The organism is uncultured Pontibacter sp., from assembly GCF_947492645.1.
Lineage (GTDB): Bacteria > Bacteroidota > Bacteroidia > Cytophagales > Hymenobacteraceae > Pontibacter.
Genome location: NZ_CANLMZ010000002.1, coordinates 57,672 through 173,014 on the forward strand (window position 1 = coordinate 57,672; position 115,343 = coordinate 173,014).

The following is a 115,343-nucleotide window of genomic DNA, read 5'->3' on the forward strand; positions in this document are numbered from 1 at the left end:
GTGCTGTCTATACTTCAGATGCCGGGTGGCGTACCTGTGGCTACTGTTGCCTTAGATGGCGCCCTGAATGCTGGTATACTTGCTGCTCAGATTATTGGTACAACAAATGCTGCTGTGGCTGATAAGCTGGAGAAGTATAAAACCGGTTTGAAAGATAAAGTGATGCGCTCTGTAGAGGAGCTGAAGCGAGGAGACAGGGACCTGGATTAAGTATAATCACCCCTTTAAAGTATAAGCCCACAGGTTGAAATTTAGCCTGTGGGTTTATACTTTAAAGAGGTGCTATTAAGTTTTTAGTGCTTATAGTTAATCTTAATTTGATTTTTAGTTGAATATACTATCTATTAAGTATATGGTATATTTTTTGCTTCATCTATGGAAATATATCAATATAACTTCTAGCCTATGAAAACATGTTTTTACTTACCTGCTAAACTTTTATTCCTTCTTCTTACTCTTTCTTGTGGTGCTTTTACAGCATTCGCGCAACAGGTTGCATACAGTTCTAATGCTCCTCAACATATACCCGCAGCTTATGCTGAGCCAATGGAAGGAGACAAATACAAGTTACACTTTACGTTTGACTATAGGCTGACAAACTCCTCCTGTACCTCCATAACAAGAGAGGTTAATTTTGATCAGGAAGAAAAAATCTTTAATGGCCCGTTTATAGATAAGAGAGCGGACGGAACTGTGATAGCGGCAGGGTTTTATAAAGATGGGTACTTGGACAGTACTTTGGTTATCCGTTATCTTAACGGTAATGTCTGGCAAAAAGGTAGTTATAAGAACAACGAAATGTTGGGAACCTGGGAGTACTTTTTCCCGGACGGTAAACCGATGTATACTTTAGAAATTGAGAAAGGCAGGGTGTATGTTAATACCGTATGGGATAAGGATGGTAGCTTGCTAGTAGAGAACGGTAACGGCAGAGGAATTATCCATCATTATGAAATCAACTCTTATACAAACGAATTAACTTATAGTTGGAGAGGAAAAATTAAGAATGGGTTGCTGCAGGGTATGTGGAAATTCTTCAAGTATTCAGAGCCTATGGGCCTTAAGCAGGTGTATAACAAAGGCCAATTTATCAAAGGGTATGATCAAGGCCAACAATACAATACCGTAAACTTACTGTCTCTTAATCAGCCCCTCAGGATAATAGATGCTGAAATGTTGGAAGTAGCAGAATGTGATGCAAATCCGACAAATGATTTACCGCCGTTTTATCCACTTGGAGAAGTTCAGCTAAGAAGTGAGATATATAAAGAGCTGGATAAAATACGCCGGAACTTATCAGATCACGGTTTAATCAAGATATCTTTTCATGTTGACGCAGCCGGGAGGTTGAGTGACTTTAAAGAAGAAAGCGATATTGGAGTAGAAAAGATATTGATTGAAGTCCTCGGGAAACTTGGACCTTGGGTTCCTGCAACCCAGCTATATAAACCCGTTAAACAACGAACAACATACTCTATGTACTATGTTAATAAGAAATTAAGGGAATGGGAAAACAGGCCTAATAAGGCCTATGAGGGGTGGCATGACTTGAGTGATGCATTAAGACTTGAGAAAATGCAGGAGCCTAAGGTAGAGTCTTTTCAATGGAAAAAGATACAGTAGTTTAATTCTCTGAGGAGAGTACCCATACTAGCGATCTGCTTAAAACAAAAAAATCCCCTGCCGAAACCAGCAGGGGATTTTTAATATACTTTAAACTTTAATCTTCAGCTTATTTGTTGCCGTCTACTTCTTCGTAGTCAACATCGGTTACACCGCTGTCATCAGCTTGCTGCTGGCCACCTTGCTGGCCATTACCACCAGTAGCACCAGCTGCACCTGCATCAGCCCCCTGACCTTGTGTGGCAGCGTACATCTCCTGAGAGGCGGCACTCCACGCATTGTTCAGGTTCTCGATCGCTTTATCAATACCGGCCACGTCTTTAGAGCCGTGCGCTGTCTTTAATTCAGCCAAAGCATTCTCGATGTTAGACTTATTACCTGCAGATAGCTTGTCGCCATACTCTTTCAGCTGCTTTTCAGTCTGGAAGATCATAGAGTCGGCTGCGTTTAGCTTCTCAATTTCTTCCTTCGCCTTCTTATCAGCCTCAGCATTGGCTTCTGCTTCCTGGCGCATTTTCTCAATTTCCTGCTCGCTTAAGCCAGAAGAAGCCTCAATACGGATCTTCTGCTCTTTGCCTGTAGCCTTATCGCGTGCTGTTACGTGCAGGATACCGTTGGCGTCGATGTCGAATGTTACCTCAATCTGAGGAACACCGCGTGGAGCTGGCGGAATATCTGACAAGTGGAAGCGACCGATCGTACGGTTGTCCTTCGCCATTGGGCGCTCACCCTGTAGTACGTGAATTTCTACAGACGGCTGGTTATCAGAAGCTGTAGAGAATGTCTCAGACTTTTTAGTAGGGATAGTTGTGTTTGACTCGATCAACTTCGTCATCACACCACCCATCGTCTCGATACCAAGTGAAAGCGGTGTTACGTCAAGTAGAAGTACGTCTTTAACTTCACCTGTCAATACACCACCCTGGATAGCAGCACCTACTGCAACTACCTCATCCGGGTTAACACCTTTAGATGGCTTCTTGCCGAAGAACTTCTCCACTTCTTCCTGCACTCTCGGGATACGCGTAGAACCACCTACCAAAATCACCTCGTCGATGTCTGAAGTAGAAAGGCCTGCATCCTGAAGCGCTTTCTTGCAAGGCTCCATAGAACGGCGGATCAGATCATCTGTCAGCTGCTCAAACTTAGAGCGAGTCAGTTTACGTACCAAGTGCTTTGGAACACCATCAACCGGCATAATGTATGGCAGGTTAATCTCTGTTTCGTTAGATGATGAAAGCTCAATCTTTGCCTTTTCAGCAGCTTCTTTCAGACGCTGCAATGCCATTGGGTCTTTACGCAGGTCTAAACCTTCGTCGTTCTTAAACTCGTCAGCCAGCCAGTTAATGATCTTAGCGTCAAAGTCGTCACCACCCAGGTGCGTATCACCGTTTGTAGAAAGTACCTCAAATACACCGTCGCCAAGCTCAAGTATAGAGATATCAAATGTACCACCGCCAAGGTCGAACACCGCGATCTTCTGATCTTTGTGTTTTTTATCTAAACCATAAGCAAGCGCTGCTGCTGTAGGCTCGTTAATGATACGCTTTACTTCGAGGCCTGCAATCTGGCCGGCCTCTTTCGTAGCCTGACGCTGTGCATCGTTAAAGTAAGCCGGTACAGTAATAACCGCCTCAGTTACTGTTGTGCCCAAGTAATCTTCTGCAGTAGCCTTCATTTTCTGAAGTACCATGGCTGAGATCTCTTGTGGCGTGTAGTCTCTGTCGCCAATCTTAACACGTATAGTGTTGTTGTTGCCTTGTACCACGGTATAAGACACCTGCTTTGCCTCTTCGCTTACTTCGTTGTAGCTGTGGCCCATGAAGCGCTTGATAGAAGCAATAGTGTTCTGTGGATTTGTGATCGCCTGGCGCTTAGCCGGATCACCTACTTTACGCTCGCCGTTACCGTTATCCAAGAAAGCAACGATGGACGGAGTAGTTCTGCGGCCTTCGCTGTTTGGTATAACCACTGGTTCGTTACCTTCCATTACGGAAACGCAAGAGTTGGTTGTACCTAAGTCAATACCTATTATTTTTCCCATTCTATAGTTTTATTATATAGTTCCTATTTAATTTTTTTCCTGTTTCCAGTAATCTAACAACCCTTGTGCCAAGAGGAATTTGCCCTGATTTTTATGTCATTCTGTCACAACGCCAGTTCATACTTTCTTTTTTGTCTGCTATTTAAATCCAACTCATGCAGGCAGTCCGCCATTTTTGCAAGCCAGCACCCTAAGGTTTACTTATAGTAAATCATGTAAGTTATTTCAGGGAGGTACTGGAGTGTTCTTGTAAAGCCAGGTGCACAGGCTATACTTTACCAAGTGCTTATACTTCTAAAGCTTTCGGCATTCAGGCTTACAAATCCGAAGAGGTAGCAGATAGTAAGGAATACAGCATATTCAGCTTTTAAAGTATAATTATAATGTAAGTTATAAGCTATGTTTTACAAAGGAGTATTGCAGCTAAGTATCGAAGGATATACTGTAAACGATTTTTGTATTAATCTATAATATATCTTGACTTTATTTATAATATCACGTATATCAAAACTTCAAAAGGTTGATCAGAATACATGATTAACCCTTTATAAATCAGGTTTATGTGCTTTGTATGGGAGCTAGTGTTCAGGAAATAGATATCCATCAAGTTGAGGCGACTGCGTTAGGTTTTGTGAGGGTGCTTATAGGAAGCGCGGTATATAGCCAATTAGAGAATCTCAGCTTTCAATCTGCCTGGGATAAATTGTATGCAGGGTGTTCTTGGGGTACAGTATTTCAGAGCCGTGCTTTTGTGGATACCTGGTACCGAGTATACAAGGAACGGCAGGAGCCAATACTTATAGTAGCTGAACATAAAGGCCGCCTTACTGGCTTAGTAGCACTTACTAAAGAAAATGGTAGTAAGTTAATAACAGGGGCCGGAGTAAATGAAGCAGGGTATCATGTGTGGTTATCAGAAAATGACTTCGGCGATTTATTTATAACAGAGGCGCTGCATGAGCTTACATCAAAATTCCCACAGTATAAGCTACTATTTAAGCATATTCCACCTCAGGCACCCTTAGCATGGGTGGAGCATGATCAGGAGCTAGAAAAGCGTTGCGTGCTAAGAACGTTCAGCCGTCCTCTAATGGATTTTAAGACTCCGGATTTAATCATTCAATTTAACAAGAAAAGCTACAGGAGTAAGGTTGCCAAGCTTAGGAAGCTAGGTAACATGCGTTTCGAAAGAATTATAGACAGGGAGCATTTTGCGTCTGTACTAGACGAACTAAACAGGCAGTTTGATTTTCGCAAGGCTGCCACGCTAAATATCACGCCTTTTCGTAGCGAACCTCTAAAAAAAGATTTGCAGTTAGCCTTATTTGACCAAGGCTTGCTTTATGTAACTGTACTGCTTGTTAATGAGACACTTGTTGCTGCAAATATTGATACAATTGGAAAAGGCAATTGGGTATTCGGGGTAGGAATAAATGCTCACAACCCTACATTCGGGAAATACTCCCCCGGTATTGTGAGCTTTTTACTTCTGGGGCAGCGCCTTTTCGAAGAAGGGGTAGAAGTATACGACCTAACGACAGGAGGCCACAGTTACAAAGAAGGATTGGTAAATGCACATGACCAGGTGTACGAGTTAAGTATTGGAGGACCTAATTATAGAGTAAAGGCGGTAGCTAAAGAGAAATTATTAATCGCTGTCAAGCAACGCCTTCGTAAGCTGGGGGTAGAGCCTTACGAGTTACGGGCACGGTGGATGCAGCTGCGGGAGCAGCTAAAGTTACTTAATGGGGCAGGAGGTGTTCAATTGCTCTACGCCGCGCTGTTTAAGCCTAAGGTAAAGTGTTATACTTTACAGCATCAACTTTCTGACCAGCTGGAAAACATTACGATAAACTGCTTAGACGATTTATTGTGCTTTAAACAAAAGGGTGGCGCTTTGACACGCTGGGATTTCTCTAAAGAAGCAGAGCGACGCCTACAAGCAGGGGAGCAGGTTTTTTCATTAAGTGAAAACGGGGTGCTGCTGTGCTGTGCCTGGTTATCAGCTACCTCTGGTGCAGCAGTTATTTCCGGGGTATACTATCATCATTCTGGCTTGGCTGTAGTAGTCCCTTTTCTTGTTTCAGTAGCTCGTTCTGTAGGGCCGCATGCAGTAGTGGCAGCAGAAGATACAAGGTTACAGCGCATGCTAGAGGGAGCAGGTTTCAAGGTAGTTTGATCAATTTTGAAATGACACATTTTAGATGGTAAGGTATGCAGCAAGTTTACATCCGTAAAGTGGGAACAGAAGAAATAAGCCTGTCAGAAGTTTTAGTGGGAGAGGCCGTATACCGCCTGTTACAGGATGAGGATTTTATCGCGGATTGGGATGTGCTATATAATAATTGCCCCTGGAGTACTGTTTTTCAAAGCCCGACCTTTGTTAAAACCTGGTTTTTGCTTCATAAGGAGCTGCAGGAGCCAATTTTGGTTAAAGCAGAGCGAAACGGATGCCTTGTAGGCCTGTTATCTTTGACAAGAGAGTATAACAGTTCTAATATTAGAGGTGCAGGTGCCTGGGATGCCGAGTATCATGTATGGCTTGCTTTGGAAAATCATACAAATGAATTTATCAAAGAAGCTCTTCGCCGGGTGCAACTCAAATTTCCTGCCCATGTTATTTCTTTTCATTATATACCTGCTGGGGTGCCTGTTGCCTGGGTAAAAGATGACGCATGGTGGCAGCAGAGGTGTGTGCTGGAGCAGGTTGATCGCCCTTTGATGGAAATTGACGAAAGTTATTTTACCAATGAGCTAAAGAAAAAAAACAGGCGTGAAAAAATTAACCGTCTTAAACGGATTGGAGAATTGAGTTTTGTGCGCATCACAGACGATGCGCAATTCTCAGAAGTGCTGGATGAACTGACAACACAATTTGACTTGAGAAAAGGAGCAATGTTCAATAAATGCCCCTTTAAAGACTCCCCCTTATCTAAAGAACTGCTAAAGGTTTACTTTAAAAAAGGCTTGTTGCATGCTACTGTCCTAAAACTTAATGGCCTCGTAATTGCCTCAAATGTAAGCTTTATGAGTGGCAGTTGGCTGCATTTACAGGGATTAAACTCTCATTCTGCTTCTCATGCAAAGTTCTCACCTGGTATACTTGCCTTTTTGATGTTAGGAAAAATGCTTGCTGAAGAGGGGTATGATGTGTTTGATTTGACACCAGGTGGCGATACTTATAAAGATGGACTTGCCAATAAATATGACCACGCCTATAACCTTACAGTAGGAGGGTATGGCCTTCGTGCAAAGCACAAGCTAAAAAGTTTTTTCCTAAAGCCGTTAAAGGCAGGCCTGCGCCAACGGGGCTACAACCCTCTGGAGATCAGGTTTGGTTGGTACAAGCTTAGGGAGCGGCTTCGAATAGCTTATGCAGCTGGGCCAGCAGAATATCTATTGGGTTTATCTAAGCTACTGCTTAAGTCGGAGAGGACATTTGCACTTGCTAAAATAAGCGCATCTGCTGTTGCTGTTAATGTTAACTGCCTTGATGATCTTTTATGGTTTGATCAGCAAGGTGGCTTATTAACACGCTGGGACTTTCTATCAGATTGCCAGGCGCGCTTAGAGGCTGGGCAGCAGCCTTTAACCCTCAGGACAGGCAGCCGGCTTCTTTGCTGCGCCTGGCTTGTGCCAGGCAGCCTCCAAATTAACGGCCTGTACTGCCACAAGCAAGCTTTTAGTAGTTTAGCTAATTTCTTGGCTGGTGTAACTCAGCATGCAGGTACCGACGCTGTTTTATTGCTGCGGGATCGGGAATTGTTAGCTGTCTTGAAAAAGATGAGCGTACGGCCAGATAAACTTGATCTTGCCTATCAGAGTTAAGGTTTGTGCAAAATTTTTTAAGGGGGAATATGGCTCAATCCTGTATTAGTCGAGAAAGTGAGGTGGCAACTAAAAGCCTGGAGATATTAGTAGGCGTACAGGTATTCAAGGCCTTAGAAGATGTGCGATTTCAGGATGAGTGGGACAGACTTTACGAAAGGTGTAGGTGGAGTACCGTTTTTCAGGGACGTGCCTTCACCTCGACGTGGTATAAAATTCATTCTGAGCGGCAGGAGCCGGTGTTGGTCCGGGCAGTACAGGGTGGGCGCCTAACTGGATTGCTACTGCTTTCAAGTATAAAAGGGAGTGCTTTGCTTGTTGGAGCCGGTAACGCAGATGCAGAGTACCAAACCTGGCTTTCAGATGATGACTCGGATGAATTTATGCCTAATGCTTTAAGCCTTGTAATAGATTCTTTCCCGTATCATAGAATAACTATAATGTACATACCTGGCAATGTCCCTTTAAATTGGGTTGTAACTACAGCGAGGTGGCGCTCCCGCTGTATTGTGCACACAGTTAGAAGGCCAATTATAGATTTAAGTAAGTCTAATGTGAAAGCTTTATTTGCTAAGAAGGAATTCAGGAAAAAGGTAAATAAGCTAAAAGGCAGGGGAGAAGTTTCTTTTGAACACATTACAGATTACCAGAGGTTTTCAGATATTTTGGATATTCTGGTAGTGCAGCATGATTTCAGAAAAGGGGCAAAGTATAACGCTCTTGAATTCAAGAGCGATTTATTGAAGAAGCACTTCTTTCTGGCCCTCTTCAAACAAGGTGTGTTACATGCAACTGTTTTGAAGCTAGACGAAGAAATTGTCGCTTCAGTTGTCGGTACAAGAGGTAAGAAGTGGTTTCTTCTGGTGGGAATAAACACGCATGCTCCTGCATATGCAGATTACTCTACCGGGTACATACTATTTATAATGCTGGCTGAATTTTTAGTTAATACTGGTTTTGTGTTTTTTGATCTGACACCCGGTGGTGAGTCGTATAAAGAAAGACTTGCAAACATGCACACGTATGCATATAAGTTAGTAATAACGACTCCTTTGCAAGCAAGTGTGCTTAACAAGGTTATCAACCCAGTACAAAATTTAGCAAAAGCGAGCTTCGTGAGAAATGGCTATAAGCTTCGCGAAATAAAGATGAGGTTTTATCGGCTGAGAGAGCAGTTTTTAGCAGCTTCTGCAGCAGGACCAAAAGTATGGGTTACAGGCATCTGGGGGAAAATAAGCGGTGGGTGTTATTTCCTTCTTCCGCCTTCAGGTTCCGTGGGCGCTGCATCTGGTTTGCGGCGGGGTAGCCTCTCCGACCTGCTGGACTTTGGGCAAGGGGGCGGGCTGCTGACGCGGTGGGACTTTCTGGCTCAAGCGGAGCGCCGCCTTCAGGCGGGGCAGGAGCCGCTCACCCTGAGCCGAGAGGGGCTGCTGCTGTGCTGCGTCTGGCTGCTGCCGGGCGGGGAGCTGGAGGGGCTCTACTGCCACAGAGGCCGGGAGGGTGAGCTTGCAGGCTTTCTGGCCGCGGTGGCCGAGCATGCCGGAGAGGGGGCGCGGGTGCTCGTGCGGGAGCCGAGCCTGAGGCGTGCACTTGAGAGAGCAGGGGTATGTGGTATTAATGTTTAATAAATTTTACTAATACTTCAAGTTTACCTGACGCCTTCAAAATGTAGTTATCAACATGGAACACCTCCTTACAAAAAACCAAAGCTCAGAAGCAACAATTGCAGAACCATTTGCAGTTGAGTTGTTGATGGGAGATGCAGTATATGCAGCGCTCGATAAACCCGTATTTCAAACTGCCTGGGACCAGCTCTACGAGTCTTGTTCATGGGGAACTGTCTTTCAGAGTAGATTATTTGTTGCCTCCTGGTATCATATTTACTGCAAACAACAAGAGCCGGTGCTAATATATGCAAGGCATGAAAACAGCTTTTTGGGTTTAATGGCACTTACCTATGATGCTGAAAGCAAAGTGCTAACTGGGGCGGGAAAAGACGAGGCTTGCTATCATGTGTGGCTTGCTGATAGTGAATTCGGGGACGTTTTTGCCGCTAGGGCTCTGAATGAACTTATCAGTAAATTTAAGGATACCATCATAGATTTTAATGAACTACCCTCTGATACTCCGCTTAGTTGGCTCGAGTATGATGCTGGTTTACGCGAGCGAGGTGTGCTACAAATTCTTAAACGGCCCTTGATGGATTTTAAGGCACCAAACGCTGCCAGACTAATTTCTTCGAATGGGATTGATAGCAAACTAAAGCGATTGAAGCGGTTGGGCGATGTGAGCTTTGAGCGCATTACTTGCCATGACTGCTTTGTTTCTATTCTCGATGAGATAAATGACCAATTTGACTTCAGGAAAGGTGCCACGTTAAATCTGAGCCCTTTCAAAAATGAGCCTCTTAAAAAGGAACTGCAGCTGGCGCTTTTCAGGCAGGGATTACTCTATGTAGCTGTATTGCGTGTAGGCGGTCAGTTAGTGGCATCAGTTACAGGCGTGATTGGCCGGGATAATTGTATTAACGGTTTTACAAATACATATGCCCCTTCTTATGCAAAATACTCCCCGGGCATTGTGAGCTTTATTTTGCTAGGAAAACAGCTGTATAACGAAGGTATAGCATTTTATGACTTAACTACTGGAGGGCACGGCTATAAGGATAGGCTTGCAAATGCTTACGATGAGGTATACATATTGCAGATAAGAGGTAAACATGCACGTATTGTGGATGAGACTAAAGCCTTAATAAGGTCTAATGTGAAGGGGCTACTGCAGCGAATTGGGGTGAAACCTAGGGTTGTTAGAAATGATATAAGGTTTATCTTGTCAAAACAGAAAGAGCAGTTCCGTGCCATATCAGCTGCAGGGGCTGCTACTGCTGCACAGGGCCTTGCTTCGCGGCTGGGGCTCTTTGGCAAAGGCTACTACTACCTTCTTCCAACTTCCGGATCTTTGGATGCTGCATCTGGTTTGCGGCGGGCTAGCCTCTCCGACCTGCTGAACTTTGGGCAACGGGGCGGGCTGCTGACGCGGTGGGACTTTCTGGCTCAAGCGGAGCGTCGGCTTCAGGCGGGGCAGGAGCCGCTCACCCTGAGCCGAGAGGGGCTGCTGCTGTGCTGCGTCTGGCTGCTGCTGGGCGGGGAGCTGGAGGGGCTCTACTGCCACAGGGGCCGGGAGGGTGAGCTTGCGGGCTTTCTGGCCGCGGCGGCCGAGTATGCCGGAGAGGGTGCGCGGGTGCTCGTGCGGGAGCCGAGCCAGAGGCGTGCACTTAAGAAGGCAGGCTTTGCCATTGCTAACGCATAATTTACTCAAGTAGCCATAGCTGAATTTTACTTCAACTCATACTTTTGGGTATAATGACATAAGGGGGCTTTTTGTATTAGATACAAAAAGCCCCCTTATGTCATTATAAGCTTTTGCCAATTTCCAAAATCGGCTGTGGTAGATTTACAGCCTCCTGTGCGTATTCTTTCTTGTCTGGCTATGTGTTTTGTGCAAATTGCTTGCAAGAGTCATTTGCTGTCTTCTCATTGCTTAATTCCTTTTGTTAAATTCTGTATAATCAACTGTAAATTATAATAAGTTGTACGTTTTTCTGTTAGTACAAATGTGTTTGTATTGTACTTTAATCTTTCTGTCTTCTTTCGAAATTTGTACTAAATAGGTATTTTGTAAGTGCGTTTGATATGATTTATGAGTTTAAGCGATATAACACTTTTGTTTTGACCCTGCTAGTTGCAAACCTGTGTTGAATGGGCTAATCTTTTGATCATAAATAAATTAAAGTCTGGATAAAAAAGGATTCACTTTTTGCTTTAAAAAGTTTGCCGTTTACCATGTAATTTTAAATAAATAAGTAAGGCGTGCAAATATATAAAGATGTTAATGTATTGTTTTTCATAGTGTTATGTGAAATTAAATGCTTGAAAAAATTGCAATTACGTTGACTTTGTAAATAAGTTATGTAAATATTCTATGAATTTAGCTATTGACTGTTGCAGCTAAAAAAAATTGTATAGTTTTGCCTCAGATAAAAATATAACAAGGTTTATAATTGTATTATTCTTCTTGATGTATTTGTGGTGATTTGTTTGAGAGATAAGGCTGAGGTTTGCTTTTAAATAAATACGACTGTCTAGTAAGTTTGAGAAGAACACATAAATTAAAAGGATTTCAGAATGGCAAAAATCTACATAAAATAAATATAGTACAACTTATCAACTTTTAGCCAAATTTTATGAAGATGAAAACACAGTATTGGTTAGCACCAATTTTATTAGGTGCACTAACAGTTTCGTGTGAAAAGAAGGAGTTAGACGAGGTGACAGTTGCCAGCACATTGAGTGCAGAAACTACTAGTAGTGCAACAGCAGCTAATTATTTGTTCGAAGAGCTGTTCGAAGGATCAAATCCGTTATCTTCTAATATAATGAGTAGAGATTTAGCTACAAGCTACTCTTTACAGTATACAAATTCATTAGCGTTTGCAGGAAGCAAATCAGCTCGTTTTGAACTGAGAGATACTGATGCGCAAGTAGCAAGTGGAACAAGAGCAGAGATTGCACTTAATACCGCTACAGGAAAAGACAGATGGTATTCTTATGCAGTATACTTCCCAGCAGAAGACTGGGCTAGCGATCAGCACGCCGAAATTATTACGCAATGGCATTCTTTCCCGGATGCAGGTGAGAACTGGACCAGCCCAGCCACAAAGTTTTTGATTCACCAGAACAAATTCAGATTTGACGTTGGATACAATACAGCTAAAACTAGCAATGGTGTTCAAGCTGAGAAAAAGTATGATCTAGGTACTGTTACCAAGAATACATGGCATCAGTTTGTGTTCCATATCGTTCACTCGCCTGGCTCAGATGGTCTTGTGGAAGTATGGCACAATGGAAAAAAAGTGGTTGATCACAAAGGTGGAAACGCTTATAATGATGAGAGACTACCTTATATGAAGTTCGGTGTGTATAAGTGGGGCTGGAATGGAAGCAGCACAACTGACACAAAGAAAAGAGTGCTTTACTTCGATAACGTAAGAGTTGGCGACCAAAGCTCAACTTATACATCGATGGCACCAGGTAGTACACCAGCGCCTGCTCCAGCACCAGCGCCTGCTCCAGCACCAGCGCCTGCTCCAGCACCAGCTCCAGCACCAGCTCCAGCACCAGCACCAGCTCCAGCTCCTGCTCCTGCTCCAGCTCCAGCACCAGCTCCTGCTCCAGCACCAGCACCAGCACCAGCTCCTGCTCCAGCACCAGCGCCTGCTCCAGCACCAGCGCCTGCTCCAGCACCAGCTCCAGCACCAGCTCCAGCACCAGCACCAGCTCCAGCTCCTGCTCCTGCTCCAGCTCCAGCACCAGCTCCTGCTCCAGCACCAGCTCCTGCTCCAGCACCAGCACCAGCACCAGCTCCTGCTCCAGCACCAGCTCCTGCTCCTGCTAAAACAGATTATAGCAATTTCTGGAGTAGCAATAACTGGTGGACTAAGTTTTTCTCAAACAGATGGAGTAGATAATTTATAATGTAATCTAGCAGGTATACCTTAGAGTTTTCAAATCTGCAACTAAAACAAGAAAGCCTCCAGCGCAATTGCGCTGGAGGCTTTCTTGTTTTAGTTGGCTACGGTTCCTGGTATATATACGTGCAAATCCCATGCATGCGAGCACTTTAATGCACTAGCAGTTAAGTTTGTTGCTTTACAATTTTATATTTAAAATGAGAATAACAAAACATTATTGTGATCGTATAAATGGTATCCTTTGTTGTTAGAATATGATTGTTTTAATATATTATACCTCTAACATAGGCATTGTTTTTTCCAGTATTATTAATTTTTGCTTATGGGAAACTTATTCAAGACGAGGTTATCAAATACTGCCATACTAGTTTTAATGTTAATCTTTACATCATGTGTCCATACACGTGAAGCTGTGTATTTTGATGGCGTTAAAAATGCTGAATTTACAGGCGATATAGGAAATTTAGAGCCTGTGATTCAAGAGAATGACCTTCTTAGCATAACTGTAAGCAGCTTAAATCCTGAGGCCTCACAGTTGTTTAACGTGTCCAACGTTGCCATTTCCCAAATGTCTACTATATCTGGCTCTATGGTTCAGGCATCTGGATATTTAGTAGACCAGGACGGGTTTATCCAGTTTCCTTTTCTGGGTAACCTGAAAGCTGCTGGTATGACGAAAAAAGAGCTGCAGAAAGGTATCACGACACAACTAGTTAGGCAAAAGCTTTTATTAGAGCCCATCGTCAATATCCGTTACCTTAATTATAAAGTATCGGTACTTGGCGAAGTTGCCCGTCCATCCGTATTAACCATCCCTAACGAAAAAGTAACGCTGTTAGAAGCTCTCGGACTTGCAGGAGACCTCACCATATATGCCAAGCGAGACAATGTGCTCTTGATTAGAGAAGAAAACGGCAAAAAGAAACTTATGCGAATTGATCTTACATCTGATGAGATTTTTTCGTCACCCAACTATTACCTCCGACCTAACGACATAATCTATGTGGAGCCCAACAAGTCGAAAGTAGCCAGTACAAGCAGAGTGAACCAGTGGCTGCCTTTGATGTTTAGTGCCTTGTCTTTTGGAATTATTGCTGTTGACCGTTTAGCCAGATAATCTTTTATAATTATGTCAAACGATAAGGATATAGTAAAAAAGGAAGAAGACCTGCTAACAATATTAGTGTATAGGTTCTTGCCTTTCTGGCCACTTTTTCTGGTGCTGTTAGTGCTGGCTCTGGCAGGTGCCTATGGGTATATGCGTTATGTAGAGCCATCTTATGAGGTAAGTGCGACCTTGATCATAAAAGATGAAAATAAAGGTGTTGATGACCCACAAATGACGGAAGCCATCAATGCTTTTACCTCTAAAAAGATAGTAGAGAATGAGATTGAAGTTATCCAGTCTAAGTCTTTGATGAAGAAAGTTGTACATAAGCTTAATCTTTACGCCCCAGTATTGGAGGAAAGGGATTTCAGGGATGTCTCGGCATACTTGTCATCTCCGATTACTGTGAAGCACCAGGATCCTGAGAGTCTCATCAGAGTTGTTAAGGACGAAACAAAAGTATACTTCACTTATGATAAGGATAAGGTAATAGTAGACAACAAGGAATATAACCTTAACGAGTGGGTAATGACACCTTATGGTAAAATCCAGTTTATTAAAAATAAGCACTATCAAAAATCTGCAGAGGGTCCACTTTTCTTTTCCTTAGTTCCTCCGCAGTATATGACCGAGAACTTGATGTCGAAATTAGAAGTTAACTCGGCCAACAAGCTTTCGACGGTGGTAAGCTTAAGTATGCGCGACGAGGTGCCTGAAAGAGGAGAAGATATTTTAAACCAGCTAATCCATTCTTATCATCAGGTGGCTGTAAATGAGAAAAGCAGTTTAGCAGATAACACACTCCGCTTTATAGAAGAACGCATCAACTTTGTTGAAGATGAATTAAATACACTCGAAAGTAAAGTCCAGCAGTACAAGTCCTCAAAAGGAATTGTAGACCTTAGCGAACAGGGAAAAGTGTATTTGCAAAGTGTAGGCGAAAACGACCGCAGGATGGAGGATCTCAAGATGCAAATAGCTGTGCTGGATAAGGTTGAGAGTTATGTGGTTTCAAAAAGTAATAGTGCAGGTATTGTGCCTGCTACCTTAGGCTTGAACGACCCAGTACTTTCTGAGCTGTTGCAGAAGCTTTATGACTCAGAGATTGAATACCAGCGGCTGCGGAAAACAACTGCGCAGAATAACCCCATACTTCTTTCTCTTCACGAAAAGATAGAGCGCGTAAGGCCAAGTATCCTGGAGAATATCCAGAGCCAGCGGCAAAACCTACAGGCTAGCCTTGGCAACCTGGCCTCATCGCGAGGCAAGTATAGCACCACCCTGCAATCTATCCCAAAGCAGGAAAGAGAACTGTTGGAGATAAGCCGGCAACAGGCAATCAAAAATAGTGTTTACAGCTACTTGCTTCAGAAAAGAGAAGAAGCAGCGCTTTCGTATGCCCCGGCCAGTTCGGACAGTAAAGTTGTAGATATGGCAGAGGCCTCTCTTGTGCCTGTGAGCCCAAAGAAGAATATGGTTTATGCTGTGGCAGTAGTGGTAGCGCTTATGTTGGGTATAGGTTTAGTTATCGGTAAAGAATTGCTTAGCCAAAAGGTGTTGTTCAGGTCAGATATTGAGAGTTTTACAAAAGCACCAATTGTAGGCGAGATTTCAAATGTTAAGGGTAAAATTCCTGCACGCTTCCAAGAACCTACAGAGGTTTATATAACAGAGCAGTTCCGGCAACTGAGAACCTCTATGGGCTTGTATGGCCGCGGTTTCGCCAAAAAGAAAATCTTAGTTGTATCAAGTATACCTGGCGAAGGCAAAAGCTTTGTGAGCAGTAACTTGGCTTACAGTTTGGCTGCATCTGGTAAAAGAGTTGTGCTCCTGGACCTGGATCTGCGCAAGCCTAATACATCTTATCGCTTTAATCTGATAGATGAGATCGGAATTACAGAGTATTTAGTTGGTGAAGTAAGCGCAAGCGAAATTGTAAGAGATAGTCCATTCGCCAACCTAAGTGTAGTGCCGGCAGGCAAAAATACCGGCGATAATACAGAACTGCTCTTAAATGGCAAGCTGGAAGATTTGTTTGCTTACATGGAAACCGTTTTTGACTACGTAATTGTGGATTCTTCTCCGACAGACTTAGTATCAGATGCTTTCCTGATTTCAGAGTTCTGCGATATAACATTGCTGGTCATACGCCACGATTATACCCCTAAAAATGTGATCAAGCATTTAAACCACAACATCAGGCTTAGTTCTCTAAAAAGCCTGGCGATTGTTTTTAATGGCGTTAAAGCACGAGGGTTTGGCCAGGGTAATTATGGGTTTGGTTACGGTTATGGGCATGAGCGTGTATACAAACAGCATGCCTATAAAAGCTGAAGTCTTACACTAAGAACTGATAACGCAACCGAATAGATACAGGCTGTTTAATTGGTTTGCAAAATTCTGCTTTATGAGTTCCGTTGCTTGTCCAGCTTTGATTTGCAGCAATGTGTTATAAGGTTGATAGTACATGAGCTTTGTTAAAGGCGACGGACGTGACTATCAATGTGGTTATAGACCTTAGAATGACTCACATCCAATAATAGCTAACCTGTATAACATTTTTGAGAATGATTAACTGGCTGATAACTACACCTTTTGCGTATTTTAAAAGTTATTTTGCCGGAGGTGCAGTTCGTAGCGTCAAGGCTAGAAACAACATTTTGGCTTCCTTTGTAATCAGGGGGTGTAGTATTGGAGTTAGTCTTTTGCTGGTTCCGCTTACGATAGATTATGTAAACCCAACCAGGTATGGCATCTGGCTGACATTAAGCTCTATTGTAGGCTGGTTTAGTTTTTTTGATGTTGGCTTAACACAGGGGCTACGGAATAAATTTGCAGAAGCTAAGGCCAAAGGAGATGATGTTACTGCGCAAATTTATGTAAGTACCACCTTTGCCATACTTAGTGCCATTTTTACGTGTGTGTGGCTTGTTTTTATAGGAGTTAACCGGTTTGTAGATTGGGCTGCTATACTTCATGTGCCGGCAAGTATGGGTACGGAGCTTACCATGCTTACTGTTATTGTATTCACATACTTTTGCCTGCAATTTGTGCTGCGTATAATTACGACCATCATTATTGCAGATCAACAGCCTGCTAAATCTTCCTTGATAGATGTGCTAGGGCAAGTTGGCTCGCTGTTGATAGTTTTTTTGCTGGTAAGATTGACACAAGGCTCTTTAATTAACCTCGGAGTAGCATTATGTATGGCTCCGCTACTTATACTTATAGGCGCTAATTTTTACTTTTTTAAAGGTGTTTACAAGCGCTACCGACCTTCTTTCTCTAAAATAAAACTCTCTTACGCGAAGGGGCTCCTGAATTTGGGGTTAGTATTCTTTGTTATTCAGGTGGCAGGCATTATACAGTACCAATCTGCCAACTTCATCATTGCCAGCAACTTCAGTCCGTTAGATGTTACTTCCTATAATATTGTATACCGGTATTTTGGCATACTCAGTATGGTGTTCGCCATTTTCCTTAACCCATTCTGGTCTGCGTCTACTGAAGCATACTTAAAGAAAGACATTCAATGGATAAAGAACGGCATCCGGAAGTATAACCTGCTCAATATAGCTTTGGCTGCGGTGGGTGCCGTCATGCTTTTCTATTCAGAGGAAATCTATACGTTATGGCTCGGCAAAGATACTGTGGATATTGCCTTTACGCTTTCTGTATGGGGCTTTATTTATTTTAACATGTCTATGTTTGGTGGTAAGTATGTTAGTTTTTTAAACGGTATCAGCGCCTTGCGCATACAATTTCTGGCAAGTTTGGCCAGCCCGGTTTTGTATGTGGTTATCGTATTGGTTTTGATCAAGTATTACCATGTAGGTGTGCATGCGGTGTTTATTGCCGCTATCCTGGCCAACTTAAATGCTTACTTACTAGCTCCGTGGCAGTACCATCAAATAATTAACAGAAACAAAAAAGGGATATGGGTCAGGTAAAGCCGGAGGTGGTGCAGGAGCAGCAAAATACGCTGCTTTATACTTTAAAGGCAAAAGTAGCCGATAAAGTATGGAAGTATGTGAAGGACTATTTTTATGAACAAAGAATACTTGATGCTGCCTTGGTACAGAACCTGAATTACAACTTTGCCACAAGCCAAAAGAAAGCAGTTATTTGTTACCTGACTACCAGTTACTTCTATGACCTGGACAGTAACAACATTGGCAGGACACAGCCATACGAGGTAATCTCTATCGTAAAGGTGCTATCAGATTTGGGGTACTGTATTGATATTGTGGGTTGCAACGATACAAAGTCCCTGGAGCACTTAAAAGCTAAAAGCTATGATTTGATCTTTGGCTTCGGGGAAGCCTTTTACCAACTCACGTGTCTGCATCCAACTGCCACATCAATCTTATACATGACTGAACACCACCCGGCATTCTCTTTCCAGGAAGAGCGGAAACGACTGGATTACTTCCGGGCCAGGCATAACAGAGGCCCCCAAAAACTAAGGAGTGGTATTTACTACAAATTGCACCACCTCGAAAAGACATACTCGCACCTGATAACCATGGGTGAAACAGAACCTTTTATGCTGCAGTATGCTAAGCCTTACACTATTTATCCTACGGGGATTTTAAACCCATACTTTGATGCTGAACAGAGGGGGCACACCTCGGGCAGGAAGAACTTTTTATGGTTGGGGTCCACGGGTGCTATTCACAAAGGCCTTGATCTGTTGCTAGATGTATTTGCAGAAAGTAACGATATAACATTACACATAGCCGGCCTGACTCAGAAAGACAGAAAATTGCTTAGAGTGCCAAGTAAAGCCAATATCATAGACCATGGGTACATTGATATTAAATCTGATGCTTTCAGAGAGCTTGCTGTTACGTGCTCCTATATTGTTTTGCCATCATGTTCAGAAGGTTTTTCTACTGCTATTACCACAGGTATGCTGCACGGTTTAATACCTGTGGTGATGCGAAATACAGGATTTAACCGCATAGAGGGATACGCAGTTCTCTTAGATGACTTCAAGATAGATTACCTAAAATACAAGCTTCTGGAATTAGCAGAAAAAAGGGAGGAGCAGTTAGAGGAGTTTAGCAAAAGCATACAGGCATTTGCACGTAAAAACTTCTCTATCACAACCTTTGAACAACGCCTGAAAGAAATCTTATTAACAACAGTCAGCAACCATGATTAGCGTAGTTCACTTGCAGACACATTTGCCATCTTCAGGCAACGCAGCCTATAGGCTACACAATGCCCTTTGCCAGGCTGGGGTAAATTCTTCTATGCTTTCTATGAGTTCAGATATTTCTAAAAGCGATAGGATTGACTACTTGGGAAGAAAATCGCAGGTTACTTCTTTTCTGAATAATAAGCTTCAGGCATACCTGCTTCGAGACACGCTGGACCAATATGGGCTGTTTTCTTTTCCGATACTTGGCAATAATGTATCTGATATGGAACAGGTCGAAAGCGCAGACATAATCTACCTGCATTGGGTTATGGGCGGTTTTTTAAATCTGGCTAATATAGAACAGATCGCTGCCTTAAATAAGCCTGTAATTGTTTTTATGCACGATATGTGGGCAATTACCGGTGGCTGCCATTATAGTTTTATGTGCGAGAATTACCTGTATGGTTGCCAGGATTGTCAGATGTTTCCGGCAAAAAAGTTTTTTGATTTACCCGTTATCGAGTTTAAAGCAAAACTGAAACTTTATCAAAAGTATAGCAATTTATTTTTTGTAACTCCAAGTGCCTGGCTGTACAACCTTACCAAGAAATCGTTACTTACCAAAAACAAACCTGTTTATCATATCCCTAATATTATTAATGTATCTAAGTTTAAGAAGATTGACAGGCAAACAGCCAGAGCTATTCTTAGTTTAGACCCAGACGATAAAATTATTGCATTTGGGGCGGCCTCACCTACAAGCCCTTATAAAGGTTGGGAGTACCTTAGGCAAGCTTTGGAGCTGTTTGCTAAGAGTTATACTTCCTCAAAGGTCTCTGTACTTATTTTTGGAAGTGAGCATGATGCAAAACTGGCTGAGGCTATACCCTTTAAAACACACTTTGTAGGCCGCCTGCGCGATGATTATTCTACTGCACTAGTCTATAATGCAGCAAACGTTTTTGTGGCTCCATCTATGGCCGATAACCTGCCCACTACTGTAATGGAAAGCCTTTGCTGCGGTACACCTGTGGTTGGCTTTGCAATAGGAGGCATACCCGACATGGTACAGCACAAAGAAAACGGCTACTTAGCTGCCTATAAAGATGCGGAAGATTTGGCTGCAGGTATAAGGTTTTGCCTTGATAGCGGGGTTACAGGAAAGTTGTTGCCTTGCTTTGATACAGAAAAAATTCTTGAGCAGCATTTTGCGCTGTATGAAGAGATGCTCTCCCTTAAACCATAAGCAACAATTATACTTATGAGCACAGTAGCATTACTTAACCAATCAGAAACTGACTTTAGGCACATTAAAACGCTTCATGTGTTTTGGGCGGGCTTTATTATCTATACAGTTGGCTTTACGATGTCAACCTCCGGCGATGCTAACTACCGCATCTGCAATGCAGCGCAGCTACTGGGAGTTTTGTTGCTTGCTCCTGCTGCCATCAGGTTAATTGACTTTAGCTATGAAAATAAGTACCTGAAGGTAATGTACACCTTATACTGCCTGTGGCTGCTTTTTGTAGTTGCCCGAGGCTTTAGCCTGGAGTATGGATTTGTTAAAAAGACGTTGTTTAACCCTTATAGTGGAATATTCCTGTACCTGGCCCCTCTGATTATTGCTTTCCCGAAGCACCCATACTTCCTGAAAACTGTGTTTAATGTAATATTTATACTTGGCGTGTTTTATCTGCTGCATGTGGGGATCTACTCAAACGAACTAAAAAACCTGGATAGTCTGGACGGAAAGACAATGCTGGAATACTTTGTTAAGACCCTGGCCATACCTTGTGGGTTTATTCTCCTGACATACAGCTATCAGCCCAACTGGCGCAAGCTAGTTGCTTTGCTGGTTATTTTGCTTACCATTTTACTGGCAACATATAGGGCGCGCCGCGGCCTTATGTTTATGTCTGGCAGCATCATGATTTTTTACTGCCTGATGTTTTTCTATGCTTACAGGAGGCGGCTCTCATACCTGTTTTTAGCAGTAATGCTAGGCATGCTGTTAGCATTATATGGGTACAACCTGTATCAGAATGAAAAATTAGAAGTCTTTAGCTTTGCCAAAGAGCGGCTTGATGCTCAAACAAGATCGGAAGTTGAGCTGTACTATTATGCAGATATGGAAACGGAAGACTGGGTCATCGGCAGGGGAATTGATGGCCTTGTTGCCGCACCCGTAGGTTTGTTTGAAGACCATGTTGATGGAAAACCAGGTTATCGGGATGGCATTGAGACAGACTACCTCACGATTATATTAAAGGGGGGGATTATAAGCCTAGGTTTATTATTGCTGATAGCTGTGCCTGCTATTATACAAGGGATCTTCTTTTCTAAAAACATGCTCTCTAAGGCGGCTGGCATTTGGATTTTACTGTGGCTGGTATCGCTGTACCCCACAACTGTCACCACGTTTACTTTAAACTACCTGCTTGTATGGATTTCAATTGGCATCTGCTATTCAAAACAAATAAGGAATATACCTGAAAGCGAACTGGCACCTGCTTTAAAAGGAAAGCTTACCTAATGAGTGAGGACGATACTATGCATGTTGTTTATGTAGGTTACCCGGGGTTTCCTTTAGGTTTGGCGCAGGTAGAACGGCAAAAGCTGATAGCGAAAGGCTTAATTTCCAGAGGCTGCCAGGTAACGGTGCTCAATCGGTATGGTATACATGAAAAAGGCGAAGCCGCAGATGTTTTGGAACAGCCAAGCTTTGAGGGTATACCTTTCGTTTACACTTCCGGAAGCCCGTATAGGGAAAATGCTTTTATAAAACGGAACCTGTTTAAAATAAAAGGCTTAGTGAACGAAGTACGATATCTTATATCCAGTAGAAAAAATAATAAGCTAGATGCCATACTTGTTACTACCAACACTTTTTACGATGTGCTGTTTTACTGCCTTGTTGCAAAGTTATGTAAGGTGCCCGCTATACTAGATAATGTAGAATACTGGACAGCGCACCCTATACGTAAAAGCATTTTCAAGCGGCTGGATAATTACTTATATGACCAGTATGCTTTTAAAGTAGCGACTAAAGTAATTTGCATCAGTAGTTTTCTGGTTGATGTGGTCAAGCGTAATGACCCTCTTAAGCCTGTTATCAAGATTCCGGCTATTGTAGATTTTTCGAAGTTCGGGCATGCCAGAGAGGCTACCGAGCCATACTTCCTGTTTTGCGGTAGCGCCGCATACCTGGAAACAATTAACTTTATTTTAGATGCCTACAACCAACTGGAGCAAACACGTTACAAGTTATACTTAGTTACCAGCGGTACAGATGCAGACGAAGAAAGGGTAAAGGCAAGTATAGAACACAGCAAGTATAAAGACGGTATCCGGTTTTTCTCTCGCCTGTCTTATGATCAGCTCTTGAAACTGTATACCAATAGTAGCGCCCTTTTAATTCCTTTAAGAGATACAAAGCAGGATAGAGCCCGCTTTCCACATAAAATAGGAGAATATTGTGCGGCCAAACAAGTCATTATATCAACAGGCTATGGCGAAATAAACCATTACTTTACAGATAAGCAAAATGCATTGATAGCGAATACTTATAGTGTGCCGGAATATGCTGAAAAGATGCACGAGGTTATAGAAAACCCAGGATTGGCGACTGTACTTGGGCAAAGGTCTTATCAAACTGGGCAGTCACATTTTAGCCACGAAATTTCAGGAAAGAAAATAATAGAATTTATTGCGCCTAGCTTTGCTGAGGCTAAGTATAATTACGGAGAATTGTTGTGCGATACCTAATTTTACTAATTGCCTGCTTTAATAACAACTAGTAATTATTAGTTTCGTTATATAAATTGTCTTGAGAGCTGTAAGGCTTTAGTATCTCTTAAGCATTCAATCTAATCCCTTATTTAGAACATACCTTGCCAGGCTGCTAGATTGATAATAAGCGGTTGTGGTTTACACAGGAATAGTACTGAGTGAGCTATAATCATACTTATAGTAACTCTAATTAAAGTTTTAAAAGTTCTGCTTTTTTTATTTCTAATGATAATGCGTTATGCCTGCACAGCAAGAAAAAATAATATTTATCATACAGAGAGTAGGAGTAGGAGGAGCCGAGTTTTTCTTAAAGACGATCGTTAACAGCTTTATAGCAAGAGGGATAGAGCCCATACTTATCTTGCTAAGTGATGATAACCCTATACTAAATCAGTTTGATCCCGGAATAAGGCTTTATGTAGTGCCCCGTAGATATCGTTACGACTTTTCTGTATCCAAAAGGATAAGGGAGATTGTACTAACAGAAGGAGTATGCAAAGTTTTTTGCATAGGAGCTTTTGCTTTTTTTATGGCGAAGCTGCGCTTGTTGCAGCACACGAACATAGCATTTTACCTGTCTCTTCATACTACGGTGCCGTTTACGTTTAAAAACTACGTGATGGATACGCTTTACCTCAGGTTGTTAGGTAGCAACGATACCGCGATTTTCATCTGTAAGAATCAGAAAGATTACTATAGAAGCAAATACTATTTTAAAGCAAAAAAGTCATTTGTGATTTATAACGGCATTGATACCTCTCATTATTTCGCGAATAACCTATCAAAGTATACTTACCGGGAGGATACCAGGCTAACGTTTAAAATACCCGCTGATGCCAAAGTAATTGTAAACGTAGCAAATGTGAAACCCGAGAAAGGCCATATTTATGCCATTGAGGCATTAAGTATACTCCATGAAAAACTGAACAATAAAGCTCACCTGCTTATTGTTGGCGAGGCCAAAAAAGAGGCTTTTGAGAGTTTAAAGCAATCTATAGTAGAGCGTAAGCTGATGGATTACGTGCATTTTGCTGGCATACAAGAAGATGTAAGGCCCTACCTTGCGGCGGCAGATATTTTTACTCTTACCTCCTTTAGCGAAACATTTTCGCTGGCTGCAATAGAGGCCATGAGTTTTGGTTTACCGTGTGTTTTAACTGATGTAGGCGGTGCCGCCGAAATGATTGTTGAGAACAAGAATGGATTGCTATGCGAGGCAAGAAACCCGCTCTCTATTGCAAACTCCTGGCATAAGATGCTTAACAGCAAAGTAGACAACACCTATATCATGGAGTTGGCTGCCGGAAGGTTCTCAGCAGAGCAGATGATAGATAACTACTTAGAAGTGTTGGTTGGGGAGGGACAAAAACTAATTGCGGAAGAAACCTGATTTATACCCTGACGGATTGTGGTGCTGATGAAAGGTAAATCCTGATTATAGGAACAGTAAGAGTTTGTGATATAGTAAAAGTTACATAGTATAAGATGTGTCGTGTTTTATATGGAGCCTACGATCAGGAACATATTAGGGTGGTGTATAGCCTCTTTGCTTATCTCTCTGGGGTATGTGAAGAGGGCTAAACTACGTGCAATGGCGGGAGATTTTATTCTATCAGTATACTTCCATAATCCTACTCTGAAAGAGTTTGAGTTTTGCATTAAGTGGCTTTTAAAGCATAAATTCCAGTTCCTGAGCCTGCATGACGTTGAGCAATTGATAATACATAAAAAGCCCCTGCCACGTAGCAGCGTACTCATAACTGTAGACGATGGTTGGGCTTTAAACAAAGAGGCGGTTGTTGCTATTGCAAACAAGTATAAATTACCGGTTGGCATTTTTATCTCTACAGAGCCTGTAGAAGAAGGTGTGTTCTGGTGGTCATACCTTGATGAGGCGAGGAAGAGCGCTTTTGTCTCTTTTAGCAAAGAGGATCTGAAAGAAGTGCCTAATAAAGACCGGATAAATATTATCGATACCCTTAAGCATAAAATCAAGATTCCGAGGCAGGCACTAACTGTGGAGCAGGTTAAAGCGATTGCTCAGTCGCCTTATGTTACGATAGGCGGCCACACCCTTACACATCCTATACTTCCTAATTGCGATTACCAGCAAGTGTACGATGAGCTACGTTTGTCTAAGTTGAAGTTGGAGTCGTGGATCGGCAAAGAAGTTAAATACTTCGCTTATCCAAACGGGAGCTACTCCAGCCGCGAGATAGACATGTTAGCCGACACAAACTATACGTTGGCTTTTACCACAGAGCCGCATTATTTAACCGCGAAGCGCTTGGAAAATAAATATCAGCTTCCTCGGTTCGAAGTGTACCAAGGCCGGACGAATATAGAGAACATCTGCCGTATGCTAGGGGTTTACCAGCCTTTTAAAAATAGTGTGCTCAAAACCATTGAGTTGTTAACCAAGCCTTTAAGCAGGGAAAAAGACTAAATATATGCTATGCTGCAGATGGCTAAGTTATTACGGTGGCTTAAATTATCAAGCAAGTTGCAAGTATAACTGCTTCATGGTTGAGGGTGATTGAGTAGTTGCTGGGTGGATAAGTGGGATGCTGTCATGCTTTAAAATGACAAGAGAAGAAGTAATGAAAGCTAAAGTGAAGTTGCAGCCAAGTTAAGTCTAAGTATATGCTATCGAATGATATTTCTACGAAAATTTTAAATGTTGGCCCCGACTATGTAACCAATAAAGGTGGCATGCCTGCGGCTATTAAAATGTATAGCAAACTATACAACCCTTTCCAATTTATACCTACTTATTTCGCGAAAAAAGGCATTTCTGCGCACATTCTCAGTTTAAGGCAAATCTTCGTAATTTATATGTACCTGCTGCGCAACACTCAAATTCAGGTTGTGCATATACACGGGGCATCTAAAGGCAGCTTCTACCGAAAATACATCATATTTCTGCTAAGCAAGTATCTCTTTGGTAAAAAAGTAGTGTATCATGTGCATAGCGGGGCATTTCCTGTGTTTTTCAATAACTCTAATCTTGTAGTTAAAACCTGCATCAGGCACTTTATAAATACCACCGATGCTGTAATATGTTTATCAGATTTTTGGAAAGGCTTTTTCTCTCAAACCTTCAAGCCAAAAGAGTTACTGGTACTTAGAAATATGGTGGAACACGTTTCTTGTGAAAATTACACCAGGCGTTTTGAGAACACGGGAGATGGCAAAGTCATTTTTCTTTTTCTAGGTATGATCAGAGAGCAGAAAGGGACATTTGACATGGTGCGCGCTGCCAGTATGTTAGATGAAAAGTATAAAAACGCTTTTGAAATATGGATAGCAGGAGATGGCGAAGTTGAAGCACTAAAAAGAAGTATAAGCGAACATAACTTGGACTCTAATATTAAATATTTAGGTTGGCTAGATGGAGAAGATAAAAACCAGGTTTTAAGAAAGGCCAACGTACTTGTTTTACCTTCTCATTTTGAAGGCTCCCCCGTATCCATCCTGGAAGCTATGGCATATGGAATGCCAATCATTTCCTCCAATGTTGGAGGCATTCCTGAGCTTGTGATTGATGATTATAATGGTATTTTGAATAGGCCCGGAGACACAGCAGCTATCAGAGACAGTTTCCTCTTTTTCTTGGAAAACAAAGAACAGTTGAAATTATTTGGTATTAATTCATTAAAAATTAGTAAAAAGCATCATGTAAGTTCAGTATTTCCTAGCATTTGTACCGTATACAGTAACATGATCAGTACCAATTTATGAGAGTATTAGCTATTGCATCTGCAGGTGGGCATTGGGTACAGTTACTGCGCTTGCTTCCTGCTTTCGAAAAGCACGAAGTAACTTTTATATCAACAAATAAAAGCTTTGCGGAGACTGTTAAAGGGTTTGATTTTTATGACGTGCCTGATGCTTCGAGGTGGAATAAGCTAAGGTTATTGTATTTATTACTGTGCGTTGCGCGGGTTGTTACTAAGGTAAAACCACAACTCATAATCACAACTGGGGCTGCGCCTGGTTTGGCAGGTGTAATTATCGGAAAGGTGTGGGGTGTAAAGGCAATCTGGATAGATAGTATAGCCAACGTGGAGAAAATCTCGATGAGTGGCAGAATAGCAATTTTATTTGCTGATAAAGTATACACCCAATGGCCTAATCTAGCTAATTCTAAAGTTATTTATAAAGGGAATGTAATCGTATGATCTTTGTAACAATAGGCGCTCAGGAGCCATTCGACAGACTTATTAAAGCAATGGATCAACTTGCGCCAATGCTAAGCGATACTACTGTTGTTGCCCAGGTTTACCAGACAAATTACAAGGCAAAAAACATACTTACTTTTGATTTTTTAACTCCGTCAGAATACAGTTCATACTTCGATAAAGCGTCCTTGATTGTAAGCCATGCTGGCATGGGCACTATCATATCGGCGCTTGTAAAGGAAAAACCAATATTGGTTGTGCCGAGGCAGGCAAAGTATGGCGAAACCCGCAACGACCACCAGGTATCAACTGCAAAAGTTTTTGAGTTGTTGCACTATGTTCATGTAGCGTATAGTGTAGCCGAGTTAAAACTTAAACTAGAGGAGTTGTTGCTTCAAAATCATAAAAAAGTAAACAAGATTGGCCGATATGCATCTGCAGAGCTGATTCAGTCTATCGAAAGTAACATTCTGCATATTTAGAAGTGCCATTGCATGGCAGATACTTCGCCTGTTAGTTTTATACCAGCCAATTTGTAGTGACTTACCCTAAAGTTTGCTGCTGTTTCCGGGTCTCACATCGTAGTATGTCGCTGCATCATCGCCAACCCGTACCTCATCGTAATACAGATAGCGTTTTAGCTTTTCAGATTGCCATTCCCATTTATACAAGCCGACTTTAAGAAATGGTCCGGTTTTATCGTTATAGGCATTCGGTCCTGTGTAAGAATAAAGGAGAGTGTCATTTTGCCATACGTTAATCAGCCCATCTTTTTTCCAGGAGAAGTTTATCTCGAAAACCCAATCTGACCAGGCTCCTCTATTGTATGGTCCCAGGTCAATATTTTTCCAGCCATCAATGGTTTCGTTTGAGTTTACAGGAGCTTTTGCCCAATTTATAGCCAACCACCACCGGCCGTTCTTAGTTAAAAGTGCTATAGGAGGCGACCTCCAGTCCTCACCTAGTTTATCGTCAGGCTTAACGTGCCATTGAGCTACAATTTCTGGTTCGGGGCTAACGCTATAGGATGCAGGCAGGTAAATACTCATGCCGTACCAACGCCTTATGTTTAACTTTTTTTCATGTTCTAATGTAAGTTCTGCTCGCTTTCCGCCAGCAACCATCACATCAGTTTTGTTTATTTCGAATCTTGCTGCATACTTGCCGTCTCGTGCTGCCGAATCAGTACGCATGATTGATCGAGTAGAAGCTTTATCCTGGCCATACCACTTATCTAAAGAACTTGCTTCCTCAAACGTACTTTCAAAAAGGAGATTCTTGCGTACTTTATTTGCGCCAGGTGCAGTAGTTGCCGAGCCAAAATTAGAAAGCACGTTTGTCGCACCCGAATCGCAGGATAGCAAAGCGCAGAGCAGAACTTTTAAAGGCAAGTTTTTAAGCATCCCCAAGTATAAATTGTTGATAAGAAGCAGTTAGTGCACTAGGGCAGTAGTTGTCTGTCTTAGATTCCCCTAACTTATGTTATTAAACTTTTTAGTAACTGTACGTGCATTTTTGTTACCGGAGAAGTTGTGTTGGGTTGATATAGTATAATATAATAGTCGCAAATTAATACGGGTGAAGTGGTAGGATGTTTTAATGCACCAATTTATACAGCATTAGCTTAGGCAGCTTTATATAACAACTGTTTACATTAGCTCCTGCGATAGCTCCATGAAATGCCTATAGCAGAAGCTTTGCTAAGAATAAACAGTATAGCGGCAAACAAGCTGCCAATGCAAATATAATATGTAGCTGCAGTAGCGTTTGTGCTATTATTTGTAAGCTTGTAATCGTCTACTTCTAAGCTAATCCTCAGGGCTGAGTTCAAAAATTTCTTCTACGGGTTTGCCAAACAAGCGGGCTATTTTGAGGGCCAGTACTGTAGAAGGCACATACTTGTTGGCCTCCATGGCGTTTATTGTTTGGCGGCTTACGCCAATCTTTTTAGCCAGGTCTTCTTGGGTTAAGCTATGAATAGCGCGTTCTACTTTTATACTATTCTTCATAGGGCTACTCTTGAGGCTCTGTAAAGTATGAAGTTAAAGCGCACCAGGAAAATGAACAGCAACGTAAACATGTTAAAGATCATGATCTGGTAAAAGCCCATGCCATAGATAAAGAGCATAGAGAAAAGCAGGAAACCGTAATTTATGTAAGTAGCCCAAAGCAAAGACTCCAGCCTGATCTGGGCGATGTATTCGTCCTCGTCTTTTTCTTTGGAGAAGGCAGCAAGTAAACCACCTATAATCGCGACTACGCCAATAATTTCATCTGCTACATTGTTCTCTACCAAGGTCATTACTTTGGTAGCTTCTAAAAATCCACCGTCGTACATGGCAAATACAGTAAGGTCCCATTCAAAAGGAGTGTAGTCTGTTAGTGTAATCAGCAAGCCTAGTATAACGGCCGGAATAAAAAGTATCCAACCAATTAACTTAAAGCGGTGCGGAAACAAAAATCGATTGCTCATATGGTTGATGTTTAAAGTATAAATCAAATGTAAAGAATATTTTACAAATGACAAGTATACTTTACTTAAAGTATGAATTTTATTACATAAATAGCTTGGTTTTAATGGTAAACGGCCTCCAAATACAAGTCTCCCGTACTTTCGGAGATGCTGCTTTTCCTTTAGTGAATGAGCTTGGTTGCCAAAGAAATGGCTTTAGTACCAAGCTGCCACGTTGCCCACCTTAAGTATACATATCGCTTATAGCCTTTAGATAACGCTTACTTACCGTGTGATGCAACCTTTTTTAACAAGCCGGGCTCTTATAAATAAACAAAACGGTATGATAATCCTGCATTCGATATCCAATTATATATGCTCCATTCTGCTGATGTTGTCGTTATGGCAATGCAGCCAGTTTGATATGGCAACTGTTCAAGGTGAGGCTAAATTTGGGGAGTCGTTTCTTCTGGAAAAAGATGGTGCGATAAAAGTAACAGGAGATGGGGAAACGCTGCTGTTGCAGTTTAACGCTGTTACAGATTCACGATGCCCTAAAGAAGCAGTATGTATATGGTTGGGTAATGCAACTGTTTTGCTCTCGGCGGCCAATGCAGCAGAGCGTATCGAAAACATAGCCATGTGCATTGGTGATTGCCGCCCCGATCCTGTTCGTATAAAACATACGCTGCCGCTAAAGATTGGAGAGCAGCAGTACAGCATTACGTTAAAGGAAGTTTTACCGCACCCGGGTTTAGAAAATGCCGCAGAAAAGCAGATGTTAAGGTTAGTGGTAGAAGTGCTGCCGTAGTAAACTGATCCTCCCTGGATTATACTTTATAAACACAAAAGCGATGCATCAACTATACTCTCTGATGCATCACTTTTGCTTTAAAGCCCCATTCGTTTGCCTTGTTTCCCCCGGAAGGAGGCAAACGAATGGGTACTGCAAAAAGTAAATTTATACTACTTACGTTGTAGTGCCGGCTCCTGCGCCTGCGCCTTTTTTCTGGGGCTGCTGCGGCGCTTGTCTTTGCGCTTAATGTAAACTGCAGATGGCCCTTTATCATCCTCTTTGCGGATAACAAAAATCTCTTTGTATGCTCTGATCAACTGTAGCAGTTGCCCATAGCCGAAGGTGCGCGGGTCAAAGCTGGGGTCTAGCTGGCGCAGGTTAGCTCCCATAGATCCCAGGTGCGCCCAGCCATCTTCATCAGCCGACATTACAAAGGCCTCTTTTAACATTGGCAGCGGATTAGGCTTATGATGGGTGCTTCCGTTGTCAGGGCCTTTCTCTGCTTCCTCTATTTTGCGTTCATCAATGTCATCTGTCAGGTTTTCTGTGAAGATGAATACGTTACAGGCATTAACAAAAGGCTTTGGCGTTTTGCGCTGCCCAATGCCCATCACAAAGATGCCGGCCTCGCGTATGCGGGTAGCCAGGCGTGTATAATCGCTGTCTGATGATACAATGCAGAAACCATCTACCAGATCACTATGCAGCAAATCCATTGCGTCAATAATCAGGGCGCTGTCGGTGGCATTTTTGCCGACGGTGTACCGGAACTGCTGTATAGGCTGTATCGCATGGTTGTTCAGGCACTCTTTCCAGCCGTTCATTTGCGGGGTGGTCCAGTCGCCGTAAATTCTGCGGATAGTTGGTGGGCCATACTTGCCGGCTTCGGCTAATAGCTTTACAATAAGGCTGGGTTGGGCGTTATCGCCGTCTATTAGCATGGCCATGCGCGACGGTTTTCTTTCTCGGGATGTGTATTTCATGTATAAAAGGTTGCTGGTGGACACGGTGCTGTAGCCACACCTGCTTAAAGGTGCAATAAGTTTTATACTTCTATTTTGAGCAGAAGTTATACTTGCAGGTTTAAAGCAAGTGCTGAATTTATGCGACAAAATGTATAACTTACCGTAACAGAGCAATTAACGAACTATATGATCCGTCTAAAAAAGATTTTACTTATGTTAGGCTCAGCTTTTGCGGTAGCAACAGGTACCGCCCACAGCCAGGCGCAGGTGTTTAAAGCCGATGAACCGCTGGCACATACATACTCTATCGTAGCCCGTGATGCTAACACAGGAGAAATGGCTGTTGGTGTGCAAAGTCATTGGTTTTCGGTGGGTACTGCGGTGCCCTGGGGCGAGGCCGGTGTTGGTGTGGTGGCTACACAGTCTTTCACAAACAAATCGTTCGGGCCACGCGGGTTGCAGCTTTTAAAGGAGGGTAAAACACCTCAGGAAGCTCTGGCCATACTTTTAGCCGACGACGAAGGCCGTGAAGTGCGCCAGGTTTCTATACTTGATGCCAAGGGGAACGTAGCCACGCACACAGGTAAGCAATGTATTCGGTATGCCGGCCACATTACAGGAAAGAATTTCTCAGTGCAGGCCAACATGATGCTAACCGATAAAGTATGGCCTGCCATGGCAAAAGCTTTCGAAAGAAGTGAAGGGCAACCGCTGGCAGAGCGAGTGTTGTTGGCCATGCAGGCGGCAGAGCAGGAGGGAGGCGATATTCGTGGAAAGCAGTCTGCTGCATTGATTGTGGTAAAAGGCCAGCAGTCAGGCCAGCCCTGGGACGATAAAACAGTTGACCTGCGGGTTGATGACCATGACAAACCATTAGACGAACTGGCCCGCCTGCTAAAAGTACACCGCGCTTATGAGCATATGAACAACGGCGACCTGGCCATAGAAAAAGGAGAAATGCAGAAAGCGATGCAGGAGTATGGTAAAGCTGAAGCAATGTTTCCTGAGAACCTCGAAATGAAATACTGGCATGCCATCGGGTTGGCAAGCAGCGGCCAGGTTGATGCAGCCGCCAAAATATTACGGGAAGTATACCACAAAGACGACAACTGGCGAGAGCTTACAGCCAGGTTGCCTGAAGTTGGGTTGCTGAATGTGAACAAGAAGGATTTGGAAAAGTTGCTGAAAGCAAAGTAAAGTATAGAGAGGCAGATGTTGTAAGGCATCTGCCTTTTTTGTACTCAATAGTTGCTGTTGTTACTATCGCAGGTGTAGCGTATCTGTCTGGCAACTGCTATGCCTCAGCCTCACTTGCCTGTACTTTCACCTTTAGCTTTGGTTTGCTCAAGGTGGGGGTAGGGGCCCTCTTTAAGCAAGGCCTTGCCTTTACGCATCGCGCTATGTACCTGAAGTTGCCCACGCACCTCAGGCTGCCTCACCTCATTTGGCACCGCAATAGCTACAAGGCGCTCAACACAAAGGCAGGTATTGACACTTCTTAGCAAGTGATTGAATCTGGTACTGCAGAACTAAACATAAACAGCGCATGAGCCCTGCTGCACAAAACCATGTTCAAACGCCTACTTGCTAAATCAAAATTTCTTATCTTGATGCACCTAAACTAAACTGCTAAACACAAACCTTATAATGCTAACGAAGAAAACTTTGCGAAATGTAGTGGTGGCTGCAGCGGCGCTGGTAACCATGCCAGCTATGGCACAGCAAAACTACAAAACCGACTCTGCCACCATCAAAAACATGTACGATAACGCCCTCACCAGCTACGAAAGCTACGAGAACCTGCGTTACCTTACCAAAAATATTGGTGCCCGCTTAAGTGGCTCGCCGCAAGCCGCTGCCGCTGTAGAGTGGAGCCGGCAGGTAATGGAAAAAATGGGACTTGACAGAGTATACTTGCAGGAGGTGATGGTGCCGTATTGGGTGCGTGGCGACAAGGAGATCGGCCGTATTATCAACTCTAAATTAGTAGGAAGCCAGGACGTAAATATTTTAGCCTTAGGAGGCTCTGTGGGTACAGGCGAGAATGGATTAAGTGCTGAGGTAGTTGAAGTAAAAAGTTTTGAAGAATTAGAGAAGCTGGGTAAGAAAAAAGTAAAAGGCAAGATCGTGTTCTTCAACCGTCCTTTTGATAACACACAGGTAATAACAGGTGCAGCCTATGGCGGCGCAGTAGACCAGCGTGGCGGTGGACCTGTAGCTGCGGCAAAACTTGGTGCAGTAGGTGTTGTGGTTCGATCCATGACAAACGATATCCAGGATGTGCCGCATACCGGAGGTACACGCTACGAAGAAGGTGTAGAGAAAATACCGGCAGCTGCCATCAGTACAAGAGGAGCAGAGCAGTTAAGCAAGTTGCTGGCTAACGACCCAAATCTGAAGTTTTACATGCGCATGACCTGCGAAACCCTGCCGGACGTGCTTTCTTACAACGTGATAGGCGAGATAAAAGGAACTGAGAAGCCAGATGAAATAATTGTAGTTGGTGGCCACTTGGACTCCTGGGATATTGGCGAAGGCGCTCATGATGATGGTACTGGTTGTGTGCAATCGATTGAGGTGCTGCGTTTGTTTAAAGAGATGGGCATAAAGCCGAAACGCACAATTCGTGCCGTCATGTTCATGAACGAAGAAAACGGCTTGCGCGGAGGCCGTAAGTATGCAGAAGTAGCCAAATCAAAAGGAGAGAAGCATATTGCCGCTATTGAGTCTGATGCAGGTGGCTTTACCCCACGCGGTTTCGGCATTGATGGTAACGACGGGCAGTATGCGCAAGTACTAACCTGGAAGCCTTTACTGGCTCCTTACGGCCTGCACGACTTAACACGTGGTGGTGGCGGCGCAGACATCGGTCCGCTTAAAGGACAGGGCACCGTAGCGCTTATTGGTTTCCGACCGGATTCGCAGCGTTATTTTGATTACCACCACACCGAAATTGATACGTTTGAGCAGGTTAACCGCCGCGAAATGCAGCTTGGTGCAGCCTCTATGGCAGCTTTGGTATACTTGATATCCGAGTATGGGCTGGATGGCAACGGCGCAAAGGCCGCTAAATAAAGTATAAATTATACTGGCACAAGTGCGTTTGCATGGTCTAAGTATAGATTGCAGTATAAAACAAGAAAGGCCTCCCACTCAGGAGGCCTTTCTTGTTTTATAACTATCTTCTACGGCAGCAGTAGCGAACTGTCTCCGTAGCTCAAAAATCTATAGTTATTATCCAGGGCATGCTGGTATACGTTGCGCCAGTTTTTCCCAATCAAAGCAGAAACCAACAACAATAGCGTGCTCTCCGGCTGGTGAAAGTTGGTAACCAAGCCGTTACAGATCCGGAAAGTATAACCCGGCGCTATAATAATCTGTGTGCTAGCGTGCAGATACTCACTATTCTGTGCCTCCATATACTTTAGCAAAGCAGTTACCGCCTCTTCAGCATTTGGTACTTCTATACTTTCGTAGGCTTGCCACTGTGTTACGTGCAGCTCCTGTGCGGGTAGCGCTGGCTGTTGCCATACTTTAGCGCCCAGCCAGTATAAGCTTTCCAGAGAGCGCATGCTGGTAGTGCCAACAGGTATAACAGGGTTGCCCAGGTGCTGCAGGAGCTTTTCCAGAAAAGCTTTTGAGATAAACAGCTGCTCTGCGTGCATCTCGTGGGCTTCCATGGTATCGGCCTTTACAGGCTTAAATGTGCCGGCACCCACGTGCAGCGTTAAGTAAGCAGTATTTATACCTTGCAGCTGTAGCTTTTCCATTACCCGGTCAGTAAAATGCAGGCCAGCGGTTGGTGCTGCTACGGCACCTTGCTGGTTTGCGTAAATGGTCTGGTAACGGGTATGGTCGTCGGGGGTGAGGTCGCGGTTAAGGTATGGGGGCAAAGGCAGCCTGCCGCATCCTTCCAGCACTTCGGCAAAGGTAAGTTCGGCTGGCGTCCACGTGAAACGGATCAGGAAATGGCCTTCTTGCTGCGCTTCGCGTTCTGCCTGTAATTCGCCGCCTTTAAAGTATAACTTAACAGGTCCGTTTTTCCAACGCTTGTTATTGCCCACTAAACACTTCCAGGTGCTGCTTGCGGTTTGCTGCATGGCCAACTGAATTTCGCGGTGTGGAGCCACAGGCTCAAGGCAAAAAATCTCTACCAGGCCACCTGTTTCCTTTTGCATCAGCAGCCTTGCCTGTACTACTTTGGTGTCGTTAAAAACGAGTAGCGTATGGGGTGGCAGTAGTTGTGGTAAGTCGGTAAAAGTATGCTCTGCTATTTGCCCCTGGCGGTAGTGCAGCAATTTAGATTGGTCGCGCTCGGGCAGCGGAAACTTCGCAATTCGTTCGTCTGGCAGCTCGTACACAAAATCCTTTATGGCCAGCTTCTTCGGGTCGGTCATTTTAAAAACTTTAGTCGTGGTGCAAAGGTAGCGCTTTCGCGTAAATTAACCTGCCGTTAGCTAAAGCTTAGCCTACTATACTTTTACCAGATCCATTGGGGGCAAAGCACCTTTTGCTTGTTGTTTAGTTTGATTCCGATAACTATCTCGTGGCTGTTGGCGCTTACTTTATTTAATTTTGAGGTGGTGATATCGTAGGAATAGCTTACATCTAGCAAATGGTTCAGGTAAGCGCCCACAGTACCTGTTACAGCGTCATCGTAACGGTAAAAAGCTCCTATCCAAAATCGCTGCGCGTAGGTAAGGTTAGCATTCAGATCAACCATTGTTAGTCCGCTTTCTGCCATTTTAACCATAACAGACGGGGTAACTGTAATCATATCCGATGCTTGTACTCTAAATCCGCCTGTTGCGTAGTAGTGCTTCTGTAAGGCTGCGTGCAAAGAGCCTTGTGTAGTGCCTGATTCGCTTTTCAGCAGCTGCATACCCGCCAGGCCAATATAGAAATTTCGGCTGTAGAGCCAAAAGCCAATGCCAAGGTCGGGTTTGTTCATGTGTTCGGTATCGTTTGCAAGAAAGGGATCATCTGGTATTAGCAGGTCCAGGTCTTTTTTGTTTACCCTGTACTGTCTTAACCCTGCTGTTATGCCGCTGGATAAGTTTAAAGTACGCGTTAGTGGCAAATGGTAAGCATAGTTCAGGTTAAGCGAAACAGTTTGTAGCAGGCCCGACCTGTCGGCTTGGGCAACTGCGCCTATGCCGTGGTGCGGGCGTGCATGAAAGCGGTTGTTTTTATTAGGGCTTAGACCTGGGTTATTATTTGGGTTGCGCATGCTCAGGGGCTTTGCGTTTCTGTCGTTCTTGTTCAGCGAAGTATGGATGCTGGTATAAAAGCTGGTGGGGGCACCTTCTAAACCGACCCATTGTGTACGGTAGCCTGCGCGCAGGTCAATGTAATTCTCAATGCCAGCTACAGCAGGGTTTAGCAAAAAATTGTTTTGCGCATACTGTGTGTGCTGTGGCAATTGCTGCGCATAAACGGCTACACTCGAAACGAGGATCAGCAGTAAAGTATAACTTAATTTCATTCCCTGCTACTTTAAGATCGTTATACTTCCCGAAACCGATTCATCATCAACACCCAGCTCAATAACATAGTAGTAGGCGGCCACAGGCAAGGGTTTGCCATTGTGCAGGCCATTCCATGGTTCCTTGTAGCCTTTGGAGTCAAATATCTGGGAGCCCCAACGGGTAAATATCTTCACGCGGCAGTTCGGGTAATACTCTATGTTCCGGATATGCCAGTAATCGTTTATGTTATCCGCATTAAGCGTGATGGCATTGGTAGGGTCTATAAGCGGCAACACATTAACGGTAACCTGTGCCGTAGATACACAGCCAAAAGCTGAGGTTACTGTTACAGTATACGTTGTGGTTTCCTGGGGTGAGGCAACAGGGTTGTGAATGTTAGGATCTGATAAGCCGGCAGCAGGCGACCAGGAGTATGTTTCGCCGCCGCTGGCTTTTAAAGCGGTGTATTTGCTTTGTATGATCGTTACATCTTTGCCTGCATCTGCTGTTGGTTGCTCTACAAGGGCTGTTACTTTAACTCTTTCTGAAGTCGCGCAACCGTTTCCGTTTACTGTTTGCACAAAGTAATCTGTGGAGGCAGTAAGAGCGGGGGTAGTATAAGCAGGGCCTGTCTCCAATAACCTGCCGCCGGTTGCCTGGTCGTACCACTCCAGTTTATAGCTTGCCACAGGTGTTCTTGCCGTTAAAGTAGCTGTTTGGCCGGGGCAAACTGTAGTGCCTCTTGCAAGTGGCGGAGCAGGTAGTGGGTCTACAGTTACAAGTATGGCATTGCTTGTGCTTTCGCATGGGGTTGATGTAACCACACGCCTGAACCAGGTATTTTGCGTTAATGTGCCAGCAGTATATGTTGCTCCTGTGTTATTGCCGGCTGCCGGGGCAAAGCCCTCTGTTGCGCTTTTTGTGCTGTACTCCCAACGGTAAGTATAACTGCCGGTGCCGCCAACGGGTGTTGCACCTGTTAAAGGTGTCGGGGTTTTTCCATAGCATACCAATTGGGTGCCTGTAATAGTGTTAGCTGTAACAGCAGGCACAACGGTAATTTTCACAACATTGCTTTGTGCCTCCAGGCAAGGGGCAGATTGTATTACCCGCCTGAACCATGTGGTCTGAGAAAGGGCTGCAGGTTGATAGCTTTGGGTATTGTTTGTGCCGGGTGCTGGTTTAAACCCACTATTCTCACTTTCGTGGCTGTACTCCCATTGGTAGGTATAAGTGCCATTTCCGCCGTTAGGTTTTTCGCCGGCTAATTGTGCCGGAACAGAGTTAAAGCAGATGGTCTGGGCAGTAGCTATTGTGTTATTTTTAATCGCTTCGAATACGGTGATCTTTACAGCCTCGCTTATACTTTCGTAGCAAGGCCCGGAGCTAACTTTTCTCCTGAACCAGGAAGTTTGGCTAAGCGCTGGTGGGCTGTAATGCTGCAACTGGTTGTTTCCGGGGGCAGCTGTAAAGTTGCTGTTGGCGTCTGTGGTGCTTACTTCCCAGGTATAGGTAAAAGGCGCTTTTCCGCCGGCGGGTGTGCTTCCGGTAAGTGTAGCAGGTGTTTGGCCTGCGCATATACTTTGGGCTGTGGCAGCAAGGTTGTTTGTAATATCGTAGCGCTTCGTTCTTATTTCGATGATCTCTTTTCTGGTAACATTATTGCCGCAGGTAGGTGAGAGCACGGTAAACTCTATTTGGAAAGACGGCTTTTTGATAGCCTCGCAATCAATCTGCCAGGTAAAAGGAGATGTAACAGTACCTATACCGGTATTAGGGGCGAAGGTGATGTTCTGGCTGTTCAGATCAAAGCCGATGCCCTTGGCAGATAGTATCACTTCCTCCTCGTCAGGGTCCTTGCCTGTCACATCAAAGTTTATGATGTCGCCTTCGGTTACTTCAATTACTTTATCACTCGTAGAAAAAGAAATTGCCGGTGGGTTGTCAGGCATCGGATCTACTTTAAGGCTTAAGCGAATTATAGCCTGCTTTGGCAAGCCACAACCGTTGTCGCCATTGTCACTCACGATAAGGTCCAGCAAGTATATGCCGCCTTTCGTATCGAAGCACCTGTCCAGGCACAAGGTCGTTTCCAGTACTTTTTCGCCGGTAGCAGTATTTACAATGCCGGTAGTTATACCTTTAAACCCAAAGTAGTTGTTGTTAAAGTTTACAGGCCTTGCCGTTATCGAAATGGGCTCGTCTTTATCAGGGTCTGTGAAGTATACTTTTATACAGCGCGAGTCTGTAGCAGTAATGCGTATTTCCTGTCCTTCTTCATAGGGTGTGGATTTGCCATCTATAACTGCTGATACCAGCGGTGCGCCGTTTATGCTGCAAGACTTCACTAGCAGTTGAAAGTCCCTTCTCACTTCGCCTATTTTAACTCCGTTTCTGAACTCCTGAACGCGTACGCCAAACACAAACAAACCTGCATAACTGGGCACTACAGTTAACTTACCTGTTTTAGAGTCTATACTTACGGCAGGCGACCCCTGTATCTGGTTATCTCTGGCGTAGCCCGGCAACCAGGTTATTTCCTGGTAAGGTGCGCTGGCGGGAGGGGAGGGCAATATGTTGTTAGGCGAGCTGGAGCCATTTAGCGGTGTTACAAGGTCGTACACCAATTCGTCACCGTCAGCGTCGGTGCCACTAAAGTTATAGTAAAACAACTCTCCAACGCAGCCATAATCGTTTGGCGGAGGCGACAGCTTTGGCGAAGAGTTGGTAAAGTCTGCCCCGTTCAGCACAACCGGCGGAAACTCCATGTAAAAAGTAGTGCCTGCCGCCTCCGGTGATGCAATGTTATTGATGGTGTTGTTGCGGCAGCAGCGTTCCCACACAAGGTAATAGCCGGACGGGTTGTTGTAAATGGCAGGGTCGAGGTATATATCCTCGTAATACAACATGATAGATGTTTGAATATCGCTGGTGGTGCAGCCAATGTTCGTGTAGTTCATCAGCGTTTCAGACCTGAGCGGGAGCGTTAAAGTATGAATCTGCCGGTCTGTTCCCTTCTCAAATATGGCAACAGTTGCATAAGGGTCTCTAGCTCCTGCGCTACCGTTTACCTTATCAAAGTATAAATTAAAAAACAGTCTGTAGTTATAGCCGGCGGTATGGCGCAATTCAAATTCTCCCCCAACAATATGTGTTGCGAAGGCGCTGGTGCAAAAAAGGAGAGGTATAAATAGAAGTAGTAAACGTTTGATCATCCAATTGCAACTAAATGTTAATCAAGATTATGCAGCCCTTGATGCACTAGTCACAAATATATTAATTTAAGCCAGTTTTCCTATATTATAAAGGCTTAAATTATGAATATTTTTATTTTGATTTTAATATTATTTCAGGATGAATGATATGCGGATTTGGAGATTTTGTGCCGATACATTTTTCGGGATGCTGTAAAAGAGCTGCTGCTGAACAGGAACTCACTTATTTTGGCTCTTCAGATGCCTCCTCCAGGTCATTTAGCTCCAGCTGCAGCGCATTAACAGAGATCTGAATCTCGCGTAGCGCCAGGGCCAGCGAAATCATGAGCAGGATCAGGCTCAGGCCAAAAAGGTATTTGCCGATTGTTTCGTAACCGGCAAAAAGTACAAACATGCACGCCACACAGCCAAATATGCTGCTAATGCCAAAGGCCTGCATGTTGCGGATAAGTAAGAGGCGGGTGCGGAGGTTTTCAATCTGCCCATACACCAGGTGGCTGTGGGTGCTGGCATAACGCGATTTAAGGCTACGGATAAGATTTGCCAAAGCCATAAACCGGTTTGTATAGGCCAGCAGCAACAGCGAAATGGCCGGAAATAATAGTGCCGGAGTGGTCAGGGTAATATCCATACTTTGCGCTGATGTTTTGTTACAAACTCTTCAGGAAGTCCTCGTCCAGCGGCTCGCTATCATCTTCGTCGTGGCCCTTTGCATCCCAGTCTACCTCAGGCAGCAGCTCAAGCCCCTGGAAAATCAGTTCGTCCAGTTCTTCTCTGCTCGATGCATCTAAAGAGCGCTCGAACATGCCCAATAAGTAATCGCGCTGCTCGTTCACAAAAATCTCGTGGTACAGGTGGTCAAATTTAGCAATTTGCTTCTGCACGATCTTATCGATCTCGCGGGAGTTTTTAGCCTTTAGCGCTTCCCGCAAAACACCTAAAGCCTCGTGGCTTTTCTCGTTGTCGGCTAGGCGCACAAAAGCCTGTACAAACGCAATAGCCACACCCAGGCGCAAGCGCTCAAAATGATAGTTTACATCCTCGGTAGGCTTACCGCCCTTTTGCTGCATGGCTCTAAAAGCCTTCTCAAACTGCTGGTATGCGGTTGTTGCACCTTCTTCGTAAACTTCAGGCTTATCTGTATCAAAAGCCAGTTCTAGCAGCATTTCAAAGCTCTTAGCACTCATAGGGTTATACTTTGTTGGATGTTTGTGAACCGCAAAGGTAATAGTTTATACTTTGTAACACTACCAACTGTTATCAGAGAGTGTAAAAGCAAAAAGCCGGCGCAAGTGCTCCGGCTTTTATACTTAGCTTTCATACTAGGGAAAGGGTAGCGGGTAAAAGTTGAGATTGCCTGTAAAGATTACCAGATCCAGGTCGGGCAGATTACTTTGCGGTGGTTGTTAAGCTTGATGCCTAAAACAACCTCGTGGCTGCCTGCGCTTACTTTGTTTAGTTCTGAGGTAGACATGTCGTAAGAGTAAGCCACATCAAACACATGGTTTATGTTGATGCCTGCCATCACGGCCATGGCATCCTGGTGGCGGTACGATGCGCCGGCCCAGATGCGCTGCGCATACATCATCCTGGCATTAAAGTCTATGGCTGGCTTAGCTGAGTCTGTTGCCTTTACCATAACAGACGGTACCACGGTAATGGCATTGCTTGGCTGCAAACGCAAACCAGCCGTAGCGTAAAAGTGAGGCTGCTGGCGCATGTGCGGGTTCCTGTCAGTACCTGCACTTTCAAAATCGTTCCCGTTGCGGAGCAGTTGCGCCCCCGATGCGCCTATGTAAAAGTCGGTGCTGTAAAGCCAGAAACCAATGGTCAGGTCAACTTTGGTCGCGTTCTCAAAAGAGCTGTTCAGGTAAGGGTCGCTTGGGTCGAAGATAACGGCATCCTGCGTGTTTACCCGAAATTGCGTAATGCCGCTTGCAATGCCGCTTGCCAAAGTAAGGTAGCGGTTTAGCGGTTGGTGGTAAGCGTAGCTGGCATTAAAAGTAGATGTTTTCAGTAAGCCGGCCTCGTCTACCTGTGCAACTGCGCCTATGCCGTGGTGCGGCCTGGATTTTTTGTAGCTGCTCTTTTTAGAGAAGCCATACCTGCTTTTTGTCTCTTTAGGCCTGTTGCTGCCGCTGCCTACGCTGTTGTTACTGTTGCCCAAGGAGGTGTGCACGGTGGCGTAAAACGATTTAGGTGCGCCCTCCAGCCCGGCCCATTGCGTTCGGTAACCCAGGCGCAGGTCGGCATAACTTTCTATGCCGCCAACGGCAGGGTTTGTAAGATAATTGTTCAGTACGTACTGGGTGTATTGCGGGCGCTGCTGCGCCTCTGCGGTTACCAACATAACGAAGTATACCAGCGCGCTTATTAGTATCTTTTTCATGATTTCCTCTGCTGCTATCTATTTAACAATCGTTACACTTCCTGCTATCGGCTCATCCTGCTCGTTTAAGTAGATAAGGTAGTAGTAAGCTGCCATCGGAAGCTGGTTGCCGTTCCTGGTGCCGTCCCATGGTTCAGTATAGCCTTTCGACTCGAATACCTTTTCGCCCCAGCGGTTAAAGATCTCCACGCGCGCATTAGGGTAATTCTCGATGTTTTTGATGATAAACTTATCGTTCAGTCCATCGCCGTTAACTGACATCAGGTTGTTGGCAAGTATTCTAGGAGTAACCGTAATGGTAACCTCTGCTTTGGCTGTGCAGCCTTCCGGGGTCGTAACTGTAACTGTGTAAGTGGTGGTCTTGGCTGGTTTGGCCAGCGGCATGTCGCTGGTTGGGTCAGACAGGCCATCGGTTGGGAACCATTGGTACTGCGTGCCTCCGGCGGCTCTTAGCTGCACCGTTTTCCCTTCTTGTATAGTTAAGTCGCTGGTAACGGAGGCTTGCGGCGTAACAACGCTTACGCGCACCTCCCGGCGACCTGAACTAGCACAGCCCCGCTGCTTATTCACAGCCTGCACGTAGTAACTGGCGTCTCCGGTAAGTTTGCCTGTGCTAAAGTTAGGGCCTCTGCCCAGTAATTTGCCACCGCTTTCGCTGTCGTACCATTCCACTTCTTCGCCGGGTGCTGCTGTGGCTGTAAGTAAGGCGCTGCTGCCTACGCAAACAACCATATTACTGGAGGCAGGTATGGCTGGCAAAGGTACCACTTCTACTTTTACAGCTGGGCTGGTTACCTCCTGGCAAGGGCTTGAGTATACAACACGCTTAAACCAGGTAGTTCTTTCCAGTTGTTCAGGCTTGTAATCCCTGTTTGTGTTAAGGCCTGTTGCCGGTACATAGCCAGCGTTCTCGCCAAGCGTGCTCATCAACCACTGGTACGCATAAGTGTTATTGCCACCGGTAGGAGTAGAGCCCTCCAGCACGGTCAGGCTTTGGCCAAAGCATAAGACCTGGTTTGCTGTTTTAATGTAGTTCTCGGCAATTGGCTGGTCTACCTGAATTTTAATGGTGTTGCTCTCTAGTTCTCCGCAGGTTTGCGAATTAACGGTGCGGCGGTACCAGGTTGTCTGCTGCAGCGGCTCCGGTTGATACGATTCGGATACTGCCCCTGAAACCTGCGTAAACACCACGCCATCTATACTTTTAAACCAACGGAAAGTATAAGGGCCGCTACTGCCACCCAAAGGTTTTGCCTGTATTATGCGCTCTGGTCTGGTGTTATAGCAAATATGTGTTACCGGTGTTGATATCTCGTTTACAGGGCCTTCTACAACAGTAACCTTTACTGCTTCCGACTCTGCCACACATCCACCTGAAGTTACCACACGCTTAAACCAGGTGGTTTTCTTTATATTCTGTGGCGTAAAGGAGATGTTGCTTTCGCCGGGGATCAGGGTATAGCTTACACCGTCGGAGCTTTGCTTCCATTGGAAATTGTAGTTTGCGCCATCGCCGCCTTCCAGCGCCTGGTTTGCTAAAGTGCCGGCGGCACTACCCTGGCAAATGGTTTGGTTGCCTGTTATTTTATTTGTGATGGCCGGGTAGTACTGTACTTTAACAGCGTTGCTCCTGAAATCGCCGCAGGCACCACCGCTTACTTTTATCCGGTACCACGTTGGCAGGCTAAGGCCCACAGGTTTATACCTGGCGTCGGTGGCACCGCTAATGGCAATGTATGGCCCTGCGCTACCCGACTCGCTTTTCTCCCATTGATAAGCATACTTGCCGTTACCACCCGAGATAGAGGTTATACTTAATTCTGTAAAGGCAGTACCAAGGCACAGGCTTTGCTCCCCTGTTATCTGCGCCTGTATCGGATCTTCTACGGTAACATCTGCTATAGCCGAAACGCTGCTGCACTCACCTGATCTCACAATTCTTCTGAACCAGGTACGCTGCGTTAGAGAAGTAGTATAATCCGGGTCAGTAGCGCTGCTGATGTTGGCGAAGCTCTTGCCGTCGGTGCTTTTTTGCCATTGGTAAGTATAGCTTCCGGTGCCGCCAGCCAGCATGTCTTTGCCTTGTAGTGTAACCATGCCTCCCTTGCAAAGCGGGCTTACCGGGAATAGCTCATTGCCTGTAATTTGAGGGTTTACGGTTATGGTGAGCACGTTGCTAGCCACCTCGGCACACCCACCTGAGGCTACTATACGGCGGTAACGCCATACGCCTGCTGCAAGCGGTTCGGTTGGAACATAGGTTTCTGTGCTGCTCACTACTTCGTACGCAGCACCGTTAAGGCTGCGTTCCCAGCGGATGCTGTACGTTGCCGGGTCGCCGCCTGTAATTGGCGCGGCACTTACCATGGCTGCCGGAATGCTGTTGGCGCAGTAAGAGGTTGTGCCTGTGCTGATCTGGTTTACCACAGGCTGCAGCACCGATACCAGAACCGAGTTGCTTGCCAAGGGGTCGCAGGTGCCTGAGTAAACTAACCTACGGAAAATAGTAGCCTCTGTGATAGCGGTAACTGGAGTGTAATGCTGTCCGGTGTTTGTGCCAGGGGCATCTGTAAAGCTATTGGGTGCGCTGGCGCTGGCTACCTGCCACAAGTAAGTATAGCTGCTGTTGCCGCCAGTTGGCTTGCTGCCTTCTAAAGCTGCCGGTCTGGTATTGTAGCAGATCGTGCTTTGGCCGGTGTTGGTAATAGCGTTATTGGCTATGGCTGGCTGTACCTGTACCGCAATAGTGTTAGATACGCTGCTGCAGTTGCCAAGTATAATGGCGCGGCGGTACCAGGTAGTGCTTTGTAAGGCAGCCGGTACATGATCGCGTGCAGTAGCTCCTGCAATAGCCTCAAACGTGCCGTCTGCGCCTGTTGTGCTCTGGTACCACTGGTAAGTATAAGCTGCTTCGCCGTTTCCGCTTAAGGTGCCTGGTGTGTTGCCTTCGCAGATGGTGGTGCCGCCAAAAATACTGTTGCTGGCAATGGTGTTGGTAATAGTAATTGTCCGTTCGTTGGATATAACCTCGCAGCCTTCTGATTTTACTTTTCTGCGGTAGGTGGTAGTGGCATTTAGATTACCGGGACTGTAGTTTGGTTGGTTGTTTATGCCTGTGGCTGCTGTAAAGGCCGCGCCCCCTACACTTTGCTCCCAAAGTATAGTATAGCTGCCTGTGCCTCCGGTTATAGCTCCGCTAAGTTCCCCTGCATCCTCGTTCGGGCAAATGGTGGTTTTGGTTTGCGTTATGGTATTGCCTATCTGCGGAACAACTTCTACGGTAACTGCTGTGCGCGGACTCACGCAGCCCGTGGCACTTTCTGCCTCTACATAAAAAGTGGTTGTTGCGGTTAAGGTTGGTGAGAAAACGGTACCTACGTGAAGCTGTGCGCCACTAGCATTGTACCAAATATACTTGCCACCCGGTGCTGTTGCCGTAAGCATGGTAGAGTTGCCGCTGCAAATGCTAAGCTGGCCAGCAACAGTAGGAGCAGCCGGGGCATCCTCTACCACCACGCGCACCACAATAGATTCTTTTGTACAATTGGCAGAGGTTACCACGCGCTTAAACCACGTAGTTTGTGCCATGTTTTCTGGCGTGTAGGTGCGGGTGGTGGCGTTATCGATAGCCTGGAAGCCTGCCGATGAGCCGGTGGTGCTGGCGTACCATTGGTATGTGTAGGTGCCGGTGCCACCTGTTGGGGCATCACCGCCAAGCGCACCCGGAGAGCCGCCTGCGCACACGCTTGCTTTAGGCGTGCTGATAATGTCGCCTCCAACCAGGGCAGGAGTAACATTTACACTAACCGGTGTTCGGCCCGGGCTAACGCAGCCGTTGATATTGTCGGTAATGCCCTCAACGTAATAAATAGTGCTGCTGGTAAGTATAGGTGTTTTATAATCATTGCCTATCCGGAGCAGGGAGCCGCCAATAGCCTGGTCGTACCATCTATACTTTACACCATTTTCCGGGTCCTGTACCTGTAGCGTTATGCTGCTGCCATAGCAGGCATCAGCATTGGCAATAACCGGTAGTTGCGGCAATGGAATTACGGTGATCTTTACCAAATTGCTAACAACATCAGGGCAAGGGCTGGAACTTACTTTTCTGCGGAACCAGGTATCTTTGGTAAAGGTGCCGATGGGGGTATAGCTTTGCTCATTGTTTATGCCCGGAGCAGGTTCAAATGCCAGGCCATCCTCGCTGTATTCCCACAGGTAACGGTATGGTTTCTCGTCGCCGCCGGTTGGCAAGGTGCCTGCCAGCGACGCCGGTGTGCCGCCGCTGCAGATGGATTGGTTGCTGCTGATACTGTTGTTGGCAATAGGAGAGGTAACCGTAATAGATACAGCTGCCTTCGGGCCTTCGCAACCTAATGCGCTTTTAGCACTAACAAAGTAGGTTGTGTTCTGCTGCAGGTTGTTTAATGTAAAGGTGTTGCCTGTATGTACTTCTTCGTTTGCTGTATTATACCAATGGTAGGTGCCGCCCGGTGCAGTAGCTGTTAAAGTAGTGCTGCCACCATAGCATACAAGCGAGGTGCCCAACACCGTTGGAGCTACCGGTAAAGCCTCCACGCGCACCTCCACTACATTAGAGGCCACCTCGCAGCTGCCAGAGTAAGCCACACGCTTAAACCAGGTGTTTTGTGTAAGGGCAGGGGCTGCATAGTTCGGGTTGGTGCCGCTGCTTACTTCGGCAAAATCTGTTACGGCATTGGTGGTGCTGGCAAACCATTTATAAGTAAATGAGCCGGTGCCGCCTGTTGGGGCATTGCCGGTTATAGTGCCTGGCGAGGTATTGTAGCATACAGTTGCAGCCGGAGAAGAAATGATGGCGCCGCCCGCCATGGCAGGCGTAACGGTTACCTTCACAGCTTTTCTTTCAGGAAGGGTGCAGACAGGCGCGGTTTGGGTTCTTGCCGCTACATAGTATGTTTTATCTGCCTGCAAGGCTGGCGTAGTATAAGTAGTACCGGTTCGCACCAGGTTGCCGTTTGTTGGTGCATCGTACCAGTAGTAGGTCACGTTATCTTCTGCATTATCCACCTCCAGCGTTACATGCTGGTTATAGCAAATGCTGGCATCCTTAATAATCGGTAACCTTGGCGTGGGTATAATGCTTAGTTTGATAACATCAGAAATAACTGTCTGGCAAGGGTTGTTAAAAACTTTTCTGCGGAACCAGGTGTCTTTGGTCAGCGCCTCTGACGGCTGGTAGTGTTGCTCGTTGTTAGTGTCCGGTGCATCTTCAAAGTCGTAGCCGTTGTAGCTAATCTCCCACAGGAAAGTATAAGGCGCACCGCCTCCGCCTGCCGGACTGCCACCATTCAGGCGCTGGCCTGGCACGGTGCCTTCGCAGTAGGTCGTCTGGGTTGTTGTAATGGTGTTGCCGGTAACAGCTGTCAATACTTTAACTTTTACTTCTGTTCTAGGCCCCTCGCAGCTTTTGTTGCTCACCGCAGCCACATAAAAGCTGGCATCGCTGGTAAGCGGCACAGAGGTAAAAACAGGGTTGGCGGTAGTGGTAGTTGCTAATACTGCACCTCCTGTAGCCTGGCCATACCACTTGTAAGTATAACCTGCTGTTGCGTTCTGCACGGTAAGCTGCGCTGCATCGTTCTGGCAGATTGTTTTGCCCTCGGCTGTCGGCGCTGCTGGTATCGGGTTAACGGTTATGGTTTGAGTGGCTGTGCTGGAGTTGCCGCACTCGTTCCGGATGGTAACGTTTATAGTATAAGTGCCAGCACCCGGAAAGTTGATTTTGGGATTGGCAGAGCTGCTGTTGGTGCCTCCAGCAAAAGTAGCCCCATTATTTACCTCCCAGGTATACCCGGCTATGGTGCCGTTGTTGGCTGTAATGTTTAACTGGCCATTATAGTCTAAGGTAAATGCGCCGCAGTTTTCCTGGGTTGGTTTTTTAAATGCTACCGTAGGCAAGCCTCTGACAATAACATCTTTGGTAATGGTGCTGTTGCTGCAACCGTTAGATGCTTTAAGTATGATCTTATAAGTACCAACTTTTGTAAGTATAAACTTAGGTGCTGCAGATGTTAAAGTGCCGCTGTTGATGGTGTAGTGATTGTTTAAAACAGCATTGACATTGTTGTACTGCAAGCTCCAGTTGTAGGTAAGGCTGCCACCGGTAGAGTTGTTTACCGTAGACACTAGCAGGTTTTGGCAACCAGAGGCTTTGTCCAGGTTAAAATCGAACTTGGCGCTTGCAGATTCTGTAATCGTGATCGGTTTGATCACTTCATCTTCGCCGCAACCGTCGGTAAACGTTTTTAACCTGATTCTGTAAGTGCCTGGCTTTAAAAATTTAAGCGTTACGCCAGCCGAGCCGCTGCCGCCACTTGTAAATACCCAATCCACGCCCTGTACCCCATCCAGTATAGACCAGTTGTAGCTGATAGGGCATAGCTCTGGGTTGGTGGTGGCGTTGCCTAACGTAATATCGTTGTTGGTGCAGTAAAGCGGGCCGCCGCCAATGGTAAAGTCTGCGTTGGTGCTTTTGTTGATTACGATACTGGAAATAACGCTTTCGGTGGTTTTTTCGGAGCCGCCACAAGTATACTTTGCCGTGCTCCTGAGCGAGAACCATTGGCTTGGCATGCTGCACGAGCTCTCGTTAAACGTATGCACTACCTCTTTGCGGGCTAGCATCTCAGCATGGGTATACACGTACGGTGCCGAGCCATCATCAAAGCTGAACGTATAAATTGTAGATGCCGGGTTGGTTTCGATGCCTACTACCGGAAAGCGAAAAGTAACCGTTGGCGATTCTGGCGTAAGGCAGGCCGTTGTGCTGCCCGGGTTACCAACCGTAAAACCTGGGTTACTGATGTTATAAACCTGGTAGGTCTGGCTGGTTTTGCAGCCGTTGTTATCTATGGCTGTAAAAGTAAGTGTAAAAGCCCCGCGCGAAGTATAGGTATGGGTGGTGGTGGTAAAGCTGCCCGGAAAAGTTTGCACCGCCGAGCCGTCTCCCCAGTCTATGGTGTAGCTGCTGTTGGTGCCTTTGGTGGTAGAGCTGTTCTGCACCGTTAATGTATAAAACGAGCCAACAGAAGAGCAATTCATAAAAGGTGATCCAAATGCGCCGGCGCCTGCATCGGTAAGGGTGGCATCTGCTCTGCAGGCCGCCGTTGGGGCAACCACAGGGGCAGGTGCAGCAGGTAAAATACCTGCATAAGTTATGGCCTGACCTGGCTGTTGGACTGCAATGGTTTTAGTCTGTGCGGGTATACTTTCCGGAGTACCGCCAGTAGCTAAAAGAAATGCATAAAATAAGGGTAAAAGTATTCTCATAAGCGTATTAGTGTCAAGCGTCAGAACCTTGGTAAATTAACAGTTGTAACTGCTTTAAAATAATGGATTGGTTTGAGTTGTGGTAATTTAATTATTGTAAAATATTGATATGGTATTTGTTTGCTTCTTTCGTAAGTATAGTATTTTATAAGCATCCTAAAATTTGAACATATTTTAGCTTGTGCGCGTAAGTTGTTAAGCAATGTTATGGAAAAATATTGAAGCTTAGATTTAATTAGTGAAGATTATAATACATTTAAACTAATGCCAGCAAAGTTTTATAGATAAAGTAACTTTTGCTTTTGCTGCTTTTAATTGGATCTTAATTAGGCTGTATTATTGTTGTAGTTGTTTATGCAAAGCACAGGAGTAGCTGCAGGTGAGGTGATCTGAATTATGATGAATCTTATAATAGTATATTGCTGATATATTTTTAGTTATATAGAAGGTATAATCCTATAAAACAAAAAAGGCCTGAGAGAACTCAGGCCTTTTTTGTTTAGGGGCAGTTTAGATTATTCTTCGGCACGGGCAGAGCTGCCACTAATGATCTGGCCAAAGAAAATGCTGTTCAGGAAGAGCTTGTTGGTACCGTACCAGAACGCGCGGAAATTAGGGTTATCGGGCATGGCAATAACTTTACCCGCACCAACTGTTGATACATCCACGGCAGCCGAATTTTTAACCTGCTGCAGGTTTGGCTTGGAAATATAACCAGCCATAAGCGGCTTATCGGTATACATTACCGGGTTGGCATATGGGCTTTTGGAGCGCTCCAGGAACAGAGTATTACTTCTGAAAATTGGCATTTGCGCATCGGTATAACCGTAGGCCAGCGGGTGTGTCAGGTCTAGTCTGGTTTCAAAAATGGCTCCACCTATTACCTGCGCCCCAGACGTATTGCTCATGTCGGCATATGCTTTTTGTGGCGCTGTTTCGCTTTCGCTTTTCTTGATGGTGATGTTGCCGATGCCGTTATCAGCCAGCCATATTACGGCATCGCCCATACCCACAACCGTACCGCCCTGCTGTACCCAGCTGCGTAGTTTCTCTTTTGAGATGTTGTTGTAATACCCATCCGACAATATGATGACGTTATACTTGGTCAGGTCTACGCGGTTAAAACGGGTAGTGGTAACAAGGGTAGGCTTCATGTTAAAGCGTTCGTCCAGCACGTGCCAGGCTTCGCCTACGTCGTTACTGTTCACGCCATCGCCTATCAGCATTAATATTTTAGGTTGCTCTATGCTGGCCATCATCGGGCTGCCCAGCTTTATGCCTTGTGGTGTAAAACCTGTTGGCATGGCATGTACCTGTATAGCATTTTGGGTGGCAACCTCCTGCAAGATGCTGTGCAGCTGGTCAGGGTTTACTGGCTGGCCGGTTACCGGAATAAGTATGGAGCCATAGTCAAATTGCTTGCCGTTGGCGGTTGTAAATTTATCGGTAGCTACTCTTGTAACAATGCCACGCTCCATCAGGGTGTTCAGGGCGCGGGGCGCATAATAGCCATGCCACTCAAACACATAGGCGTAGTTGCTTTTTTCGCCCACAAGCTCACCCTTCGGGAAGGTAACATCTTCTACTCGCTGGCCCAGTTGGCTGCTCTTAAAGTTTCTGCTCGACAGGGCCGCGTTATCGAGGTCAAAAGCAAGCGGGAAGGTCCAGGCCGAGATGTCGTAGAAAAGGCTGTCCTGAAACGTGGTGCGCTTCTCAAACATACCTTCTATCAGTTTATACTGCGGCTGCTCAGTAGGTACTATGTAAGCATTTTCAGGGGTATAGGTTATATCGTTTATCTTAAAAGCCTCTTTTGGTCGGTATACTTCTATCTGGTGCTGCTTGATAATCTCAGCCAGATGGTAAGCTTTGGCCTTGTCTTTTTCAGAACCGAACACATAGGCCTTTACCGGTGCCTTTTTAGATTCGTTGTAAGACTGCTTGTAGAAATCGCGCTGGTGTGCCAGCAGCTCTTCGCGCATGGCCTGTGCCGCCTCTAAAGTAGAAAGCGTGGTGGTGAACTGGTTGCGGATGGTAAACGGAAACGTCAGTATGCCGTTCACACTTTCCTGTGCGTGGCCCCTGGAGCTTGCCTGCTCAAAAAGGATGCCCACAGCACCATTCACATCGGGGTAAGTAGAGCCTTTGCCGTAGTAAAAATCGTCGTAGCTTTCTTCGGTATAGTAAAACGAGCCGATCTTATCGAGTGCTTTGGCATGGTAGGTACCGATTTTCTGCGTCAGTTTAAATCCGTTTTCCGGAGAAAGCGGGTGGTTGCGGCTTGGTATGCCCGGCTGGAAAAAGAATGTAGCATTGGTGCCCATTTCGTGGTGGTCGGTTAGCACGTTTGGCTTCCACTCGTGGAACTTCGCCAGCCTGCCCCTTGACTCGGGGTGCTGCAGCGGCAACCAGTCGCGGTTTAGGTCAAACCAGTAGTGGTTGGTTCTACCGCGCGGCCATGCTTCTTCAAACTCAACGCTGTTGTTATCGGTGATCAGGTTTTTGCTGCGATGCGAGTTTACCCAGCTGGCAAAGCGGTTAAGTCCGTCCGGGTTAATGGAGGGGTCGATGAGTATAACTGTTTCTTTGAGCAGCTTCTCAATTTCCGGGCCTTGTGCAGCTGCCAGGTGGTAAACTGCAAGTAAAGAGGCGTTGCTGCCGCTTGGCTCGTTGCCGTGCACGCTGTATCCCATCCAAACTACAGCCGGCATGTCTTTTATGTTCACGCTGCCAGACGCTGCAGGGTCGGTAAGTTTTTTATGATTGGCCTTTATCGCCTCGATGTTTTTGTGGTTTTCCGGCGATGTAACGGTTAGCAAGTATAAAGGGCGGTTTTCGTGGGTGCGGCCATACTCTACCATTGTAATTCTGTCGGAGAGGGCATCCATCTGGCGCATAAACATCACCAGTTGGTCGTGGCTTACGTGCCATTCGCCTACGTTGTAGCCAAGTATATCTTTCGGAGTGGGTACCTCCTGGTTGTACTGCACCTCCTGCGGCAGGTAGTACGAAAGCTCTGTTTGTTGGGCAACTGCCAGTTGGCCAAAGCCAAGCATAGCAGCAACAGCAAACGCTCTAAGGTTTTTCATTCAGGTAGCGTATTAGGTAGTATAAGATTAGTTATATCTGCAATTTGCTGCTTTAGCAAGGCTTTTCCAAACAAATAGGCAGAGTTTAATATACTATAGCTGCGGCTGCAGCAGCTTTTGATGAAGTATAAAGTAGGGCTTCCATTTTCCGGTAAATTGCCTGGGTATGTTGTTTATACTTAAATAAGCCACGCCAGGTATAGCTGCAGCTAACAGGCAACGTTATACTTGCCCAACTTCCGGGCTAAGCTGTTTTGCGGGGCCTGCCGCCAACGGTTTTGCGCCTGCCATTTCCATAACTGACAAAGTATAGCGCAAACCCGGAAAGTATGGTAACCATGCCTGCAACAGAAAAAGCACGTAGCAGCCAGTTGCCGAAATTATCGCGGCCTTCATAATCCATGGTGTGCAGCATCCACATAAAGTCAAACACACGCCACTTGTTGTTTCTGAATTTTGTTACCTCGCCGCGTTCTGTGGCCACATAAACGGTGGTGCTGGTAGGGTGCTGCATGGTTACCGCATAGGCTGGTAAGGGACTCTCGCGGTATTCGTGGTGCTTGCCCACATGGCCTGCCGTGAGGTACTCTACCTGCTGCACTTCAACCTTCTCGTTAAAGCTGCGCCGGGCCATTTGTACGGCCTCTTCCTGGGTTAGTGGTGCACGAAGCGTGCCGTCTTTTGCCAGCGCCAGTTGCGTATGGGCCATTGGCTCAGCGCCCAGGCTCGCAAAGTATACCACCTGGTACAGCGGCTGCCCCAATACTTCAATCAGCTTTATCGATTTTACAGAATCTGCCTGCGGCAGCTGTGCCAGCACCTGTGCCGGAGAGGCCATTGCCATTGTGCTGCTGAAGTTGGCAGCAGCCCTGCGTTGGAAATCGCCATGTATCTCGTCGATGTCAGACCAGCTGAAATATAAACCGCCCATTGTCCAGAACACAAACTGTAGGCCAGTAAGTAAACCCAGGTACCGATGTGCTTTGCGAATGCGCAGGTGTGTGAGGCGGTTCATAAGTGAGAATGCTGCTAATACAGCTCAAAAATACTATAAATATAATATAGATGATATTATATTTTTTGCAATAATTATATTATAAATTAAATTATTTAAAGAAATATAATTCTAAAAATGAAACTTATTTAATTAAATGTTGTACATATCCTGTAGGAGTATAATATATTACAATAATTAATATAATATCTTGTGTTAAAAATACACTTATTAGCCTTGCATCATCTCTTAAGATTCAAGTTTGAGCAGGCTTTGCTGGTGCATTACAGAAATGCACCATTTATTCCTCCAAACAACCTGTAAAATATACTATAGCTTGTTTTTGTGCAGCCATTCTTTTAAGGGTTTAACCTCTGAAAAAGGATTGCTACAGGCCCTCTTTTGCTCTTTCGTTGCCTGATAAGGCCTAATTCTAATCCTTAGTAGAGTACCAAAGCCATGCTCATCTACCTGTAACAGGTATTCCCAACCATCATACCCTAATTTTATGGAGAAAATTTTTACTAAACTGATTTTAAGACCTGAAAGCACTAGTCTTAGCAAGTCTTATTTAATTAGCAGTTTACTCTTGCTATTCCTGCTAGTTGGAAATGTGGCGTGGGCGCAGACACCTGAAATAGTTCCAGAAAATGCATGTTTAGGAGTACCTAAAACTCTTACTGTTACTGCTAAGAACGTAAGAGCGCAATGGCAGTACAGTACTCCACCTAATGCGGCTTTTGTAAATGTAGGAGGGATAACTACTACTAGTGCAGGCGCTCTAGTTTCCTTCACTTTTACCCCTACAGCTCAAGATAATGACAGGATATACAGAGTTAGGTTTACTAACAATGGGGGACAGCAGGAATCGTTCAGCGATACATACTTCCGAATAATAGTAAATCAACTTCCTGCTGCACCTCAAGGGATTCCTGCTGAACGATGTGGTGCTGGAGCCGTTGAATTATCTGCATCTGGCGCTCCAGAGGGTGGTAGCTATCGCTGGTATGTGTCAAATAATGCTACAACTCCGATAAGCAATGCTACTGAGTCAACTTATACAACACCAAGTATTAATGCCACCACTACATTTTATGTTAGTTCTGTAAGTTCAGTAGGGTGCGAAAGTTCATCAAGAACAGCAGTCACAGCAACAATAAATTCTATTCCTCCTCCTCCAACTGTTGCAAACCCAACAGTTACCAGATGTGGTTTAGGAGAAGTTACTTTATCAAGCGCAATTGTTGGAGGTAATAACCCAACAGCTGGTGCTACAAATAGATGGTATTCAGCTGCAACAGGCGGTACTGTACTGGGAACAGGAGCTGATTATGTTGCACAGCTAACAGATTTCAACCCTTTGACAGTTTATGTTGGCAGCTACAACACGACCACAGGCTGCGAGAGCTCCCAGCGTGTAGCGGTTACTGCAAGAGCTATTCAGACACCGGTTGCAACGGTTACACCTGCAAGCCCTGCGGCAGTTTGCCAAGGGCAAACAGTACAGCTAACAGCCCAGGCCTCGCCTGCCTCACCAGCAGTAGGTACTTATACTTATCAATGGTTTGATAGTAGCGGTCCTATCACAGGCGCTACAAGTGCTACTTATTCAGCTACAGCATCTGGTAGTTATTCTGTTGCTATTACACCATCGGGAAGTACATGTGCTAGTGCCAGATCTGGAGCAGTACAAGTTACAGTATCTCCCCAGCCAACCATTACAGTAAATGCAGCTCCTGCTACTATTTGTGCTGGCGAGGCAACAACTTTAACCGCTAGCGGAGCCGATAGCTATACCTGGTCTCCGGCTACAGGGTTAAGCAGCACTACCGGCAGTACGGTAACTGCAAGCCCAACCACAACAACAACCTATACTGTAACTGCCGTGTCTGGTGGGTGTACTGTAACATCGCTGGTAACGGTAACGGTAAACCCGCTTCCTGCTGCTGTAATTACACAGGGAGCCAATGTGGTGCTCTGCGAAAATGGCACCGTAACCCTTACAGCGCAGCAGGGCGCAGGTTACTCTTACCAATGGTTTGAAGGCGGAGATGAAATAAACAACGCCAATACGAATACATTAATAGTTGATGAAGATGGAGAATATACGGTGCAGGTAACCTTAAATGGCTGCACCGTTATGTCTGCTGTTACTACTGTTACAGAACAGGAACTGCCCGAAGTTGAAATTGCTGCTGGCTCTGCAACAACATTTTGTGCCGGCGGGTCGGTTGTACTAACCGCTGGCGTAGACCCAGCTACGCCTGATGTAGGAGTTTATACTTATAGATGGTACGAAGTAGGTACCCCTGCTGCTACACTTGGTACAGCGTCAACGCTGGAGGTTTTTGCATCTGGCACTTACACCGTAGAAGTAACAGGTAATACCTGTGCTGTTCTTGCAGATGATCCTGTAACTGTTACCGTTAACCAGTTGCCAGCAGCTACTATTACGCCTGGCGGACCTGTAGATTTTTGCGAGGGAGGCCTGGTTATATTAAACGCACCCGACGTACCTGCCGGAGATGATCTTGCATATGCATGGTCGGATGGCACAAATATTATCGGAACTGGCCAAACATTAGAAGTAAGCACATCCGGCACATTTACACTTACCGTAACAAACACAATTACTGGCTGCCAGAATACGTCAGAGCCACTTTCTATTCTAGTTAGCACAATATCGGAAGCGGCCATAACTTACATAGAGCCCACTACATTTTGTGAGGGAGGTAACATTATACTATCTGCAACAGAGGCACCAAACGGACAAACCTACAGCTACAAATGGCTACGAGACGGTAATGAGATAGATGGAGCAACAACCAGGGTTTATACTGCCCAGCAATCCGGAGACTATAGTGTAAGTGTAACCAATAATGGCTGTACTAAAACTTCTGCGGAGGTAACGGTAACAGTAGTGCCCCAACCAACAGCTACCATTACCAGCGGCAACGACGAAGCCTGTCTGGTGCCTGGAAGCACCGTGAGCTTTGATGTTGAAGGTACGTTTACCGGAGAAGCTGCCGCCTGGACCACTTCTGATGCAAATTTTGTTATCACAAACCCCGTATACAACACAGAAACAGGCGTGGCAACTGCCACCGTGGTAGTTACCGGCTCAGGTAGTGCCACAGTATCGCTTACCGCCAGCAGCTCTGTGGAGGGCTGTGCAGATGATGTTAGCGCTATCACACTCCTGGTAAAACCATTACCAGAAGCTACCATTACCTTTACCGGATCTACTACTGTTTGTACCGGAGAAAGTGTTCTGTTAACAGCTTCTGAGGGTGTAGGTTATACTTATCAATGGTATCTGGATGGTACTATACAGAATGGCTCGGGCAATAGTTTCAGCGCAAGCGTGTCAGGTAATTACACGGTAATAGTAAGTAGCAACGGTTGCTCTGTTGAGTCAGCGCCGGTAAGTGTTACGGTTAATCCGCAGCCTAGCGCCAGTATAACCGCATCCGGCCCAACTGTTTTCTGCGATGGTGGCTCTGTAACGCTAACAGCTGTTTCTGATATCGGAACTGGTTTTGTCTGGTTTAGAAATGGCACACAAGTCGGAACAGGTGCAACCTTTGTGGCTAAGGAATCCGGAAACTATACAGTAGCAGTTACGGTTGACGCAACAGGGTGTGCAAATCTCTCCGCAGCCACAATTGTTACAGAAAATCCGGCACCGATAGTCAGCGTTCGCACAAGCGGGCCAACGACTATTTGCCAGGGCGGCACCGTAACCTTGATTGCAGATGTTACACCTACAGGTATAGCCTATAATTATTCATGGTACAGAGATAATGAGCTTCTTGCCACAAATACATCAAATCAGTACACGGTAAATCAAACTGGGTCTTATACTGTAGTTGTAAGTAACGCCTCTACTTCGTGCAGCACTGCATCTGCCGCAACTGTGGTAACTGTTACTCCTAACCCTGTGGCAAATGCCGGGGCAGCACAAACTGTCTGCGCAGGTCAGGCTATTGTATTAGGCGTGCCGGCAGTAGCAGGCTATACGTACAGCTGGAGCCCAGCCACAGGTTTATCCAGCACTACTGTTGCCCAGCCAACGCTAACCTTGCCAAATGGTGGCGCGACTAATATCGTAGCTACTTATACTTTAAGGGTTACTGCAAATAATTGTAGTGCAGAGAGTAATGTAACAATTACTGTAACGCCAACTATTGCAAACAATACAATCAGTAACCCAAACCCGACTTTATGTGCCAATACAACGGCCAGTATGCTTACAGGCTCTACACCAACCCGTGGCAATGGCCCTTATACTTACCGATGGGAAAGCAGTACTGTTTCTGCAACGGCTGGTTTTGGCCCTGCTACAGGTATAAATAATACCCAAAACTACAGCCCGGGCGCTGTAGCCCAAACTACCTGGTACCGACGAGTGGTGATGTCTGGAGGGTGCGCCGAAAGTATAAGTAATGCTGTTGTGGTACCTGTAACGCCAATCACTACCTTAACACTTATACTTACCGCTGCTCCTTTCCCTGTGTGCCCTGGCCAGCAAACTACTTATACTGCTACGGTACTGGCAAACGTAACTTCGGTTACTTACCCAACTAACCCAAGGTATGAGCAAGTAACATGGGTAGGCGGAACAGACGTATCGAATATGTTTACTTTTGACTGGTGGAAAAACGATGCAGTAGATAACCAGGGAGGGCAAACAGGAAGAACTGTAAGCCAGGCGGGCTTATCCTCAACGGATTACTTTACGGTACGTGCCAGGCCTAATGGGCAGTTTAACATAAGCTGTGTTGCATATGTAAACAGACCTGAGTTTACTGTTCAGAATGATACGAAAGGCAATGTACTCTTCTCAAACAGGATTTACCTGGGCAGGCCAGACAACTATAACGTAACTATCAGCCGTAGCCCGGCCGGCTCTATATGCCAGGGCACACCTGTTACTTTCACGGCCACGCCAAGTGCAGCATTTACAAACCTGACAATGGAGTGGGTGGTAACAAGCAGCTCCGGAAATGTGGTATCAAGAACAGAGTTTAGTTCTGCACTACAGTTTAGTTCCAGCACCCTGAATAATGGCGATGTGGTGAGCTTAAACTTTACATCGGATGAAAATAAATGCCAGCCTGTAGCTGCTTCTAACCCTATAACCATGGTGGTGGTAGTGCCGCAAACGATGGCTGGCGGAGGGGCTTTCTGTAGCGGCGGCACAGGAGGAGTACCTGTAAGTATAAATGGTTCGCAGCAGGGCGTTACTTACCAGCTGCGCCGCACCGTAAACGGTACAACCGTAAATGTGGGGCAACCTGTTGCTGGTACCGGTGGTGTGCTGAGTTTTGGTAACCAAACCATAGCTGGCAGTTACTCGGTGCAGCCAATTTCAGAGAACGGAGCGTGCACTCTTTCTTATGGCCCGGTTGTGATAAACGAAACACCGGCACCTGTGGCCTATAGTGTTACTGGCGGAGGAGATTATTGCATAAATGGCGGCGGTGTGGCCGTAGGCTTACAAAATTCTCAGAGTGGCGTAAATTACCAACTGTTCCGCACGGTAAACGGCAGTACATCTGCTGTAGGAAGCCCGGTGGCAGGTACTGGTACAGCTATCAGTTTCGGAAACCAGGAAGTTGCAGGTACTTATACAGTAGTAGCAACTACCGTAGCAAACGCAACAACAGCAGCCTGCCCACAAGCAATGACTGGCTCAGCAACGGTAGAGATAAATCCATTGCCGCTCGTTGATCTGGCGGATGTGTCGGCTTGCCAGGGCAGCCAGGCTACGGTTGCTGCAAATGTAAGCGGTGGGGCCGGAGGGTATACTTATGCCTGGCAAGTGCCTGCTGGATGGCAGGGACCAACACCGACAACGCCAAGCTTCCAGACGGGAGTAGCAGGAACTTACAGGCTAACTGTAACGGATGCTGAGAATTGTGCCTCTGTGGTACAGGATGTGGTGGTAACCCTAACAGAAATAGAGGAACTAGAAGATCCGTTGTTGCGTGTTGAGTGGACAGACGGGGAAACCAAATGGGAAGTAACAGCCCTGGAAAGTGAAGTGCCTGATGCTGATTTTGGTGCATCGCCTACGTACGTATGGTACAGAAGAGAATCTATAGAGGTAACAAGCAATGGTGAATGGGGACAGCCGGTACAAAGCGGACCTAGCAATGTATACATAGAGGATGCCCCGGCACCAAATGTGCAGCTTAAGGTCGAGATTTTAAATAGTAGCAGCTGTATACGCTATGTACTCACCAATATTGGTGTAACGCCACTGCCTGTCGAGATTATATACCTCACTACCCAGAAGCAAGGCTACAACGTGGTGTTGGAGTGGGCAACTGCCCTGGAGCAAAACAATGCCGGTTTCGAGATACAAGTGTCTGAGGACGGCAAAGCTTACAGGAAAATAGACTATGTAGCAACTAAGAACGGAAACTCCAACCAGAAGCAGGTTTACAAGTACGTAGATAGTGAGAATGGCAAGCATGGTACGCGCTACTATAGGCTAAAGCAGATGGATGTGAATGGGCAGTTTGAGTACTTTGGCCCTAAGATGGTTGAGTTTGGCAGCATCAGCGATAAGATCATTGTTTATCCTAACCCATTCGAGAACAGGTTAGAGCTAAACATAGAGGCAGAGCAGGAGGGTACTATGCAAATCATACTTTCTAACGCTATAGGCAGGCAGCTACTCCAGAAAACTGTTCTGGTAGAAAAAGGCTTGAACACAGAGGAGTTGTTAGTGGAGTTTAACCTGCCGCAGGGCATTTACATTGTAACAACGAGAATGGCCGGAGTGACCAAGCACTTTAAAGTGCTCCGGAAATAAAAGAGCTAATTAGGGTTTAATTTAAAAGAGCCAGGTATTTTACCTGGCTCTTTTACTTTTGTATAGTATAAAGTATAGCTTAAAGTACTTTTACTTTTAAGCTTGTTGGCTGCTGTGGCGAGTGGTATACTTTGTGCGTGGTCTTGATAAAATCTTCCTCGTTGGCTTTAAAGATATTGTCCACGTACTTCTGCGGGTTACGGTCTACCAGCGGAAACCACGTGCTCTGAATCTGCACCATGATGCGGTGGCCTTTCTTGAAAGTATACAGCACATCCTGCAGCTCCACATTTACCGGCGTCACCTGGTTTGGCGTAAACGGCTCTGGTTTCTCAAAACTGTTGCGGAAGCGCCCTCTGAAAACCTCGCTGCGAACCATGGCCTGATAGCCGCCCATAGGTTTATTCGGCTGGTGTGCCGTAGCGCGGGCTGTATCCGGGTAAACATCAATCAGTTTTACAATCCAGTCGGCATCAGAGCCTGTGGTGGCCACTTTTAGCTGTGCCAATATCTCTCCGGCAAGTGTAATGTCCTCTGTCAGCACATCTGTCTGGAAGGTGAGCACATCCGGGCGGCGGCTGGCAAAACGCTGGTCGTCGGTCATGTACTCGCGTGTCATGCCGGTAGCAACTGCCTCTGTAAAGGGTACGGGTTTATTGGGGTCGCTGATGAACTCTGATGCTGCTGCCTCGTTTGCTGTTGGCGCTGTAAAGCTCATTTTGCCATCGGCATGCAAGTATAATGTACGCTCCTTAGCTTCTTTCGGAGGCCAAACTTCAAACTCGCGCCACGTGTTGTTTCCGCCCTCAAACATGATTGCTTCCGGTAATTGCACCGGTGTTTTAGATTCGCTTTTCAGGTAGTGGTTAAAAAACTTGGCTTCTACTTCCTGCTGATACCAAGGCGAGTTCTTTTGTCCGAACGACACGTTTCCCAGGCTGGAGCCATCGGTGCGTGCCCAGCCGCCATGTATCCAAGGGCCCATTACGAGCATATTGGTCAGCTTCGGGTTGTTTTTTTCCAGCGTCTGGTAAATTTTTAGCGGGCCGTAAAGGTCTTCTGCATCATACCAGCCACCCACAGTCATTACGGCGGTGTTTTTGATGTTTTTGAGGTGAGGAAGTATGTTGCGGTCCTGCCAGTACTTGTCGTAGTTCGGGTGTTCTACCATGTCGTTCCAGAAGGCAACATTGTTTTTATAGTACTTCTCGTTAACGTTTTTTAGCGGGCCAAGGCGCATAAAAAACTCGTATCCATCAGGGGTGCCGTGGTCGAAGCGGGGGTTGCGCTGAGTGGTTGGCTCCGGGCGTGGCAAACCAAAACTGGCTAAAAAGTTAAACGCATGCGGCAGAAAAGTGGCACCGTTGTGGTGAAAATCATCCCAGAACCAGTCGGCAATAGGGGCCTGGGGCGATACTGCTTTCAGGGCCGGGTGGTTACTCATTAAGCCAGCAGCAGCATAAAATCCGGGATAGGAGATACCCCATTGCCCTACGCGGCCGTTGTCGTTGTTCAGTTTTTTGGTAAGCCAGTCTACTGTATCGTAGGTGTCGGTGCTTTCGTCTACCGCTTTCTTGCCTTTTTTATTGGCGATGTGGGGCGTCATGTTCACAAAATCACCCTCCGACATGTAGGTGCCGCGCACATCCTGGTAAACAAAAATATAACCGTCGCGCATCAGGTTGCTGCTCGGGCCAAGGCTGGTTTTGTAGCCTTCGCCGTAAGGCCCCACCGAATAAGGCGTACGGTTCATCAGTATCGGGTATTTCTTGGTTTTATCCTTTGGCGAGTATACCACCGTGAAAAGCTTTTTACCGTCGCGCATCGGTACCTGGTATTCTGCTTTTTCGTAGTTCTGCCGGATGTACGCAGAGTCTTGGTTAACAGCTTGCGCCATACTTGCACTTGCACTCAGGCCAATAGCCAGCAGCAGCACGAACAAGCGTAACTGGTTAGTATAAGTTTTCATGTGTGTTATGTTTGAGGCGAGTTAGTTTAAATTTGATAAATGATTTAAGCACTATACTTTCGGAAATATAGCAATTAGAAAATACAAATGGTAGTAGCTTAATCGCTTTGGTGTTCTGGGAGTTGGCTATACTAAAGAATGCTTTACTTATATAAGTATGATTACATACAGTAGCTTCTATGATCTGGGAAGTATGATAAAAAGCGCATCCACTTCTTTTTAGTGAACTGGTTTGCTATGTTTTTGGCGCTGCTCGCTTGTGGCCGGAAACAGGCAAAAGCAAGCCCTCCAGGTTGTTAGGGCTATGGTTTTAGAAATACAGGACCAGAGTGAATGTATTACTGAGGCAGCAGACGCGTAGTAGCGGTTACCGCAAGTGCCGCATAATGGCATAAGGGAACGGGGCCCAAAGTGCAGTTTTCACTCCGGTTTTCCGTAACCCCTGGTTTACCCAGTTGTTGCAGTTTTTAAGCAGGTAAAACTTGCCGTTAGCCTCATAAAAAGTATCGTTGTGCGAGTAGCCGGAACCGCTAATGTGCAGGTACAGGCTATCCTGCTTCTGAAAAGAAGCGTCGATGTAGCTGATCAGGAGTTGGTATTGCTCTGGGCTTATAAGTATAGGCCGTTGGTACTTGTTGGGTACTAGTTTATACTTGATATACTCTACGTGCATGGCGGTACGCGTAGGCCACAGCGCCGATGAGAGTGCCACCCCCAATCTAAGGTCTTTCCACTCGGGTGTTTCCATGTAAAAGCGCCTGTCGCCCCAGCCAAAACCAAGGTAGGCATAGCTGCTGTCTACGTTCTTAAAGTGGTGCAGGGGCAGCTTTGTGCGCCAGTCCAGGTAGGGTGTTTTAACCGGAACGATAATATCGGTGTGCACGCCGTTGGAGGTGACAAATATCTCGATAGCGCCTGGCCTGGTGGCTTGTGCCAAACTGCTGTTTACGGGAATGCTGCTAAGTATAAACCCAGATGCAAAAAACAACACAGTTATTGCCAGCAACAGCGCCGCTGCCTTCGCTGTTAAATAAAATGCCTTTAAGATAAACTGCTGCATGCTTTGTAATACGAGCAGAACAGGATAAGCGTAAAAAACAAAACCCGGGGCAAAGCTCCGGGTCTGAATGTAAGTTTAGTTAATTTAGTTTCTCCTTTGATAATCTGGCATCCGGATAATTTCTGCTGCTAGCGCTATTGTGCAGCCGCAAAACCAGAGTAAAGTATAAGCATCATATTTATAATACTGATTACACGCTATTACCTCTGCAGTACCAATGTGCAAACATTGGGTTTCCGTTTGTGTTTGCAAAATTACTGAATTATTTTCTCCGAAGCTATATCGTTCACTAAAAAACATTTGTAAGCACATCTTTTTAGCAGTTACAAAGTATACTAAAAGTGCCATATACAGCCGGGCAGTAGTTTGACAAATTCAGCAATTATGCCCAGATTGTACCTTCAAATTCCTCAACTAACAGCACTATGATACACACCACGAAGCGATTGTTCGCTTTAGCCTTTGTACTGCTAAGTATGCAGGTTGCGTTTGCGCAGCAGGCCATACAAACACCAGAGCAGTTCCTAGGCTACCAGCTGGGCAAGCAGTTTACAACCCATGCCCGCATTGCAGACTATGTAAATTACCTTGCCGCGCAGGCACCAAACCGCATGAAAGTGCAGGAGTATGGCCGCACTTACGAAGGGCGCCCGCTACTGCTGGCATACATCGCCTCCGACGAGAACCTACCCAGGCTAGAGCAGATACGCGAAAATAACCTGCGGCAGGCAGGAGTGCAGAGTGGCACCTTACAAGGAAACCAACCAGCCATTGTGTGGTTAAGCTACAACATCCACGGCAACGAATCTGTAAGCTCTGAAGCGGTACTGCAGGTGCTGTATGATTTAGTTAACCCCAACAATGCACAGGCAAAGCAATGGCTTCAGAACAGCGTTGTCATACTTGACCCTTGCGTTAACCCTGATGGCCGCGAGCGTTATGTGCAATGGTACAAGCAGACAGTTGCAAGCCAGGGCGGCAATGCATCGCCTTATGCCTGGGAGCATTGGGAACCGTGGCCGGGTGGCAGACCAAACCATTACTACTTCGACCTGAACCGCGACTGGGCCTGGCAAACACAAATAGAATCGAAGCAGCGCCTGAAGCAGTATAACAGCTGGCTACCACAAGTACACGCCGATTTCCATGAGATGGGGCCGGAATCGCCATACTATTTCTCTCCCGCAGCCAAACCGTTTCATGAAAGTATAACGCCGTGGCAGCGCCAGTTCCAGAACACCATCGGCGACTACAACCGCCAATACTTCGATAAAAACAACTGGTTATACTTTACCCGCGAAAACTTCGACCTGTTTTACCCAAGCTACGGCGATACCTGGCCAACCTTCAACGGTGCCATCGGCATGACCTACGAGCAAGGCGGCTCGGGCAGAGCGGGATTGGCTTACCAAAAGCAGGATGGCGACACACTTACATTGGTTGACAGAATTGCCCACCATGTTGCAGCCAGCGAAGCCACTATTAAAGCCACCTCCGAAAAAGCTGACCAGCTAAAGCAGGAATTTGCCCGATACCACGACAACAACCTTAGAAAGCCAGCCGGCGACTACAAGGCATTTGTAATTAAAAGCGATGCCCGAAGTGCCGGTAACATCAAAGCCCTTACAGAGTACCTGGACAACCAGGGCATACAGTATGGCTACGCAGGCAAGCGTGCATCTGAAAGAGGATTTAACTATAGCACAGGCAAAGACGAAAGCGTAAAGCTTGAGGAAAGCGATCTGGTCATCAGCATGTATCAGCCAAAGTCTACGCTCGTTAAAGTGCTGTTTGAGCCACATGCCAACCTCGAGGATTCAGTAACCTACGATATTACCTCCTGGGCCTTGCCTTATGCTTATGGGGTGCAGGCTTATGCTGTAGAATCCAGGGTAGACGCTTCTGCAAAACAACCGGCTGCAGCGGCTGTGCAAAGTATAAGTATAGCCAAACCATACGCTTACCTGGCGCGCTGGAGCAGCCTGAACGATCTGAAGTTTTTAACAGAACTAATGAAACAGAATGTAAAAGTGCGCATGGCCGAAAAGGGGTTTGAAACAGACGGCCAAAAGTATGAAGCCGGTACGCTTATCATTACCCGCACAGGCAATGAGCGTTTAGGCGATAAGCTGGATGCAACCGTTCGTGACCTGGCTGCCAAGCATGGTGCTGCCTTAACCGCCACCGGTACAGGTTTTGTGAGCAGCGGTGCCGATTTTGGCTCTGGCAGCGTGCGTTACCTTAAAATGCCTAAAGTGGCTGTCATGTCCGGTGAGGGGGTATCTTCTTACGGTTTCGGAGAAGTATGGCACTACTTCGAGCAGCAAATCGGTTACCCTGTAACGGTGCTAAACACCTCATACTTTGCAAATGTGCCGCTGCACGAGTTTGATGTACTGATACTGCCAACAGGCAATTACAGCCGCGTGCTAAACGAGGAAAAACTGGAGCAGATAAAAGGCTGGATACGTGGCGGCGGCAAACTGATTGCTATGGAGAGCGCAGCAGGCTATCTGGCTAACAAAAAGGATTTCAACCTTAAAAAGAAAAGTGCAGACGAAGCAGATGGCAAAGAAAAGCAGGATAAGAAAAAGGAAGACCCTTATGCTAGTCTGCGCACCTATGCCGAACGTGAGCGGGAAGCCATCCGTGAAGAAGTGCAAGGCAGCGTGTTCAGGGTAGATCTGGACAAAACACACCCTTTAGCCTTTGGCTATGGCGACACGTACTTTGCACTTGTGCGCACCTCTGATCTGTACCAGTTTATGGACGAGGGTTGGAACGTTGGCGTGCTTAAAAAGAACAACTATGCCACAGGCTTTGTAGGCGCAGGTATAAAAGAGAAACTACAGGATGCGCTTATACTTGGTACCCAAAGCATGGGCCGTGGGCAAGTGGTGTACCTGGCTGACAACCCTTTGTTCAGGGGGTTCTGGCAAAGCGGTAAACTCATGTTTGGCAATGCCGTGTTTGTGGTAGGGCAATAAGCTCATGCTAACATACAAAAGGGCCGTAGCTACCCCAGTTGCGGCCCTTTTTCTCTTTACTGGAGGTACAATACGTACAGTATTATATACAACTAGTCTTGTCGTGAATTTTCTCGCTGAGGAAGAAGGCAGACCGTTAAAAGCATATCGTGTACATTGCTTTCTACTTATTAAGTATTAGCTAACCAAAATGTATTACCTTCGTGGTGTAAAAATCACAGCAAAAGATGGCTACGATCATAACTTACCCAGCAGCCGATGAGTACAGCGACAATGTTGGCAATTACATAAAAGAGGCAAAAGCCGATGACCTTATTGAAGGCCTTACTGCCAGCTACTCTTACATTGCTGGTTTAATGCAGGGCCTTGCAGAAGAGCAGTTGCTGCACCGCTACGCACCAGGAAAATGGAGTATAAAAGAGCTGCTGGTGCATATGCTCGATGCAGAGCGTATATTTTCTTACCGTGCGCTACGCTTTGCCCGCCAGGACAGAACGGCGTTGCCGGGTTTTGATGAAAATGCTTATGTAAGCCCATCTAAAGCAGATACGCGCGATATTAATTCTATTCTGGCAGAGTATACCGCCGTACGAACAGCTACCATTGAGTTGTTCAAGAGCTTTGATGAGGAGGCCCTGAACCAGAAAGGCATCGGAAGCGGATCAGAAATAAGTGTCCGTGCGATAGGCTACACCATACTTGGCCACGAAATACACCACCTGCGTATTTTGCGCGAGCGTTACCTGGTTTAAAAGTATAAATTAAGATTTACCTGTAAAGGCTGCTCTAACTGATTTAATCGGCTAGAGCAGCCTTTTTACGTTAATACATCATCTGGTGGCTCTCAGACTATAAATGGAGTGCTATCTAGCGGAGGTGCATATTTGTGACCATCTTCACTTACAGCAGCTTGGTTGGAGTTTTGCGGACTTACGAAGCGCAAAGAACTTCTTAGTTGCGTTTGCAGTAAATAAACACTCCTAAACATTGCCTATGCTTTGCTATCTTGAATGCATTGGTACGTTCCAAAGTATAAACCACCACCTTATGCAGCTATCACGCAGAAACATTGGAATTATACTGGCACCTGTTCTGGCTATACTTATCTGGTTGTTTACTGCTGGGCTGCCATTACAGGCAAGGATGGTGGCTTCCATTATGGTGTTTTGCCTGGTGTTCTGGATGACAGAGGTAATCCCGCTTTCGATGACAGCTTTTTTGGGGGTGCTGCTGGCGGTAATGCTGGGAGTGGCCCGGATAGAAACCGCTTTCCAGAATCTTGGCCATCCTATTATACTTTTGTTTATCGGTAGTTTCCTGCTGGCACGCTCCATGACGCGGCACGGCCTTGACAAAAGAATTGCCCTGTTTATACTTTCGCAACCATTTTTCCAGAAAAGCCTCTTCCGGTTGTTTCTGGGGTTTTCGCTGGTATCGTTTGTGCTCTCGATGTGGGTAAGCAACTCGGTTACAGTAGCCATGCTGCTGCCGCTGATTTTAGGCGTTACGAAACTGGTCTGTTACCGGGAAGATGACAGGAATACTGCTGTTTACTTTCTGTTGGGGATCGCCTATAGTGCCTCTATTGGGGGCGTGAGTACTATCATCGGTTCGCCGCCAAACTTAATCGGAGTAAACTACCTGGCGCAGCAGGGCGTTCGCATTGATTTTTTGCAGTGGATGCTGATGGCTTTGCCCATTTCGCTATCCATGTATGGTGGCATGTTGCTGTATATGAATTACTTTTTAAGTAAGAGCAGCTATAACCGGGAGTTGGTCAGCGGCTATGTGCAGGAAGAAATAAGCAAAAAGGAGAAGCTGAAAAAAGGTGAGCTGATTACCATGGGCGTCTTTAGCATAGCTGTGCTGCTGTGGCTTACACCTGGTTTCTTAAACTTGTTTGGTTTAGAAGAGGCTTACACGTTTATGAGTACTTATTTTGCTGAGAGTACAGTTGCGTTGCTGGCTGCCTTGTTATTGTTCCTTATTCCGCCAGGCCAGGAAAACGAGGGGCAAGGTACCATTACTGCCGGCGATCTGGTGAAAATTGACTGGGATACGATCCTGCTTTTCGGAGGAGGCATGGCGCTCGGCCAACTTGTGGTTACCTCGGGTCTGGCAGACATCATTGGCAGAGGCATAACAGCCTTTATTGATCCGGAGCAGCAGTTTATGCTCATCTTTATACTTGTGTTGCTGGTGCTATTCCTGACAGAAGTAAGCTCTAACACGGCCATTGCCATTACATTTGTGCCAATAATTATCGGGGTGCTGCACGGTATAAATGTGCCTTTGCTTTATCCGGTGCTAGGGGTGGTAATTGCCTGTAGCTTTGCTTTTATGCTGCCCGTAGCCACTCCGCCCAATGCTATCGTGTATGGCAGTAAACAGGTGCCTATTGCTACTATGGTGCGTACCGGTGTTATCCTGAACATGTTTGGTGCGGCGCTTATTTCGCTTTTTATAATGCTGTACCTGGCCCTGTAGCAAGCTAATTAGCATTATTATGCCTATCTTAGTAGTATAAACCTTTATGGCGCATGAAAAATAACACTTGGGTAAGAATTATACTTGCCGCTGCTTGCTTTGGCTTTGCTGGGCTAAAGTTGCGGGAGCTGCTAAATGGTCCGGGCAATTATGCATGGCAAGACCTCTCGTCGGTTGGCATATTTACCGCCTTAGGCTTGTTTTACCTATACATTCTCTGGAAACAGAAAAACCAACCCTCATCTTAACCTACAGCTTAATTTAATCATACATGCAAAACCGACGCCCCTACCGGATTATGATGACGATTGCCTGCTTTGTATTTGCAGCGCTTAACGGTTACAAAGTTTTTACTGGAGATTATACTTCAATAGATGTTTTCCTGCTGGTTGTTTTTCTGGCTTTCGGCTTCATTTATTTGTTTATCCTGCTTCGAAATAAAAAGGACGTTTAAAAGGGGAGAGGGGTATAAAAAGGAAAAACCTGAAAGTCTCTATGATCTGTTTAGATAATAAGACTTTCAGGTTTTCAACTTTTAGCCAAAGGTGTTTATTTATACGGGAAGCCTTTGAATAAGGTTGTTAAAGTTTTGAAAATAAAGCATAAAAATTTTGGGGCTGGTTTATTTGTTCTGATTTTTCTTCATAAACAACCGCTTTAAAGGCCTCAGAGCCCATATTCACCGTTTTATACTTTGTGGCATCTGTCCATAACAAGTCACCGGCTCTCACATTTCTTTCTTCTGTTTTGCCTTCTGATGTAGTAACCTGCAAAGTGCCGGCTGTGGCAGCATATGCTTTCTGGCCAGGGTGCGCGTGTACATCAACAAACTCACCTGGCTTTAATTCAACCTCCCAGAGCCGCATGCTGTGGTTATCCAGCAGTTGGGAGAAGGTTCGGGGTGCACCATTGGTAGTGCAGCCGTTTCCGGGGCCGCCTGCCCAGGCTGTTGCTGCTGTTAATGCTAGTGCCAGGGTAGCGGCAATTCTCGATAATTTTTTCATAGTTGCTTTAGTAATTAGGATTAGGTATCAAATAATAGGTAGCAGAGAAGTATATAAAACCAGGAGCAAGGAAGGTGAAACAGGGTGCCTGCCCTAGTAACGGTAGCGTATTATAAGTACGACTGCTAAGCTTAGGATATTGTATGATTATGAGTATTTGTAGTATAATTTAACTTTTGCTTAACATTTAGATTTTGGTTCTGAGTTTTAGACAGTACTGCTGCTATGTACTTTAAAGATGTAGCTGCCAGCACATAAGTTGCCTGATTGCTAGCTAAGCAAGCCACGAATTGATGAGGACACCGTATGGCAGGGCCAATGGTATGTTAGGAAAAGGGAATGGCAGGAAATTAAGGTATTAAACCGGGTCTACGTCGGCAACTATACGCACATCTTTAAAATCTGGTAATAGCTTCAGGTTAAAAATAGCCTGGGCAATAAGGCCTTTAGCGTTACGCAGGTTGGTTGTTTCACGGGGCAGCTTTACATGCACCTCCTGCAAAAACAGGTTTCGTATTTTGAAGATGTACGGTACTTCCGGCCCCAGCACTTGCTGTTTTCCCATTCTGTCGGTCAGGTCTTTGGCTAAAACAATAGCTGCGTTCTCTGCTACACGCTCGTCCATGTGCTTTACCGTTACCTTGATCATGCGCACAAACGGAGGGTAACCAAAGCGCATACGCTCCTCTATCTCGTGCTCGTACAGGCTTTGGTAATCATTGTTGCGTACTTTCCTGAAAATGGGTTGCAGCGGGTCTCTTGTCTGGATAATCACCGTACCGGGTTTCTCTTTCCGGCCTGCACGGCCACTAACCTGCACAAACAACTGGTACGCCCGCTCATGCGCCCTGAAATCCGGAAAGTTGATGATCGTATCAGCGTTAAGTATACCCACCAGGCTCACATGCTCAAAATCGAGGCCCTTGGTTACCATCTGCGTGCCTACCAGCACGTTGGTTTTACCCGTTTCAAAGTCAGCGATTATTTGTTGGTAGCTGTTCTTTTTCTTGGTAGTGTCCAGGTCCATGCGCTGCACATCAGCACTTGGCAAGAGCAGCTTTAGTTCGTCTTCTACCTTTTCGGTACCAAAGCCCATACTTTTAAGCGTAGTAGCGCCGCAGGCGGGGCAATCATGGGGCATGCGTTCGTGGTAGCCGCAGTAGTGGCAACGCAGTTCGTTGTTATACTTGTGGTACGATAAACTTACGGCGCAATGCCTGCACTTAGGTATCCAGCTACACTCGTCGCAACTGATGAACGGGGCATAGCCACGCCTGTTCTGGAAAAGTATAACCTGCTCTTTACGGTTCAGCCTTTCTTCGATGGCAGTTAACAACTTACCGGAGAAGTGGCTGTGCATGTTTTTGCGATGCTGCTCTTCACGGGTATTTACCAACTCAATTTCCGGTAACTGGGCTTCCCCAAAGCGTTTTGTCATCTCTACCAGTCCCCAGCGGCCGGTTTTGCAGTTGTAATAGGTTTCTACAGACGGTGTGGCTGAGCCAAGCAAAGTTTTGGCACCTTGCAGGTGCGCCATCATCAGGGCAGTTTCGCGGGCATTGTAGCGCGGTGCCGGATCGTATTGCTTGTAACTGGCTTCGTGCTCTTCGTCAATAATAACTAAAGATAAATCGTGGAAAGGCAGAAACACGGACGAACGCACCCCAACCACCACCTGAAAACGGCCCGAAAGTATACCCTGCCATACTTCGGCACGCTCGTTATCAGAAAATTTAGAGTGGTAAACGCCCAACTTCTCGCCAAAAACCTTCATTAGGCGCTGTACGATCTGGGCTGTGAGGGCAATTTCCGGTAGCAAGTATAAAACCTGGCCACCACTATCTAAAGCATGTTTTATGAGATCGATGTATACTTCGGTTTTGCCGCTACCGGTAACGCCATGCAGCAATACGGTGTCCCGCTCTTTAAACAAGCCAAGAATTTCGTCCTTTGCCTTTGCCTGGTGCTCCGATAAGGCCATGGGCATCAACTTTGGCTGATGATCCACGGGAAACCGCGACACTACCTGATCAAACTGCTCCAGCACGCCTTTTTTGATAAGCGTATTGATAGAAGAAGCCGAAAGGTGCGGCGCATTGCTTAACTCGCTTTTGGCCACACCCTTATAATTTAAATTTATATCCTGGTGTACAGGTACTTTTTGCAGGTAGTTCAGCAGCACATCCAGTTGCTTGGGCTGTGGCGCCAGTTGGTTAAACAGCTCTTCCAGCATCCCTTCATCCTGCACAAAATGCTCTGAAATGCGCACCTTCTTCACCACCTTCGGCGAGAACTTATCGCTTACCTGCTCATAAATAATGATCGCCTCTTTCTGGATGAGCGATTTGATAAATTTATGATAGCTCTTTAACTGTAGCAGGTTGCCAATATCAGTAAATGTCAGGGCTTGGTTTTGCTGCAGCGCATAGATGATCTTTTCCTCCTGGGGGGCAAGTATAAGCTCGTCCTCTTCGGGGTTGTAGTGCGGGTGCAGCTGTATGCGCGACTCGCTGCTAAGTTTAAGTGCAGATGGCAGGGCAGCGTTAATCACTTCGCCCAAGGTGCACATATAATAGTCGGCAATCCACTTAAACAGCTTCAACTGCGGTGTGGTGATGATTGGCTTATCATCGAGCACATCCAGAATATACTTGGCCTGGTAATCAGCCGGAGCATTTTGGTGTATGTCGGCCACAATGCAACTTAGCACCTTTTTAGATCCGAACTGCACAATCACCCGCACCCCCACCAGCACCTCATCGTTCATTTCGAAGGGAATACGGTAGGTATAGAGCTTTGGCAATGGCAATGGCAGAATCACATCAGCAAAAAAGGTGACGCGTTCCACGGCCTGCTCCGGCGGGTAATTAAAATTGAGTAGCTCTGACAAAGGGTGTAAGTATAAATGCCTTACAGCAAAGGTCGTAAAAAAGGAGCTAATTGCTAAATTGTTGTCTGGCGAATTGCTTAGAGAGCTGACTTTTGGTACACGATCTTTATGCCTTCACCCAACCAAACGCTTTTATTACAGTACCGGGAATTTCTCGTTTTCCTGGTTACTTGATAGCTGTTTTATGGCTTCAGCTGCTGAATGTACAGGTAACTGGCAAGTTTTATTGTAGCATACATAAACCGTTGTTTTGCCCCCAATGGCCTCTCTCTGCTGAAGTAGTGGCATCTCGCTTTTAGCTGTAGTGCCGGCAAGTATGATGTTAGGCAAGTAAAAAGAACTGATCTCGGCGCGCATTTCCGGGGCTTCCGGGCCTATGATAGCCACTTCGGCGGTTTGTACCAGCTTGTAGTAATAAAGTATAGCCCAGTTGCCTAAATGGGTAGGTTCTTTCAATACCAGGTCTTGTACAGTTGCGAGCATATTCTCTGATAAAGCCGTATAGCGCTGCTCATCAAAGTACAAACCAAGCAGGTGCAGGTTAACAGCCATCACAGCGTTAGAAGACGGTATTACGTTATCGATGAGTTCTTTTTTGCGGGATATCAGTTTCTCCGAGGCTTTATCAGTAAAGAAAAACAGGTTGTCGGTTTCATCAAAGAAATTAGCTAAAGTATAAGCGGTTAGGTCTTTTGCCTGCTGCAGCCACTTCTCGTCGAACGTTACTTCGTACAACCTGATAAAGGCTGAGATCACCAGGGCGTAATCTTCCAGAAAACCATCTATTGTTGCCTTGCCTTGCTTGAAATTGTGATACAGTTTATCTCCTGTTTTAAAGTTCTGAAGTATAAAGTCGGCGTTGCGTAGGGCCAACTGCAAAAAGTGCTTATTGCCAAAAACATAATAAGCGTCAGCCAGCCCTTTAAGCATTAGCGCATTCCAGGAGCAAAGGATTTTATCATCCAGGCCAGGCCTTACCCGCTGTGCCCGCACCTGCATAATTTTTTCTTTCCAGTTCTGCACCATATCCTGCAGTACTTCTATCTCCAGTTCATTTTCTTCGGCAAAAGCCTCATCGCTTATGCGGCGGTGCAGGATGTTACGGCCATGCTCAAAGTTACCTGCTGCCGTGGCGTGGTAATACTTCGAGAAAAGTGGTTCTTCGGAGCCGAACAGCTGGTGCAGTTCATCCTTAGTGAAAGTATAAAATTTGCCTTCTTCTCCTTCGCTGTCTGCATCCAACGAAGAGTAGAAGCCGCCTTCCAGGCTCATCAGCTCTCGCTCTACAAAAGCTATGGTCTCATACACTACATCGTGGTAGAGTGTCTCTCTGGTTGCCTGGTAAGCTTCAGCATAAAGCGAAATCAGCTGGCCGTTATCGTAAAGCATCTTCTCGAAATGGGGTACCAGCCATTCAGCATCCACGGAATAACGTGCAAAGCCGCCACCAATTTGGTCGTAAATGCCCCCATAGGCCATTTCGCGGAGTGTCAGGTGCAGGTGCTTTAGTATCTGCTCGTCTTTTGAGTGGTGGTGGTAGCGTAAGAGCCAGAGGTAGTTGGTAGGTATCGGAAATTTGGGGGCAGGGGAGAGGCCGCCATGCTTCTTGTCGAAGTGTGCCGTTACCTTATGGCATATTTTTTTCAGATCTTCCTCTTTTACCTGTAGTGTACTTTGCTTAAGCCCATATACCTCCAGCTCGCTGCGATTTAGGTGCTTAACAAATTCTTCTGCCGACTTATTTAATTCTTGCCGGTTAGTGGCATAAGCTTCGGAAATGTTTAGTAGCAAGCTTACCCATTGCTGTGGCTGAAAGTATGTGCCTCCGTAAAAAGGCTTGGCTTCTGAGTTCAGGAAAACATTTAAAGGCCAGCCACCTTGTAAACCCATCGCATGAACGGCATCCATGTACAGGCTGTCCACGTCGGGGCGCTCTTCTCGGTCCACTTTAACGCATACAAAGTGCCTGTTCATTATTTCCGCAACCTTTTCGTTTTCAAAAGACTGGTGTTCCATTACATGGCACCAATGGCAGGCGGCATAACCTATACTTACTATAATCGGCTTGTCTTCCTGCTTTGCTCTGTTAAGTGCTTCCGTGCCCCAGGGGTACCAATCTACAGGGTTGTAAGCATGCTGCAGCAGGTAAGGACTGCTCTCTTTTATAAGTCGGTTAGCGTTCTTCTCTTTATTCTTTGCCATACAATTGCCGGGTTAACCTTAGGTAGTGTCTTAATTAATTACGGGCAAGCAAAGCAAAAGTATTGGGCAGAGTGTAATGTATAAGGGCCTCTCAGCTTTTTAGCTGCGCTGTTAAATACTCGATTTCCGATGTTGTATTGATTTTATACTTTTCCGAAAGCTGCTTTAGTTGTGTTATCGTGTTCTTCAGGAAAGCCTGGTGACCTTCGCTTTCCGGGTGAAATGGCCTGTGGACGAGTGCTTTTGATAGTTTACCCCACTCTGCAGCAAACCGTTTAAACTGCTCCTCATAGTAGGCATTTATAAACTTGTCCCAGATATAATTCTCTGCTAAAGTAGTCGGGTGCAGCATATCATCTTTGTAGTAGCGGTAGTCTCGCAAGTCATCCATCATAATCTCGTATGCCGGGAAGTATAGCACCTCCTGGTAACGCTCCTGAAGGTAGTGGCAAAGCAGGCGTAGTTGCGACTTGCTCACGCTGTTCATGGTAAGTGTTTCCTTTACATGGCGAACAGGACTTACAGTTAAAACTACTTTAAGCTTCGGGTTTATACTTTTTAATAGTTGCAAGGTTTGCTCGAAGGCGTGCAGCGTATCCTGGAGGTTAAGTAACAGCCGGTTGAAATGTTTGGATGGTAATTTATGGCAATTGGCTACCACATTACCGTTTTCTAAAAGTTTGTAAGCTACTGCCGTACCTAAGGTAATGATAAGTAGGTTTGCAGTTTGTAGGTACTGGTCAGTTATCTGAAGGCGTTCCTGTATTTGCTTTAGTAACTGGTTTTTATCAGGAGAGGAAATGGAAGAATGTAAATCATAAGCATACCAGATGCCATTGTGCTGCACCAGGTGCGATTCAAAATTATAGGGAGTGCCTGCAGCTGTATTTAAAAGCTGGCAAACTGAAACAGGGTTAAACAGCGTGCCGAATGGGTTAGTCAGTACATCTACCTTATGCTGCTGTAGCTTATTTCCGATAACTTCAGCAAAACAAGATCCTATGGTCAGCACTTTATCTTGGAGGGTAACATTAAGACCTGTATTGGGTACATCAACTTCTGTCCGGAACATGGTGTCTGTTATTTTAATTTGAGAAAAGGCAGTATAGCCTGTACTTTAATGCCTATCAAGAATATACCTGAGCAATTTAACTTTATTACTTCAGGTATTATAATTGGGCGGATGGGGTAGGGGCAAAAAAAAGCGTTCTGCCTTTAGGGCAGAACGCTTTGGTAGTAGTCTTTTTGGTATGGTTATTCAGCAACTACGTTGAAACGTACTTGGTGCTTCACTTCTTTGTGCAGGTTAAGGGTTGCAGTATATTCACCTGCAGACTTAACTTCCTGATCAAAAGAAATGCGCTTACGGTCAACATCAAATCCTTTTGCTTTTAAAGCATCAGATATTTGAAGTGTAGTAACTGAACCGAAGATTTTGCCAGACTCGCCAACTTTAGCCGGAATCTCAAGTGTGATATCACCGATGTTGTTTGCCAACTCCTGTGCATCGCCCTGGATTTTTTCAGCTTTGTGTGCAGCCTGACGGATGTTTTCAGCAACAACCTTTTTGTTAGATACGCTAGCGATAACTGCCAACCCCTGTGGGATAAGGTAGTTACGGCCGTATCCTGGCTTAACTGTTACTGTATCGTTTTTGTAGCCTAAGCCCTTAACGTCATCTCTAAGTATTACTTCCATCGTTTGCCCTCCTTATTTTAAAGAATCTGTTACATAAGGTAAAATAGCAAGGTGTCTTGCTCTGGCAACTGCCTGAGATACTTTGCGCTGGAATTTCAAGCTAGTACCTGTAAGTCTTCTTGGAAGAATCTTGCCTTGCTCGTTTACGAACTTAAGCAGGAAGTTACCGTCTTTGTAGTCGATATACTTAATTCCGCTTTTCTTGAAACGGCAGTATTTCTGACGGTTTTCTTGTTTGTGTACTCTTTCGTTAACTAAGCTCATTATCCTTTAACCTCCTCTTTTTTAGCTTGTGATTTGAACTCTCCGTTTCTTCTACGCTCGTTGTAAGCAACTGCGTGCTTATCAAGAACTGTAGTCAAGAAGCGAACAACTTTTTCGTCACGGCGGTAAGCCAGCTCTAGCGCATCAACAATGTTGGTAGTCGCTTTGAACTCGATCAGGTGGTAGAAACCTGTTGACTTCTTCTGGATTGGATAAGCCAGTTTGCGAAGGCCCCAGTTCTCTTCGTGAATAATGTCGGCGCCATTTTCCTTAAGCACCTGTCTGAACTTCTCGACCGTTTCCTGCATCTGAACATCGCTCAAAAGCGGAGTCAGGATGAAGACCGTTTCGTAATTTCTCAATTCCATTCGGTTCGATATATAATTTTAAATTTAAGCGTGCAAATATAGCGGGAAGATTCCTCAATAGCAAGTTAGAGTCATATTATTAAGTATGAGATAGTATAGGCAAGGTGAATAAGGAAAAATGCCCATAATATATTATATAAGAGGAAAGGTGTTTCGTGCCAGGCCGAGCCAAAATAAACTTAGTTTTAGTGAAGTGTATTATTCAAATATAACTTATGCCTTAACAAAGAGTATACGAAGTAGAAAAATTGCATGGATACTAAGAGAAAATACAGATAAGTGGTTTTTAAATATAGAATTCATTATTTAAAATAATTCTAAATAAAAGTACTCTGTATATTATAAAAGGGGGATTTCGACAAATGACAGGTATGGCTCGTCGTGTAACCCAAAAAACCACTTATTAAGTTTGATTAATGGATTTCGCATAGTAGATTTGTGCCCGTAAAGTAAATTCACCATTATACTAAACACACAAGTGATCTTGGCTATGATTAGCTGTATACTTAAAACTAAATCCAAAGTCTTTTTTGCCTTCTTGTTTGCGTTAGTAGTTTCTTTTGGAGCGATTGCCCAGGAGCAAGCTAGTGAGCAGGCTGAAGTTGCAACAAAAGGAGTAGAGCCCGGTGCTACGCAAGGCGCAACTACTGATGCAACCCCTGCAGGTGATCCTGCTGTGATTGATGCAGGCGAAGCCCTGTTTAAAAACAACTGTGTGGTTTGCCACTCTGCCGGTTCTGATGTTATTGTTGGCCCAGGTCTGCAAGGTATCACACAGAAGAGAAATGAAGCATGGTTGATCAAATGGATCAAAAATTCACAGGCGCTAATTTCGGCTGGAGATAAAGATGCTATTGCTGTTTATAATGAGTACAACAAGCAGGCAATGCCTTCTTTTGCATTCTCTGATGATGAGATAAAGTCAATTTTGGCTTATGTCGAATCGGGTAAAGGTGTTGTTTCGGCTCCTGTTGCGGGTCCTGAAGGTGCAACTGCCGGAGAAAATGTAGGTACAGACGCTATAGGCGCAGTAGGAGGGTATCTTGATATTATCCTGGTTGTGTTGATCGTGGTGTTGATCGTATTAGTGGTGACGCTATTGCTGATTACTTCACTTCTGAAGAACTACCTGAATAAGAACCGCAAGCTTGATGAGTACGATAGCGAAATCGTAAACCAGCGTTTCGACTTCTCTAAGATATATAAGTCGAAAGCCGTTCGTACGCTTGTTGTGCTGATCTTTGTGGTTGTATTGCTAGACCTTACTATTGATAAGGTAATGGGTATAGGTATACAGCAAGGATATGCTCCGAAGCAGCCAATTGCATTCTCTCACAAACTGCACGCAGGGGAGCATCAAATAAACTGTAACTACTGCCACTCAACTGTTTATGAAAGCAAGAGTGCTAGTATCCCATCGGCAAACATCTGTATGAACTGCCATAGCCAGATTAAAACGGAATCTCCTGAGATCCAGAAAATCTACAGAGCAATTGAGCGCAACAGACCAATCGAGTGGGTTCGTATCCACAACCTTCCTGATCTGTCATACTTCAACCACTCGCAGCACACACAAGTTGGTGGTGTAGAGTGCCAGACTTGCCATGGTCCAATTGAGGAAATGGATGTTGTTTACCAGTACTCTCCATTAACAATGGGCTGGTGTATCGACTGCCACCGCGAAACTCCACTTAACACAGAAGGCAATGAGTACTATGACAACTTAGTAGAGTTGCATGAGTCTACTTCTAAAGGAGCATTTACGGTGTCTTCGAATGGTGGTACAGAGTGTTCTAAATGCCACTATTAATCAATATCATTTCATTTAGTATTCGAGTTTTCTAGATATAATATGCAAGACAGAATAAAATACTGGAAAGGAATTGAGGAGCTAAATAATACTCCTGAGTTCGCTAAGAACGCTCATAACGAGTTTCCAGAATTCCTGCCACTAGACGAAGCGAAAGGAGAAGGTTCGTCTTCAAATGGCAAAACACAGCGCAGGGACTTTTTAAAGCTTCTAGGCTTTAGTATGGCTGCTGTGTCATTGGCTTCTTGTGAGGCTCCTGTAAGAAAGGCGATTCCTTACCTGAACAAGCCAGTAGACGTAGAACCAGGCGTAGCAAACTGGTATGCTTCTACTTATTACCTAAATGGTGATTATAACAGCATACTCGTTAAAACCCGTGAAGGCCGCCCAATTAAAATTGAGCCGAATCCTTCATCATCGGTAACTCCTTATGGTACAAGCTCAAGAGCGCAGGCCTCGGTTTTAGGAGTTTATGACAACAACCGTCTTCGTTTTCCTTTGATTAAAGGAAAAGAAGCAAAGTGGGAAGATATAGATAAGCAAATCGCTTCACGTCTGTCTGCTGTAAACGGTAAAGTAGCTTTTGTATCATCCACTATCATCAGCCCATCAACTAAGCAGTTAATTGAAGAGTTTGGCTCACGTTTCGGAAACTTTGAGCATGTAACTTATGATGTTAATTCTTCTTCAGCTTTACTTGCTGCAAATGGTGGTGTAGTACCGGGGTATGATTTCAGCAAAGCAAACATTATTGTAAGTATCGGTGCTGACTTCCTTGGAACATGGGGAGCTCCAATTCCATTTGCGAAACAGTATATCCAGAACAGAAAGATTGACGCCGATAATCCAACTATGTCACGTCACTACCAGTTTGAAACTATACTTTCGATGACTGGTGCCAACGCAGACATTCGTGTGCCGATCAAGCCATCAGAAGAAGCTGCTGTAGTTACTGCAATGTACAATGCCATTGCAGGTGGTAGTGCAGCATCAACTAACGTAGGTGACGCTAAAGCACTAGCAGCAGCTATAAAAGACCTTCAGGCAAATAAGGGCAAGGCCCTGGTAGTATCTGGTTCTAACGATCCTGGAGTACAGGCAATGGTTACTGCCATCAACAGCGCTTTAGGTGCAGAAGGAACAACAATAGATTCAGCTTCTCCATACTTTACAAAGCAGGGTAACGATGCTCAGATGATCCGTCTGATCAACGAGATGAACGCTGGTTCAGTAGGTGCTGTATTCTTCTATAACACAAACCCAGTTTATGATCATCCACTTGCTGATAAAGTAGTGAGTGGTTTACAAAAAGTTGGTTTGAAGGTTTCGTTTGCTGACAGAGTAGATGAAACAGCTTCACTAGCTGAGTTTGTAACACCTGATCATCATTACCTGGAGTCTTGGAATGATTTTGAGCCGAAAAGAGGATTCCTGAGCATCGCACAGCCGGTGATTAGCCCAATCTTTACTACCCGCCAGATGCAGGACAGCTTGTTGAAGTGGAGTGGCAATAACACTAACTTCTACGAGTACATCCGCAACAACTGGAGAAAAGTAGCTACCGGCGACTTCAATAAGTTCTGGGAGAAAGCAGTACATGACGGCGTACTTGAGAATGGCTCTAGTATGTTGAAAGTTTCTGCTCCTACAACAGCCGCGACTACAACTGTAAGAACTGTAAAACCAACAGGTGTAGAAGCTGTACTTTACGAAAAAGTAAGCATCGGTTCTGGTGCTGAAGCAAACAACCCTTGGTTACAAGAATTACCTGATCCTGTTTCTAAAGCTACATGGGGTAACTACATAGCGATGCCAATTAAAATGGCAGAGGAAATGGGCGTGACGCAAGGCGATGTTATTGCTATATCACTTGCAAATGGTAAAACTATAGAACTGCCTGCTTTGATCCAGCCAGGACAAGCAAACGGTACTGTAGGTATAGCAATGGGCTACGGCCGTGAAATTGAGTCTGCACCAGTTGCGAAAGGATTGGGCGCTAATGCTTTCCCTGTTGCAGCTGTTGTTGATAACGGAATCTCGTATAGCAGCTCTGTACAGTTAAAGAAAACTGATGCGACTTCTCCAATTGCTCAAACACAGACACACCATACTATCATGGACCGTCTGGTTGTTCAGGAGAATACACTAGCTAATTACAAATCAAACCCTAAAGAAGTTACAGAATATATTCGTATTGCCACGCACGAGGGTCCTGCGAAACCAGCTGCTATCTCGCTTTGGGATGATTATGAGTATAAGAACCACCATTGGGGTATGGTTATCGACCTTAACTCTTGTATTGGTTGTGGTGCTTGTACTGTAAGCTGTAATGTAGAGAACAACATTCCGGTAGTTGGTAAGGCAGAAGTTCTAAACCGCCGTGAAATGCACTGGATGCGTATCGATAGATACTACAGCGCAGTAGAGCATGAGGCGAAAGATTATGCAACAATGGAAAATCCTGCTGAAAACCCTTCAGTAATTTTCCAGCCGATGCTTTGCCAGCACTGTAACCACGCTCCTTGCGAAACAGTATGCCCTGTAGCTGCAACAATGCACAGCTCTGAAGGTATCAACCAGATGGCGTATAACCGTTGTGTTGGTACACGTTATTGTGCTAACAACTGCCCTTATAAAGTACGTCGCTTCAACTGGTTTGCTTATGCAAACAATGATAAGTTCAACTTTAACGAGCCAATGAACAATGATCTTGGCAAGATGGTGTTGAACCCTGATGTTACGGTAAGAGCTAGAGGTGTTATGGAAAAATGCTCATTCTGTGTTCAGCGTGTGCAGCTAGGCAAACTAGAGGCTAAACGCGAAAACAGAAGACCTAAAGATGGTGAGATTGTAACAGCTTGTGCGCAGTCTTGCCCTACTGAAGCAATTATATTTGGTGATATGAAAGACTCTGAGAGCCGTATCTCTAAAATATTAGCGCGTCAGAATGGTGAGCGTGCATTCCACGTATTGGAAGAGCTTAACGTTCAGCCAAACGTAACTTACCTGACTAAAATTAGAAACTTAGCTTAAAATAAAATTTCGAGAGCGTTATGCAGCATGTATCTCCGATAAGAGAGCCTCTAGTAACGGGGGGTAAAACATACCACGACATCACCGAAGATGTCTGCAGACAAGTGGAGGCCAAACCCAACGCACGTTGGGCCGCTGCCCTTGCTGTATCGTTAGTCGGCTTAGCTATATTTATGTACTCCGTATACCGCACCTTATGGTTCGGTATAGGTGAGTGGGGATTAAATAAAACAGTAGGCTGGGCATGGGATATCACCAACTTCGTATGGTGGGTAGGTATTGGTCACGCCGGTACACTAATCTCAGCCATTCTATTACTGTTCCGCCAGAAGTGGAGAACTTCTATCAACCGTGCAGCTGAGGCGATGACAATTTTCGCCGTAATCTGTGCCGCTATGTTCCCTGTATTGCACATGGGACGCCCTTGGTTGGCATATTGGGTACTTCCGTTGCCAAACACGTTTGGTTCGCTTTGGGTTAACTTTAACTCGCCGCTACTTTGGGACGTATTTGCTATTTCAACGTATTTCTCTGTTTCTTTAGTATTCTGGTACATAGGTCTTATTCCTGACTTTGCTACCATCCGCGACAGAGCAACCGGCCCGATTGCAAGAAGAGCTTATTCAATCCTTTCATTCGGATGGACAGGTTCAGCTAAAGCATGGTCTCGTTACGAGACAGTATCTTTGATTCTTGCTGGTCTGGCAACACCACTTGTACTTTCTGTGCATACAATCGTATCCATGGACTTTGCAACATCGGTGATTCCAGGATGGCACACTACAATCTTCCCTCCATACTTCGTTGCAGGTGCGATTTTCTCCGGCTTTGCGATGGTATTAACCCTGATGATTATTACAAGAAAGACTTTCAAGCTGGAGCACTACATTACGCTAGAGCACGTGGAGTCGATGAACAAAGTAATTATCCTGACAGGTTCGATTGTAGGTGTAGCCTATACTACTGAGTTCTTCATTGCCTGGTACTCAGGTGTAGAATACGAGCAATATGCATTTATTAACCGTGCCTTCGGTCCTTACTGGTGGGCATACTGGTCAATGATGACATGTAACGTAATTACACCTCAGTTATTCTGGTTCAGAAAAATCAGAAGAAGCTTAACTGCTACTTTCATCATCTCAATATTTGTGAACATCGGTATGTGGTTCGAGAGATTCGTAATTATCGTTACCTCGCTACACAGAGACTACCTGCCATCATCTTGGGCAATGTTCTCTCCTACAAGCATTGATATTGGAGTTTACGTTGGTACAATCGGTCTGTTCTTTACGCTTTTCTTCTTATTTGCTAAGTTCTTCCCAGTAGTGAACATGGCAGAGGTAAAGGCAATCCTGAAGTCTTCTTCAGGAGTAACACACCACCCGCACAAAACCATGCACGGAACTGATAAGGATTTGAACACTAATACACATCACAGCAATGAATAAGAAATTTGTTCTAGGTATTTATGATGATGAAGATGTGCTGTTAACAGCCATTGAAAACATCCGCGCTGCCGGTACTAAGATTTACGATGTATTTTCACCATATCCTGTACACGGTATTGATGATGTATTAGGCATTAAGCGCTCAAGACTGCCGATTGTTGCCTTTTTCTGCGGTTTGTTCGGTACATCATTCGCTCTTTGGATGCAGATCTGGATGCTAGGTTTTGACTGGCCAATGATCATTGGTGGTAAACCTCACATTGCGATTCCATCTTTCATACCGGTAACGTTTGAGCTAACTGTACTTTGTGCAGCATTTGGTATGGTGATTACTTTCTTCATAGTTAGTAAGTTAAGACCCTCGCTTCGAGTAAACGTTTTCGATAAGCGTTCTACAGACGATAAGTTTGTAATGGCAATTGAAATCAAAGAAGGTGTTACTGATTTATCTGCTTTAAATAACCTGCTTCGCACAAACGGTGCTATCGAAGTTAACGAGAAGGAGGTAGTAAAATAATGAAAAGAATATCTAAAATAGGCCTGAGAGCCTCAGCTATACTTTTCTCATCTGCATTGGTTGTAGCCTGCAGTAATGAGCAAGATCCAGGTCTGGAATATGCGCCAGATATGTATCATTCAGTTCCACTTGACCCTTATTCTCAGGTAAAAGAGAATAAGTTTAACCCAGGCGGAATGAATATGCGTCAGCCTGCAGTAGGTACTGTAGCTCGTGGCAAGATGGGTTATAACTCTTATTTGTCTAAAGACGACGCTGAAACAGCAGGAGTTGAATTAACAAATCCATTAGCTGTTAGTTCAGTTAACTTGGAAGAAGGTAAAGTGCTTTATACACGCTTCTGTGCACCATGTCACGGTGAACAAGGCGATGGCCAGGGCTTAGTAGGGCAAAAATTCAAAGGTGTTCCTTCTTATACAGCTGGTCGTGTAGCAACACTACCTGCCGGGCATATTTATCATGTGATAGAAAATGGTAGAGGCCGTATGATGCCTCACGGCTCACAGGTTGACCCAACAGAGCGTTGGAAAATTGTAATGTATGTGCAGCAACTGCAGAAAGGAATTACCGATACAGGTGCTCCGTCTGACACAACTGGCACAGAAAACGGAACAGCTGCAGAAGCTGCTAACAACTAAGTCTAAGGCATAATTATTAAAGGATAATGACAGAAGAAAGACTCATCATTTCCAGAAAAACGAATAATAAGTTTTTCTTAATGATAGCTGTAGGTGTTGTATTACTTATAGCAGGCATAATCTTTATGGCCTCAGGCGTGGGAGCAGGTCATGGCGAAGGCCATGGTGAAGCTGCAGCAGCCGGTCATGAAGCGGCTTCTTGGTCAAAGAGGCTTTTTGTTAACCTGTGGTTGAACAACGTGTATTTCACAGGTATAGCAATTATTGGTATATTCTTCGTAGCAGTACAGTATGTTGCTTACGCAGGTTGGTCTGTTTTGATCAAGCGTATTCCGGAAGCACTTAGCTACTACCTTCCAGTAGGTGCGGTAGTTATGCTTTTGGTATTCCTTTTCGGAGGGCATGACATATTTCATTGGACTCATGAATATCTTTATGATGTAAATGATCCGCGTTACGACCCAATCATTGCAGGTAAGTCAGGGTATTTGAATACTCCTTTCTTCCTAATCAGAATGGTTGTATTCTTTGCGCTATGGATTCTATTCTTTAACTGGTTGAGAAGAAACTCTATAAACGAAGATATTCACGGAGGTACATCATACTATCATAAGAGCATTCGTATTTCAGCCATGTTCCTTGTTGTATTTGGTGTGTCATCTTCAGTTGCTGCATGGGACTGGGTTTTATCAATAGATACACACTGGTTCTCTACAATGTTTGGTTGGTATGTATTTGCCAGCTGGTTTGTATCTGGTTTAGCTGCTACAACATTAACTGTTATCATTCTAAAGCAGAATGGCTACTTGAAGCATGTAAATGCGAACCACCTTCACGATTTAGGTAAATTCGTATTTGCTTTCTCAATCTTCTGGACTTATGTATGGTTCTCTCAGTTCATGCTGATCTGGTATGCAAACATTCCAGAAGAATCTATCTATTTCTTAGAGAGATTGGGTGGTAATGAAGGCAAGTATACCTGGATATTCTTCTTTAATTTAGTGATAAACTTTGCCTTCCCGTTCCTTGTTTTGATGACAAGAGATGCGAAACGTCAGATGATCATGTTAAAGATTGTTACTATAGCAATTCTCATCGGTCACTGGTTTGACTTCTACCTTATGATGATGCCTGGTACAATGCGTGCCGATGCAGGTATAGGGTTTATTGAAATTGGTACTGCTCTGATTTTCTTAGGGGTGTTCCTGGTAACTTTTACAAAGGGTTTAACCAAAGCATCTTTAGTACCGGTAAACCACCCGTTCCTGGAGGAAAGTGTTCACCATCATGTTTAGAGACTATACTAAAAGCGTTATATAATGATTACGATCGCCATAGGTTTATCCATAATTTTATTATTCGTTATCCTGTTCTTATTGTTCAGGATAGGTACGCTAGCCTCTATTTTCAGAGGATCATCTCAGCGTGCTGTTGGTACAACGAAGACTAGTAACCGCGTAAACAGTACACTATTCCTTTTATTCCTGGTTATAGGAGGTGCAGCATTCATCTGGTCTTTTGCAGATGCATGGGATGATATGAACCTGCCATTAGCCTCTGTGCATGGTGCCTGGACAGACAATTTGTTCTGGACAACGATGATAGTTATTGGCATCGTGTTCGTGATTACTCAAATCTTACTGTTCGTATACTCTTACAAATACCAGCACAAAGACGACAAACGTGCTTATTACTATCCGCACAACAACAAGCTAGAAATCGTTTGGACTATGATTCCTGCAGTAGTGATGGCTCTTTTAGTTTTTGGCGGCTGGAAAACATGGACTAAGATTACTAGTGCCGCTCCAGAAGATGCGGTAGTGATTGAAGTTATGGGTAAGCAGTTTAACTGGATGGTACGCTATCCCGGTGCTGACGGCAAATTAGGTGTAGCTAAGCACACATTGATTGACGCTACAAACGAATTTGGTATTGATTTCACCGATCAGAATGCGATGGATGATTTCATGCCAATGGAGATTCACGTACCTAAAGGCCAGCCTGTTTTATTCAAAATTCGCTCAAGAGACGTTATTCATAGTGTTTTCTTGCCTCACTTCCGTGTTAAAATGGATGCTGTACCAGGTATGCCTACCAAGTTCTGGTTTGTACCATCTAAAACAACAGATGAAATGCGTAGCGAGACTGGAAACCCTGACTTTAAGTATGAGTTAGCTTGTACTGAAATTTGTGGTCGTGGTCACTTTGCAATGCGTTATATCTTAGTAGTTGATGAGCCTGAAGATTATGAGGCTTGGTTGGCAAAGCAAACTCCGTTCGCAGAGCAGAATCCTGAGGTAGTAGCTAAATTCTCTTCTTCAAGCCAACAAGTTGTAGCTGAAAACAAGACAGAGGGTAAAGCTGAAGAGGTTAAATCAGAATTGTAGCAATTAAAACTTTTGAAAATGTCTAGTACAGATATCTCTATCCATAAAGATGTTCATCATGCACACGACGAGCATGATCATCATCACGATCAGAACTTCATTGAGAAGTACATCTTTAGCCAAGACCATAAAGTAATTGCCAAACAATTCTTGTTTGGCGGTATTTTCTGGGCTTTTATAGGTGGTTTTTTATCTATTATCTTCCGCTTACAGTTAGGTTGGCCTGAGGCTACCTTCACTTTCCTGGAGCCAATTCTAGGAGGATGGATTGAAAACGGTAAACTTGACCCTGAATTTTACCTTGCCTTGGTTACCATGCACGGTACCATCATGGTATTCTTTGTACTTACAGCAGGTCTAAGCGGTACGTTTGCCAACTTCCTTATTCCACTACAGATCGGAGCAAGAGATATGGCTTCTGGTTTCATGAACATGCTGTCATTCTGGATTTTCTTCCTGGCTAGTGTGATTATGTTCTGGTCTCTGTTTTTAGAAACAGGCCCTGCAGGTGGTGGATGGACAGTTTACCCTCCGCTAAGTGCGTTGCCACAAGCGATCAAAGGTTCTGCTTCGGGTATGACGATGTGGCTGATTTCAATGGCATTGTTCATTGTATCTCAGTTGCTTGCTGGTGTTAACTATATCACCACTATCATCAACCTGAGAACAAAGGGTATGTCTATGACGAAGCTTCCGCTTACAGTATGGGCTTTGTTCTTTACAGCTATACTAGGCTTACTATCATTCCCTGTATTGTTCTCTGCTGCTTTATTATTGATCTTCGACAGAAGCTTCGGTACGAGCTTCTACTTATCAGATATTTATATAGCTGGTGAGGCTTTAACAAACACAGGTGGTAGCCCAATCTTGTTCCAACACTTGTTCTGGTTCCTTGGCCACCCGGAAGTATACATCGTGATTCTACCTGCCTTCGGCCTGGTGTCAGAAGTAATTGCAACAAATTCACGTAAGCCTATTTTCGGTTACAGAGCCATGATCGGTTCTATGATCGGTATTGCTGTACTGTCGTTCGTTGTTTGGGCTCACCACATGTTCGTAACAGGTATGAACCCTTTCCTTGGATCCGTGTTCATGTTCCTGACATTGATTATTGCGGTACCATCTGCGGTTAAAGTGTTCAACTGGATTGCAACACTATGGAGAGGTAACATCCGATTCTCTACAGGAATGCTTTTTGCCATCGGATTCGTATCATTGTTTATATCAGGTGGCTTAACAGGTATTATACTTGGTAACTCTGCTCTTGATATTCAGTTACACGATACATACTTTGTTGTTGCTCACTTCCACCTTGTAATGGGTGCTGCTGCCTTCTTCGGTATGTTCTGCGGTGTTTATCATTGGTTCCCTAAAATGTTTGGCCGTATGATGGATGAAAAGCTTGGCGCTGTTCACTTCTGGGCTACATTTATTGCGGTTTACCTGGTATTTATGCCAATGCACTACATCGGTATAGCTGGTTTCCCTAGAAGATACTATAACTGGACAGGATTTGAAACATTTAACATATTTACTGATCTAAACACTTTTATCAGTTTAGCAGCCATTATTGGTTTCACAGCTCAGTTTATATTCTTGTTCAACTTCCTGTACAGCATCTTTAAAGGTCGTAGAGCAACAGAAAACCCTTGGCATTCAAATACTTTGGAGTGGACTACTCCTGTATTGCCAGGACACGGCAACTGGCCAGGTGAAATACCTACAGTTTACAGATGGCCTTATGATTACAGTAAGCCAGGTGCTCCTGAAGACTTTATTCCACAACACGTACCTTTCTCTGCTACGCAGTCTTCAAATCTGCCAAACGAGAAAGATTTAGAATAAGCTATTAATGGCTAGTAAATCTTTTCATAAAAGGTTTAAAACTATAGGAGTAATTACAGTTATCGCTGTATACTTTCTAATATTAGTCGGAGGAATCGTTCGCAGTACGGGTTCTGGTATGGGTTGCCCAGACTGGCCAAAGTGCTTCGGCAGTTGGGTTCCTCCGACTGATGTTAGCCAACTCCCAGAAGATTATCTTGAAGTTTATAAGGAGAAGCGTATAGAGAAGAACCGGAAGTTAGCTGGGTTTTTAGATAACATCGGTTTTGATGACGTTTCAGCCTATATTTTTTCACACCCGAGTCAGTACATTGAAACAGAATTCAATGTAACCAAAACCTGGATCGAATACATTAACCGGCTGGTTGGTGTGGTAATAGGCTTCCTTATATTTCTGACAGTAATTTATGCAATCCCATACCTAAAGGAAGATAAAGCTGTTTTTTATCTCGCATTAGGCAGTTTTATACTTGTCGGTATTCAAGGTTGGTTAGGCTCTATAGTAGTATCTACTAATCTTTTGCCAGTAACAATTACCATACATATGGCGCTTGCGCTTGTATTAGTTGCTCTGCTGCAATACGCGATTACTAGACCAAATGGGAAAAGCCTCAGCGGCAACTTAAACTACAGTAGTAAGATTAATTTTTACTTATGGTTAGTTGCTGGTACAACATTTATACAAATATTAATTGGAACACAGGTAAGGGAAGAAATTGATCTTATCGCATTTGCAATGAATGGTCAAAGCCGGGAATTGTGGGTTGATGAATTAGGCAGTAGTTTTTATGTTCATCGTACGTTCTCAATTCTAATTTTAGCACTACATGCATATTTGGCTTATATGCTCTATAAATTAGAAAATAAAGCTTTATCAAAACTTACTTCTGTAATGCTTATCTTAGTTGGAGCAGAAGTGGCTTTAGGTGTAATTATGGCATATTTTGCAATACCACCAGTACTACAACCTTTACACCTTACATTTGCGGCACTACTATTCGGCGTGCAGTTTCAGTTACTTTTAATTTACTTTTACGCTTCTAAAAAGGCGGCTCATACAACGGTAGCGGTTTCTTAATGATGCAAATTCATTCTTCAGAATCGCTTTCGTTACCCCTGCTTATGGCACACAAAGCATCTGCATATTTTAAGCTCCTAAAATTTAGACTTAGCTTTACAGTAGCTTTCTCTAGTGCAATCGGTTATATACTCGGATATCCGGGTGCTTCATACCTAAGTATAGCTTTGGTTATGCTAGGAGGACTATTAGTAACAGGTTCTGCTAATATTATAAACCAGATTCTAGAGAAGGACCTAGACAAGTTAATGAAGCGTACTGCCAAGCGGCCATTGCCAACAGGCCAGTTAAGCGTAACAGAGGCAGTAGTATTTTGTGTGGTACTAGGTGTGGCAGGTACAGCCCTGCTTGGTTTCTATTTTAACGGACTTGCTGCTGCACTTTCATTGTTGTCCCTAGTTTTATATGGTTTCATTTACACGCCATTAAAACGGATAAATCCCATTTGTGTATTTGTTGGGGCGATACCAGGTGCTATGCCTCCTTTGATAGGTTGGGTTGCAGCTTCAGGATCATTGGACGTAGAGGCTATCATCTTATTTGGAATTCAATTCTTCTGGCAGTTTCCTCATTTTTGGGCAATAGCATGGGTGCTTGATGATGATTATAAGAAGGCTGGATTTAAGATGTTGCCGACAGCCGGAGGTAAAGATCTTAAAACAGCTGTACAGATAATGATCTATACCCTGATGCTGATTCCGTTGAGTCTTTTGCCGTTGCAGTTTGGCATGACAGGTGCAACTTCAGCAATGATAGCTGTTGTATGTGGTGTGCTGTTTTTAGCCCAAACATTTTATCTGATGCGTACCTGCACTAAAAAGGCTGCCATGAATATAATGTTTGGTTCATTTTTATATTTGCCGATTGTGCAGATAGCATTTGTTTTAGATAAAGTTAATCTATGATCATGGTTGATAATAGAATAGAAAATACTGATACAGCTTCCGGTGTACACCCATTAAAGTTTTCGCTGTGGTTGATTATCATTAGTATTATTATGATGTTTGCAGCCTTTACAAGCGCCTACATTGTAAGAAGGGAGGAAGGAAACTGGCTCGAGTTTGAATTGCCGACTATACTCTTAATTAATACTGCTATTATTATTTTGAGTAGTGTATCCATGCAATGGGCATACAATTCAGCTAAGAAAGATAACCTCAAATCTGTTAAGATTGGTTTAATAGCTACTTTTCTGTTAGGTGTCGCCTTCTTATTTGGGCAGTGGAATGGCTGGGCTCAATTAGTACAAGATAATATTTATTTTGGCGGGTCATCAAGTAACCCTTCAGGATCATTCTTGTATGTATTAACAGGAGTTCATGGTTTTCACTTGATTACAGGACTTGTATTTGTTCTTTTAACTTTGATAGGAAGTTTAAAATATAAAGTTCATTCTAAAAATTTATTGCGTATACAGTTGTGTACTATATATTGGCACTTTTTAGGAGGACTTTGGCTATATTTGTACATATTCTTAAGAATTAATCACTAAACACATTTTTTTCATTATATAAACTATGTCTACTTCAACTACGCTGGAAGCACCTAAATCTGGTACATGGGACGGTGGGAATGAGCCGTTAAAGGCGAGCTACGGAAAACTAATGATGTGGTTTTTCCTGCTATCTGATGCATTTACATTTGGTGCTTTTCTAATCGTTTACGGTTTATCACGCCATAAGCATTTGCCTTATACAGGAGAGCCAGAAGCATTTACTTTCTCTACTGAGTACTGGCCTATACCTGAAAAAGTATTCAATGCTTTTCCTGGCTTGCATGGTATGGACCTGCCTCTTGCTTTCGTGGCTTTGATGACCATGATTCTTATCTTAAGTTCAGTAACAATGGTGTTAGCTGTAGAAGCAGGACACCGTATGGATAAGAACGATGTGCAGAAGTGGTTACTTTGGACAATTTTATTTGGTGCAACGTTCTTAGGTTGCCAGGCATGGGAGTGGGCTCACTTTATAACTGGTACCGATGAAGGCATGTTGTTAGCTGATGGTACTCGTGTATTTGGAGCAAACTTGACAGTCAACCAATATGGTCCGCCTTTGTTTGCTGATTTATTCTTCTTTATAACGGGTTTCCACGGTACACACGTGTTTTCAGGTGTAGTACTTTTGCTAATGATCTTCATCAACACAGTTAATGGTGTTTACCATAAACGAGGTCATTACGAAATGGTAGAAAAAGTTGGTTTATACTGGCACTTTGTAGACCTTGTGTGGGTATTTGTATTTACCTTCTTCTACCTAATCTAATAAAGCATAACGTATAATATAAACTGTAATAGATGCCTGCTTCAGCAAGGCTAATAAACAGAACAAAATATGGCAACGCATCACGATCACGATCTTCCGGCAGGAGAAATTCCAAAGCCACAGACTAAAGCAATCTGGAAGACATTTTTTATTCTTGTAGCCTTAACGGCAGTAGAATTCTTGTTTGCCTTTACTATGGATGCAGGCACGCTACGTAATTCTATCTTCATTATCCTGACAATTTTCAAAGCTTTTTATATTGTTGCTGAGTTTATGCACTTGAAGCATGAAGCAAAAGCACTTATATGGTCTGTCCTTTTACCGATGGCATTAGTTGCCTGGTTAATGGTTGCTTTGATTTCAGAAGGAAGTTATTACTTCGAGTCGGTTACTAATTACTTTAGATAAATTTTCTTAATATGAGTAATTTAAAGGCACTAGTGTTAGGTCTCCTACTACTAGTGCCTATTTTCATTTTTATATTCATTACTACATTCGGGGAGCATCATTTCTCTTTAAGAACTTACTTCCCGGTAGTTGATGATGCAGGAGAAGTAATGTATGATGCTAAAGGCGATACTATCTTTCGTACCGTACCAGACTTTACCTTAACTTCTCAGCAGGGCAAAGCATTTTCTCAGTCTGAGGACCTGTCTGATAAAATTTATGTCGTTGACTTCTTTTTTGCTACCTGCCCGGGCATTTGTAAAAAAATGTCTTCGCAGATGACGCGTGTGCAGGAGGCTTACCGTGACAACCCTGCGATTAAATTGGTTTCCATTACAATCAATCCAGAACATGATTCTGTAGCTGTTCTGCAAAACTATGCAGATAAGTATAATGCAGATCCTGCTAAGTGGCACTTCTTAACTGGCCCCAGAGAGGAAATTTACAGTTTAGCTTCTGACGGATTTTTCTTGCCAGTAGTACAGGTTCCAGGGCAGCAGGATTTTATACACAGCGAGAAATTTATGCTAGTGGATAAAGAAAACCGTGTAAGAGGAATCTATGATGGGACTGACTACGAGGATGTGGATAGACTTATACTTGAAATAAACGTGTTACTGGATGAATACAGTAAAAACAAATAACGATTCGGCTACTACAGCGCAAGACAGACGTTTCTTAACTCTGATTGCGGTTTTATCTGTAGCGATACCAGTAGTAGTAGCTATACTTTTCTATATGCCTAAGTCAGGGGAAAGCACCGTAGATGTTTCCTTTTTGCCTACCTTACATGCTATTTTAAATTCATGTACAGCTATTGCGCTGGTAATAGGTTATGTCAACGTCAAGCGTCAAAATATCAAAGTACATAGAGGAGCTATGCTTACTGCATTTGGTCTTTCCTCTATTTTCCTGGTTTCTTATGTCACCTATCATTTTTTAGGTGAACGTACCATTTATGGTGGAGAAGGTTTGCTAAAGTATATCTACTACTTTATACTTTTAACACACATTGTACTGGCTGTTGTTATTGTTCCGCTTGTATTGCTGTCAGTATACTATGGCATAACAAACCAATTAGCTAAGCATCGCCGCATCTCGCGCTGGACTTTCCCGATATGGCTTTACGTCGCCATTACTGGCGTACTTGTGTATCTGTTGATTTCACCGTATTATACTTGAAACCTGTACATTAACTTAGATGTTAAAATGTGATGAAGGGTAATTTAAATAAAATTTTCGCATTAACACTTCTGGTGTTATCTCTTAGCTTGTTTACCACTAATGCTTATAGCCAATGTGCTATGTGCCGTGCTACAGTTGAGTCTAATGTAGGTACAGGGAGTAAAGACCCAGAATCTGAGGTTGGCTCCGGCTTAAACACCGGTATACTTTACCTTATGGTTGTACCATACATATTGATTGGAACGGTAGGGTTTCTGTGGTATAAGAGCAATAAGAAAAAGAAGAATGCCCAAGCCTAATCAATTAGGCGCAATTATTGCTTGTAAGTGCCCACGGTGCAGGCAGGGTGATGTTTTTAGCCATGCTGCCATGAACCTACGCAAGTTTGACGCCATGCACAAAACCTGCCCTGTTTGTGGTTTGTACTATGAAACGGAAGTGGGTTTGTTCTGGGGATCGATGTACATCAGTTATGGCTTTTCAGTTGGGATTGTTGTGTTAGTGGGGCTTATACTTTATTTCCTTGCTAATGATCCTCCAACGTGGGTATATATGAGCGTTGTGGGCGCAGTTGTGTTTTTTACAACACCATTGCTATTTAGGTATGCGCGTATACTTATGCTATACTTTTTTGCTGGAGTAGAATACAATTCTAATTATAGCAAGCGCTAATTTCCACTTAAATCCATAGGGGTTATCTTGCGTTTTACTTAAATTCGTAGATAAAGCACAACTGTGAAGCAGAAGGTAACCCCTTTAATTTTATTCTTTCTAGCTGTCCTCAGCTTTTTAGCTGCAACAGCTCTTCATTTCAATTTTCCTAGAGTAGGCGCTCAGCCAGCTATCCAGGAACAGTTGGCTGCCGTTTCGGCACGTACACAGCAGAATATCCTTAAAGCCAAAGCAGAAGCTGAAGGAGTGGCACAGCACCTCCTGAATGATGATATCTCCTTTACCAACCTTTTGCAAGAGGCAGTTTATCCCACTTTCATTTATAAAAACAATCAACTTGTATTCTGGTCAGATCACACGCTGGTACCTGACCTGGACATCACCAATACAATAAAGCAGGTAACTACCGTGCGCAGCAAGTATGGTGTTTTTATAGTGGTGCCGCACAATGTTAACAGCTATGATGTTTATGTATGTGTGCCATTACAAGTTAACGAAAGTTCTAAGGTTTTAGCACTTAAGTATACACAAGATAATAACATACTTGAAGGCATTAAAGCCACTTTGGAGCTTGATGCCGGCAAAAAGATGCCAGCTGTTTATTCCGCTGATAAGAAATACCTTTTTGGGTTAGATTTTGTTAGAGAGAATAAACAAAACCAGAATGAGGGGCTGAAGCTGTTTTTGCTCCTGGCTGGTTCTGTACTGTTTATACTTGCTAGCTTTGCTTTGGCGCTTAATTATATAGCAGCTGACAAGCACAATAGGGGGGTAGTCAGTTTCCTGCTTTTGCTCATAAGCTTCAGGTTTTTGTTACTGGTGTTAGAGCTGCCCTTTTCTATTGCGGAGATAGGACTTTTTGACCCCAAATTATATGCAGCATCTTTTTGGTCTCCGTCAGTAGGCGATCTGGCCCTTAACATGCTTTTGCTTGTAACTGTAGCCGGAGCAGGTTTATACTTGTTTAAGCGGAACAGAGTTATTGCGCAGCTCCATGCGCTAACACAAAAGCAGGTTAAACAATACTTAATTGTAGCGATACTCATTTTTTACCTTCTGCTGGTTGTGTTGTACAGGTTCTACCATGGGCTGTACCATAATTCTCCTCTTGTACTAGACATAACACAGTCACTTAGTTTCACAAAGTATAAGCTCATCATTTACGGCGTTATGGTGATACACACCATCGCCATCGCGCTATTTACCTATATAATAAGTTCGGCGGTGCTGGTGCTGCTGCAGCGTGTAAGTAAATTATGGCCATATAAAGTGTTGTTGCTTGTTACCGCGGTGCTATTTACGCTAACGGCAGTTTTCCAACTGCAATTTTATGCAGCTATACTTGCAGGTACCTTTTTTTGGGTAATAGTTGCGATAGCTGCTCAAAACAGCAAAGCAATAAGCCTTCCTTATAAAACGTATCTTTTCTTTTTCCTGGTGATAATGGTGAGCGCAATTGTTGGTGCTTTTGCCCTGTTTAATCATTACCAGGAGGAGGTAAAGGTGTACAAGCAAAAGTTTGCGACCAACCTTTTGCAGGATAATGATGTGCTCGGGGAGTATTTGCTGGAAGAGGTTTCTTTTAAGATTGCGAAAGATGCTTTTATCAGAAGCAAAATGATGGGGCCTTACATTGATGCTGGTTTTATCAAACGCAAAATATCAAAACAGTACCTGCAGGAGTATTTTAACAAGTATGAGACAAACGTACTTTTATTTGATAGTGAAGGCCGCACACTAGAGAGTGCCGACACCACAGCAGCAACGCTACAAGAACTACTCTTAAAGTATAACACGCCTCAAACGAGAACAGAAAGGCCAAATCTGTTCCTGGTTAAAGACCCAAGCAGGTATAATGCCCGCACTTATTTTAAAGTTATCAATATACCAATCAGCCAATATCTGAAAGGCACTATCGTTTTGCAGCTTACCCTCAAGCGCCTGTTGCCGCACAGCCTGGTGCCGGAGCTTCTCAAAGATCAACACCATAGCCAACCTTTCCGGATGGATATGCTGAGCTACGCGATTTATGAAGGAATGACCCTTAGCTACAGCGAAGGAGAGTATGACTATGCTACCAATTTTAATCCGGAGCATATTGGCCATACACAGTTTTATAATGATGGGCATAACCAGGGCAATTATCACCATTTAGGCGTAAAAGATGATAGGGGGCATACACTTGTTATCACCACAGAGAAGTATGGCTTAACAGAAATACTTTCAAATTTTTCATTCCTGTTCCTGACCTATACCGCGAGCCTTATACTTTTAGGCTTCCTGTTCCTGGTGATACAGCGCAGGCGCATCAGGGAGTTTAGCCCGAACTTCAGCACGAAAATCCAGATCTTCCTGAACTTTGGTATACTGCTGCCTTTGCTTTTGGTAAGTGTTACTACGGCAGGCTTGGTTACGGCATCTTACAAAAAGGATTTGATGACTACCTATGAGCAACGCGGAGAGTCCATCCAGGAAAATCTTTCTCAGGTGTTAAACAACAGGCTATTGAGCCGAAACAGAGCACTCGGTAATAAAATCAACGAAATAGCGGCCTTGTCGGAGGCCGATATAAATTTGTATGACCGAAACGGAAAGTTAATAGTTACCAGCCAGCCATTTATTTTTGAAGCGGGCTTGCTGTCTGATTTGGTTAATCCGAAGGCTTTTGCAGCCATTTCTGAAAAGCAGGCGCTGCGTGTGCTATTAGAAGAGCAAGCAGGAGACATGACTTTTAATGCGGTATACTTGCCGCTGCGCAGCGAGGCAAACCCTAACGATCTGCTAGGCTTTATCGGCATACCTTTCTTTGATTCAGAAAAAGAGCTGGACCTGAAGCTCATTGAATTAATCACAACAACCATGAACATCTTCACCGTGATGTTTATCATGTTTATGATGCTCACCTTCTTTGCATCTCGTGCCTTAACCGTACCGCTGCGCATGCTGGCAGAAAAACTAAAGCGCACATCGCTTACAGGTAAAAATGAGATGCTGGCCTATGAAGGTGCCGACGAAATTGGCATGTTGGTAAATGAGTATAACCGCATGCTCTTAACGCTGGAGCAGAACAAAGAAGAACTGGCCATGCAGGAGAAAGAAGCGGCTTGGCGTGAGATGGCAAGGCAGGTAGCCCATGAAATTAAAAACCCGCTGACCCCGATGAAGCTTTCCCTGCAGTACCTGCAGAAGGCAATTGCAGAGAAAAAGCCGAACACGGAGCAGCTGATTGATAAAATTTCGCACACGCTGATAACACAGATCAACATTTTAAGCGACATTGCCACATCGTTCTCTAGTTTTACCTCTATGCCGGAGCCAAAGCAGGAGCGCATTGATGTGGCGGCCACTTTACGGAAATCCGCGGACCTGCATAAAGACCCCGCAACTGCTATAGTAGAAACTAAAGTTGGGCAAAAAGAAGTTATAGTGGTGGCAGATGAAAGCTTAATGGTTCGCACCTTTAACAATTTGCTGTTAAACGCTATACAAGCCGTGCCTACTACCCGAAAGCCGCACATCAAAATAACATTGGAAGAACAAGCTGATAGCAAGGTGCTTATTTCTATTAGAGATAATGGCAACGGCATACCGGAAGATATCAGGGGGAAAGTATTTATACCAAATTTTAGCACCAAGTATACCGGCTCTGGTATTGGTCTGGCTGTAGCTAAAAGAGGAATTGAGAACGCAGGAGGCCAGATATGGTTTGAAACGGAAGAGGGGAGAGGCACGACGTTTTATATTTCTTTACCGCTAGCCGAAGTATGAGGGTAAAGAGGCTATACTTGCTTTTGCTGTTGTTCTGGCTTTGCTATCCGCTTGTAGCTCAAACTTCTTTCAATAACCAGCGCTGCAAATGGTTGCCTGTATCAGGAGAGGCTGTTATACTTGATTCTCTCTCCGTTGACTTAAGCACTATCACCTTGGTGCATCCGCAAAAGGAGCAGTTTACTTTTGACTATAGTTTCAGCACACACGAATTTAAGTTTACCCACTTTCCTGCACCCGACTCAGTTCTTATTGACCGTGTTGGCACTAAAATACCCGCCCCTGATTCTGTACTTGTTTGTTATAGGGTGATGCCGCTTAACCTGAGTAAGCCAGCATTTAAGCGCGATATCACAAAACTGGAGCTAAACCCTTTCCAGCGTGGCGTGTACCAAGAGGATATCAGTACCAAGGAAGAAATCTTTAAAACACCAGGCCTTAATAAAACAGGAAGTATATCTCGGGGAATTTCGTTTGGCAACACGCAAAGTGTGTTTGTAAACTCAGCGCTGAACCTGCAGCTGGATGGCAAACTTACTGATGATATAAGTATAACGGCAGCTATTACAGATCAGAATATACCTTTTCAGCCGGAAGGCAATACGCAGCAGTTGCAGGAATTCGACAAAGTATACATTACGCTTAATCACAAGCAATGGCAACTGACAGCGGGTGATGTGGTGCTGCGAAATAAGCCTTCATACTTTCTGCAATACTATAAAAACGTGCAAGGGGGTGCCTTCGAGACTATATTCGGGAAAACGCTTGAACGGCAGGGGATAACTGCGGTGGCAGCCTCTGTATCAAAGGGTAAGTTTGCCTCGCAGGTGGTGGAAACGCAGGAAGGGGTGCTTGGGCCGTATCGTTTAAGAGGCCCTAACAATGAGCGCTTTATTATAGTGCTGGCAAACTCTGAGCGTGTTTTCTTGGATGGCAGATTGCTTACGCGCGGCTACGATTACGATTATGTGATAGATTACAATCAGGCAGAGATAACTTTTACAACGCGGCATGTGATTACCCGCAACACCCGCATAAGAGTTGATTTTGAATACTCGGACCAGAATTACAGCCGTGGCATTTATACCGCCAACCATTACCAGAGCTTAGGCAAGCTAAAATTGTACGGCAACTACTACAACGAGTCGGATAACCCGAATAACCTTATAAACCTGGACTTGCAGGACGAGCAAAAGCGCTTGTTGGCAAGTATAGGCGATAGCCTTAACCTGGCTGTTACACCGGGTGCCGATAGTGTGGCTTTTGACCCAAGCCAAGTGTTATACATGCGGCGCGACACACTTTACAACGGCGGCCAAAGTATGGCAACCGTTTACGTTTACAGTACCAATCCGGCAACAGCTTATTACAACGTACGCTTTACCGAAGTCGGACTAAACCAAGGTGATTATGTGGTATCGAGTGATGCCGTAAACGGAAGGGTATATCGCTGGGTTGCTCCTGTAAATGGTGTACCTGCAGGTAACTACGCGCCGGTAAGGGTGCTGCCAACCCCTCGTAAAAAACAGCTGATGACCTTTGGCGGTAGCTACGAAATACAAAAAGGAATAAGTGTTTTTGCGGAAGGTGCCGCCTCCGAAAACGATCTCAACCGGTTTTCGGACCTTGACGCAGACGACGACAAAGGCAAAGCGATTAGGGTAGGCTATACAGTACAAGAAAAGCAGGTAGAGCTGTTGGGCAAGTATAAACTTAACAGCACGCTTAACTACGAGTACACCGACAAGAACTTTAGCCCTATAGACAGGTATCGGCCCATAGAGTTTGACCGAGACTGGAGTTTGCAGCTAAACGCTGATCAGGCAGAAGACCATATCCTTAATTTTTCGGTTGGTGCAGTACAGGATGCAGCAAATTTTTTTAATTACCGCATAAGCCGCCGTCACCGCGAAGAACAGCTGGATGGGGTACAGCATTACCTCGATGCCTGGAAAAAGTTAGGGCGCTTAGAACTGCGAAACAACTTTTTTATACTTAACAGCGAGCAGGGAGAGCGTGCATCGGAGTGGTATAGAGGTGATGTAGGTGTAAAGTATAATACAGGCAAGTTTGCGCCCGGGTATGTATACCGCTTCGATAAAAACAGGCTAATAGCCTTGGGCACCGATTCTGTAACAGGCTCAGCTATGTACTTTGAAGAGCACCAGGTATATGTGGAGACTGCAGATTCTGCACGCTCCAGGTTCAGGGTAGATTACAGCCACCGTAAAGACTTAAGGCCAACCGGCAATGGAGATTTAGGCCTGCCAGAGATAGGGCAGACGTATAATGCTATACTTCAGACAATATTAGGTCCGGAAAGTGACTTAGCTGTGCAGGCAACTTATCGTAAACTGGAACACGAAATCGCTAAAGATGAAGAAACGGTGCAGTCACGGATAGATTGGAATGCTGGCTTTTTGGACGGAAGCTTCAGATCAGAAATGACTTATGCGGTAGGCACAGGCCGGGAGTTGAAGCGTGTTTTTATTTTCAGGGAAACATTGCCCGGGCAGGGCACGCATTACCTGCGCGACGGTGGAAACCCAAACGACTTAAACGATTACCTGGAAGCCCAGGCAGTTGACCAGCAGCGGTACATCAAAATCTTTCTTCCTACGGATGAGTATATCAACGCCTATACTAACCGCTTTACTTACCGCCTGAACACAAATACACCACGCAGCTGGCGAAGCCAAAAGGGCATTAAGGGCTTGGCTTCCAAATTTTCGATGCTCAGCTTTGTGAGTATTGATAAAAAGACCACCGACAGCGATTTAGGCAATAGGTTTAATCCTTTTAGTGAGGATTTCGAGGATGAGTTCCTGATATCGATGGCGAAATCGCTGCGCAATACTTTATACTATAATCGCAGTAACCCACAGTATGGCGTGGAGTATACGGTGCAGCAAAACCAACAGAAGTCGCTTTTAGCTAACGGCACAGAAACGCGCAACGTAAGCAGCCACCAATTAACAGGCAGGTTAAATTTAAACGAGGTGCTAAGCACACAGCTAAGAGTTGTGCAGGCCATCCGGGAAAATCAGTCAAACTTCTTAAGCTCTAAAAACTTTCGGATTAAATCGCAGGAGCTAACACCGGAACTTTCTTATCAGCCTAACACACGGCTAAGATTTACAGGCACCTACCAACTTGCTCTGCGCGAAAATGAATTTGCCCCAGTAGATGACAAACAGGAGGGAACATTTAATGAATTAGGTCTTGAGGCCAAGCTAAGCCAGGTAAGTAAGCGTACTGTTACAGGCAATTTCAGGTTCGTGAACATTGATTACTCCGGAGAACCGAACTCTTTTGTTGGCTACGAAATTCTTAATGCGCTGCGCCCTGGCAATAACCTTACCTGGTCGTTTAACCTGCAGCAGCGCCTGAGTAACGGGCTTAATATTTCGCTTAACTATGATGGCCGTAAAGCCAACAAGGTGGGCGCGGTGCATACAGGTAGAACGCAGGTGGCTGTTTTGTTCTAAAAAAGGGAGGGAGCAAATGAATGCTTCCTCCCTTTTAGCTTTTGGTAATTTTTAGTTAGGGCTTTTGCTTCTCTATTTTGCTGTGCGCAGGCAAGTACATAGGCAAGGCAGCAGAGCCATACCACGGGTAAAGCTCCACCTCAAAGATCTTCGCCTTTACAGCCGGGTCAGTTTCTACAAGCTTTCGTGCTTCTTCTACTGTTTGTACATCAAGTATAAAAATGCCACGGTATGCCTTGTCGTTTTTGCCTAGTGGGCCTGCAACAACTAATTTTCCTTCTTTTGCCAACCTGCCAATATTTTCCATGTGGCCCCGGAAGTATGCGTTAAGTTTTTCTTTATCTGTGGTGGTGTTGGAGCCTGTTTTAAGTATAGCCAGCACATATTGCTTCATGCCATAATCATCAGCACCCAACGAGTCGGCTAAAGGTTTGTTGTAAGTTGGGTTTTGTACCTGGGCGTTAGCTGTAAAACTAAAACAACAAAGTATAGCAAGGGCTAAAATGTATTTCATCCGTTTAAAGTAAGCTGTTTTTAAATAAATAGATACGTTAAGATACAGCATCAAATGAAAAGAGCAAGTATAGATGCGAAACTATACTTGCTCTTTATTTAATTAGAAAATCATTTAAAGAAATATCTATCAATCTGTGGTTATGATTAATAGTATTTACCAGTCATCAGGTAATTCTGAACATAGTCTCTTACACCCTCTTCTAAAGTATAAAAAGGCTTGTCATACCCCACGGAGCGGAGCTTGTTCATGTTAGCCTCTGTAAAATACTGGTAGTTGTCGCGCAGATTCTCCGGAGTATCCATAAAGTCGATGTTTGGGGCAACACCCATGGCATCAAACGTATTTAGGGCCAATGCCAAAAATGTGCGGGCATTTCCTGAGCCTAAGTTGTAAATACCGGAATCTTTGCGGTGGTGCATCAGGAACATGCATACTTCTACCACGTCCTTTACATAAACAAAGTCGCGCATCTGCTCACCATCTGCATAGTCTGGGTTGTGCGAACGGAACAGCTTCATGCTGCCTTTTTCTTTTATTTGGTTGTAGGCATGGAAAATAACAGAAGCCATCTTGCCCTTGTGGTATTCATTAGGGCCGTAAACATTAAAGAACTTCAGTCCGGCCCAGAAAAATGGTTTTGCAGTTTGCTCTAAAGCCCAAATATCGAAATCGTTTTTAGAGTCGCCGTAGGGGTTAAGCGGCTTCAGAAGCGGAATAGTAGCCTCGTTATCGTCGTAGCCTAACGTACCCGAGCCGTAAGTAGCCGCCGAAGAAGCATATACCAGCGGAATCTGGTATTCGCAGCAGGCATTCCATACTTTTTTAGAGTAATTCAGGTTTAGCATGTCGAACACATCCTTGTTAAACTCGGTGGTATCGGTACGTGCCCCCAAATGGAAGATAAATTCTACTTCTTCGTAATGCTCGTCCAGCCACTCAAAAAAGCCGTCACGGTCTACATACTCTTTTATCTTTTTACCTTTTAAATTGCTTTCTTTTTTAGCAACAGAAAAATTGTCAACCACAACAATGTCATTGAAGTTGGCTTGATTTAATCTGCTTACAAGACAGCTGGCAATAAAGCCTGCCGCGCCGGTTACTACGATCATAGGTTATTATTTAATCCTGTATCTAAAATTGCGTTAAATTTACGAAAATAAACGAAGCCACCTTGGTAACCCGAACCTATACTTTGGAAAGAAACGCACCACCTGTACCTATCAGGTATATTATACTTTGTTTTATACTTTGCATTCAGGTTTTTGGCAGCGCCTGCAGCAGCAACTCCACAGAGCAAACACAAAAACTTATTATACTTGAAGATGACCTGGGCAGGAAACTGGAGTTGAAATCTCCGCCAAAACGTGTGTTCTCATTAGCCTCCTCTCTTACAGAAATGCTTTATGCCGTTTTAGATACAAGCACCATCGTTGCCAGTACGCCTACCGACGATTACCCGGAGGCTGTTTTCAGGAAACCGATCGTGAGCAACTACCCTGTAGATTATGAGCAGATTTTACTGCTAAAGCCGGATTTGATCTTTACTGTGGAGGGCATCACCCCCTTGGATGTAGCTGCCAGGCTAGGCGAGTTGGGTGTGCCGGTATACTACCAGAAGTACAGAACGGTTGAGGATATTTTTACCGGCCTTGAGGATATTGCAGCCATTATGGGCAGAGAAAAGCAGGGCAAGCAGTTAGCAGACTCACTCAGAAAAGAAGTGGCAAGTATAGCTAAGCGTTACGCGCAGGTTCAGCATCGGCAGCAGGTGTTGGCCATTACCTGGAAGGATCCCATCTATGTATACGGCCAAAATACCATACTAACAGATAAGCTGAGAATACTGGGAGCAGAGAACGCGGTAAAAGAGACTTTTGACCAGCCTTACCCCGCGCTCACCCGTGAGTACATCCTAAAGCTTAACCCCGAAATTTTACTAGGCGGTACAAAGGAGAAGCTGGCAAAGGATTTCTTCAGCCTTTACCCGGAGCTCCGCAAAATAAAGGCTTACCAAAATAACCGCATTTACGACCCGACAGATGACCTGCAGTCAAGGCCAGGGCCTCGTGTGGTGGAGTCGCTAAAAGAGTTGGAGGGCTTTTTATATCCATGATAGGGCGTGGTTTATACTTTATACTTGCGCTGCTGCTTATTATAGTAGTATTAGGATTGGGGCTGCAAGTTGGCTCATTTGATACCAATGCGGCTACTGTTCTGGATGCTCTTTTCGCTTACGACCCAAACAATACCTCTCACTTTGCTGTACTGCACCTGCGTTTACCGCGCCTGTTGCTGGCTTTGGTGGTAGGGGCATCGCTGGCTTTTTGCGGATACTTAATGCAGGCAATGGTTAACAACGGACTAGCAGATCCATATTTGCTGGGTACAGCTTCCGGAGCATCGTTGGGGGCTGTTGTTGTTTTCTTTGGTTTTGTGCCCGTTAGCTTTGCAGGTTTATACTTGCCATCGGTTTTTGCTTTTGCCGGTGCTTTTCTGGTTACGCTGGTTGTGGTTATACTTGGTTACCGCAAGCGCCAGCTTATACCTAGCCAAATGCTATTGGCAGGTATTGCTTTAAGCTCCTTGTGCACGGCCATGGTAGGCATGCTTACTTTTCTTTCTGATTCGGAGGGGAAATTAAAGGCAGTTATTTTTTGGTCGATGGGAAGCTTTGAGCGAGCAACCTGGCAGTTGGTGGCTTACCCTGCCGTTACGATAGTGCTTGCGCTGTTGTTCTTTGCCTTTTACCAGAAACAGCTCAATATTCTTTTATTGGGTTCGGAGCGTGCGCAGGCCTTGGGTATTAAAGTGGCCCGTACCCGCTGGGTAATAATGGGTGTGGTATCGGTGGTTACGGGCTTTGCTGTGGCTACCTCAGGTCCGGTTGGTTTTGTTGGGCTGATTGTGCCGCATGTAGCGCGGGCAGTAATGGGAACCACGGGCCGTGGCAATCTGCTTTTCTGTGCTTTTGTGGGCGGATTTTTTATGTTGCTTTGCGATTTACTGTCGCGTGTAATTTATCCGCCGGCTGGCCTGCCAATTGGAATCATTACTTCGTTCTTTGGTGTTCCTTTCTTTGTATATTTGCTGTTCAAAAAGAATTACAATTTTAGAGGTTAAATGATTTACGTAAGCAGGTTAGAGCACTTTAATGCAGCACATAAGCTGTATAACCCGAATTGGTCGCTGGCGAAGAATAAAGAAGTGTTCGGCCCTTGTGCCAATGTTAACTGGCATGGCCATAATTTCGAACTTATCACAACTGTAAAAGGCAAGCCGGACCCAGACACAGGTTTCGTAATCGACCTGAAACAGCTTAGCATACTTATCCGCACACACATTATCGAGAAGGTAGATCATAAAAACCTGAACATGGATGTGGCCTTTATGGAAGGAAAACTGGCAAGCACCGAAAACCTGACCATAGAGTTCTGGAAAATACTGGAGCCGCGGATCTCTGAAATTACCGGAGGCAGAGCAAAATTGCATAGCCTGAAGCTATACGAAACCCCGCGGAACTACGTAGAGTATTTTGGTGAGGAATAGTCCCTCGGCTTACAATCCCAATCTTATTTTTATTGCCCTTTACAGATAGCCCAGAACGGACACGTACTGCATGAAATATTACATTATAGCTGGTGAGCGATCCGGTGACTTACATGCCTCTAACTTAATTAAGCAGCTGCGCCTGCAAGACCCTAATGCCGACATACGCGGGTGGGGTGGCGATATGATGCAGGCTGCAGGTATGGATCTGGTGCGCCATTACCAGGATATGGCCTTTATGGGCTTTGCCGAGGTGTTTAAAAGTCTGCGCAAAATTCTGGGCTTTATGAAGGAGTGTAAAGCTGATATCAAAGCCTGGCAACCCGATGTGGTTATACTTGTAGACTATGCTGGCTTTAATATGCGTATCGCAAAGTTTGCCAAGCGGAGCGGTATGAAGGTATTCTACTACATATCACCAAAAATTTGGGCCTGGAACCAGGGGCGTGTACATAAAATTAAAAAGGTAGTAGACCGGATGTTCGTAATCATGCCCTTTGAAGAAGAGTTTTACGGACGCTTCGATTATAAAGTAGATTATGTGGGCAACCCTGTAAACGATTCTGTTTCGGATCATGTACCTACTGTTGATTTCAGGGCTAAAAACAAGCTTTACAACAACAAACCGATTATTGCCATACTGCCGGGTAGCCGTAAGCAGGAAATTGAGAACATGCTAGATGTGATGCTAAGCGTACTGCCATCCTTCCGCGATTACCAGTTTGTTGTTGCCGGTGTTTCTAATTTCTCCAAGGAGTATTACGAGCAGTATAACAAAGACCCGAACATCAAGATTATCTACGACCAGACCTACGATTTGCTTGCCCACGCTAAGGCAGCCCTGGTAACCTCTGGTACAGCAACTTTAGAAACCGCTCTGTTTAACGTGCCGCAGGTGGTTTGCTATAAAACCAGCGCCATCTCATACTTTATCGGTAAAATGGTGATCAAAGTGCCTTACATCTCGCTGGTAAACCTGATTGCCGATAAACCTATCGTTACCGAACTCATTCAGGATGACTTTACACCGAAAAAGATTGTGGCAGAGTTAAAGCAGATTCTGTTTGACAAATATTTTCTAAAGAAACAGATGGACGGCTATAGTTTGGTGCGCCAGAAGATTGGGGAACACCGTACTGCCGAACGAGCCGCTGAATTAATGGTAGGTTATCTGAAAGAAGAGAAAGTATACAGATAATAGACATTGAGGATCATTTTCTTTAAACCTGTTGCTTATGCTGAGACGTATAGTATAAGTAGTTTTGGCTGCCGTTTAATGCGGCAGTAACAATGCTGTATGTAAACCACTAAAACAAAACTATGAAACCGATACTAATAGCTTTAGGAATAACAGGCTTGATGATCTCTATACTGCTGTTGCGCGCGTCGACTGAAACAGATTTGCTTGATGAGGATGTAGATAGCGATATGTAACATATCTAATTAGCTATAAAAAGCAGAAGCCCCGGCATTAAGTGCCGGGGCTTCTGCTTTTTATACTTTATGTGGTTACACTAAGCCACTTTTAGTTGCTTCAGCGTTGATTTCTCAAATTTCTCACGGGCATAGTCACCAGTAATTAACAGTTCTTTTGCACCTTCTTCGGATGGCAACTCGAACATAGCGTCTGTCATGATACCTTCGCAGATAGAGCGGAGGCCACGGGCACCAAGCTTGTACTCTGCAGCTTTTTCCACAATGTAGTCCAGCGCACCATCATCAAAGCTAAGGCTGATGTTTTCCATCTCGAACAGGCGCTTGTACTGCTTTACAATAGAATTCTTAGGCTCCAGTAAAATAAGTCGAAGTGTTTCTTTATCCAGCGGGTTTAGATGTGTGGTAACTGGCAGACGACCGATAAGCTCTGGTATTAAGCCAAAGTTCTTCAGGTCCTGTGCCGTAATGTATTTCAGGAAGTTTTCATTTTCCTCTACATCGTCTAACTTAGATTTAGAGAAACCAATAGGGCGGGTATTCAGACGGTTTTTGATTAGTCTGTCGATACCCACGAAAGCGCCACCGCAAATAAACAGGATGTTCTCTGTGTTTACTGTGATCATCTTCTGCTCCGGGTGCTTGCGTCCACCTTGTGGCGGAACATTTACTACTGTACCTTCCAATAGCTTAAGCAAAGCCTGCTGCACACCCTCGCCACTCACGTCGCGGGTAATAGATGGGTTATCGCTTTTACGGGCTATCTTGTCTATTTCATCGATGTATACAATGCCACGTTCAGCTGCCTCTACGTTATAGTCAGCGGCTTGCAATAAACGGGTAAGTATACTTTCTACGTCTTCGCCTACATAACCGGCTTCTGTCAGTACAGTAGCATCGGCAATACAGAAAGGTACCTGAAGTATACCGGCCATCATACGCGCCAGGTAAGTTTTACCTGTACCTGTTTCGCCCACCATAATAATATTTGATTTTTCAATCACTACATCATCATTCTCAGTAGGCTGCATCAGGCGCTTGTAGTGGTTGTAAACTGCCACCGACATCACTTTCTTCGCATCATCCTGGCCAACCACAAACTGATCAAGGTAGGTCTTCATCTCCTTCGGCTTCATCAGGTTAAATTTCGGAGTACGGCTGTTAGCGCGTATCTTGTTCTCTTCATTTAAAATCTGCTGAGCCTGTCCGATACAACGGTCACAAATGTGCGCGTTAATACCAGATATCATCACCGATACATCCTTCTTGTTTTTGCCGCAAAATGAGCAAGTAATTTCAGCCATACAAAACGATTGATCCAAAAATGTTCTTCTCCGGGTATCGGAGCAAAACAAAGGTACAAAATTGAAAAGTTATACTTACATAAATATTTTAATGCAAATATTACTATTGTTTCAAAAAACAGGCAAAAATTTTAAAATATATATTTTTTAATTTTACTTCAATGTCTTATTAATCAGTCAGTTGTGTTATTTAGGTATCCACATGTGCCTGTTGATAATTTTTTTAAAAATTTAACGTTATAACGTATTTATAGCGCTTATGGCTGCAAAGTGGACATAAAAAAACCGCCCCATGGTATATGGGGCGGTTTTTAAAATTGTAGCCTATGCTTTGTACTTAAGCTTTCTTACGCGTTAAAACTTCATCAATTAAGCCGTACTCCTTGGCCTCGTCAGCTTTCATCCAGTAGTCTCGATCAGAGTTATCGTATACTTCCTGGTATGTTTTGCCAGAGTGCTGAGCCAGGATTTCGTAAAGCTCTTTCTTCAGTTTCAGAATTTCACGGGCTGTGATTTCGATATCAGATGCCTGGCCTTGTGCGCCACCCATTGGCTGGTGAATCATAACGCGGGCATGGGGTAGGGCAGAACGCTTGTTTGGTGCGCCACCTGCCAGTAATACAGCACCCATCGAGGCAGCAAGACCTGTACAGATCGTTGCCACATCCGGGCTAACATACTGCATGGTATCATAAATACCTAGGCCAGCATATACAGAGCCTCCCGGGCTGTTAATATAAAGCAATATATCCTTTTTCGCATCCGCCGACTCCAGGAACAGCAACTGAGCTGTGATGATGTTAGCAATAAAATCATCTACCTGTGTGCCAAGGAAAATGATCCTGTCCATGATCAGACGAGAGAACACGTCAATCTCACGGAAGTTGGTTGGTCTTTCCTCAATCACGGAGCGGGTCATACTTTCAATCGTATGCATGGCCCTGCCTTCTACGTGGCTTATATATTGATCTACGCCCAGGCCGCTCATGCCCTGGCCTTTTACAGCAAATTTGCGGAACTCGTCTTTGTTAAACATCATCTTGTTTAGGTTTACGGTTTTCTCAAAAATAAAAAAAGGTCCTTATAAAAGGACCTTTTTGCAATATAGTTTTTTAGTCGTTCTTATTCAAACGACATATTTCTGAAGTCCTCAGCAGTAACTGTTTTCTCAACAACAGTTAATTGTTCTTTAAGTTTAGCTAGCACCTTCTCGGCTAGTAATTGCTCGTACTCGTTAATGTAGTTACGGCCATTTTCCTGCTGCAGATATTGGTTTGCATAGTTGTTCATGCTCTCCATTAACTCTTCAGGTACTTCTGGCATGTTAAACTGGGCAAGCATCTTTTCTTTAGTGGCGTTCACTACTTCTTCGTTGCTTACTTTCAGGTCGTTTTGCTCTACTACCTTGTTCTTGATCATAGACCACTTTAGTTCGCGAACATACTTATCAAAGTTCTCTTCGATTTGCTCTGCAGTTAACTTGCCTTCGTTCGTAACCTGTATCCAACGCTTAAAGAACTCAGTAGGGATTTCTACTTCAACGTTGTCAATCAGCGTATCCATGATATTACGGTAAAGCAGGTTATCAGCTTCACGCTCATAATTCTCCTTGATCGTTTCACGGATCTTAGCGTCAAACTCCTCTTCAGTTTTTACTTCGTCTTTACCAAAAAGCTTGTCGAAAAGTTCTTGGTTTAATTCAGCGGACTCGGTACGGTTGATTTTATCTATAGTAAATTCAAACTCACCGTTCAGATCAGCTACAACTTCTTTGCTTAAGCCGGTAACGTGTGCAAGCGCAGCGTTATCGTCGCCGAAAGCCTTACGGATATCGAACTTAATAACATCGCCTTCTTTTACACCTACAAACTGCTCTTTGCCTTCAACTACACGGGTAGTAGGTATAAGCGTTTTAGACTGGAACTCACCATCAACCTGCTTCAGTTCACCAGAAATAAAGTCACCTTCTTCAGATGTCTCAGGGTTTACTGTTTTGCCAAATTGGCGCTTCAGGTTTTCGTAAGCTTCGTCAATCGTTTTTTGATCCACTTCGATTGCGTAACCCTCTACGCTTTTATCAAGCGGAAGGTTGAAATCAGGAAGTAAACCTACGGCATAAGTAAACTCGAAGCTTTTCTGGTTATCCCAATCAATTTCAGCGTGGTTTAACTCAGGAAGCGGTTCGCCTAATAGCTTTACATCATTATCTTTAATGTATTTCGAGATTTCCTCTTGCAACATCTTGTTGATTTCATCAACAAGGATGCTTTTGCCATACATTTTCTTTACAAGACCGGCAGGAACTTTACCAGGTCTGAAGCCCTTGATTTGAGCTTTTTTGCTGAATTCCTTAACCTGCTGATCAACCTTAGGAGCGTAATCGGCCTCTTCCAGAACTACCTTCAGTTGTGCGTTAGTGCTGTCGGTTTGGTTTAATGTAATATTCAAGGCTTATAAAATTTTAGTTTTTGAAATATCTACTAAAAACAAACCCCCAACAGTTATGTTGAGGGTTCGTTTATGTTGTGCGGATGGAGGGACTCGAACCCCCATGCCTCGCAGCGCTAGATCCTAAGTCTAGTGCGTCTACCAATTTCGCCACATCCGCTTGAAGTGTGCTTGTTTGTTATTGTGATGCAAAGGTAAGCAAGGAATTTTAAAGTGCAATACCTGCCCCAAAAATTTTTCAAATATTTTTTTATCTAGATATAATAGCCGCTTCGTACTACCTTTAACACAGGCTCTTATTGATTGCAGCATAGAATCAGTTATATTTGAAACTTTACAGGCACTTCCTAATTATACTTATAGCAAGCACCTGACCACCCAATGGTTTGATGCTTCCTTTAAAACAGCATATGGTTACAACAATTGATCCTGAAGCAGAGCGCAAAGAGATCTTAAGGTATTACAGACGGCTATTGCGGCATGCAAAACCTTTCCTGAAGGATAATGATGCCAAAATCATTAAGAAAGCTTTTAACACCTCCGTAGAGGCGCACAAAGATATGCGCCGCAAATCCGGTGAGCCTTACATTTACCACCCGCTTGCAGTTGCCCAGATTGCGGTAGAAGAAATTGGGTTGGGCACTACCTCTATTGTTGCAGCTCTTTTACACGATGTGGTAGAAGATACCGATATGGAGATTGCCGATGTTGAGCGTGAGTTTGGACCTAGTGTAGCGCGAATAATAGAAGGGCTTACTAAAATATCAGGTGTTTTCGATTACGGATCTTCGCAACAGGCGGAGAACTTCCGCAAAATGCTGCTCACCCTTAGCGACGACGTACGGGTTATACTTGTAAAGCTGGCCGACCGCCTGCACAACATGCGTACGCTAGACAGCATGCCGCGCCACAAGCAGCTTAAAATTGCCTCCGAAACGATGTACCTGTACGCGCCATTGGCTCACCGCCTGGGCCTGTACGCTATCAAATCTGAGCTAGAGGATTTATACTTAAAGTATACCGATACAGAAACGTATAAGGATATATCAAATAAAATACGCCAGACAAGGAGTTCACGCAGCAAATTTATCAAGGATTTTATTTCGCCGATAGAGGAGGAGTTGCGCAAGTATGGCTTCAAATTCAACATTAAGGGCAGGCCCAAGTCTATACACTCTATCCTTAAAAAGATAAAGAAGCAGAACATCACTTTTGATGAGATTTACGACCTGTTCGCAATCCGGATCATACTTGATGTGCCCCTGGAAAACGAGAAGGCTGCTTGCTGGCAAGTATATTCTATCATTACAGACTTTTACCAACCTAACCCAGACCGCCTTCGCGATTGGGTAAACACGCCCAAGGCTAACGGCTATGAATCGTTGCATACTACCGTCATGAGTAAGTCGGGGCAATGGGTAGAAGTGCAGATCAGAACCAAGCGGATGGATGAGATTGCTGAGCGTGGTTATGCTGCCCATTGGAAGTATAAAACCGATAGCTCGCACGGTGGCGAGTCCGGGTTGGAAATGTGGATTAACAAGGTGCGCGACATGTTGGAGAACAATACTGCCAACGCACTTGAGTTTATGGATGAGTTCCGCAAAAACCTTTTTGTGGAAGAAGTGTTTGTGTTTACGCCCAAAGGGGAGCTGATCATACTTCCGGACAAAGCCACAGCGCTGGATTTCGCTTTTGAGATACACAGCCAGATCGGTTTGCAGTGCCTTGGTGCAAAGGTAAACCAGAAGTTAGTGCCGCTAAGCTATAGGCTGAAGAACGGGGACCAGGTGGAAATACTTACTTCTCAGAAGCAGAAGCCAAACGAGGAGTGGTTGCAGTATGTGGTTACCTCTAAAGCGCGTTCTCGCATTAAAGATGCCCTGCGCGAAGAACGCAAAAACCGTTCGGAACAAGGCAAGGCAATGCTGGACCGCCGCCTGGAGCAGTTGCAAGTGCCCGATACACAGGTTAACATGAACAGGCTGTTGGCATTCTTCAATGTGCCTTCGTTGCAGGACCTGCACTACCGCATTGCTACTGGCCACGTCGATATCAAAAACATAAAAGAAGTTATCTTTACTGCTGCTTCTGAAAAGGGCACCTCCATGCTCGACCTTAAGTCTTTTGATAAGGAGGTGCAAAAAATCAGAGGTGTAAATTCTGATATGCTGGTGATAGGGGAGGATACTTCTAATATGGCGTATAAGGTAGCCGCCTGCTGTAATCCGATTCCGGGAGATGATGTTTTCGGTTTCCAGACAGAAGATGACGGTATAGAGATACACCGTACCAATTGCCTGCGGGGAATTGAGCTGATGTCTAACTATGGCAACCGTATCATCAAGGCAAAATGGACAGATCAGAAAGAGTTGGCTTTCCTGGCTGGTATCCGCATAAAGGGTACAGACCGTGTTGGTTTGGTAAATGATTTAACAAAAGTAATCTCAGCCAGTTTAAGAGTAAACATGCGCTCTATCACCATCGACTCAAACGATGGCATTTTTGAGGGGAACATTATGGTGTTCGTAAATGACACCAGTCACTTGGAGAAATTGATTCAGCGCATGAGTAGGGTAAATGGTGTGCTTACAGTCGAGCGATTCGATTAGCGGGAGTACACTTTTAACAAAGAAGAGACATGGTATTAGATCATATTAAATTTGAAGAAGTAAAGAAGATCTTTACTGCATACTTAGAAAGTAAGGGCCTGCGCAAAACGCCGGAGCGGTATGCCATACTTGAGGAAATTTACTCGCGCGACGGGCACTTTGACGTAGAGTCACTCTATATAAGTATGAAAAACAAAAACTACCAGGTAAGCCGGGCTACAGTATACAATACACTAGACCTGCTTGTAGAGAATGATCTGGTAAGCAAGCACCAGTTTGGACGTAACCTCGCGCAGTACGAAAAGTCGTACGGCTACCGCCAGCACGATCATGTTATTTGCACCGAGTGCCATAAGGTTGTAGAGTTCTGTGATCCGCGTGTGCACCAGATACAGACGATGGTGGGCGAACTGCTAAATTTTCATATCTTGCACCATTCCCTAAACCTATACGGTATTTGCGGCGATTGCCGTGCCAAAAAAGCTACTGAGGAAAAGCGCCATGAAGTATCAGATAGAGCTGAAGGATGACATCTTATATATAAGGCTGGAAGGAGACCTGATTGCAGGAACCGATACGCAGCAAATGATTGAGGATGCCGATAAGCAGCAGGATGGAAAGGTGCTGCTATGTGCCGTTGATCTATCTAATGTACGTTTCATGGATAGTAGCGGGATGGGAGTGTTGGTATCTCTTCTTACCAAGTTCAGAAACCGTGGTGGCGAGCTTGTTCTAATAAAACCCTCAAACCATATCCGCAAGCTGCTTATCGTAACAAAGCTAAACGCAATTTTTACCATCGCAGAAAATGATAACTTTGCGGCTCAATTCTTAAAGGAATCAATTTACTAAAACCATAATGGCAGTTGACATATTAATAGGTTTACAGTGGGGCGACGAAGGAAAAGGAAAAATCGTCGACGTACTGGCTCCAACCTATGACATAGTTGCTCGTTTCCAGGGCGGACCAAACGCTGGTCATACATTAGAGTTTGAAGGCACGAAGCACGTGCTCCACCAGATACCTTCAGGTATTTTCCATCCGCATATCCAGAATATCATTGGTAATGGAGTTGTGTTAGACCCGATAGTTTTCCGCACCGAAATGCAGAAGCTACAAGATAGAGGTGTGGATGCTGCTCAAAACCTGTTCATTTCTAAGAAGGCTTCACTCATACTACCTTCCCATAAAGTATTAGACAGAGTATCAGAAGAGGCATTA

General features: G+C 44.7%; 83 protein-coding genes and 1 tRNA gene (2 of these 84 cut by a window edge). 55 read left to right on the forward strand and 29 right to left on the reverse strand.

Going from position 1 to position 115,343, the window contains the following annotated elements; all coding sequences use genetic code 11:
• Together purE and Q1A23_RS02415 are read left to right on the forward strand one after the other, a co-directional pair.
• Positions 1-210, forward strand: partial view of a 5-(carboxyamino)imidazole ribonucleotide mutase gene (gene purE, locus Q1A23_RS02410; protein ID WP_299818983.1) — the end only. The gene continues 318 nt to the left of window position 1, outside the view; 210 of the gene's 528 nt are visible here — the last part of the coding sequence; the start codon falls outside the window, past its left edge; the stop codon is at positions 208-210.
• Between the two features lie 195 nt (positions 211-405).
• Positions 406-1,623: a hypothetical protein gene (locus Q1A23_RS02415; protein WP_299818986.1), complete on the forward strand. Its 1,218-nt coding sequence runs from the start codon at positions 406-408 to the stop codon at positions 1,621-1,623.
• A gap of 109 nt (positions 1,624-1,732) precedes the next feature.
• On the opposite strand, the gene dnaK is transcribed toward Q1A23_RS02415, so the two are convergent.
• Positions 1,733-3,667 carry a molecular chaperone DnaK gene (gene dnaK, locus Q1A23_RS02420; protein ID WP_299818989.1) on the reverse strand — a complete coding sequence of 645 codons (1,935 nt, stop codon included), beginning with the start codon at positions 3,665-3,667 and terminating at the stop codon, positions 1,733-1,735.
• 751 nt (positions 3,668-4,418) lie between these two features.
• Between dnaK and Q1A23_RS02425 the strand changes: the two genes are divergently transcribed.
• The 17 genes from Q1A23_RS02425 to Q1A23_RS02505 all read left to right on the forward strand — a co-directional run bounded on the left by Q1A23_RS02425 (position 4,419) and on the right by Q1A23_RS02505 (position 27,731).
• Complete coding sequence (locus tag Q1A23_RS02425) at positions 4,419-5,846, forward strand: GNAT family N-acetyltransferase (protein ID WP_299818992.1); 1,428 nt, start codon at positions 4,419-4,421, stop codon at positions 5,844-5,846.
• Positions 5,847-5,881: 35 nt separating this feature from the next.
• Positions 5,882-7,495 carry a GNAT family N-acetyltransferase gene (locus Q1A23_RS02430; RefSeq protein ID WP_299818995.1) on the forward strand — a complete coding sequence of 538 codons (1,614 nt, stop codon included), beginning with the start codon at positions 5,882-5,884 and terminating at the stop codon, positions 7,493-7,495.
• Between the two features lie 62 nt (positions 7,496-7,557).
• The gene (locus Q1A23_RS02435; RefSeq protein ID WP_299818998.1) at positions 7,558-9,120 is read left to right on the forward strand and encodes a GNAT family N-acetyltransferase; all 1,563 of its coding nucleotides are present in this window, start codon (positions 7,558-7,560) and stop codon (positions 9,118-9,120) included.
• A 55-nt stretch (positions 9,121-9,175) separates the two neighbouring features.
• On the forward strand, positions 9,176-10,804 hold the full coding sequence (locus Q1A23_RS02440) for a GNAT family N-acetyltransferase (RefSeq protein WP_299819001.1): 1,629 nt from the start codon (positions 9,176-9,178) through the stop codon (positions 10,802-10,804).
• Between the two features lie 1,126 nt (positions 10,805-11,930).
• On the forward strand, positions 11,931-13,022 hold the full coding sequence (locus tag Q1A23_RS19565) for a polysaccharide lyase (RefSeq protein ID WP_363322017.1): 1,092 nt from the start codon (positions 11,931-11,933) through the stop codon (positions 13,020-13,022).
• Between the two features lie 325 nt (positions 13,023-13,347).
• Positions 13,348-14,142, forward strand: a complete 795-nt coding sequence (locus Q1A23_RS02450) for a polysaccharide biosynthesis/export family protein (RefSeq protein ID WP_299819007.1) — start codon at positions 13,348-13,350, stop codon at positions 14,140-14,142.
• 12 nt (positions 14,143-14,154) lie between these two features.
• Positions 14,155-16,467 (forward strand): polysaccharide biosynthesis tyrosine autokinase, encoded by a 2,313-nt coding sequence (locus tag Q1A23_RS02455; protein ID WP_299819010.1) that lies wholly within the window; start codon positions 14,155-14,157, stop codon positions 16,465-16,467.
• Between the two features lie 326 nt (positions 16,468-16,793).
• On the forward strand, positions 16,794-18,083 hold the full coding sequence (locus Q1A23_RS02460; protein WP_299819013.1) for an MATE family efflux transporter: 1,290 nt from the start codon (positions 16,794-16,796) through the stop codon (positions 18,081-18,083).
• Complete coding sequence (locus tag Q1A23_RS02465) at positions 18,071-19,300, forward strand: glycosyltransferase (protein ID WP_299819016.1); 1,230 nt, start codon at positions 18,071-18,073, stop codon at positions 19,298-19,300. The genes Q1A23_RS02460 and Q1A23_RS02465 overlap by 13 nt, the downstream gene beginning before the upstream one ends.
• A complete protein-coding gene (locus Q1A23_RS02470) occupies positions 19,293-20,525 on the forward strand; it encodes a glycosyltransferase (protein WP_299819019.1) in 1,233 nt (410 codons plus the stop codon). The genes Q1A23_RS02465 and Q1A23_RS02470 overlap by 8 nt, the downstream gene beginning before the upstream one ends.
• A gap of 15 nt (positions 20,526-20,540) precedes the next feature.
• Positions 20,541-21,812 carry a hypothetical protein gene (locus Q1A23_RS02475; protein WP_299819021.1) on the forward strand — a complete coding sequence of 424 codons (1,272 nt, stop codon included), beginning with the start codon at positions 20,541-20,543 and terminating at the stop codon, positions 21,810-21,812.
• Positions 21,812-23,044 (forward strand): glycosyltransferase, encoded by a 1,233-nt coding sequence (locus Q1A23_RS02480; protein WP_299819023.1) that lies wholly within the window; start codon positions 21,812-21,814, stop codon positions 23,042-23,044. Before Q1A23_RS02475 ends, Q1A23_RS02480 begins: the two co-directional genes overlap by 1 nt.
• A gap of 262 nt (positions 23,045-23,306) precedes the next feature.
• Entirely contained in the window at positions 23,307-24,458 is a 1,152-nt protein-coding gene (locus Q1A23_RS02485; protein ID WP_299819025.1) for a glycosyltransferase family 4 protein, read from the forward strand.
• 201 nt (positions 24,459-24,659) lie between these two features.
• The gene (locus Q1A23_RS02490; protein ID WP_299819027.1) at positions 24,660-25,514 is read left to right on the forward strand and encodes a polysaccharide deacetylase family protein; all 855 of its coding nucleotides are present in this window, start codon (positions 24,660-24,662) and stop codon (positions 25,512-25,514) included.
• A gap of 197 nt (positions 25,515-25,711) precedes the next feature.
• Entirely contained in the window at positions 25,712-26,809 is a 1,098-nt protein-coding gene (locus Q1A23_RS02495; RefSeq protein WP_299819029.1) for a glycosyltransferase family 4 protein, read from the forward strand.
• Positions 26,806-27,249, forward strand: coding sequence for an oligosaccharide biosynthesis protein Alg14 (locus Q1A23_RS02500; protein WP_299819031.1), 444 nt, complete (start codon positions 26,806-26,808; stop codon positions 27,247-27,249). The genes Q1A23_RS02495 and Q1A23_RS02500 overlap by 4 nt, the downstream gene beginning before the upstream one ends.
• On the forward strand, positions 27,246-27,731 hold the full coding sequence (locus Q1A23_RS02505) for a glycosyltransferase (RefSeq protein ID WP_299819033.1): 486 nt from the start codon (positions 27,246-27,248) through the stop codon (positions 27,729-27,731). Before Q1A23_RS02500 ends, Q1A23_RS02505 begins: the two co-directional genes overlap by 4 nt.
• Before the next feature lie 66 nt (positions 27,732-27,797).
• On the opposite strand, the gene Q1A23_RS02510 is transcribed toward Q1A23_RS02505, so the two are convergent.
• The 3 genes from Q1A23_RS02510 to Q1A23_RS02520 form a co-directional block, all read right to left on the reverse strand.
• Complete coding sequence (locus tag Q1A23_RS02510; protein ID WP_299819035.1) at positions 27,798-28,640, reverse strand: polysaccharide lyase; 843 nt, start codon at positions 28,638-28,640, stop codon at positions 27,798-27,800.
• Between the two features lie 417 nt (positions 28,641-29,057).
• Entirely contained in the window at positions 29,058-29,258 is a 201-nt protein-coding gene (locus tag Q1A23_RS02515; RefSeq protein ID WP_299819037.1) for a helix-turn-helix transcriptional regulator, read from the reverse strand.
• Positions 29,255-29,722, reverse strand: a complete 468-nt coding sequence (locus Q1A23_RS02520; protein ID WP_299819038.1) for a hypothetical protein — start codon at positions 29,720-29,722, stop codon at positions 29,255-29,257. The genes Q1A23_RS02515 and Q1A23_RS02520 overlap by 4 nt, the downstream gene beginning before the upstream one ends.
• Positions 29,723-30,125: 403 nt before the next feature.
• Between Q1A23_RS02520 and Q1A23_RS02525 the strand changes: the two genes are divergently transcribed.
• Positions 30,126-30,512, forward strand: coding sequence for a hypothetical protein (locus Q1A23_RS02525; protein WP_299819040.1), 387 nt, complete (start codon positions 30,126-30,128; stop codon positions 30,510-30,512).
• A 155-nt stretch (positions 30,513-30,667) separates the two neighbouring features.
• Here the strand turns inward: Q1A23_RS02525 and Q1A23_RS02530 are convergent, their stop codons facing one another.
• Positions 30,668-31,480, reverse strand: coding sequence for an NYN domain-containing protein (locus tag Q1A23_RS02530; RefSeq protein ID WP_299819041.1), 813 nt, complete (start codon positions 31,478-31,480; stop codon positions 30,668-30,670).
• A 168-nt stretch (positions 31,481-31,648) separates the two neighbouring features.
• On the opposite strand from Q1A23_RS02530, the gene Q1A23_RS02535 reads away from it, so the two are divergent.
• Together Q1A23_RS02535 and Q1A23_RS02540 are read left to right on the forward strand one after the other, a co-directional pair.
• Complete coding sequence (locus Q1A23_RS02535) at positions 31,649-32,659, forward strand: DUF1028 domain-containing protein (RefSeq protein WP_299819042.1); 1,011 nt, start codon at positions 31,649-31,651, stop codon at positions 32,657-32,659.
• Positions 32,660-33,166: 507 nt separating this feature from the next.
• On the forward strand, positions 33,167-34,537 hold the full coding sequence (locus Q1A23_RS02540; protein ID WP_299819193.1) for a M20/M25/M40 family metallo-hydrolase: 1,371 nt from the start codon (positions 33,167-33,169) through the stop codon (positions 34,535-34,537).
• Positions 34,538-34,647: 110 nt separating this feature from the next.
• Here the strand turns inward: Q1A23_RS02540 and Q1A23_RS02545 are convergent, their stop codons facing one another.
• The 9 genes from Q1A23_RS02545 to Q1A23_RS02585 all read right to left on the reverse strand — a co-directional run bounded on the left by Q1A23_RS02545 (position 34,648) and on the right by Q1A23_RS02585 (position 53,949).
• Positions 34,648-35,859, reverse strand: a complete 1,212-nt coding sequence (locus Q1A23_RS02545; protein ID WP_299819044.1) for an S-adenosylmethionine:tRNA ribosyltransferase-isomerase — start codon at positions 35,857-35,859, stop codon at positions 34,648-34,650.
• A gap of 83 nt (positions 35,860-35,942) precedes the next feature.
• Positions 35,943-36,947 carry a type IX secretion system membrane protein PorP/SprF gene (locus Q1A23_RS02550; RefSeq protein ID WP_299819046.1) on the reverse strand — a complete coding sequence of 335 codons (1,005 nt, stop codon included), beginning with the start codon at positions 36,945-36,947 and terminating at the stop codon, positions 35,943-35,945.
• A 6-nt stretch (positions 36,948-36,953) separates the two neighbouring features.
• A complete protein-coding gene (locus tag Q1A23_RS02555) occupies positions 36,954-40,145 on the reverse strand; it encodes a gliding motility-associated C-terminal domain-containing protein (RefSeq protein WP_299819048.1) in 3,192 nt (1,063 codons plus the stop codon).
• A 223-nt stretch (positions 40,146-40,368) separates the two neighbouring features.
• Entirely contained in the window at positions 40,369-40,776 is a 408-nt protein-coding gene (locus Q1A23_RS02560; protein WP_299819050.1) for a DUF2721 domain-containing protein, read from the reverse strand.
• A gap of 19 nt (positions 40,777-40,795) precedes the next feature.
• Entirely contained in the window at positions 40,796-41,332 is a 537-nt protein-coding gene (locus Q1A23_RS02565; protein WP_299819052.1) for a hypothetical protein, read from the reverse strand.
• Positions 41,333-41,511: 179 nt separating this feature from the next.
• Complete coding sequence (locus tag Q1A23_RS02570) at positions 41,512-42,534, reverse strand: type IX secretion system membrane protein PorP/SprF (RefSeq protein ID WP_299819054.1); 1,023 nt, start codon at positions 42,532-42,534, stop codon at positions 41,512-41,514.
• 18 nt (positions 42,535-42,552) lie between these two features.
• Positions 42,553-49,845, reverse strand: a complete 7,293-nt coding sequence (locus Q1A23_RS02575; RefSeq protein ID WP_299819055.1) for a gliding motility-associated C-terminal domain-containing protein — start codon at positions 49,843-49,845, stop codon at positions 42,553-42,555.
• Between the two features lie 515 nt (positions 49,846-50,360).
• A complete protein-coding gene (locus Q1A23_RS02580) occupies positions 50,361-52,934 on the reverse strand; it encodes a M14 metallopeptidase family protein (RefSeq protein ID WP_299819056.1) in 2,574 nt (857 codons plus the stop codon).
• Positions 52,935-53,178: 244 nt separating this feature from the next.
• Positions 53,179-53,949, reverse strand: a complete 771-nt coding sequence (locus tag Q1A23_RS02585; protein WP_299819058.1) for a PepSY domain-containing protein — start codon at positions 53,947-53,949, stop codon at positions 53,179-53,181.
• Between the two features lie 487 nt (positions 53,950-54,436).
• On the opposite strand from Q1A23_RS02585, the gene Q1A23_RS02590 reads away from it, so the two are divergent.
• A complete protein-coding gene (locus Q1A23_RS02590) occupies positions 54,437-60,751 on the forward strand; it encodes a T9SS type A sorting domain-containing protein (RefSeq protein WP_299819060.1) in 6,315 nt (2,104 codons plus the stop codon).
• Positions 60,752-60,830: 79 nt separating this feature from the next.
• Here the strand turns inward: Q1A23_RS02590 and Q1A23_RS02595 are convergent, their stop codons facing one another.
• Positions 60,831-62,720 (reverse strand): CocE/NonD family hydrolase, encoded by a 1,890-nt coding sequence (locus Q1A23_RS02595; RefSeq protein ID WP_299819065.1) that lies wholly within the window; start codon positions 62,718-62,720, stop codon positions 60,831-60,833.
• Positions 62,721-63,087: 367 nt separating this feature from the next.
• Positions 63,088-63,780 carry a TIGR02117 family protein gene (locus Q1A23_RS02600; RefSeq protein ID WP_299819066.1) on the reverse strand — a complete coding sequence of 231 codons (693 nt, stop codon included), beginning with the start codon at positions 63,778-63,780 and terminating at the stop codon, positions 63,088-63,090.
• Positions 63,781-64,205: 425 nt separating this feature from the next.
• Here Q1A23_RS02600 and Q1A23_RS02605 point away from each other — a divergent pair, with 425 nt between their 5' ends.
• From Q1A23_RS02605 to Q1A23_RS02625, 5 genes are all read left to right on the forward strand, one after another.
• Positions 64,206-66,767 (forward strand): M14 metallopeptidase family protein, encoded by a 2,562-nt coding sequence (locus Q1A23_RS02605; RefSeq protein ID WP_299819069.1) that lies wholly within the window; start codon positions 64,206-64,208, stop codon positions 66,765-66,767.
• A 227-nt stretch (positions 66,768-66,994) separates the two neighbouring features.
• Positions 66,995-67,519, forward strand: coding sequence for a DinB family protein (locus tag Q1A23_RS02610; protein WP_299819073.1), 525 nt, complete (start codon positions 66,995-66,997; stop codon positions 67,517-67,519).
• A gap of 241 nt (positions 67,520-67,760) precedes the next feature.
• A complete protein-coding gene (locus Q1A23_RS02615; protein ID WP_299819076.1) occupies positions 67,761-69,254 on the forward strand; it encodes a DASS family sodium-coupled anion symporter in 1,494 nt (497 codons plus the stop codon).
• A gap of 53 nt (positions 69,255-69,307) precedes the next feature.
• Positions 69,308-69,502: a hypothetical protein gene (locus tag Q1A23_RS02620; RefSeq protein ID WP_299819079.1), complete on the forward strand. Its 195-nt coding sequence runs from the start codon at positions 69,308-69,310 to the stop codon at positions 69,500-69,502.
• A gap of 23 nt (positions 69,503-69,525) precedes the next feature.
• Positions 69,526-69,708, forward strand: a complete 183-nt coding sequence (locus Q1A23_RS02625) for a hypothetical protein (protein WP_299819081.1) — start codon at positions 69,526-69,528, stop codon at positions 69,706-69,708.
• A 127-nt stretch (positions 69,709-69,835) separates the two neighbouring features.
• Here Q1A23_RS02625 and Q1A23_RS02630 read toward each other — a convergent pair whose 3' ends face one another.
• The 7 genes from Q1A23_RS02630 to rpsF form a co-directional block, all read right to left on the reverse strand.
• The gene (locus tag Q1A23_RS02630) at positions 69,836-70,258 is read right to left on the reverse strand and encodes a cupin domain-containing protein (protein WP_299819084.1); all 423 of its coding nucleotides are present in this window, start codon (positions 70,256-70,258) and stop codon (positions 69,836-69,838) included.
• 358 nt (positions 70,259-70,616) lie between these two features.
• Positions 70,617-73,148: a primosomal protein N' gene (priA, locus tag Q1A23_RS02635; RefSeq protein WP_299819087.1), complete on the reverse strand. Its 2,532-nt coding sequence runs from the start codon at positions 73,146-73,148 to the stop codon at positions 70,617-70,619.
• A 135-nt stretch (positions 73,149-73,283) separates the two neighbouring features.
• On the reverse strand, positions 73,284-75,350 hold the full coding sequence (locus tag Q1A23_RS02640; RefSeq protein WP_299819090.1) for a thioredoxin domain-containing protein: 2,067 nt from the start codon (positions 75,348-75,350) through the stop codon (positions 73,284-73,286).
• A 91-nt stretch (positions 75,351-75,441) separates the two neighbouring features.
• Positions 75,442-76,422 carry a GSCFA domain-containing protein gene (locus Q1A23_RS02645; protein ID WP_299819093.1) on the reverse strand — a complete coding sequence of 327 codons (981 nt, stop codon included), beginning with the start codon at positions 76,420-76,422 and terminating at the stop codon, positions 75,442-75,444.
• A 182-nt stretch (positions 76,423-76,604) separates the two neighbouring features.
• A complete protein-coding gene (gene rplI / locus Q1A23_RS02650; protein ID WP_299819096.1) occupies positions 76,605-77,048 on the reverse strand; it encodes a 50S ribosomal protein L9 in 444 nt (147 codons plus the stop codon).
• A 12-nt stretch (positions 77,049-77,060) separates the two neighbouring features.
• The gene (rpsR, locus tag Q1A23_RS02655) at positions 77,061-77,312 is read right to left on the reverse strand and encodes a 30S ribosomal protein S18 (protein ID WP_007652662.1); all 252 of its coding nucleotides are present in this window, start codon (positions 77,310-77,312) and stop codon (positions 77,061-77,063) included.
• Positions 77,312-77,680 carry a 30S ribosomal protein S6 gene (gene rpsF, locus Q1A23_RS02660; protein WP_219878100.1) on the reverse strand — a complete coding sequence of 123 codons (369 nt, stop codon included), beginning with the start codon at positions 77,678-77,680 and terminating at the stop codon, positions 77,312-77,314. The genes rpsR and rpsF overlap by 1 nt, the downstream gene beginning before the upstream one ends.
• A gap of 490 nt (positions 77,681-78,170) precedes the next feature.
• On the opposite strand from rpsF, the gene Q1A23_RS02665 reads away from it, so the two are divergent.
• From Q1A23_RS02665 to Q1A23_RS02755, 19 genes are all read left to right on the forward strand, one after another.
• Entirely contained in the window at positions 78,171-79,490 is a 1,320-nt protein-coding gene (locus Q1A23_RS02665) for a cytochrome c3 family protein (protein ID WP_299819107.1), read from the forward strand.
• Positions 79,491-79,532: 42 nt separating this feature from the next.
• Positions 79,533-82,523, forward strand: coding sequence for a TAT-variant-translocated molybdopterin oxidoreductase (locus Q1A23_RS02670; RefSeq protein ID WP_299819110.1), 2,991 nt, complete (start codon positions 79,533-79,535; stop codon positions 82,521-82,523).
• Between the two features lie 20 nt (positions 82,524-82,543).
• Positions 82,544-83,971, forward strand: a complete 1,428-nt coding sequence (gene nrfD / locus Q1A23_RS02675; protein ID WP_299819113.1) for an NrfD/PsrC family molybdoenzyme membrane anchor subunit — start codon at positions 82,544-82,546, stop codon at positions 83,969-83,971.
• On the forward strand, positions 83,964-84,488 hold the full coding sequence (locus Q1A23_RS02680; protein ID WP_299819116.1) for a DUF3341 domain-containing protein: 525 nt from the start codon (positions 83,964-83,966) through the stop codon (positions 84,486-84,488). Before nrfD ends, Q1A23_RS02680 begins: the two co-directional genes overlap by 8 nt.
• Complete coding sequence (locus tag Q1A23_RS02685) at positions 84,488-85,126, forward strand: cytochrome c (RefSeq protein WP_299819119.1); 639 nt, start codon at positions 84,488-84,490, stop codon at positions 85,124-85,126. Before Q1A23_RS02680 ends, Q1A23_RS02685 begins: the two co-directional genes overlap by 1 nt.
• Before the next feature lie 26 nt (positions 85,127-85,152).
• Entirely contained in the window at positions 85,153-86,421 is a 1,269-nt protein-coding gene (locus Q1A23_RS02690; RefSeq protein ID WP_299819122.1) for a quinol:cytochrome C oxidoreductase, read from the forward strand.
• A gap of 24 nt (positions 86,422-86,445) precedes the next feature.
• Positions 86,446-87,513, forward strand: a complete 1,068-nt coding sequence (locus Q1A23_RS02695; protein WP_299819125.1) for a cytochrome c oxidase subunit II — start codon at positions 86,446-86,448, stop codon at positions 87,511-87,513.
• Between the two features lie 18 nt (positions 87,514-87,531).
• The gene (locus tag Q1A23_RS02700; protein WP_299819128.1) at positions 87,532-89,358 is read left to right on the forward strand and encodes a cbb3-type cytochrome c oxidase subunit I; all 1,827 of its coding nucleotides are present in this window, start codon (positions 87,532-87,534) and stop codon (positions 89,356-89,358) included.
• Positions 89,359-89,365: 7 nt separating this feature from the next.
• Entirely contained in the window at positions 89,366-90,436 is a 1,071-nt protein-coding gene (locus Q1A23_RS02705) for a COX15/CtaA family protein (protein WP_299819131.1), read from the forward strand.
• Positions 90,437-90,480: 44 nt separating this feature from the next.
• A complete protein-coding gene (gene cyoE, locus Q1A23_RS02710) occupies positions 90,481-91,341 on the forward strand; it encodes a heme o synthase (RefSeq protein ID WP_299819134.1) in 861 nt (286 codons plus the stop codon).
• Between the two features lie 2 nt (positions 91,342-91,343).
• Complete coding sequence (locus Q1A23_RS02715) at positions 91,344-91,928, forward strand: cytochrome c oxidase subunit 3 (RefSeq protein WP_299819137.1); 585 nt, start codon at positions 91,344-91,346, stop codon at positions 91,926-91,928.
• Positions 91,929-91,953: 25 nt separating this feature from the next.
• Positions 91,954-92,700: a cytochrome c oxidase subunit 3 gene (locus tag Q1A23_RS02720; RefSeq protein WP_299819140.1), complete on the forward strand. Its 747-nt coding sequence runs from the start codon at positions 91,954-91,956 to the stop codon at positions 92,698-92,700.
• Positions 92,701-92,769: 69 nt separating this feature from the next.
• The gene (locus tag Q1A23_RS02725; RefSeq protein WP_299819143.1) at positions 92,770-93,108 is read left to right on the forward strand and encodes a cytochrome C oxidase subunit IV family protein; all 339 of its coding nucleotides are present in this window, start codon (positions 92,770-92,772) and stop codon (positions 93,106-93,108) included.
• Positions 93,109-93,119: 11 nt separating this feature from the next.
• Positions 93,120-93,791: an SCO family protein gene (locus Q1A23_RS02730; protein ID WP_299819145.1), complete on the forward strand. Its 672-nt coding sequence runs from the start codon at positions 93,120-93,122 to the stop codon at positions 93,789-93,791.
• On the forward strand, positions 93,769-94,329 hold the full coding sequence (locus Q1A23_RS02735) for a DUF420 domain-containing protein (RefSeq protein ID WP_299819147.1): 561 nt from the start codon (positions 93,769-93,771) through the stop codon (positions 94,327-94,329). The genes Q1A23_RS02730 and Q1A23_RS02735 overlap by 23 nt, the downstream gene beginning before the upstream one ends.
• A 32-nt stretch (positions 94,330-94,361) precedes the next feature.
• On the forward strand, positions 94,362-94,631 hold the full coding sequence (locus Q1A23_RS02740; RefSeq protein WP_299819149.1) for a hypothetical protein: 270 nt from the start codon (positions 94,362-94,364) through the stop codon (positions 94,629-94,631).
• A 70-nt stretch (positions 94,632-94,701) separates the two neighbouring features.
• Positions 94,702-95,004 (forward strand): DUF983 domain-containing protein, encoded by a 303-nt coding sequence (locus tag Q1A23_RS02745; protein ID WP_299819151.1) that lies wholly within the window; start codon positions 94,702-94,704, stop codon positions 95,002-95,004.
• Between the two features lie 63 nt (positions 95,005-95,067).
• Positions 95,068-98,772, forward strand: a complete 3,705-nt coding sequence (locus Q1A23_RS02750) for an ATP-binding protein (protein WP_299819153.1) — start codon at positions 95,068-95,070, stop codon at positions 98,770-98,772.
• Complete coding sequence (locus Q1A23_RS02755) at positions 98,769-102,260, forward strand: hypothetical protein (RefSeq protein WP_299819155.1); 3,492 nt, start codon at positions 98,769-98,771, stop codon at positions 102,258-102,260. The genes Q1A23_RS02750 and Q1A23_RS02755 overlap by 4 nt, the downstream gene beginning before the upstream one ends.
• A 55-nt stretch (positions 102,261-102,315) precedes the next feature.
• Here the strand turns inward: Q1A23_RS02755 and Q1A23_RS02760 are convergent, their stop codons facing one another.
• Both Q1A23_RS02760 and rfaD read right to left on the reverse strand, forming a co-directional pair.
• Positions 102,316-102,774, reverse strand: a complete 459-nt coding sequence (locus Q1A23_RS02760; protein ID WP_299819157.1) for a YciI family protein — start codon at positions 102,772-102,774, stop codon at positions 102,316-102,318.
• 146 nt (positions 102,775-102,920) lie between these two features.
• Complete coding sequence (gene rfaD, locus Q1A23_RS02765) at positions 102,921-103,886, reverse strand: ADP-glyceromanno-heptose 6-epimerase (RefSeq protein WP_299819159.1); 966 nt, start codon at positions 103,884-103,886, stop codon at positions 102,921-102,923.
• 83 nt (positions 103,887-103,969) lie between these two features.
• Here rfaD and Q1A23_RS02770 point away from each other — a divergent pair, with 83 nt between their 5' ends.
• The 4 genes from Q1A23_RS02770 (at position 103,970) to lpxB (ending at position 107,521) form a co-directional block, all read left to right on the forward strand.
• A complete protein-coding gene (locus Q1A23_RS02770) occupies positions 103,970-104,890 on the forward strand; it encodes a helical backbone metal receptor (protein WP_299819162.1) in 921 nt (306 codons plus the stop codon).
• Positions 104,887-105,897 (forward strand): iron ABC transporter permease, encoded by a 1,011-nt coding sequence (locus Q1A23_RS02775; RefSeq protein ID WP_299819165.1) that lies wholly within the window; start codon positions 104,887-104,889, stop codon positions 105,895-105,897. Before Q1A23_RS02770 ends, Q1A23_RS02775 begins: the two co-directional genes overlap by 4 nt.
• Positions 105,898-106,323, forward strand: a complete 426-nt coding sequence (locus Q1A23_RS02780; protein WP_299819168.1) for a 6-carboxytetrahydropterin synthase — start codon at positions 105,898-105,900, stop codon at positions 106,321-106,323.
• A gap of 70 nt (positions 106,324-106,393) precedes the next feature.
• Positions 106,394-107,521 (forward strand): lipid-A-disaccharide synthase, encoded by a 1,128-nt coding sequence (gene lpxB / locus Q1A23_RS02785; RefSeq protein WP_299819170.1) that lies wholly within the window; start codon positions 106,394-106,396, stop codon positions 107,519-107,521.
• Positions 107,522-107,837: 316 nt separating this feature from the next.
• Here the strand turns inward: lpxB and clpX are convergent, their stop codons facing one another.
• The 4 genes from clpX to Q1A23_RS02805 all read right to left on the reverse strand — a co-directional run bounded on the left by clpX (position 107,838) and on the right by Q1A23_RS02805 (position 111,669).
• Positions 107,838-109,061, reverse strand: a complete 1,224-nt coding sequence (gene clpX, locus Q1A23_RS02790; RefSeq protein ID WP_299819173.1) for an ATP-dependent Clp protease ATP-binding subunit ClpX — start codon at positions 109,059-109,061, stop codon at positions 107,838-107,840.
• 337 nt (positions 109,062-109,398) lie between these two features.
• On the reverse strand, positions 109,399-110,097 hold the full coding sequence (locus tag Q1A23_RS02795) for an ATP-dependent Clp protease proteolytic subunit (RefSeq protein WP_262902632.1): 699 nt from the start codon (positions 110,095-110,097) through the stop codon (positions 109,399-109,401).
• 86 nt (positions 110,098-110,183) lie between these two features.
• Positions 110,184-111,509 (reverse strand): trigger factor, encoded by a 1,326-nt coding sequence (gene tig / locus Q1A23_RS02800; RefSeq protein WP_299819175.1) that lies wholly within the window; start codon positions 111,507-111,509, stop codon positions 110,184-110,186.
• Positions 111,510-111,587: 78 nt separating this feature from the next.
• Positions 111,588-111,669: transfer RNA gene (locus Q1A23_RS02805), tRNA-Leu, on the reverse strand.
• Between the two features lie 250 nt (positions 111,670-111,919).
• Between Q1A23_RS02805 and Q1A23_RS02810 the strand changes: the two genes are divergently transcribed.
• The 4 genes in view from Q1A23_RS02810 to Q1A23_RS02825 are tightly spaced (at most 29 nt apart) and all read left to right on the forward strand, a layout consistent with a single transcriptional unit that may run on beyond the window.
• On the forward strand, positions 111,920-114,121 hold the full coding sequence (locus Q1A23_RS02810) for a bifunctional (p)ppGpp synthetase/guanosine-3',5'-bis(diphosphate) 3'-pyrophosphohydrolase (protein ID WP_299819178.1): 2,202 nt from the start codon (positions 111,920-111,922) through the stop codon (positions 114,119-114,121).
• Positions 114,122-114,150: 29 nt separating this feature from the next.
• Positions 114,151-114,651, forward strand: coding sequence for a transcriptional repressor (locus Q1A23_RS02815; protein ID WP_299819181.1), 501 nt, complete (start codon positions 114,151-114,153; stop codon positions 114,649-114,651).
• Positions 114,623-114,973, forward strand: coding sequence for an STAS domain-containing protein (locus tag Q1A23_RS02820; RefSeq protein ID WP_299819183.1), 351 nt, complete (start codon positions 114,623-114,625; stop codon positions 114,971-114,973). The genes Q1A23_RS02815 and Q1A23_RS02820 overlap by 29 nt, the downstream gene beginning before the upstream one ends.
• Before the next feature lie 7 nt (positions 114,974-114,980).
• Positions 114,981-115,343, forward strand: the 5' end (the start) of a protein-coding gene (locus Q1A23_RS02825) for an adenylosuccinate synthase (RefSeq protein WP_299819186.1). 924 nt of this gene lie beyond the right edge of the window; 363 of the gene's 1,287 nt are visible here — the first part of the coding sequence; its start codon is at positions 114,981-114,983; its stop codon lies beyond the right edge, outside the window.

Bases quoted from the DNA above. Each gene is read 5' to 3' on its own strand.
- Q1A23_RS02415 (WP_299818986.1), top strand. From the start codon at position 406: ATGAAAACATGTTTTTACTTACCTGCTAAACTTTTATTCCTTCTTCTT.
- dnaK (WP_299818989.1), bottom strand. From the start codon at position 3,667: ATGGGAAAAATAATAGGTATTGACTTAGGTACAACCAACTCTTGCGTT.
- Q1A23_RS02430 (WP_299818995.1), top strand. From the start codon at position 5,882: ATGCAGCAAGTTTACATCCGTAAAGTGGGAACAGAAGAAATAAGCCTG.
- Q1A23_RS02440 (WP_299819001.1), top strand. From the start codon at position 9,176: ATGGAACACCTCCTTACAAAAAACCAAAGCTCAGAAGCAACAATTGCA.
- Q1A23_RS19565 (WP_363322017.1), top strand. From the start codon at position 11,931: ATGAGTAGAGATTTAGCTACAAGCTACTCTTTACAGTATACAAATTCA.
- Q1A23_RS02450 (WP_299819007.1), top strand. From the start codon at position 13,348: ATGGGAAACTTATTCAAGACGAGGTTATCAAATACTGCCATACTAGTT.
- Q1A23_RS02455 (WP_299819010.1), top strand. From the start codon at position 14,155: ATGTCAAACGATAAGGATATAGTAAAAAAGGAAGAAGACCTGCTAACA.
- Q1A23_RS02465 (WP_299819016.1), top strand. From the start codon at position 18,071: ATGGGTCAGGTAAAGCCGGAGGTGGTGCAGGAGCAGCAAAATACGCTG.
- Q1A23_RS02470 (WP_299819019.1), top strand. From the start codon at position 19,293: ATGATTAGCGTAGTTCACTTGCAGACACATTTGCCATCTTCAGGCAAC.
- Q1A23_RS02475 (WP_299819021.1), top strand. From the start codon at position 20,541: ATGAGCACAGTAGCATTACTTAACCAATCAGAAACTGACTTTAGGCAC.
- Q1A23_RS02480 (WP_299819023.1), top strand. From the start codon at position 21,812: ATGAGTGAGGACGATACTATGCATGTTGTTTATGTAGGTTACCCGGGG.
- Q1A23_RS02485 (WP_299819025.1), top strand. From the start codon at position 23,307: ATGCCTGCACAGCAAGAAAAAATAATATTTATCATACAGAGAGTAGGA.
- Q1A23_RS02490 (WP_299819027.1), top strand. From the start codon at position 24,660: ATGGCGGGAGATTTTATTCTATCAGTATACTTCCATAATCCTACTCTG.
- Q1A23_RS02495 (WP_299819029.1), top strand. From the start codon at position 25,712: ATGCTATCGAATGATATTTCTACGAAAATTTTAAATGTTGGCCCCGAC.
- Q1A23_RS02500 (WP_299819031.1), top strand. From the start codon at position 26,806: ATGAGAGTATTAGCTATTGCATCTGCAGGTGGGCATTGGGTACAGTTA.
- Q1A23_RS02505 (WP_299819033.1), top strand. From the start codon at position 27,246: ATGATCTTTGTAACAATAGGCGCTCAGGAGCCATTCGACAGACTTATT.
- Q1A23_RS02515 (WP_299819037.1), bottom strand. From the start codon at position 29,258: ATGAAGAATAGTATAAAAGTAGAACGCGCTATTCATAGCTTAACCCAA.
- Q1A23_RS02520 (WP_299819038.1), bottom strand. From the start codon at position 29,722: ATGAGCAATCGATTTTTGTTTCCGCACCGCTTTAAGTTAATTGGTTGG.
- Q1A23_RS02525 (WP_299819040.1), top strand. From the start codon at position 30,126: ATGGCAACTGTTCAAGGTGAGGCTAAATTTGGGGAGTCGTTTCTTCTG.
- Q1A23_RS02530 (WP_299819041.1), bottom strand. From the start codon at position 31,480: ATGAAATACACATCCCGAGAAAGAAAACCGTCGCGCATGGCCATGCTA.
- Q1A23_RS02535 (WP_299819042.1), top strand. From the start codon at position 31,649: ATGATCCGTCTAAAAAAGATTTTACTTATGTTAGGCTCAGCTTTTGCG.
- Q1A23_RS02540 (WP_299819193.1), top strand. From the start codon at position 33,167: ATGCCAGCTATGGCACAGCAAAACTACAAAACCGACTCTGCCACCATC.
- Q1A23_RS02545 (WP_299819044.1), bottom strand. From the start codon at position 35,859: ATGACCGACCCGAAGAAGCTGGCCATAAAGGATTTTGTGTACGAGCTG.
- Q1A23_RS02550 (WP_299819046.1), bottom strand. From the start codon at position 36,947: ATGAAATTAAGTTATACTTTACTGCTGATCCTCGTTTCGAGTGTAGCC.
- Q1A23_RS02555 (WP_299819048.1), bottom strand. From the start codon at position 40,145: ATGATCAAACGTTTACTACTTCTATTTATACCTCTCCTTTTTTGCACC.
- Q1A23_RS02560 (WP_299819050.1), bottom strand. From the start codon at position 40,776: ATGGATATTACCCTGACCACTCCGGCACTATTATTTCCGGCCATTTCG.
- Q1A23_RS02565 (WP_299819052.1), bottom strand. From the start codon at position 41,332: ATGAGTGCTAAGAGCTTTGAAATGCTGCTAGAACTGGCTTTTGATACA.
- Q1A23_RS02570 (WP_299819054.1), bottom strand. From the start codon at position 42,534: ATGAAAAAGATACTAATAAGCGCGCTGGTATACTTCGTTATGTTGGTA.
- Q1A23_RS02575 (WP_299819055.1), bottom strand. From the start codon at position 49,845: ATGAGAATACTTTTACCCTTATTTTATGCATTTCTTTTAGCTACTGGC.
- Q1A23_RS02580 (WP_299819056.1), bottom strand. From the start codon at position 52,934: ATGAAAAACCTTAGAGCGTTTGCTGTTGCTGCTATGCTTGGCTTTGGC.
- Q1A23_RS02585 (WP_299819058.1), bottom strand. From the start codon at position 53,949: ATGAACCGCCTCACACACCTGCGCATTCGCAAAGCACATCGGTACCTG.
- Q1A23_RS02590 (WP_299819060.1), top strand. From the start codon at position 54,437: ATGGAGAAAATTTTTACTAAACTGATTTTAAGACCTGAAAGCACTAGT.
- Q1A23_RS02595 (WP_299819065.1), bottom strand. From the start codon at position 62,720: ATGAAAACTTATACTAACCAGTTACGCTTGTTCGTGCTGCTGCTGGCT.
- Q1A23_RS02600 (WP_299819066.1), bottom strand. From the start codon at position 63,780: ATGCAGCAGTTTATCTTAAAGGCATTTTATTTAACAGCGAAGGCAGCG.
- Q1A23_RS02605 (WP_299819069.1), top strand. From the start codon at position 64,206: ATGATACACACCACGAAGCGATTGTTCGCTTTAGCCTTTGTACTGCTA.
- Q1A23_RS02610 (WP_299819073.1), top strand. From the start codon at position 66,995: ATGGCTACGATCATAACTTACCCAGCAGCCGATGAGTACAGCGACAAT.
- Q1A23_RS02615 (WP_299819076.1), top strand. From the start codon at position 67,761: ATGCTTTGCTATCTTGAATGCATTGGTACGTTCCAAAGTATAAACCAC.
- Q1A23_RS02620 (WP_299819079.1), top strand. From the start codon at position 69,308: ATGAAAAATAACACTTGGGTAAGAATTATACTTGCCGCTGCTTGCTTT.
- Q1A23_RS02625 (WP_299819081.1), top strand. From the start codon at position 69,526: ATGCAAAACCGACGCCCCTACCGGATTATGATGACGATTGCCTGCTTT.
- Q1A23_RS02630 (WP_299819084.1), bottom strand. From the start codon at position 70,258: ATGAAAAAATTATCGAGAATTGCCGCTACCCTGGCACTAGCATTAACA.
- Q1A23_RS02640 (WP_299819090.1), bottom strand. From the start codon at position 75,350: ATGGCAAAGAATAAAGAGAAGAACGCTAACCGACTTATAAAAGAGAGC.
- Q1A23_RS02645 (WP_299819093.1), bottom strand. From the start codon at position 76,422: ATGTTCCGGACAGAAGTTGATGTACCCAATACAGGTCTTAATGTTACC.
- rplI (WP_299819096.1), bottom strand. From the start codon at position 77,048: ATGGAAGTAATACTTAGAGATGACGTTAAGGGCTTAGGCTACAAAAAC.
- rpsR (WP_007652662.1), bottom strand. From the start codon at position 77,312: ATGAGCTTAGTTAACGAAAGAGTACACAAACAAGAAAACCGTCAGAAA.
- rpsF (WP_219878100.1), bottom strand. From the start codon at position 77,680: ATGGAATTGAGAAATTACGAAACGGTCTTCATCCTGACTCCGCTTTTG.
- Q1A23_RS02665 (WP_299819107.1), top strand. From the start codon at position 78,171: ATGATTAGCTGTATACTTAAAACTAAATCCAAAGTCTTTTTTGCCTTC.
- Q1A23_RS02670 (WP_299819110.1), top strand. From the start codon at position 79,533: ATGCAAGACAGAATAAAATACTGGAAAGGAATTGAGGAGCTAAATAAT.
- nrfD (WP_299819113.1), top strand. From the start codon at position 82,544: ATGCAGCATGTATCTCCGATAAGAGAGCCTCTAGTAACGGGGGGTAAA.
- Q1A23_RS02680 (WP_299819116.1), top strand. From the start codon at position 83,964: ATGAATAAGAAATTTGTTCTAGGTATTTATGATGATGAAGATGTGCTG.
- Q1A23_RS02685 (WP_299819119.1), top strand. From the start codon at position 84,488: ATGAAAAGAATATCTAAAATAGGCCTGAGAGCCTCAGCTATACTTTTC.
- Q1A23_RS02690 (WP_299819122.1), top strand. From the start codon at position 85,153: ATGACAGAAGAAAGACTCATCATTTCCAGAAAAACGAATAATAAGTTT.
- Q1A23_RS02695 (WP_299819125.1), top strand. From the start codon at position 86,446: ATGATTACGATCGCCATAGGTTTATCCATAATTTTATTATTCGTTATC.
- Q1A23_RS02700 (WP_299819128.1), top strand. From the start codon at position 87,532: ATGTCTAGTACAGATATCTCTATCCATAAAGATGTTCATCATGCACAC.
- Q1A23_RS02705 (WP_299819131.1), top strand. From the start codon at position 89,366: ATGGCTAGTAAATCTTTTCATAAAAGGTTTAAAACTATAGGAGTAATT.
- cyoE (WP_299819134.1), top strand. From the start codon at position 90,481: ATGGCACACAAAGCATCTGCATATTTTAAGCTCCTAAAATTTAGACTT.
- Q1A23_RS02715 (WP_299819137.1), top strand. From the start codon at position 91,344: ATGGTTGATAATAGAATAGAAAATACTGATACAGCTTCCGGTGTACAC.
- Q1A23_RS02720 (WP_299819140.1), top strand. From the start codon at position 91,954: ATGTCTACTTCAACTACGCTGGAAGCACCTAAATCTGGTACATGGGAC.
- Q1A23_RS02725 (WP_299819143.1), top strand. From the start codon at position 92,770: ATGGCAACGCATCACGATCACGATCTTCCGGCAGGAGAAATTCCAAAG.
- Q1A23_RS02730 (WP_299819145.1), top strand. From the start codon at position 93,120: ATGAGTAATTTAAAGGCACTAGTGTTAGGTCTCCTACTACTAGTGCCT.
- Q1A23_RS02735 (WP_299819147.1), top strand. From the start codon at position 93,769: ATGAATACAGTAAAAACAAATAACGATTCGGCTACTACAGCGCAAGAC.
- Q1A23_RS02740 (WP_299819149.1), top strand. From the start codon at position 94,362: ATGAAGGGTAATTTAAATAAAATTTTCGCATTAACACTTCTGGTGTTA.
- Q1A23_RS02745 (WP_299819151.1), top strand. From the start codon at position 94,702: ATGAACCTACGCAAGTTTGACGCCATGCACAAAACCTGCCCTGTTTGT.
- Q1A23_RS02755 (WP_299819155.1), top strand. From the start codon at position 98,769: ATGAGGGTAAAGAGGCTATACTTGCTTTTGCTGTTGTTCTGGCTTTGC.
- Q1A23_RS02760 (WP_299819157.1), bottom strand. From the start codon at position 102,774: ATGAAATACATTTTAGCCCTTGCTATACTTTGTTGTTTTAGTTTTACA.
- rfaD (WP_299819159.1), bottom strand. From the start codon at position 103,886: ATGATCGTAGTAACCGGCGCGGCAGGCTTTATTGCCAGCTGTCTTGTA.
- Q1A23_RS02775 (WP_299819165.1), top strand. From the start codon at position 104,887: ATGATAGGGCGTGGTTTATACTTTATACTTGCGCTGCTGCTTATTATA.
- Q1A23_RS02780 (WP_299819168.1), top strand. From the start codon at position 105,898: ATGATTTACGTAAGCAGGTTAGAGCACTTTAATGCAGCACATAAGCTG.
- lpxB (WP_299819170.1), top strand. From the start codon at position 106,394: ATGAAATATTACATTATAGCTGGTGAGCGATCCGGTGACTTACATGCC.
- clpX (WP_299819173.1), bottom strand. From the start codon at position 109,061: ATGGCTGAAATTACTTGCTCATTTTGCGGCAAAAACAAGAAGGATGTA.
- Q1A23_RS02795 (WP_262902632.1), bottom strand. From the start codon at position 110,097: ATGTTTAACAAAGACGAGTTCCGCAAATTTGCTGTAAAAGGCCAGGGC.
- Q1A23_RS02810 (WP_299819178.1), top strand. From the start codon at position 111,920: ATGGTTACAACAATTGATCCTGAAGCAGAGCGCAAAGAGATCTTAAGG.
- Q1A23_RS02815 (WP_299819181.1), top strand. From the start codon at position 114,151: ATGGTATTAGATCATATTAAATTTGAAGAAGTAAAGAAGATCTTTACT.
- Q1A23_RS02820 (WP_299819183.1), top strand. From the start codon at position 114,623: ATGAAGTATCAGATAGAGCTGAAGGATGACATCTTATATATAAGGCTG.